Origin of the sequence: Pectobacterium colocasium (assembly GCF_020181655.1) — a bacterium.
GTDB classification, from domain to species: Bacteria; Pseudomonadota; Gammaproteobacteria; order Enterobacterales; family Enterobacteriaceae; genus Pectobacterium; species Pectobacterium colocasium.
The window spans coordinates 2,938,304-3,053,646 of sequence record NZ_CP084032.1 but is presented as its reverse complement, the minus strand read 5'-3'; the positions used below and the strand labels follow the sequence as shown (position 1 = coordinate 3,053,646).

Genomic DNA, 115,343 nt, shown 5'->3' with positions numbered 1-115,343 from the left:
TGATGATGGCACGATCGAAGGTAGCTATAGCAACGGTCAGAAACAGGCGTTGGGTCAGATCCTGCTGGCTAGTTTTGCCAACCCAGAGGGTTTGTCACCTGAGGGTGATAACGCTTGGTCTGAAACAGCAAGCTCTGGTCAGGCGGTGGTTGGTCTGGCTGGCTCTGGGAGCCTGGGTAAGCTGATCGGCAAATCCACCGAAAGTTCGAACGTTGACTTAAGTAAAGAGTTGGTCAACATGATCGTTGCGCAGCGTAACTACCAGTCGAATGCGCAAACCATCAAAACGCAGGATTCCATTCTGCAAACGCTGGTTAGCCTGCGTTAATTATCCTAACGGGGACATTGCATGGATCACGCAATTTATACGGCAATGGGTGGCGCGAGCCAGTCATTGGAAAAACAGGCGATTACTGCGAACAACTTGGCGAACGCCTCAACGCCGGGGTTCCGGGCACAGCTTTCAGCACTGCGCGCTGTACCGGTCAATGGGCTGACATTGCCTACCCGTACGCTGGTTGTTGCTTCAACGCCTGGCGCTGATATGACTGAAGGCGTGATGAATTATACTGGCCGTGCAATGGATGTCGCCTTACCGAAAGAGAGTTGGCTGGCAGTACAAACCGCTAACGGCGGTGAAGCGTACACCCGTAATGGTAATATGGAGATCAACGCTGATGGGCAGTTAACTATCCAGGGGCGTGTAGTGATGGGCGACGGTGGGCCGATTGATATTCCTCCGCAGGCTCAGATCAGTATTTCTCCTGACGGTACAATTTCTGCGCTTAATGCGGGTGATCCGCCAAATACGATTGCCCAATTGGGGCGTTTGAAGCTTGTAAAAGCTACCGGACAAGAAGTTGAGCGGTCCGATGACGGATTATTCCGCTTGACGCAACAGGCTCAGCAACAACGTGGTAATGTTCTGCAAAACGATCCTACCGTACGTATTATGCCGGGTGTAATCGAAGGCAGTAATGTGAACACGGTCGATACTATGGTCGATATGATTGCCAATGCTCGCCGCTTTGAAATGCAGATGAAAGTCATTAGCAGCGTCGACGATAATGCACAACGCGCTAATCAGATATTAGCAATGGGTTAAGCGCCGAGTGCGCACAGGAGTGAATAAATGATCCGTTCTTTGTGGATTGCAAAAACCGGTTTGAATGCTCAGCAAACCAATATGGACGTTATTTCCAATAACTTGGCAAACGTCAGCACCAATGGTTTCAAGCGTCAGCGTGCGGTATTTGAAGACTTGATGTATCAAACAGTTCGTCAGCCTGGCGCTCAATCTTCAGAACAAACGATGCTACCGTCCGGTTTACAGTTAGGCACTGGTGTTCGTCCCGTATCAACAGAGCGTATTCATACTCAAGGGACGTTTTCCGAAACGGGTAACTCTAAAGACGTCGCCATTAAAGGGCAGGGTTTCTTTCAGGTTCAGTTGCCTGACGGTACCACTGCTTATACGCGTGATGGTGCTTTCCAGCTTGATGGTAATGGTCAGTTAGTGACGTCCAGCGGCTATCAGGTTCAGCCTGCAATTACTGTTCCGGCTAATGCGACAGAACTGAATATCGGTCGTGACGGTATTGTCAGCGTTAAACTGCAGGGTCAGGCAGCAACAAACCAGATTGGTCAGTTGACACTGACGACCTTTATTAACGATAGCGGCCTTGAGAGCATGGGTGAAAACCTGTATCTGGAAACTGCCAGCTCTGGTGCGCCGAATGAAACTAACCCTGGTTTGAATGGCGCGGGTCTGCTTTATCAGAAATATGTCGAAACCTCCAACGTCAATGTGGCAGAGGAGTTGGTATCGATGATTCAGACGCAGCGTGCTTACGAAATCAACAGTAAGGCAATTTCTTCTTCTGACCAAATGTTGCAGAAATTGACCCAACTGTAATGGGTAATTCGCTAATTTCAGGAGCGAGGGCGGGTGCTCTTGTTGCCTGATAGTAGCAATGTAGACAGTGTTTAACGGGGTAATGATGACCATAGGTACCCGATGAGTGGGCCGGTATGGTGTTGATTTACCCCGTGAATATGTGAAATAGATTAATTTAAGGCGATATCCGCAGTGATAATGAATGCAAAGTCGGTTATCAAACCACTCCGCCGACACTGTCTGTTGGCATTGATCGCGATGTTAGCACTTAACGGTTGCGCCTATATTCCGCATGATAAAGTTGTCACTGGGCCGACGACTGCCCAGCCTGGATCGCCTGTACTGGCCGGACCCAATGGTTCTATTTTCCAAACCGTGCAGCCAATGAATTATGGCTATCAACCGATGTTTGAAGATCGCCGCCCACGTAATGTTGGTGACACACTAACGATCGTGTTGCAGGAAAATGTTAGCGCCAGTAAAAGTTCCTCTGCCAATGCAAGCAGAGATGGTTCGTCCACATTTGGTCTGACTGCGACGCCTCGTTATCTAGAAGGCCCACTCGGCAATAACCGAGCTGCTCTGAATGCCACCGGAACAAACGAATTTACAGGTCAAGGTGGTGCGAATGCGAATAACACGTTCAGTGGCACCATTACGGTTACGGTTGGTCAGGTTCTTGCCAATGGTAACCTGCAAGTTGTTGGCGAAAAACAAATTGCCATTAATCAGGGAACAGAGTTTATCCGCTTCTCAGGTGTTGTTAATCCGAGAACGATTAGCGGCAGCAACTCGGTGCCATCCACTCAGGTTGCAGACGCGCGCATTGAATATGTCGGTAATGGCTATATTAACGAAGCGCAAAACATGGGCTGGTTACAGCGGTTTTTCCTCAATGTTTCTCCGTTCTAAGCTTAAGAGGCCTACCATGCGGATTGCATCATTTTTCACTGTACTGCTGACGTTACTGACGCTGAATATTGCCCCTGTGTCGGCAGAGAGAATTCGCGATCTGGTGAATATCCAGGGCGTACGCGGTAATGCGTTAATTGGTTACGGTTTAGTGGTTGGTCTGGACGGCTCTGGTGACCAGACTATGCAGACGCCGTTTACCACGCAAAGCTTAACTAACATGCTTTCCCAGTTAGGGATTACCGTTCCTGCCGGAACCAACATGCAGTTGAAGAATGTGGCAGCGGTGATGGTAACGGCAGAGCTTCCGCCTTTTGGCAGAACAGGCCAAAATATTGATGTCGTTGTGTCATCACTTGGTAATGCAAAGAGCTTGCGCGGCGGGACGTTGTTAATGACCCCATTAAAAGGGGTTGATAATCAGGTCTATGCCCTTGCTCAAGGTAACGTGTTGGTTGGTGGAGCAGGTGCATCTGCTGGCGGAAGCAGTGTTCAGGTTAACCAGCTTGCCGGCGGTCGAATCAGTAATGGTGCCGTTATCGAGAGAGAGTTGCCAAGCACGTTTGGCACATCGAATACCATCATGCTGCAGTTGAAGAACGACGATTTTTCGATGGCGCAAAAGGTGAGTGATGCGATAAATCGCTCGGGATACGGTGGTTCCGCGAGTCCGTTGGATTCTCGGACTATTCAGGTTCTTGCCCCGAATGGTAACAGCTCTCAGGTTCGCTTTCTGGCCGATATCCAGAATATTGAAGTGAACGTCGGTATTCAGGACGCCAAGGTTATCATCAACTCCCGTACCGGATCTGTTGTAATGAACCGCGATGTGACGCTGGAGAGCTGTGCTATCGCTCAGGGCAACCTTTCTGTGACGATCAACCAGCAAGCCAATGTTAGCCAGCCTAATACGCCATTTGGTGGCGGCCAGACGGTGGTAACGCCTCAAACCGAGATCTCTGTTCAGCAAGCAGGCGGTGCTTTACAGCGAGTCAATTCCAGTGCCAACCTCAACAATGTCGTGCGTGCACTGAATTCCCTGGGTGCGACGCCGATGGAGCTGATGTCTATTCTGCAGGCGATGCAAAGCGCTGGCTGCTTGCGTGCCAAACTGGAAATTATCTAATGAGTGATATACAGACGCTGAATAATGCGGCCTACGATGCGCAGTCCCTGAATACGCTGAAGCGTGAGGTTTCAGGCAATCCTCAAAGTAAAGAGGGTATCAGGGCAGTGGCGCAACAAATGGAAGGCGTGTTTGTCCAATTGATGATGAAAAGTATGCGTTCTGCGATTCCGCAGGATGGGCTCTTCAACAGCGATCAGACGCGTCTGTATACCTCAATGTATGATCAGCAAATTGCCCAAGAGATCTCAACGAAGGGCAAGGGACTGGGGCTGGCGGATGTCATGGTTGAGCAATTAACCCGGCAATCTCCCGATGCTACAGCCGCTAAAGCTCCGGTTCCTTCTGTTCCATTAACATTCGATGGTGATGTGCTAAAAACCATGCCAACTGCGGCAGTGGAGCAGATGGTGCGTAAAGCGTTACCTAAGCTGCCCACTACGGGGTCAGCCTTGCCGTTATCCAATAGTAACTTTGTGTCTCAGATTTCCTTGCCCGCTCAGATTGCCAGCCAGCATAGCGGCATACCTCACCATCTTATTATTGCTCAGGCGGCACTTGAGTCTGGTTGGGGTCAGCGTGAAATTCCTACCGAAGATGGGCGCCCGAGTCACAACTTGTTCGGTATCAAAGCAGGCAGTAGCTGGAATGGGCCGACAACAGAGATTACCACGACAGAGTATGAGCAGGGCGTGGCCAAGAAGGTCAAGGCTAGTTTCCGAGTGTACGATTCCTATATTGAAGCGATTGGTGACTATGTGAAATTGCTCACCAACAACCCACGCTATTCAGCGGTCATGAGTGCCGGAACGGCGGAGCAGGCAGCTCATGCGCTACAAAAAGCAGGTTATGCAACGGACCCGCAATATGCTCAGAAGCTGGTTAGCATGATCCAGCAAATGAAGAATTCAGGTGAGAAAGTGACGAAAGCATATACGCACGATTTGAGCCGCCTATTTTGATTTTTTATTCAAGATTTGCGCTGCCTGGCCGATAAAGTAATTAACTTATGTAGCGTATTTATTGCTTTCAGCATTTTGTTAATCGCACAGGGCGAAAGAGCCTGTGTAAAAGGAACAACACCCTATGTCCAATTTAATTAATACCGCGATGAGTGGCTTAAAAGGTGCACAGGTTGCGCTCAGTACCGTGAGTAACAACATCAGTAATCAGGCTGTTACTGGGTATAGCCGACAAAATGCGATACTTGAGCAGGCGACCAGCAGCAGTACATCGGCCGGATATATTGGTAATGGTGTTAATGTTGTTAGCATCAATCGCCAATACAATGAGTTTATTACCAATCAATTACGTTCTGCGCAAACAACAAGCAGCTCTGTCAATGCTTACTACGAACAAATTTCTAAGATTGATAATCTGCTAGCCAGTAGCACCACTAGTCTTTCATCAACGATACAAGGTTTCTTTTCCAATTTGCAGAACCTCACCAGTAATTCAGGTGACTCATCTACTCGCCAAACGGTATTGGGCAAAGCTGAAGGGCTGGTTAATCAGTTTAAAGTTACGGATAAATATTTACGTGATATGGACAGTGGTTTGAATACACAGATTCAAAGTACTGTTGGCCAAATTAATTCATATAGCAATCAGATTGCGTCGCTAAATAACGAAATCACGAAACTAATGGGAGCAAATAGCGGCACGATGCCTAACGATTTGCTCGACCAGCGAGATCTTTTGGTCGATCAGCTCAATAAATTAGTGGGTGTTGATGTGACTGTTCAAGATGGGACTGTTTACAACGTTGCATTGAAGAATGGTACTAATCTGGTTCAGGCGGGAGTCAGCAATCAATTGGTTGCTATTAGTTCCAGCAGCGATCCTGCTCGTCTTACCATTGGATATAAAGATCAGACCAATGATGTCGTTACATTGAATGAGAGTACGCTAACCGGAGGTTCATTAGGCGGATTGATTTCTTTCCGTACAGGAACCCTGGATGAAGCACGTAATCAGTTAGGGCAATTAGCCCTGTCATTCGCTGATGCATTTAATGCCCAACATCAGGAAGGTTACGACTATAACGGTCTGAAAGGTGGCGATTTCTTTTCCTTTGGTAAAGCGGTTGCCCTGAATGACAGTAAAAATGGCGGCAGTGCGGTATTAACACCCTCTTACACCAATACCAAAGAGGTGCAGGCAACCAATTATGCGGTTAAATATGATGGCGCTAACTGGCAAGTAACCCGTTTGTCTGACAACTCAAAATTTACGGCGACGGTTGATACTTCTGATAACAGCCTGAATTTTGATGGCATTAAGATGACGATTACGGGAACGCCCACAACGAATGACAGTTTCCTGCTTAAACCTGTTAATGATGTCATTACCGATATGTCAGTGGCTATTTCCGATCCGAACAAGATCGCTGCAGCGTCAGTTAAACTTGACGATTCGGGTAATCCTGTCGTAGATGGAAGCGGTAACCCTGTCTTTGGTGGTGTGAGTGATAACACGAATGCTAAGGCATTGCTTGCGCTGCAAAATGAGAAAATCGTGGGTGGGAAAGCGAGCGTTTCCAGTGCCTACGCCAGTCTAGTCGGTACTATTGGTAACCAAACTAGCACGTTGAAAATAAATAATACCTCGCAGCAAAACGTTGTTAAGCAATTAACAGCAGAACAGCAATCCGTGTCTGGTGTGAATCTGGATGAGGAATACGGCGATCTGATGCGTTACCAGCAATACTATATAGCTAATGCTCAGGTTATCAAAACAGCACAATCCATATTCGATGCGCTTTTAGCGGCTCGTAGCTAGTTTGACCATTTGATTGAGAGGAATTAATACCATGCGCTTAAGTACCAGCATGATATATCAGCAAAATATGCAAGGCATTCTGAATGGTCAGACCGCGTGGCAAAAAACGGGCGAGCAACTATCGACCGGGAAACGAGTTGTCAACCCATCTGACGATCCGATTGCGGCGGCGAGCATCATTATGCTTGGTCAGGCTCAGTCTGAGAACAGTCAGTACACACTGGCACGCACATTTGCTAAGCAAAGTATGTCTCTGGAAGAGTCTATTTTGGACAAGAGCACGAACACGATTAGCAGCGCATTGACCGAAGTAATCAAAGGCGGCGGTGTTCTGAGTGATGACGATCGCAAATCGGTCGCGACTTCCTTACGTGGTATGAAAGCTGAACTGCTGAATATGGCTAACAGCACTGACGGTAACGGTAATTATATTTTTGCTGGTTATAACACGGACAAGGTTCCTTTCGTTGAGGGGACTACTGGCGTGGATTATGTAGGCGGTAATCAGGCGATCTCACAACGTGTAGATGCGTCTCGGAATATGACAGTCAGCCATATTGGTTCTGCTGTGTTCAATGGCACAACTGGTGACGCTCAAGCAGAACCAGATGGTAGTATCCAGTCAGATTTGTTTGAGACTTTAGATATTGCAATCAAAGCGCTTGAAACGCCTATTGCTAATGCTGATGATGCAACAAAAGCCAGTGTAGCAGCGGCCTTAGAGACGGCAAACCGCGGTTTAAAAAACTCATTTAATAATATTTCAGCCGTTCGTGCAGAGTTAGGTATTCAGCTCAATGAGATTGACAACCTTGATGCCATTGGTAAAGATCGTGATGTAGCGAATAAGACTGCATTGGGGCAGTTGCAAGATACTGATTGGTATGACGCAATTTCGTCTTATATCATGCAAAAATCTTCTTTAGAAGCATCTTATACAGCATTTCAAAACATGCAGGGCATGTCGTTATTCCAGATGAAATAGTAGTAATAGAAAATAATTATCTATTCTACTGTACGGTTTGAATACGCTTAAACCGGGCGTATTTTTTAGGCGTGTCATTCTCTTTATTATATTGAATGACATGCCATTTTTTATCCTATAATCATTCCTCTAATTCCTTCTGTTAGTCCTCATTCTTCTTATATAGCTCATCAATATTCAACATGGTATGTACTACATGCGATTCCTCACGATCGCGACGGAGGCTAATTATATAAAAACGTGAAATAGCTAATAGGTGGCAGGCTAGTACATGCCTGACAGCCAGTCGCATCGGCTTATGTTTACTTATAGGGAATTAGGGGCTAGATAGCTGGGTAAGAATGTCAGCGAGTAAATCGAATACCTCGCTGAATAAACGCTCTGCGAAGGGGGGGATTAAAGGGAGTAATAAACCTAACGTCATGATTCCCACTGTGAGGGTAATCGGGAAGCCAACGACAAATATTGAGAGTTGAGGCGCCATACGATTGAGCATACCTAAAGCCAGGTTAATGGTCAGCAGCAGGGTGATGATAGGCAGCGCCAGCATTAATCCGTTGATAAAAATCAGTCCACCGGCACGTGCAAGCGCGAGAAATGCATGGCTGTTAATAGGATTGGCACTGATAGGCAGAGTATAAAAACTGTCTGCCAACAATGAAATCATCCAGAGATGACCATCAAAAGTCAGGAATAGTAAAATGGCAAGAATATTCAGGAAACGCGCTATTACCTGCATATTCGGGCCACCGGTTGGATCAAAAAAGGTCGCAAAGGCGAGCCCCATCTGTAAACCAATAAGTTCGCCGGCATGGCGAATAGCGGCAAATGCTAACTGCATTGACAGGCCGAGAGTAACGCCGATGAGAATTTGCTGTATTAACAGCCATATTCCCGCAACGGAAAAAATAGGCGTGGTGTTTAATGGCAAATAGGGCGCAACGAGCAGGGTGATCAGCACGCCTAGACCAATTTTCACCCGGTTCCCAATCGCTCTTTCGTTGAAGACAGGCGCAGTACTAATCAACGCAAGAATTCTGACAAAAGGCCAGAAAAATTGGCTGACCCAATTCACCATGTCCCAACTGTTAAACGTCAGCATACTTACCCAATAATATTAGGTAACTGGCCGAATAGCGTACGCATGTAGTCCAGCATGAGGTTTAACATCCAGGGACCTGCGATCACTAAAGTGAAAAATACTGTTAGGATTTTAGGGATAAACGAGAGTGTCATTTCGTTTACCTGCGTCGCCGCCTGCAAGAGGCTGATAGTCAGCCCGCTGAGTAGCGCCGCTATCAACGGAGGGGCCGCCAGCGCTAATGCTATCTTCATTGCTTCATAGCCAAGCGCCATCACCGATTCTGGTGTCATAGTCGCATTCCTCTATCCGTCTAACTATAAAAACTTTGGGCTAATGAACCGAGTAGCAGCTGCCAGCCATCAACTAATACAAAAAGCATCAGTTTGAAAGGCAAGGAAATGGTTGCCGGAGGAACCATCATCATCCCTAGAGCCATCAATACGCTGGCAACAACGAGGTCAATGATGAGGAAAGGAATAAATATGGTAAAGCCAATCTGGAAAGCAGTTTTTAGTTCACTTGTCACAAAGGCGGGGAGAAGCACACGCATAGGTACTGCTTCAGGCCCCTGAATCTCTGGAATTTCAGCCAATCTGGTAAACAATGCTAAATCGGTTTCCCGGGTTTGCCGTAGCATAAACTCACGCACAGGTTCGGCACCGCGTTCGATGGCGGCTTCCATGCTGATTTGATCCTGACTGAAGGGAAGATAGGCTTCTTCATAAACACGGTTTAGTACCGGCGACATAACGAAAAAGGTCAGAAAAAGCGTCAACCCTAACAAGACTTGGTTCGGTGGCGCGGTTGGCGTACCCAGCGCATTACGTAACAAACTCAGGACGATAATAATCCGAGTGAAGCTGGTCATCATTAACAATGCGGCAGGAATAAACGTTAATGATGTGAGGAAAACCAGCGTTTGTACTGATAGCGTCCAGCTCTGTCCGCCATTAGGGAGCGGTTGCGTCACAATTCCAGGAAGCTGTGCCCACACCGATGGTGCCATCAACAATAAACCGATGGTTAAACCATAGCGCAACGTGCGAAGCAGAGGGGTAATACGAAAATAATTAGGTAAGGCACTCATTCCGATTTTTCCGGACGCTTTAAAACTTTCTTTAACAGTTGATTGAAATCAACCGGCTTGGTGTCGCCAGTGGATGAACTGTCGTTGATTGGCTGTGCTGGGAGTGTATGCAGAGGCGTGATCTGTTGAGGCGTAACACCTAACACTAGCCAGGTATTATCAACTTCTACTATAACGACACGTTCACGTTGCCCGACAGGGCAGCTGGATACGACTTTTAGCAACTTGTTTTGTTTGGCTTGAGGGGCAAACCCGAGTTTGCGAACTAGCCAGGCAATCAGCAGAATAAATAATAAAATACCAGCAAGCACGCTACCAACCTGTGTCAGTAACATGCTGCCGGTAAGTGGAGGCTCAGTAACAAGCGTTGATTGCTGGCTTGTTACTGGCGTCGGGGATGACACCGAGGCTATTGCCATTAACGACTCAGGCGGCGCATACGTTCGGATGGTGTGATGATATCGGTAATACGAACACCATACTTGTCAGATACGACGACAACTTCCCCCTGAGCGATCAGATAGCCGTTGATCAGGATATCCAGTGGTTCACCTGCCAGGCCATCAAGTGCGACAACAGAGCCTTGGGTGAGTCGCAGGAGTTCTTTTATCGTCATTTTAGTCCGGCCAAGCTCAACGGTGAGTTTGACAGGAATATCCAGGATGAGATCGATATCCTGTAAGGCACCCAGCGGATCATGACCCTCCAGCGACTTGAAAATACCTTCGGTTGTCGCGGCCGGTTTTTCTGCAGCCTGTTGCTCGTTAAATGCATCAGCCCACAGATCGTCCACTGATTCCTTGTCGTCGGACGGTTTCTTGGTGTCACTCATGGGGCTGTTCCTCGTTATCCAGAGAATTCAATATAGGGTTAATCAAATGTTCAACACGTAGAGCATATTGCCCGTTCAACGTGCCATATTGGCTGGTCAGCACCGGCACGCCGTCAACATGGGCAATGATTTTGTCAGGTTTGTCGATCGGTAACACATCGCCAGGCTGAAGTTTCAGAATCTTGGACAACCGCAACGGAATATCAACAAAGCTTGCGACCAATTCCAACTCGGAATGCTGTACCTGCTTGGCTAAGGTGTCTCGCCAGCTCTGATCTTCCTGACGTGAGTTTTCCAATGGTGGATTCGCCAGCAGTTCGCGCAGCGGCTCGATCATTGAAAAAGGAATACAGATGTTAAATTCGCCAGTTAGTGAACCGATTTCAACATGAAACGGTGTCGTCACGACGATATCATTAGGTGACGTTGTGATGTTGGTAAACTTGACCTGCATTTCTGAACGCACGTATTCGATGTCAAGTTTGTAAATCGCATTCCAGGCTTCGCCATAGGCTTCCAGAGCCAAGCGTAACATACGCTTAACCACACGTTGCTCTGTATGGGTAAATTCACGTCCTTCGACTTTCGTCGGGAAGCGCCCATCGCCGCCGAAAAGGTTATCTACGGCGATAAACACTAGACTGGGTGAAAAGACAAACAATGCCGTGCCGCGTAGCGGTTTTAAATGAATCAGATTCAGGTTTGTCGGTACCGGAAGGTTCCTGGCAAACTCATGGTATGGCTGGATCTTGATTGCACCTACGGTGATGTCAGGGCTGCGGCGCAACAGGTTAAACAACCCCATACGGAATTGACGCGCAAAACGCTCATTAATGATTTCTAATGCCTGTAAGCGCTCGCGGATAACACGTCGTTGCGTATTCGGATCGTAGGGTTTTACGCCACCATCCGCTTTTGACGACGCATTCGCATCAGCGTCGCTATCGCCGCTGTCGCCATTTAATAGTGCATCAATTTCTGCTTGTGAAAGAATGCTATCGCCCATAATGGTTACCGCAGTATAAAGGCCGTGAACAGAACATCAGTAACGACCTGGTTAGGTTGACCAGGAACTAATGGTGGGCTTAGCACTTGCTTAATTTGCTCTATCAGCTTCTGTTTGCCTTGCTCATTAGCAAGCGCAATCGCGTCCTGACGAGAGAGTAATAGTAACAGTCTGCTACGAACCTCTGGCAGATAATTAATAAATCGTGTGCGCGTTGCTTCATCTGGTAAACGCAGCGTGAAACCAACATACAGTACACGGTCAGGATCGTTATCTGGATTGACGAGGTTAACGGTAAAGGTATCCAGCGGCATGAAAACAGGCTCTGGCGGTGGCGGTGCTTCCTGCTCGGCCGTTGCTGAGTTTTTCTGATTTAATAGCCACCAGGCAGCACCCGCAGCACCAGCCGCAGCGAGAGCAACGATAATCAGTAGTATTAGCCAAAGAGACCGTTTGCGTCCTGGTCGAACTTGCATATCAGACATAGCCAAAGATAGTTCCCGTTACTTATCGATACTTATTGCTGGATGAAACCAACAATAAATAAATGCGTAATGTCGATGATTATCCTGCCTATTGCTATGTTCAATACAGAGAATAGGCAGGGAAAACCGTGCTAACTTATTCGTTTACTTCAGTTTCACGCAAAGATATCAACGCCGTTGACCGATGACGCCATTGATCTTAACTGTTCTGGTACATTTAGTACTTCACTTGAGCCTTCTGCTGAGTGACCAAATTGCTGCTGATAAGACGGGCCACGGTTATTGCCGTCGTTATTATTACTGGCCATTTGCTGTTGCCAGGCAGAGGAATCACTACCTACGCTACTCTGGCCAAGGTTAATTCCGCTTTCTGCCATCGCATTACGCAGGTGTGGCAGTGCAGCTTCCAGCGCTGAACGAACCTGACTGCTCGCTGATGCCAGATGAATTTGTGCCTGATTATCATCAATTTTTAGGCTGATATGCAGGGTACCCAGTTCCTGTGGATTTAAGCGTAGCTCCGCGGTTTGCTGCCCATTACGGCTGAACATAACTATCTGCTGGCCCAATGCGTCTTGCCATTGCGGCGAACCAAAAGGAGCATTCAACTGTGTGCTTGTTGCCTGAGGGGCTGGTGTGGTTGTCCCCACCGATGCTGGCTGAACATGCATGGCCTGTGCAACAGGTGGCGTGGTTTGAGACACGTTATTATTTAAGGCTGAAACCGACTCAGATGCATTGCGATCGCCCGAAAGGGACGCTGGCGTCGTTAGCGCAAACTTTGTAGCCCCATCCGCAGACTCGGTTGCTGCCGATGTAGTTTGCTTACCCGCTGTATGATGCAGATCGCGTGATAGGCTTGCATCTTTATCCGCCATTACTGATGTGTCGAGCAGCTTTACCAATGTATTTTTGGCGTTTTCATCCGTATTGTTTAGAACTGATGTTGGATTTTCATTCTGGCGTTTAGCGTTAATGAATCCCGGAATCGTTGACCCCGTATTTACGGAAGTCGCGGCGATATTATCAGCAACAGGCTGTGTAGCAAGCGGCGTTGTTTGTAACATGGCAAGCAGTGCCTGCGTAGCAACAGCGTTATCTGCCGTGCTGGTACTGTCTTTTTCGTCCAGCCCCTTAAGTTTCGCCTGCTCGGCAACGTCTGGGTTTTGCTTACCCGCGGTAATCGCTGCGCCAGTAAGTGAACTGAATGAAGAGAGCATCGCGTTTAAATCATCACGATTGAGTGACGCACCCTCTTTCCCTAGCGCGTTTAGCAGGGCTTCTTCGTCCACTTTATCGAGTGTTTTTTTATCCGATGTATCGGCTATTTGCGATATGCGCTTGCTCAACAGATCAACAAAATCTTTTGGCAGCTCGCCCTGTGTCAGCAGAGAAGCAGAAGAACTGCTCGTATCGCTGGCAGTAGTAACTATGGGTAACGCGGACAGATTCATGATTCTGCTTTCCTCTGTGAGGCCCGTTGGGCAAATTCATCCATTTGTTTTTGTTCTATTTTATTTTCTTTGGCAAGCTGTCTTGTCAGTTCGCGATCTTGCAGTTTCTCAAAAGCGTTCAATCGCTGCTGTTTCTCTTGCCAGGCCTTCATTGCTAAATCTAAACGTGATGTCCACTGCGAGAGCTGCTGTCTGTGTTGCTCAATTGCACTGTCCAGCGTTCGGATGAACTGCTGATAATTTTGCCAACTATTATTCGCCATACCAGCAGACATCGTCGAGTTCAATTTTTGACGATAGTCATCCTGATAGTTTAACAGCATATTGAGCTGCTGCTCTGCCTGTTGATGCGCCTGACGCACCTGTCCCAACTGGCCTGCTGCTTTCTCAACGTCCTTCTGCGCCAGTTCGCGTAGTGTAACCAGCGGTGACTGGGTTTTCATCTGCTCTCCTACTCGTTACGAGGGAAAATAGTGTGCAACGCCTGGCAGGATTCTTCATAGTTACTTTGTTCAAACATACCCTGCTGCAAGAAGGCTTCCAGATGTGGATAGAGCCGAATTGCTTTGTCGAGCATAGGGTCACTGCCCGCGGCGTAAGCACCAACACTGACTAAATCACGGTTACGTTGGTAACTGGATAATAACTGTTTAAACTGCCTTACAGAAGCATAGTGGCCTTCATCTATCAGCGCGGTCATTGCACGGCTAATCGAGGCTTCAATATCAATTGCCGGATAATGGCCTGACTCAGCCAATTGACGGGACAACACAATGTGTCCGTCCAGAATAGCACGAGCAGAGTCAGCGATTGGATCCTGCTGATCGTCACCTTCCGTTAGAACAGTATAGAAGGCGGTAACTGAACCACCGCCATGAATACCATTTCCTGCGCGTTCTACCAACGCGGGTAATTTGGCGAAGACAGAAGGGGGGTAACCCTTGGTTGCCGGTGGTTCGCCAATGGCTAAAGCAATTTCACGCTGTGCCATGGCATAACGCGTGAGCGAATCCATGATGAGCAAGACATGATACCCACGATCGCGAAAATCTTCCGCAATACGTGTGGCATACGCCGCCCCTTGCATTCTTAATAAAGGAGAAACATCTGCTGGCGCAGCGATAACAACGGAACGCGCGCGTCCTTCCGTACCCAGAATATTCTCGATAAAATCTTTTACTTCTCGGCCACGTTCACCGATCAGGCCAACAACGATAACGTCTGCTTGAGTATAGCGTGCCATCATCCCCAGCAGCACACTTTTACCTACCCCGGAACCAGCAAACAGACCCATTCGCTGCCCACGGCCTACGGTGAGCAGGGCGTTGATGGCACGGACACCCACGTCCAGAACACTTTCAATTGGCGTTCTCTGTAATGGATTGAAGGGCGGCGTAATCAACGGTGCACGATAGCCTGTATCTGGCGCAGGTAAACCGTCCAGCGGTTTTGCGCTACCATCTAGCACCCGGCCAAGTAGCTCAGGGCCTAACGGCAATTGTTTTCCCTGACTGCTGCTGTCCTGACCAACGCGGGCATAAACGCGCGCGCCGGGGGTAATGCCTTCAACTTCTTCCAGCGGCATGAGAAAGAGTTTTTGCCCGTTGAAACCGACAACTTCGCTTTCGATTTCTTCAACCTGAGAGCCATTCTGCCGTTCGATGAGACAGGTGGCGCCCAGTGGCATATGTAACCCTGTCGCTTCCAATACCAAACCTGTCGCCCGGGTTAAGCGGCCGTAACGACGCACCGCAGGTGTGTCGTCAATTCGCTTCTCAAATGAATCGAGAGAAGAAAGCCAGCGTCCGAGGCGTGAAGTCATCATAACTCTCCCGGAGCGGCTAAACGGCAAAGCTCATGCCAGCGTGTTGCCAGACTGGCATCCAGATCGCCTTCTTCCGCACTGACTTTACAACCGCCAGGATGAAGTTGGCTATCGGCAAGCAATCTCCAGCCATGCAAACTGAGTGTCGGGCCCAAATACTGTTCAACACGTTCCAGATCTGAAGGGTGAACGCGCAACTGCGTTTTACCCGAGAACATGGGTTCTTGCTGAATCAATTGCTGTATCTGACTGAGCAGCGCGTTACCATCGCATACAGGAGGTTGCCCCAAAATCTGCTTGGCTGCGGTCAGAGCCAACTGCATCAGACGAGCTGGGATCACACTGTCGAGCGTATCCAACGTCTGTTGAAATTCGGTGACCATATTCTGCATCTGCTCGATGATCGGCTGCTGCTGCTGTAAAGCATTCTGCAGACCCTGCTGTTGCCCCTTGGCTAAACCTTCCTGATAACCTGCGTCATAGCCTTGTTGGTGCCCTTGCGCAAAACCTGTTTCTCGCGCTTGCTGCATCGTGCTTTCACGCAGAGACGCTAATTCGTCCTCAGCGGCTGAAAGGACGCTTTCTTCAGTAAAGCGCTCCATGTCAGGCTGCTCTGGTTCGTGATTGACCTGATAGCTTGGGAGGACAGGCTTGGAAACAGGTTCGGCCAGATCGTTGAGCTTCCAGGGCTGCCAGGCCAGGTTCTTGGGGGCGTTAGACATAAGCATCCTCGCCGCCACCGATAATCATCTCGCCGCTGTCTGCCAGTCGACGAACGATAAGCAGAATGGCTTTCTGTTCGTTTTCGACCTGCGACATGCGCACTGGACCACGCGTCGCGAGGTCGTCGCGAAGAATTTCTGCAGCACGCTGAGACATGTTGCGCAGGAATTTCTCGCGTAAAGGCTCTTCGGCACCTTTCAATGCCAACAGCAGAGACTCGGACTCGACTTCTTGCAGAAGACGCTGGATGCTGCGGTCGTCGACGTCCACCAGGTTTTCGAACAGGAACATTTCGTCGATGATTTTCTGTGCCAGTTCTCCATCGAATTCGCGTACGGCATCGATAACCGCTTCTTCCTGCTGCGTTTTCATCAAGTTGATAATTTCAGCCGCAGTACGAACACCACCCATCTTGCTGCGTTTGAGGTTCTGACCATCCAGCAAGCCATTCAGAACGTCTGTCAATTCTGCCAGCGCGGAAGGCTGAACGCCGCCGAAGGTCGCAATACGGAGCATGACGTCATGGCGCAGACGTTCGTCAAACAGGGCTAAAATATCGGCAGCCTGAGCGCGTTTCAGGTGTACCAGAATGGTGGCGATAATCTGTGGGTGTTCGTCGCGGATAAGGTCTGCGGCAATCTGCGGCTCCATGAAGTTGAGCGTTTCCATCCCACTCGTAGAGTCGCGGCTTTCCAGAATATCTTCCAGCAAGCTAGACGCACGTTCTTCACCCAGCGCTTTGACAAGTACGGAGCGCAGGTAGTCGCTGGCATTCACGCTAAGCGCGGCATATTGCTCTGAGTCTGCCTCAAATTCTCTTAGGATTTCGAGCAGTTGCTGTTGTGATACCTGCCTCATGTTCGCCATTGCAGCACTGAGATGCTGTACTTCTTTGGTCGAAAGATGAGTAAACACCTCTGCGGCGCGGTCTTCACCAATGGTCATCAATAAGATGGCGCTTTTTTCTGTTCCTGTCAGGGTCATAGTTCAGTACTCATCCATTGACGAATTACCAGAGCGACAACACGTGGATCGTTCTCTGCCATTTCACGTATGCGGTTACTTTGCATTTCTGCATTGACACGTTGTTGCGATTTCCGCTGCTGTTCAACTTCCGAACTACTCAGGTTGACCATAACATCGTTGTCTGCGCCCTGAGACAGTGCTGCTGCTGCCAATGCTGCTTCTTGCTGCTGTGCTTTTCTCTGCAATTGCGGACGAACCAGCTTACGCCACAGAATCCAGGCAACGATCAGAACCAGCAGCCAACGACCCGCTTCCATCAGGAGATCGAAGAATGCCTGTTTTTGCCAGAAGGGGAGTTCGCCAGAACCGTCGGTGCTGTCCATAAATGGCGTATTCACGACATTCAATGTATCACCGCGTTCAGCAGAAAAGCCCATGGCCTCACGTGCTACCGTTTCAATCTGTTTAATCTGTTCTTCTGTGAGTGCAACTGGTTTGCCATCTTCGCCCGGTGGCTGATAGTTAACGATAACAGCAGCAGACAAACGTTTCACACCACCCGTGCTGTGCTTGGTATGTAAAATTGTCTTATCAACTTCATAGTTGGTTGTTGCGTCGTTACGAATATTTGATGTCTGAATGACGGTATTTGCGTTTGCCGCATTGGTTTGCGCACCTGTCGCATTATTTTGGTTTTGCTGGCCAGCCTGATTGTTCGCATTGGCATTAGCATTATTTGGCGCCGTTGCGATAGGCGCTGTAGGAGCCGGTGCTGGTTGATTGGTTAATGCACCTGGAACTCCACCTACGTTCGGACCGCCTCGCTGCTCACTTTGGCTGGTCTGCTGAGAGCGAACGGCTGCTTTATCTGGCGGTTGGTTCGGTTGATACTGTTCGTCAGTTTGTTCGCGGGCAGAGAAATCAATTTGTGCGGTGACTTGAGCATGCACGTTACCCATACCTACCATAGGGGCGATGATTGATTCTATGCGGCGCTGGTACATCGATTCGACTTCGTTGCTGTACTTAAGCTGCGCGGCATTCAGATCGCGACCGCTGCCGCCAGCCTGGGTTAACAGACGTCCGGTTTGATCGACGACCGTAACATTGTCTGGCGGCAAGCCCGCAACGCTGCTGGAAACCATGTAAACGATGGAATTGATTTGGCCTTCATCTAATGCTCGGCCCGGCTGTAACGTCAGTGTGACGGAAGAAGAGGGCGCTTTTTGCTCACGAACGAACAGTGAGGGCTTCGGTATAGCAAGGTGAACTCGTGCATTCTGAACAGGGCCGAGCGTTTCTATCGTTCTGGACAGCTCCCCTTCCAGCGCACGCTGGTAGTTGATCTGTTCGCTGAATTGGCTGATGCCAAATTTTTCCTGATCGAGCAACTCAAAGCCAACTGCGCCGCCTTTTGGCAGTCCCAATTGAGCAAGTCTGAGTCGGGTTTCATAGACATTTTCGGCGGGAATCATGATCGCGCCGCCGCTCTCGGCAAAGCGATAAGGAATATTCAGCTTTGTTAATTCGCTGACAATCGCACCGCCGTCCCGGTCATTGATATTGCTATAGAGAACCCGATAATCTGGACCTTTAGCCCATAGCGTTAAGGCCACGACAATGGCAATGGTCGCGGCAGCTGCGATCAAAAGCGGAATCTTCGGATTGGCGCGTAACCGGTTGAGTATTTCGCCAAAGCTATTTTTACCGGTAGCGGCGCCGGTTAATGAGGCGTTCATACTCTATCTCTGCTTGGTTGTTGAACGATATACTTAACGTTGTGACGTGACAAAACAGAACTCCCTGATTGCGCAATCAATAAAACATTTCGCCTACATTTGTCGGCATGTCATTATTTTCCGTAAAAGAAAAATCGATGGGTCGATAAGGTGGCATTTTTCACGCTAATTACCCCATTTAGCCTAAGCGTGGTGTGATAGGGTATCGCTGTCATAAATGTTTATGAAAAAGCCTAATCAGCATGGTTTAGTGAGGTATTATGTCGGTTCAAGGTATTGATGGCGTTTTACAGCAAATGCAGGTCAAAGCCCTGCAGGCAGCGGGTACGCCAATAGACAGACCATCGGTAGAACCTGGTTTCGCCAGTGAGCTGAAGGCAGCGATCGATAAGATCAGCGACACGCAACAAACGGCTCGTACGCAGGCTGAGAAATTTACCTTGGGTGTACCGGGTGTAGCATTGAATGACGTGATGGTGGATTTGCAGAAGTCATCTATTTCAATGCAGATGGGCATTCAGGTACGCAATAAACTGGTCTCTGCGTATCAGGAAGTGATGAATATGTCCGTTTGATGTCGCCTCATGGCATCAGGCTGTAATTATCAACGTTATTGTGCGCGATCTCGCTGTTAATGCGGATGAGGTTGCGCGCAATCTTTATTTCTACTGATTTCTTACCCGATTCTTCCTGGTTTTCACGCTCGTTAATTTTCAGCTTTTTTAGCGCCCGCTGATGTCGTTCTGCCGATAGTGTTTGGTCATGTCGATTAAAAACAGCCAAAAAAAGCGCCTCAAAAATAGAGGCGCTGTGAGAACGTTATATCTATAACGTGGTGCTATGAATGTGTTTCATCAGGTAAGGCATCGCCAGGCAGCAGTCTTTGTCCCGAAAATTCGCTATAAGTCGTATTAATTGACTTTTGTTTCAGTGACTGCCCCATTAACGAACTTAACTCGTCCATCCGCTTCTGCAGAAGTTGTTTTACTTTCGCTTCATTATCCATCACTTCCTGCAAAATTTGTCGCAGATGCAGACGCATCACACTGTCAATTTCGTCAGGAATGGGCGTGTTCACTAAGCCTTCAACGGACTGAACATAAACAATCTCTTGTTCAACCAACGTATCCCATTGACCGGTGATGGCCAAATGAAGAATTTTTTGACTCAAAGACAAAAGTTGTTGGTAATCTTTTAGAAGCCGATGGGGGGAGGCCATTAACGTACTTCCTGCTCTGGTTTGTAATTAGGACCGATTTGCCGCCAGGCATCAGCGATATTTTCCAACAACGCTTCAACTTCTTCTATCGCTTTTGCATCGTTATGTAAATTTGCAATCAGCAAACGCTGAGACATGTAGTCATACAGAGCAGACAGGTTTTCAACGAGTTCTCCGCCCCTTTCCATATCTAAGCCAGCTTTCAGTCCATTAGTGATAATATCGATAGCTTTAGATAAGGCCATACCTTTGCCGGGTATGTCGCCTTGCTCCATGAGGATGCGTGCACGCACCATGGCACTGCGCGCACCATCAAACAGCATAACGATAAGCTGATGAGGGCTAGCGCTCATTACACTACTCTCAAGGCCTACCTGAGCGTAGGCCTGGCTGCCTTTCATATTGTACATCTCGTTACCTATCTACTTAATCGGCAAACTTTAGAGATTCTTGAACATGCTGGTTAACTGGCTGACTGTGCTGTTCATGCTAGACATTGCTTTATCTAACGCGGTGAATTGTTTTTGATAACGAGCAATCGTTTGTTCAATACTGTCACTGACGTTCGTGTACTGAGTACTCAGTGATTTCAATGTTTTATCAATGCTATCTTGCTTGTTTTTAATCGTTCCGTCGGTTGTATCAAGAAGTTCCTTCATATAGCTACGGGTTTGCGTAGCAAAACCGGTTTCCTTACTGTCACCGACGAAAAAGGTTTGAACTTTGCCCGGTTCTTCTTTTAGTGCTTTTTCGAGTTTAGTATTATTTATTTCAAGTTTACCGGTCTTAAAGTTTTGTGTAACGCCTAAATCAGCAAGAATACGAAATTCACCGCTTTCACTTTGAATTGTGGTGAGTTGTGCTTTAAGTTGGTTTTGAATACTACGAATAGTTGAGTCGCCGATCAGCGCACCGTTACTACTGGACTGATCCTCACCCGCTTTAACTGCGGTATATTTTGTTTGCGCAATAATAGTGTCTTGTAACGCATTATAAGCATCAACCCATGCCTTAACTGCGTCTTTCATCCCAGTAATATCTTGATCGATGGTCAAGGTTTCAGGTTTGTCTGCTTCTGTTTTTGCTTGTAACGTTAGCGTGACACCTTCGAATGCATCATCGATCGTATTACTTTGGCGTTCAATTTCGATACCGTTTGCAATAATTACTGAGTTTTGTGCCGCGACTTTCTCGGTTGTTGAACCCAAAACATTGCTACTATCAGTTAATGTAATTTCACCTTTTTCACCGCTATTTTTAGCGGTTAACATTAAATAGTATTCGTTATCTTTCGCCTTCACTACGCTGGCGGTCACTCCACCATTCGCTTTGTTAATCGCATCGCGAACATCATTGAGTGAGGTTTCTCCTCCCTTAATGTCAATGGTCAGTGATTTTCCGTCAGCTTGAGCAATCTTTAGCGTAGTATCCGTTGCGCTTAATGCAGTGGTTGCACTGGCTTGCACCGAGGAAGTAATCGAGTGTGCTTGCGCTAATTGTTTTACTTCTATGCTGTAGCTTCCAGCAACGGCTTTGCTCGCTGTTGTCGCAGTGAACGCTTTATTGGTACTTGAAACTTTGGTATTGGTGATTGCGTCAATAGACCCCGTAACGATACCAAAAGACTCGGATTTGGCTAAGGCATTGTTAGCCGTATTGAGTTTGTCTAAAGCACTTTTTAGTGCACTTACGCCGGTAAGCTGAGCTTTATAACTGCTCTGCTGGGTAGTGATTGGTGTCAAACGCTGATTTTCAGCGGTTCTTAAATTAGTTAGCAACGTCGTCAAATCCAGACCGGAGCCTACTCCTAAAGAAGAAATACTTGCCATGTTCGAGTCCTTTTATTGTTCAGGGTTACTGATCTACCTAATGAGTATCGGCAGAGTCGTCAATAAGTTTAGCATTAACATAGATGCGATGCTGACTTGGCTACTAGCATATGGAAGGTTAAGACCGAGATGTTTTATTCTCGGAAAAAATTTGGAAAAAAAATTAAAGCTTCTGAAAAGTGTTCCGATAAATGTTAGCGACGGGGATGAACCCGTGGGTCTAACCCGAAACTTACATCTCATCGATTAAGGAAATCTATTATGGCCGGTATTAACACTAACATGATGTCTCTGGTTACCCAGAACAACCTGAACAAATCACAATCTTCTCTGGGTACTGCTATTGAGCGTTTGTCTTCTGGCTTGCGTATCAACAGCGCGAAAGACGATGCTGCTGGTCAGGCGATTGCTAACCGTATGACTGCACAGGTTAAAGGCCTGACTCAGGCAGCGCGTAACGCTAACGACGGTATTTCTCTGACGCAGACTGCAGAAGGTAATCTGAACGAAATCAACAACAACTTGCAACGTATCCGTGAGTTGGCGGTTCAGGCTGCGAGTGATACTAACGGTACAACTGACCGTGATTCTATCAAAAAAGAAATGCAACTGCGCTTAAATGAGATTGACCGTGTGGCTCAGTCAGCCTCTTTTAACGGTAAAAGCCTCCTGAATGCGTCGGGCAATAACGTTGATATCCAGGTTGGTGCTAACACCGGTGCGAATGAAGTCATTACTATTGACTCTGGTGCATTGATTAATGCAACCACTGGTACTGGTGGTGGCTTATCTGGTGTTGCATCTAGTATTAGTGGTTTTGATGCCACTGCTACCACCGGTGTAGGTGGTTCAGGTGGTACAGCTCAAGCGCTCGTTGCTGCTGTTGATTTGGCATTACAAGCGGTAGATACCGCGCGTAGTAACCTGGGTGCGATTCAGAACCGTTTTGAATCCACAATCACTAACGTGAACAACACTATCAACAATCTGTCTAATGCTCGTGGTCGAATTCAGGATGCAGATTATGCAACCGAAGTGTCGAATATGAGTAAAGCAAATATTCTACAACAGGCAGGTACATCTGTCCTGTCTCAGGCGAATCAGGTTCCTCAGACTGTACTGTCTCTGCTGCGTTAATTGTCAGCAAAATAAGGTATTTCATAACCCGGCAACGCGCCGGGTTTTTTATGTCTGAAATAAAGCAATCATACGCAGGTTTATTGATAGGTAAATACCCTTCTTTTCCAGTAATATAATAGCATCGTCGTCCTTCCCTTTTGTAGAAGGTTTTCTGTCATGCCACGTGTTTTTATCAGCACTCTTCAACTTACTGACTATCAGGATGAGACATTAGCAGCGTTAGACCTCATCAATGAATTTCTCGATAGAGGCTGGTGTGTTGATGTTTATTGTCATCAATATGATAACGAAGTAAAAATGCTCATTGAGCAGCGGTATGTGGATAAAACACTGTTTGTAACTGATAGCGCAGAATACGAATTTATCGAGAACTATGATCTCCTTTGGTTACAGTACACATCGTTGAATACCAGCCTGCTCAGACGCTTGTTAAACGGCGGCATACCGACAAATATTATTTTTGATCATCTGTCATTGCAGGGACGGGAAGTGATGCCTGCGGATGTTACATTAGAAAACCGCTTGGCAGATAAAGCACTCGTTACATTGCCGCGACTGTGCAATTTTTTACGTGATGGCGGTATTGAACCATCAATTATCCAGGTTTTCCCTACTCCTGTGTCTAAACATAATGAGGCACAGGTGACCGCACGAGGAAAACGCGGTCTTAAAAAATTGCTTGTGATCGCTGATGCAAATTCACCTTTTTTGGGCTCACTTGCAGATGAACTTTTGCCTCATTACGTTAACTGTGATTTGCTTAGTCGAGATCAATGGCTTCAAAGTGAACACCTGCAAGATTACGATGCCGTCCTCACGAGTGGTCGCATTGGCCAGTGTGTGTTGTGCTCTGGTATACCTGTTTATTTATATCGTGGTAATGAGTTTATTGGCTATGTTAATACAGAGTTAACTGAAGGTAATGTGTTCCGTGAGGAAACAACAGGAAAACCGCTTTCGGCTAGAGAAGTTGCAGACGACATCGTTAAAGGCCATCAACGCGCAGTGGAATACACGCAACAACGGATGGCTTATTATAAGACGCGTTGGGATTTTTCCACGGCTCTGGATGAGCTATTGAAAACGCTCCCTGAGCCTGCGCTTAAAACCATAACGGACCAAGAGTTACAGCGGCTTACGCTCCATAATTTAACTTTACGCGATAAAACCAAACCTTTTTATTCTGTTGATCAATGGCTAAGCGAACGATGCATTAGTCCAACTCGGCGTCATTTTTTGCAGGCGTTTATTCAGGCTTACCCAGAAGTTGGTAATATTGGTGTGGTCATTATGGCTCAAGGAAGTGATGAGTTGTCAACATCACTGTCATTAGCCAGTGTGCAGTCGCAGTATTATGCAGCAAGTCATGTCTATGTATTGGCAGATGACATTGATAACCGTGGCACCATTCCTGATGGTGCCGTCTGGCTATCTGCTAATACTGATACCAGCAACACATTAAATGAACTTATTAATCAAACATCGTCTTCATTTTTATTTATTTTGCCTGCTGGCGAGCGACTTTTGCCACATGCGCTGTTATTACTGGCAGAATATCGATTGCGTTTCCCTTCCGCTCGGGCATTCTATTTTGATGAAGCGATTATTAAAGAGGGTAAGGCTGATAATCCTCTGCTTAAGCCTGAGTGCAATATCGATATGTTACGCAGCTACCCTTATATTGGGCGCAGCTTGGCTTTCGATGTGCCATCATTACGTTCACTGGAGGAGTTTATTCCTCTTGATGGTGGTCTTGAACTGTATGATGCTGTTTGGCAATTGATTGAACAAGAAGGCCCGCAGGCATTAGGGCATGTTCCTGAAGTGCTAGTTTACACTGAGCAAACCTTGTTTGACTGGCTACGCAGTGGCGACGTGAGCAATGATTATTCCTATGTCGTTCAGCGGCATCTCACTCGTTGCAATATTGATGCGCACATCGCTTCCGACGAGAAAGAGGGAATGTGCCATATTCAATATCATCATGAGCATAAACCGCTGATATCGATCATCATTCCTACCCGTGATCATCTTTCTGTAATCAGCCGGTGTATTGAAACGCTGATGGAGCATACACAATATCCCTATTATGAATTGTTGGTTGTCGATAATCAGTCAACAGACCCAGGCACTTGTCAGTATCTCAGCAAACTTGCCGAGATGAATTTGGCCCAAATTCAGATTTTATCATGGCCACACCCGTTTAATTTTTCTGCCATAAATAATTTCGCAGCCGAAAAAGCGAAAGGAGATGTGTTACTTTTTCTTAATAATGACACTGAAATCACGAATGGAACGTGGTTGGCTGCATTACTAAACCATGCTCTGCGCCCAGAGGTAGGCATTGTTGGCGCAAAATTAGCGTTTGCGGATGGGCGAGTTCAGCACGGTGGCATTGTTTTGGGCATGAATGACAGTGCTGCGATTGCTTTTCAGGGGGCGCCTGCAGACTCAAAAGGCTATATGAATCGTTTATGTACGACGCATAATGTCAGTGCAGTGAGTGCCGCTTGCATGATGATACGCCGCGATGTCTACTTTGAACTGGGGGGATTCGATGAGCAACAGTACCCTACTTATTTTGGCGATGTCGATCTTGCGCTAAAAGCTCGACAACAAGGGTATTTGGTTGTTTGGACGCCAGACGCTGAGTTGATTCATTTGGGCGGGGCGTCACGTCTATTGCAACGCTTTAATTTACCTTCTCAACCACAAATCACAGACATTGATGCACTCTATGAACGTTGGTTACCACAACTCACTAATGACCCATGTTATCATCCTGCTTATGGGAAATATTCCCCTGGTTTTGCGTTAACACCCGAAATGTCGCGCTTCCAGCGGCCGCTCCCAGGCCGCCCTTTACCTGTCGTCATGGGGGTGCACTCTGATTGGCATGGTTGTGGTCACTATAGAGTAATACTTCCTTTTCAGGAATTAGAAAGAGAAATGCATATTGAAGGTGGCTTAAAACATGGTCTGATAAAGACGGTAGATGTTGTTGATATCGCACCTGATGTTGTCATTATTCAAGGCGCAGCTGGTGTGGCATTGCCGAATGTTGCAGCTCAATATCGTCGATATACTCAGGCTGCCGTTGTTGCTGAATTTGATGACTATATTCTGAATGTGCCAATTAATAGTGGTAACAGAAAGCATTTCACTCAAAAATTGATTAAAAACTTCCGCAAAGCGTTAGACGCCGTAGATTGGGTGGTGGTGTCGACGCCAGCTCTAGCTGAGGCTTATTCTAAATATCACACTGATATTCGTGTTGCTTATAACCGCTTACCTGCATCGTGGTGGAAGGGGCTTGTCAGTTTACGTCGACAAGGTAAAAAGCCCCGTGTTGGTTGGGCTGGGGGAAGTAGCCATAAGGGCGATTTGGCGATTCTCCGCTCAGTCGTAAAAGAATTGGAAAATGAGGTTGAATGGGTCTTTATGGGGATGAAGCCCGAAGGCGTGAAATGTGAGTTTCATTCGGGTGTTCCTATTGATTACTACCCACAAAAGACAGCGAGTTTGAATCTTGATTTGGCATTGGTCCCGTTGGAATATAATCAATTTAATGAATGCAAAAGCAACTTGCGTTTGATGGAATTAGGTGCTTGTGGCATTCCTGTAATTTGTACTGATATTGAGCCTTATCGCTGTGGTTTACCTGTAACTCGTGTTGATAACCGTTTTAAAAATTGGGTGGATGCAATACGTATGCATTTGGCTGATAGGGATGCTACAGAGAAAATGGGCGATCAACTACGTGATGCTGTTTATCAGGATTGGATGTTAGAAGGTGATGGCTTAACTGATTGGTTACAAGCCTGGTTGCCGCAATAAATATATTTTTTTGAGGTGAATTATGATTGGAAATAAAAAGGTCGGTGTTGGTATAGTGACGTATAATCGGCCAGAAGGGCTGTCGAAACTATATAACTCTCTTCCTCTTGATTTTATAGATGAATTGGTTATTGTCAATGATGGAGAAAAACATAACCAGTTTGATTCAATTTCCTGCAATGTGATTCATAATCATGTTAATTTAGGTGTCGGGAAAAGCAAAAATATAGCATTGAAGTATCTTCAATCTAAAAAAGTCGAACACTTCTTTTTGATCGAAGATGATGTTTTTATAAAAGACAAAAATGTGTTTGAAACCTATATATCGGTTTCAAAGAAAACAGGTATACAGCATTTGAATTTTAGCCAACATGGTAATAATAATAAAGATACAAACGGAAAGCCTATTGTAAACCTGAAAGTTGCATATGAAGGGCTGGAGTTGCCTTTATATGGATTCTGTGTTGGTGCATTTTCGTATTATACCAAAAGATGTTTGGATAAGATTGGTTTAATGGATGAGGGTTATTATAACGCAATGGAACATGTTGACCATACTGTTTCTGCTTTTAAGGCTGGGTTGCACCCACAATTTGGCTATTTTCCAGACATTCCTAACTCTTGGGAATATATTGGTGATGAGGAATGGAGTGAGTCTCAATCAACAATATGTCGAAAAGATGGTTATAATGATTTAAGATCTGCTGCGGTAGAGTTTTTTAAAGAAAAACATGGATGCTTTCCTATAGAATTTATGGAAAAAGAACCAAGTAAAGTAATTGATTTATTGAAAGTGATAAAAAGCAAATATGCTACTAATTATTCTTTTTTTAAACGATAGTTTTTGAACGGTTTTTCTGAGATTTTTTATTACAGATGATTTTTTTTGATGGAGATTCAGATGTTACCAAGAGTTAATTTAATATCAACTGATAATGATAAATATTTGCTTTTTTCAACAAGTGATGTGATATCTACTTCTCTTTATCATCGCGGAGTTTGGGATGAAGTAGTATTAAAATTGTCTGAATTGTTTGTAAGAGAAGAAGTTTCTCCTGTGGTTTTTGATATTGGTGCAAATTTGGGTGCATATACTATTCCTATTGCTAAGTCTATTTCAAAAAACAATGGTGCGGTTTATAGTTTTGAACCTCAGAGAATAATATATTATCAATTATGTGGAAATGTTTTTTTAAACAGTTTGGATAATGTCTATGTGTTTAATAATGCTATTTCTTCCGAAATAGGTAGTATTGAAATGCCGGAAATAGATTATTTTTCAAATTGGAACATTGGTGCTTTTTCTATTGATGAAGAAAGCAGAAAAAAAAGAGGGGTTGAATATAAAAGAAACAATGATACATTTTCGGTCGGAACTTTGAACTTAAATTCAATAACAGGGGATCATAATGTATCAGTAGTAAAAATCGATGTTGAAGGATTTGAGCTTGATGTTTTGAACGGTGCACATGACTTTTTAGAACGATATAATTATCCTCCATTTTTCTTTGAGTGTTGGGAGCTTGATTGGTTTGCAGATAAGAGAAAAGCATTGTTTGATGAAGTTAAAAAATTAGGATACGATGTTTTTAAAATTGGAGATGAAGATTACATTGCACAAAACATGAAACATAAAAAATATTTTGATATTAAATTTGAAAGCGGAAGGATTGAGATAAATAAAATAAAATAATTGATGGTTTTATTTAAAAATGTGAAAGCTAAGGTATAAATATTTATAATTAGATTTGAATTTTTTCTCAGGGATGAGTTGATGTTACACTATGCGCTAGGCTGTGTCCCTTAACTTAACAGTCGCTTCAAAAATAACCGGATCGCCCCCAGTTTAAGCATACTCAGATAATTTCTTGCTGTTTTTTCTGAGCGTGTAGCGATGCGACGATTTTCCTTTAATCCCGCAAAGCAGCGCTCCACAACATTGCGTTTTTTGTACAACCGGCTATTGAGTTTTCTGCGTCTATCCTGACTGGCTTTCTCATTCCGTTTAAAAGGGATGACTGACTTTATTCCCTTAACCTTCAAATAAATACGAAGACTTTTCCCTGAGTATCCCTTATCCGCCAGTACAGCTTTTGGACGCGATTTCAGGCACCCACTTTTACGAATAACACCAACTCGGTTGAGCAGGTCTTTTGCATACTGGCTTTCGTGGGCTTGCCCACCGCTCAGACAGAAACTTAATGGCAATCCGGTGCCATCTGTCGCCAGATGGATCTTGGTGCCAAAGCCGCCGCGAGAGCGACCCAGCCCATGATCGTCGAGTTCATCGGGATGTTTTTTTTAGCTCCTGCAGCGGCTTTCAGGGCTCGAATATTGCTGCCATCAAGCGCGATGACATCCCAGTCAATCAGTGATTTTTCATCCAGAATTTGACGTAGCTTATTGAAAAGGCTGTTCATTATTCCGGTTTTTGACCACCGGTTAAAGCGGTTATAAATCGTTTTCCAGTGACCATAGCATTCGGGTAAATCCCTCCACGGCGCTCCAGAACAAAGAACCCAAAATATTCCATTCATGACATGCCTGTGCGCAAGATAAGGCCGCCCCCCTTTAGCAGAACCTCTCTCAGGTGGCAGCATCGGTGCAATCAGAAACCATGCATCATCAGAGAAATCGTAACGAGCCAAATTGAAGGACTTTTTGTGGTTAAACTATGCTTCGTATTGTACAAAAAATAGTTACGGGACACAGCCTAGTGATATGTATTTATTACCTGTTGACGTGAGCTAAATATGTTGTCTGAATCGCTAGAGATAATCTAGACACTCCCGAATAGTAGATAGACTGCTCCCGTCAGGGCGGGCAATCTGAGCTTACCCTATAATTTGAGTAATGAATAACGTATTAGCGAATCACAATTTACACCTGAATTTAATAAATAACCGTCCGTAAAATCACTGAACGATGTTATTTCGTTGCGGAAGTTTTCGACCGTCTGCATGTTTCTGTGTACAGTACCTAGAAGCAGGCAGTCTATGAGATATAATAATAGCCATCAGAGTCTCCGTGATCTTCTGAAGATTAAAAGTGAGGTCTCGCCAGTTATTATAAAACGGTTTTATTGAGTGATTCGGATTATCCCTTCAAGCGCTAGCTTATACTTCCCGCATCGTTGGTAATAATCAAGAGCTTCAGACTTCATACCAAAACACTCCAATATAACTGCTATGTTGTAATTGGCTTTATACGTTCCAACACCTTGTTTTCGACCTGGCCCCATCTTCGTGCAGAGCTGAAATGCATTGATAGCATTCTGAAAATCAGCGTTATTCATGAGTATTAATGCTTTTAAAAACATGAAGTCGGTTGAGGAGCAGAGATCTTCATATTGTAAAATTTCTAATGCTTTTTCATACTGTGCGGTGTTAATTAAACAATAACCGTAGCATTCAATCAGGACTTCATTGTAATCCTGATGCATACCTTTTTGTAGATGTAGTGATGTTTCAAAACTTTGTGCTGCTCGCTCATAATCTTTCCCCAGATAGTAACTTTTTCCTAATTGATAATGTAGGTAAGCGTCATCACTTGTTTTATTGATGGCGTGTTGGAGTAATGTAATATTTCGAGCGATCTTGTTTTTGTTTTCTATAACTTCTTTTGTGTAACCATTATGAATAAAGGATAGAGGGGCGTCAAAACGTCCATCTGGTGCTTTTCCCGTATTTTTCTTATAAATTTGTTCATGAATAATACCGAAAAATTCATAATAATTTTTATTGAAAATGCGACTTATACGTTCTTGAATTAAATCTGCTTCTTCCGAACTTTCATCATTAGTTACGCTGGCAATTTCTACAGCGCCTACCTGTGTCGGATGTGTGTTAATAAGCTCTGAAAGCAATGCTACATCAAATTTATTAATCACTTCATCGGCATCAACAACTAAAATCCAATCATACTTGGCAAATTGCAGTGAGTAATTTCTCGCAGCAGAGAAATCTGATATCCATTCAAAGTCATAAACTTTGTCAGTAAAACTTCTGGCGATATTTTTTGAGTTATCGGTCGAACCTGTGTCAACGACAACAATGTCGTCAAAATACTTTGCAATTTCTTTCAGCGAGTTACCTAAGTGCAAAGCTTCATTTTTCACGATCATGCAGACTGATATCATTTATACACCACATTTTCAAAGGCTTGATATCTCTCAATACTATATTAATTTATCTGTGATAACAATTTTATACTTGCCCGCCATCGACGATAGATAAAGGGGCCGAGTGAATGCGCGTAGACTTTTATATTATTGACTATAATGCCTTTGGCATCATTAGTGCTTATATCTACCGGTACTAAACGTTTCACATTACAGTTGACTCTCTGAGGGAGAAGTGCGGTTTACCTATTTGTGTCTGCGCTAAATTTGCTCCCTTCAGAAGTAGAGATACATCACAAATTTGGTGTCGTATTACACCCTATGTGTCTACCATTTGTGTTTCTCACCGCAGACTCTTTACCAAATTCTGCCATACATAGCAGGAATAACCCTTCTTTTTTGACGCTATTCAGACGATTGGCTACCCTACCTAAAAGCATAATAGTGTCGATAACATTATCATCGTAGGTATTTGTCACTGTGAGCGATTTGTATACCGCCGAAGGCACAATGGATAAGAATTCCCTCTGGAAGCGCTATGTTCCACTAGTGCGCCATGAAGCCTTGCGTTTACAGGTTCGTCTCCCCGCGAGCGTTGAGCTTGACGATCTGCTACAGGCTGGTGGTATCGGTTTGCTCAGTGCCGTCGAGCGCTATGATTCGTTGCAAGGTACTGCGTTTACTACCTATGCCGTTCAACGAATCCGCGGTTCGATGCTAGATGAATTACGCAGTCGTGATTGGGCTCCACGCAGTGTACGGCGTAATGCACGGGAAGTGGCACAAGCAATGCAGCAGGCTGAACAACAGCTCGGTCGTACTCCAACGGAGCAGGAGGTTGCGCAGGCCCTGAATATCACGCTTGAGGATTATCGTCAGATATTGCTGGATACGAACAACAGCCAGCTTTTTTCTTACGATGAATGGCGCGAAGAACATGGTGACAGCGCAGAGGCTCTACTGGAAGGCAATGAAGATGCGAACCCATTGCATCAACTGATGGAAGGTAATTTGCGCCATCGTGTAATGGACGCGATTGAAAGCCTGCCAGAGCGTGAGAAATTGGTATTGACGCTCTACTATCAGGAAGAGTTGAACCTGAAAGAGATCGGTGCCGTTCTCGAAGTCGGGGAGTCGAGAGTCAGTCAGTTGCATAGCCAGGCGATAAAGCGCCTGCGCGTGAAATTAATGAACGATGTTTAATTGCGCTGCGTAGGAATACTGTTATCAAATATATCTTCAGTCTCTGAAGCGCAGGATCATGGCAACGTTTGAATATTGATGAGTGTTTTTCGTCTGTATTTAAATGATTAATGCTACCTGTTTTTAGCACTCCAACATTTCTGGCGTAATGAAGGTGCTATTGCTTCACATTGAAGTTATATATCGTCATGGAATGGATTCATGCACCCATCAATTCGGAAGAAACAGCTGCTAAGCCGTTATCTGAAAGACTTCAAACACAGACAGACCAACTGTTCCCAGTGTGATAAAGAACTCGACCGCGTTTCACTGGTATTTCGCAATCAGCTCATTAATAAAAAATCGATTGGCAACATCGACAGGCTTATTGATGACGAAATATGGTCCGGTCTGCAACAGGAATTAATCCCACTCTGCCGCTTTTGTAGCGAAATATTATGCAATACGACTGCTAGCTATTTCGATATTAAAGCTTTCACACAGTATCTGATCGAGCAGACTGAAGTCCGCCATAGCACGATGCGCGAGTATGTCATTCGCCTGCGGCGGTTGGACGAACTGCTGGCTGCCAATAACTATCCCACAGAAACCTTTTCCCGGCACCGCGATGGGGTACAGCAGCGCGTGTGTGATTACCTTCCCGATATTGAGCAAAATATTTACCGCAGTGCCTTACGAAAATACGATCAATATCTGGACTGGCAGCGGCATTTCTGACGCACATAATGCGTCATTTTTAGGCTGACATTGCCAAACCATGGGATACTGACTATACGTAAATGTTATGACAGTGTAAAAAATGCTTGCATTCTAGGGGCAAATTATTGCACTGTCATACTACTGAAATCATTCGGCACTAATTTTTAGGCAATGGTTAGCAGTAGTTCTACGATGCGATCAATCATTATTCAGTGGAATAGTCGTTGTCACAGTGAGGAACGCGAATGGTAATGTCCTTTTTTGGACTTTGTAGTCGATGTCAAGATTCTACGCTGCTGACTCGCCGATGCGAGGGATGTTCCTCCCACTTATTTTCAACGCTGTGCCATTCTCTGGTTACCCAAACTTTCCGTGTATTTTCTCTTTCTATCCATCAATGTATTGTCCATTTTCCACTCGGTTCGTGGATGAATCATGTGTATTTTCTGTCCGCTATTGGCTTAATAAGGAAGCCTAACCTCAGTAGTGAGTTAAACGTCACGCGCTGTAGACCAGTGCGGTAAGTGAAACAAACTGTAAGGTGCCACTATGGGAAGACAAAAAGCAGTGATCAAGGCTCGTCGTGAAGCAAAACGCGTTATTCGTCGTGAGTCGCGTAGCCATCGTCAGCGTGAGGAAGAATCGGTCACTTCTCTGGTACAGATGGGCGGGATTGAAGCAATCGGAATGGCGCGTGAGAATCGCGATAATTCTGCTATTCAAGCTCGTACGGCTGCCCAGGAACATTACTTGTCTGCGATAGAAAACAAACAGTTGATTTTTGCCACAGGTGAAGCTGGCTGCGGTAAAACGTATCTGAGCGCTGCGAAAGCGGCGGAGGCACTAATCCATAAAGAGGTTGAGCGTATTATTGTTACGCGGCCGGTATTACAGGCCGACGAGGATCTTGGCTTTTTACCCGGAGATATTGCGGAGAAGTTTGCGCCTTATTTCCGTCCGGTTTACGACATACTTTTGCGTCGGCTGGGGGCTTCTTTCATGCAGTATTGTCTGCGGCCGGAAATCGCCAAAGTCGAAATTGCGCCTTTTGCGTATATGCGCGGGCGGACATTTGAAAATGCGGTTGTGATTCTGGATGAGGCGCAAAACGTGACGGTGAACCAAATGAAAATGTTCCTGACGCGTTTAGGCGAGAATGTCACGGTTATCGTCAATGGTGATGTGACGCAGTGTGACTTGCCTGCCGGGGTGAAATCTGGCCTGCGCGACGCACTGGAGCGCTTTGTTGAGGATGATATGATTGGCGTGGTCTCTTTCGGTAAAGAGGATTGCGTACGTTCGGCCTTGTGCCAGCGTACGCTCCATGCCTATAGCTAAAGCTCATCTTCTATAATAAGGCCCTGAGTATGTTGCACTCAGGGCCTTATTCATTACTGAAGCATCATCATCGAAACATAATAGTGCCGCAGTTATTCATAGATGGTTACTAACTGCAAAGGGCGGGCGGAGATACTATTGCCTTTGCTTGCGCTATTCAATTTGAATTCATCGACAGCATTGCGCAGTTTTGCCGCTTGCTCACTTAAGGAGTCCGCAGCGGAAGAAGCCTGCTCAACCATGGCTGCGTTCTGCTGGGTTACTCCTTCCATCTGATTTACGGCAATATTAATTTGTGCGATACCACGACTTTGTTCCTCTGATGCCAGCGAAACTTCATTGATCAAATCAGATACATTCTTAATGACATCTTTGACATTAATAATGGAGTCTCTGACTTCTCCGGCCTGAGATGAGCCATTTTTAACGGCAGCTTGCGCATTATCTATCAGCGTTTTGATCTCTTTCGCCGCAGAAGATGAACGTTGTGAAAGTGTTCTGACTTCACTAGCGACAACGGCAAATCCACGACCATGTTCACCTGCTCGGGCTGCTTCAACGGCGGCATTGAGCGCCAGAATATTGGTCTGGAAAGCAATACCTTCGATAAGGTTAGTAATTTCGGCTACTTTTGATGAACCATTCGCGATTTCCTCCATGGCTTGAATCATGCGTGAAACAGCATCGTTACCATGTTCGACAACATCATTGGCTTTTCTGCCAAGCAGATTTGCTTGCATCATGTTTTCAACGTTACTTTCTACCGTTGATGATAATTCATGCATGCTGGCTGCTGTTTGGGCAAGTGATGATGCTTGTTCTTCTGTTCTGGCTGAGAGATCAATATTCGCTGTTGCTATTTCGCTTGAGGCAATGGCGACACTTTCGCTTGAAGCATGTACATGGCTTAGAACATCCGCGAAGCGTGTAATTAACGAGTTAAAAGCGAGTGCTGTCTGGCCTATCTCATCATTACGCTGAGCATCGGCTTGTTGGGTTAAATCTAATGTTTCACTAATCGTTGTCAGCTTCTGCCGCAGATTATTTAGACTTGTCCGCACATAGCGCAAGATCATCAGCGATAAAGTACCAGCTAGCACCAATGCACCAATGATGAGTCCGGTTAGCATGAGTGTTGTTAGGTGGAAGTTATTTGTATTATCCGCCTCAAGATTTCGTGCTAAAGTAAAATTATATTGATATTGCTCATTAAATCCTTGAAACAATGTTTTCTCTATTTGAGCGATTTTTAATTTTTCTGAAGAGGCACTGGTTGTGGCTGCGTTTTCGTCAATAGCAGCCATAACTGTATTTTTATAATTGTTGAAGGCTTCGATATTCTGCTTCGACATACTGAGATCGTGATCATCTGAAATATCATTTTTCAGATAGTCATTAATGTTTCTTTCCGTTTCATCTAATGTACTGACTATCTCTTGCTTCTTTTCTTGTTTCTGCTGTGGGTCTGAAATCAGCAGGAATTGTAACAGATACGCCCGTACATCATTGATAGCCCGGTTAGCGGTATTAAGTTTGTCTATGCTAGGCAATGTATTCGTCATCACATATTCAAAACGATCTTTTGATAAACTGAGTGCGTTCAGACCAAATCCACCGACACAGACCAATGCCAGCGCAAAAATGCTCATAGCTAAAGCCAGTTTTTTTACGATTTTCATAGCAATATCCTCCATCGGTAAATATTTATGATATAGCATGGAAAGGCTGTGTTGTTATTTTTAACCAGATAACATTAAGCCAACCTTAATCTTGATGAAGGCGGTAAATTTTTTCATGACGTGGTTTTTATTTTTCTATTTCTAATACGTTTAGAGGGGGCGTGTACGCAGTCAGCTTGGCATTCAAAGTGTTCCGTGAGGGTGAGTGAAAATATACAGAGTGTGATGATGTTCATGTTTTTCGGAAGTGATTATCAAGCTAATTATCAAAGGGGTGATTTTTCAATCACATCATTTAACTGTAACGGGGAACGACATTTTATGCCTGCGTTATGTAGAGACAGTTCCTCTGATGAGCCATATCCCCATAGCACTCCGATGTAAAATACACCATTTTTATGCGCGCTGATAATGTCATCCTTTCTATCCCCAATCATGATGGTATTTTTTATATTCAGATTATGCTTGTGAATCAATGCTGACAAAAGAAGACTCTTATCATCCAGACTTCCATCTTCTTGTGTTCCAATAACATCAGTGAATAATGAGCGGAGTTTTAAATTGGTTAATATTATTTCCGCAAATCGTTGTCGTTTTGATGTGGCGATAAATAACCGATGATTTTTATCTTTTAATTCGCCAAGAGCTATTTTTATTCCGTCATAGAGTGTGGCTTGATAGACACCATGCATGGCATAATGTTCTCGATATATATTAACCGTCTCTATTACTTTATCATCGTTATAAGGCGTGAGTAGTGAGCTAACAACAGTGTTCATCGGTGGACCAATTAACATTGATATGTCAATAAACTCATCTATAACATGTCCTTGCTGGCGCATGGCGTAAACTAGGCTCGAACGTATACCAGGTAATGAGTCAATGATTGTCCCGTCCAAATAAAAAATGATATTCATCACGACACCTTTTTAGCACAACACTTATTCGCTATTTCTCAGCTTAATATATTTAGCCTACGATGCCTCACCGTTTATAAGCTGCCTTAGCTTTATTTACTCGCTGTTGCCCGTAATGCTTGTGTTGGATTTGTGTTTTCTTCTTCAGCAAGATGGGTGTTTAACTGTTGTAGAAGCGTTTAATGTCGAAAGTGTTGTGAGTTACTTTAAATCATTGCGGGTATGAGTATGCCATAGAGATTGGGCCACCGTTGGCGGCCCAAAACGCCAATCCTGTCAAGGCTTCTCATCCGTTCTAGTATCATAAAAGAAAACGCCCCTGACGTGAGTCAGGGGCGTTTTCTTTTATATGGCGGTGAGGAAGGGATTCGAACCCTTGATACGTTTTCACGTATACACACTTTCCAGGCGTGCTCCTTCAGCCTCTCGGACACCTCACCGGGGGTTACCTACAAGGGGCAACGGGGCGCTACTATAGGGAGTCGCTTAGCTCCGGTCAAGCAGTATTTAGCGCGAACGGTGCGGCTGGCTAAGCATTGAACGGTAACGGATAGTCCGCGTAATAGTGTCGTTAAGATGTAGGCAAAATGGGTGGGTAATGGGCATAAAAAACCACAGACCGCCATGGCCTGTGGTGTGTTTGTCAGCGAGTGGACGATTACGCCAGCAGCGTTTTGATGTAGCTGGTCAGTGCTTCGTCTTTGCTGTTAGCGAAGAAGTATTCCTGGAATTTAGGACCAGCAACGGCGCCTTTAACCAGATCCTGATCGAGGCCTTTCAGAATGGTGATCAGGTCGTTGTAGGTGACTTCTTTTACGGCATCCAGGATTTTCTTGTTACGTTGTTGAGGAGCAACGCGATCGCTCGGATAGCCTCTGCCGCCTTCTTCTTTGAACAACTGGGTAAACAGGTTTTCCAGGTTCAGTTCAGCGCCCCAGCCAAAGCCTTTAGCGTAAGGAACAGATACAGCGTTACCGTTGTTGATCTGAGAGAACAGGTAAGCATCAGATGGGTCAACAACCAGACCGCAGATTACGCCAGGGAAGGAGTTACACGCCAGCATCGCGCCTTGGCCCGTACCACAACCGGTCACAACGAAATCAGCAGCGCCAGAGTTCAGCAGGATTGCAGCCAGAATACCGTTCTGGATGTAGGTCAGCTGTGCGGTATCTTCAACGGCGTATTGACCGTAGTTGTGTACAGTGTGGCCCAATGGTGCAACCGCTTTGGTCAGAGACTCGGCGATGATGGCGTTTTTGGCAGCCTGGCTGTTCTCGTTAATCAGTGCAATTTTCATGTTCGTTCCTTTTTTGTGACGGACAAATACATTTTTTAAAACTGTATTTCAATTTGATGTGTGCAGTATACCGTTTCAAAAATAAAGCGCAAATCGTGGAAGCAAAGAATGCGGCACAGCCCATAGATTCAGGAAAAACACGATGAACGGAAAAGCGATAGTAAAGGTATAACCTATTGAAAAATGGCGCTGTATTTCAGCGCCATAGGGGAGGGTTAGGCATCCGGGAAGGTTAGCGTATTACCGGGTGCTTCTCGATTAAGATGAAGAAAATTCAGGTGGCGCTCGTACTGATCCAGAATGTCGTTAATCACCTGTTCTTTACTGTAGTCCATCAGGTCATTCCCTTGACTTCCTTCCAACAGGAAAGTCTCAAGGCGGTAATAATCTGATTTCCCCGAGCGAGCGCGGTAGGTAAAGGCAGGGACGCTATAGCGCTGTGGCCAGATTTGATAAAGGAAATTCTGTTCATCACCCAAATCCACCAGCAGTTCGAGATGGTTCAGACGCTCATCTTCGACAGGTGGCAATTCGCTGACTTCAACGCTGGCACCGCGCAGGCGCAGTTCACGTGCAACATCCTCCATCGCCGCTTTACAGACGTTATCCAGCATTTTCTGTGTATGCGTTGTACCAGGGAAATTCATGACGCGTGAGATACGTTGTTTCCAATTCAAACGATCGTCGCCTGAAATGGGCATTGGTGCCGAGGTTTGTAAGGAACTGGCTTTACGGTAGTCCTCCACGCGTAGTGATTTATATAACCCGGCCATAATAAAGAACATCACAAAGCTAAACGGTAATCCCATGATGACGGTGGTGTTCTGTAATGCTGACACGCCGTTTGTCATCAGCATACCTAGCGTCAGCAGGCCAATCGCGACTGACCAGAAAATCCGCAGCCAGTTTGGCGCGTCATTGTTGATGTCGCCAAGGCGAGAAGTAAAGTTACCCAGTACCAATGAACCAGAGTCAGCAGAGGTGACATAAAACAGCAGGCCGGTAATGGTCGCGACAGAGGCGCTCAGGCTGAAACCAGGATACTGAGCCAGCAGGCTATAGAAGCCGCGCTCTGGGTGCTGCATAACTTCATTGGCAAAGTCCAGATTACCGTGGATGACCTGATAAAGCGCGCTGTTGCCGAAAATGGAGAGCCACAGCAGGGTAAAGACAAACGGAATGATCAGCGTGCCGACAACGAACTGTCGAATCGTTCTGCCGCGTGAGATACGTGCCAGAAATAGCCCGACAAACGGTGCCCACGCCACCCACCATGCCCAGAAGAACAGCGTCCAGCTATTCATCCACTCGGTTGGGCGATCGAACGCAAAGCTATTGAGCGTCATGCCCGTAAAACGGTTGATGTAATCCCCGACGTTCAGCACCAGCGCATTCAGCAGAAACTCGGTATCGCCCCAGAAGAGCAGAAAGAGAATTAAACCCAATGCAAGCAGGACATTAAGCTCGGAGAGGAAGCGAATGCCGCGATTGACCCCGGACGTCACGGAAACGGTCGCCATGATCACGGAAAGCAGGATGAGCGAGGCCTGAACGGTGAGATTCTCTGGGATCTGGAACAGGACTTTCAGCCCATAGTTCAACTGAACGACGCCGATGCCCAGCGTGGTGGCGATACCGAAGATGGTCCCGAGTACGGCCGCGATATCAACGCTGTGGCCAATCGGGCCATTAATGCGTTTACCAAAGATAGGGTATAGGGCGGAGCGAATCGTCAGCGGCAAATTATACCGGTAGCTGAAGTAGCCAAGCGCAATACCCATCAACGCGTACATTGACCAACCGGTTAATCCGTAGTGAAACAGCGTCCAGACCATCGCCTGCCGTGCCGCTTCCATCGTCTGACCTTGTCCTTCCGGCGGCATCATATATTGCGTAATGGGTTCCGCGACGGAAAAGAACATTAAATCGATGCCGATCCCCGCCGCAAACAGCATTGCGGCCCAGCTCATCAGGCTAAATTCAGGTTTCGACTGCTCTGGCCCGAGCTTGATCGAACCAAAGCGAGATGAGGCGATGAAGATGACGAAAACGATGTAGAGCGTGGCGGCGAGCAGATAGTACCAACCAAAGGTCGCAGAAACCCAGTTAAGCGCGTGGGTAATCCAATCGTTCGCCTCTTTGTTAAACAACATGGTCATCAGCGAGAAGGTCAGGATGAGTCCCGCTGATGTGTAGAACACGACAGGATTCAGGCGATCCTGTTGAGTGGTCGTTTCTGATGTTGGCATGGTTATCCCTTGCGTTACGTGAACAGATACTCTGATTCCTCTCTCCACGAAGCGTGCTTAGCGCATACCAAGAATGGGGCGCAGGACATCCGCTGAGTACGCTTTCCGTTGAAGAAGGTCATCAGAACAAAAAAGAAATTATTCTTTTTAAGTTGGAGTTATCGTCTGAACTCAAACTACTTTTCGTGATAATTGATACAGATTTTTAACCTTTCAGCAATAAAAGATATTCATTTTTTATTGAACGTTCAATCAAAAAAAAGTTTAATGGGATAAATCGGATCATGAATCATCGTCTTTTACCGTGATTCATCACGCAAAAATGAAGGGGAAATGCAGTGCCTAAAGTCGGAATGCAGCCCATCAGACGGCAGCAACTCATCGAAGCGACGCTGGCCGCGATCAACGATGTGGGGATGCACGACGCCTCGATCGTACAGATTGCCCGACGTGCGGGAGTGTCGAATGGCATCATCAGCCATTACTTCCGCGATAAAAATGGCTTACTGGAAGCGACGATGCGCTACCTGATTAGTCATCTGGGGCTGGCGGTGAAATCAAGGCTGTTGAGCCTGACAGAAAACACGCCTCGTGCACGCTTGCGGGCGATTGTTCAGGGAAATTTTGATGATAGCCAGACGAATAGCGCGGCGATGAAAACCTGGCTGGCGTTCTGGGCCAGTAGCCTGCATTCCCCGATGCTCCATCGGTTACAGCAAGTGAACGATCGTCGGCTTTACTCCAACCTGTGTGTCGAATTTAGCCGCTGTTTACCGAAGGATAACGCGCGTATTGCGGCAAAAGGGTTAGCGGGTCTGATCGATGGGCTGTGGCTGCGCGGTGCGCTAAGTCATGACGCCTTCAACCGCGAAGAAGCGTTGAGCATTGCCTACGACTATATCGAGCAGCAGCTCACTCGCGCCTAATCCTTCCTTATCATTTTGCCTTTTCTGCCCGGAACGCATATTCGGGCAGCCACCAGACAGGAGAAGTTATGTCTCGCTACGGTTTACAACAGCTTTATATCAACGGCGCTTATGTCGATAGCACGGGTGACGATACGTTTGATGCGGTGAACCCCGCGAACGGTGACATCATCGCCCAGCTTCAATCGGCCACGGCTGCTGACGTTGACCGAGCGGTCAGCGCAGCCGCAGCAGGGCAGAAGATATGGGCGGCGATGACAGCGATGGAGCGCTCGCGTATTTTACGCCGTGCCGTGGATATCCTGCGTGAGCGTAATGATGAACTCGCCTTGCTTGAAACGCACGACACCGGCAAGCCGCTCTCAGAAACGCGCACCGTCGATATCGTGACCGGTGCGGATGTTCTGGAATATTACGCGGGGTTGATTCCCATGATCGAAGGGCAGCAGATTCCCCTGCGTGATACCTCGTTCGTCTATACCCGCCGGGAACCGCTTGGGGTGGTCGCTGGCATCGGTGCCTGGAACTACCCCATTCAGATCGCATTGTGGAAATCGGCCCCTGCGCTGGCGGCTGGCAACGCGATGATCTTCAAGCCCAGTGAAGTCACGTCGCTAACCGCGCTGAAGCTGGCAGAAATCTATACCGAAGCGGGCTTACCCGCGGGCGTATTCAACGTACTGACGGGAACGGGGCAATCCGTTGGTCAGGCGCTGACCATGCATCCGGGGATTGCCAAAGTCTCTTTCACGGGAGGGATCGCCAGCGGAAAAACGGTAATGGCCAATGCCGCCGGCTCGACCTTGAAAGCGGTCACGATGGAACTGGGTGGGAAATCGCCGCTGATCATTTTTGCTGATGCCGATCTGGATAAGGCCGCGGATATCGCCATGATGGCGAATTTTTTCAGTTCAGGACAGGTGTGCACCAACGGTACGCGCGTCTTCGTTCCACAGGCATTGCAGGCGCAGTTTGAGGAAAAAATTCTGGCTCGCGTTCAGCGCATCCGTATCGGTGACCCGATTGACGAACAGGTGAATTTTGGTCCACTGGTTAGCTTCCCGCACAAAGAATCCGTATTGCGTTACATCGAAAGTGGAAAACGCGAAGGCGCTCGCGTGCTGGTGGGTGGCGAACCGATGACTGACGAGAAATATGCACAAGGCGCATACGTTGCCCCGACGGTGTTCACAGATTGCCGGGACGATATGAAGATTGTGCGGGAAGAAATCTTTGGCCCGGTCATGAGCATTCTGACGTATCAGGATGAGGATGAGGTTATCCGTCGTGCCAATGATAGCGAGTATGGGCTGGCGGCTGGCATCGTGACCAGCGATTTGAATCGGGCACATCGGGTTATTCATCAGCTTGAAGCAGGGATTTGCTGGATCAATACCTGGGGCGAATCTCCGGCTGAGATGCCTGTGGGCGGCTACAAACATTCGGGTGTCGGACGTGAAAACGGCATAACAACATTGGAACACTATACGCAAATTAAGTCTGTACAGGTTGAACTGGGTGAATTCCGCTCGGTATTTTAAACGAAGGGGAGAAAGCCTAATGGAATATGATTACATCATTATCGGCGCGGGTTCCGCTGGCAATGTGCTGGCGACGCGTTTAACAGAAGAAAGCGACGTGAGCGTACTGCTGCTTGAAGCGGGTGGCCCGGACTATCGGTTGGATTTTCGCACGCAAATGCCTGCGGCATTAGCGTTCCCGCTACAGGGGAAGCGCTATAACTGGGCTTATGAGACTGACCCTGAGCCTCACATGAATAATCGCCGTATGGAATGCGGTCGTGGCAAAGGGTTGGGTGGGTCATCGCTGATTAACGGCATGTGCTACATCCGTGGCAATGCGATGGATTTTGATCACTGGGCGACGATGCCGGGTCTGGAGGACTGGAGTTACCTTGATTGCCTGCCGTATTTCCGCAAAGCAGAAACGCGGGATGTGGGATCGAATGACTATCATGGTGCGACGGGGCCAGTGTCGGTGACCACACCGAAGATGGGCAACAACGAATTGTTTCACGCGATGGTTGAAGCGGGTGTACAGGCAGGGTATCCGCGTACGGACGATCTTAACGGCTATCAGCAGGAAGGGTTTGGGCCGATGGACAGGACCGTTACGCCTAAGGGACGTCGAGCCAGTACCGCGAGAGGTTATCTGGATCAGGCAAAAGGCCGTAAAAATCTGACCATCGTGACGCATGCCTTAACCGACACGATTCTCTTTGACGGAAAGCGCGCCATTGGCGTGGCTTACTTTAAAGGCGACAATGCGGAGACGGCAAAGGCACGCCGCGAAGTGCTATTGTGTGCAGGCGCGATCGCCTCGCCGCAGATCCTGCAACGTTCCGGCGTGGGGCCGAAAGATCTGCTTCAGCGTCTCGATATTCCCGTCGTGCACGATTTGCCAGGCGTCGGTGAAAATTTACAGGATCACCTGGAAATGTATTTGCAATACGCCTGCAAAGAGCCGGTATCGCTGTACCCCGCGCTGCAATGGTTTAATCAGCCGAAAATCGGGGCGGAATGGCTGTTTAACGGCACAGGTGTTGGAGCCAGCAACCAATTTGAGGCGGGCGGCTTTATTCGCAGCCGTGATGAGTTCGCCTGGCCGAACATTCAATACCACTTTCTCCCCGTTGCGATTAACTACAACGGTAGTAACGCGGTAAAAGAGCACGGGTTCCAGGCTCACGTCGGTTCTATGCGCTCACTGAGTCGGGGGCGTGTGCAGGTTCGATCCAAAGATGCCCGTGAGCACCCCAGCATTCTGTTCAACTATATGTCGACTGAGCAGGACTGGCAGGAGTTTCGCGATGCAATCCGCATTACGCGTGAAATCATGGCGCAGCCCGCGCTGGATAAATACCGTGGGCGAGAAATCAGCCCTGGGTTAGAGGTTCAGACCGATGAGGAACTGGACGAGTTTATCCGCACCCATGCTGAGACGGCATTCCATCCCTCTTGTTCCTGTAAGATGGGAGAAGATGAGATGGCGGTGGTTGATGGGCAAGGCCGGGTCCACGGTATGGAAGGGTTACGAGTCGTGGATGCCTCCATCATGCCGCAGATTATTACGGGGAATCTTAACGCGACAACCATCATGATTGCCGAGAAGATTGCCGACCGAATCCGCCGTCGCCAGCCGTTGCCGCGCAGCAAAGCGCGTTACTACGTGTCGGGAAACACGCCGGTCAGAAAAGCACCGCTGAAACCCGCTTCATAACGCTCCTCGCATTGCCAGATGGGCTGCCCAGAAAGGGTGGTCCATACTTTTCATTGTTATACACAATCTGACAAACAAAGGCCTTCCGCACGATTACTATGGGTGATAACACCATCAGTGATGTCACTTTTCCTTGAGGAATGAAAATGAATAATTGGCTGCAACAGATTCAGGGCTTATTAAACTCCGGTAGCAAGCAGGGGAATCATCATCAAGGGGGCAAAAACGGTAATTTGGGCGACATGCTGAAGCCCGCTGCACTGGGCGGTTTGGCTGGCGTCTTGTTGTCGAATAAATCCACGCGGAAGATCATGGGCTCATTGGGTAAGAATGCGTTGATCATTGGCGGCAGCGCTGCGGCGGGCGTAGTGTTGTGGAACCAGTATAAGAAACGCGTTCGCGACACGCATCAGGACGATCCGCAGTTTGGCACCCAATCCTCAGCCGACACTATCCGCGCCCGTCGTCTGATTCAGGCTCTGGTTTTTGCTGCTAAAAGTGACGGCCACATTGATACCACCGAGAAACAGCGTATTGATGAAAACATTCAGCAACTGCAACTGGGCAGTGAAGCACACCGCTGGGTACAGGAAGCGATAGAGCAGCCGCTTGACCCGGTTCTGTTGGCGAAAGATGTGAAGAATGAAGAAGAGGCACTTGAGATCTACTTCCTAAGTTGTGCCGTCATTGACGTCGATCACTTCATGGAGAAAAGCTATCTGGATGCGTTAGCGACCGAATTGAAGATACCGCAAGATGTACGGCAGTCGATCACCAATGAGCTGAAAAGCCCGTCATGATAGGGCGTAATGCTGTTCACTTAAGCATGGATTTAGGGGGAAACACGGTGATGAGGTTCCCGTAGGGATACCTCGCACCGTGGTAGCCCCCGGTATCTCGATTCTTAAACGATCGGCATTAGTCATGATAGGGCGAGTGGTTTATGCTGGGATAAGATAGTGTTGAAGAGATAAAACGGATAACGCGGGCGAAAGGTGTTTCGCCCGCAGTGCTATCTGACGCTTAGAAAGCGCTGGTGTCTTTGAACAGACCCACTTTCAGTTCGTCTGCGGTATAGATCTGCTGACCGTCAACCAGTACTTCGCCATCAGCAATACCCATCACCAGGCGGCGATTGATCACACGTTTGAAGTGAATGCGATAAGTCACTTTCTTCGCCGTCGGCAGCACTTGTCCGGTGAATTTGACTTCACCCACGCCGAGAGCACGGCCTTTACCTTCGCCACCTAACCAGCCCAGATAGAAACCAACGAGCTGCCACATGGCATCCAGACCGAGGCAACCAGGCATCACCGGGTCGCCGATGAAATGGCAACCGAAGAACCACAGGTCAGGCGTGATATCCAATTCGGCTTCCACATAGCCTTTGCCATACTTACCGCCGTCTTCTGTCATTTTAACGACGCGGTCCATCATGAGCATGTTAGGGGCGGGTAACTGAGGGCCTTGCGGGCCAAACAGCTCGCCACGACTGGAGGCAAGGAGGTCTTCTTTTGTATAGGATTCGCGTTTATCTACCATGGTCTCTGTAAGCCTTATTTTAATGAAGCACGCAGGTTAGCGTACAGCTGTACGCTGGGCAAGTCTGTTACGTCTGGTTGAACCAGTTGGTTTAACGGAAAAACCAAGGGAAACGTCGGCGTTCCTGCGGTGCAAGTTGTCCAATACGCTCACGGATCGCGGCCAGCAGATTTGGCTGCTGCTCATCGTCATAAGCGAAGTTGGTCAATAATGACAACGCTTCTGGCGCGGTTTCTACTGGGAAAAGATGGAATTTCCCTTGGCGCACCGCGTCAACGACCTCTTCTTGTAAACAGAGATGACGTAGGTTAGCCACCGGTAAAATCACGCCCTGTGTTCCCGTCAATCCGCGACGCTGGCAGACCTCAAAGAAGCCTTCAATTTTCTCATTCACGCCGCCAATGGGTTGCACACGACCAAACTGATCGACGGAACCGGTCACTGCGAATTGCTGATTGATTGGCCGTAAGGAGAGGGCGCTGACAAGCGCACATAGCTCCGCCAAAGAAGCACTGTCACCATCCACTTCGCTGTATGACTGCTCAAAGACCATAGACGCGGAGAAGGGAAGCTGTTGATCGAGCTCCAGTTCCGTAATCAGGAACGCCTGCATGATCATCATGCCCTTCGCGTGCAAATTGCCAGCAAGCTCGGCTTTGCGCTCTACGTCCGTGAATTCACCGTCGCCAGCGTGAACGACGCAGGTGATGCGCGTTGGTTCACCAAAGGCAACTGGATAGCCAGGGAACTCGAGTACGGATAGGCCATTAACCTGGCCGACGACTTCGCCTTCCGTTTCAATCAGGATCTGACCTAATTCTATTTCATCCTGCATTCGCTCACGCAGGTAGCCTTCACGCCACTGGCGCGCGGCAACGGCATCAACCAGCGCCTGTTCCGTGATCTGACCATCTCTGGCATACAGCGAAGCATATTTTAGCTGGTTGATTAACCAGCGTGGGCATAATGGCAAATTACCCTGATCGCCGCTGTAGCGCACTGCGACGTTGACGAAGGCTGGCCAGGCATCAGCGTCTAGTAGCGGTAGTTGATTCTCGCTGCATAGTGCATTGATGTAGGCACACCAGCGCGCCATGTCATCGGTTTCAATCAACTGCAATTGCGCTTCAAACTCGCCGTAAATTGCGTGCTCGCCTAATTCCGGTTCCATGTCATGAATATCAGCCAGACTCTCGCGGTCACCGAGAATAATCAGGCGAATATCAAGCGGCATTGGGGGCACATCAACGGGCAGTGGCTTACGCTCATCGGGTGATAACCAGCGGTAGCGTCCCTCAGCCATAATCTGCTTCAGACGCAGCCACATTAAAGGCTGAGCCAACAGTGCTCTGGCTGACAGGATCAGCGTACCGCCATTAACCTGATGAATCAGTCCTGGATGCAGCGTGATTTCATCGTGAAAACTGCGCACACAGCCGAAGAGCTGTTCAGGTTCGATCCATTCCTGGTAGCCACAGGACTGCTGTGCGGCAAAATTATCCGCAGGCTGTGTGGCTGGTTCGACCCGGATATGACGACCCTCAATGATATATTTACTGCCATGTATCGCCCCGGAGTCTGGCCTGATTGCGCTTAGCGCACGGGCGATCAATGCCATATATTCATCGTTCTCCTGCGCTTTCAACAGCATAAAGCGAGAAGGCGATCGAGGGTGGCAAAAGAGCGTCAGACTGTCTGCAAGACGCGACTGAATAGCGGAAAATTCAGCAGGAGCAAGCTGAGCTGCCTGAGTGAATAGCGTTTGATAAGGCGTATTATTGGGCAGTAAATGCTGCCATGAGAGTCGGTTACTGGTCAAAGTATCAATGTAATCGTCTGATGGAAAACCGTGATTATACAAGAATAATGTCGAGTGCACATAAGGAGAGTCATCTCCCCGTCATCTTTAGCATATTGAAGCCCGAGCCGTGCTTGGCTGATTGTCTTAAAAGCTGTCAAAAAATCGCCAGAAAGCGGTTAAAATCGGAGAAAACTGTTATGCTGAAAGTAACGTTACGCGGTCACTGAAGAATTTAATATGAAATATCAACAACTAGAAAATCTTGAGTGCGGGTGGAAATGGAAGTACCTGGTGAAAAAACACCGGGAGGGAGAAGAGATCACGCGCTTTCTGGAGCAAAGTGCTGCGGACGAAGCGGTACAGGCATTGCTTAAAATGGAAAACCAGCCGGTGAAAGTGCTGGAGTGGATTGCACAATGTATGAATCCAACCTTAGAAAATCGGATGAAGCAGACGATCCGCGCACGGCGTAAACGTCATTTCAATGCAGAGCACCAACATACGCGCAAGAAATCGATCGATCTGGAATATTTGGTCTGGCAGCGTCTCGCGGCTTTGGCTCAACGACGCGGAGTGACCTTGTCAGAAACGATAGTGCAGCTAATTGAAGATGCTGAGCATAAAGAGAAATACGCCAGCCAGATGTCGTTGCTCAAGCAGGATCTCAAAGCTATTCTGAATAACGACGAGATGTGATCGGCGCTTGGCATTTAGCTTGTCGATAAACAGGTGTAAAAAAGCAGAGAGCATTTTTCAACGTTGCGCAGCAACGGCCCGTAGAGTGATGGGCAAGAATGTCGGTCATAAAAAAACCTCGCCGGAGCGAGGTTTTTTTTCGTTAATAACTTAAGCCTGAGGCTGAGTTACAACGTCTTTGATGCCTTTAACTTCGATCTCTACGCGACGATCTGGTGCCAGGCAGTCGATCAGCGCAGCACGAGGTTTCACGTTGTCACAGGTAGAACCGGTAACAGGTTGAGATTTGCCCAGGCCACGAGCAGAGATTTTGTTCGCAGGGATACCTTTAGATACCAGGTAATCAACAACGCTCTGTGCGCGTTTTTCAGACAGGGCTTGGTTGTATTGCTCTGAACCTAAACGGTCAGTGAAGCCCAGAACAACAACGGAACCGTCTTTCGGATCCAGAGAGCTCAACTGAGTGTACAGTTGATCCAGTGATTGCTGGCCTTCTGCTTTCAGCGTTGCTTTGTTGAAGTTGAACAGGACGTCAGATTTCAGCGTGAAACGCTTGGTTTCAACAACTGGAGCCGGAGCTGGAGTTGGAGCCGGAGCAACAACTGGTGCTACACGGTCATCTTGACCGAAACGGTAAGACAGGCCAACGCTCATCAGCATGTTGTCTGGACGGGCACCAACGGTACCAGCATCACCAATGTTGCTTACCCACTGGTAGTCAACACGAGTAGCCCAGTTTTTGTCGATAGCGTATTCAACACCGATCGCAGCCAGCGGAGAAACGCCAGTGTCGTCGTTATTGATGTCAGCTCTTGTACCGGTGTTTACAGAGGTAGCTGCATGGCTGTCTGCGCGCCATACCATGCCGCCCAGACGGGTATAAACATCCAGATCTGGCAGAACTGGGTAGCTCAGTTTAGCAGCCAGTTGGATGCCCTGTGCTTTGAAGCTCGCACTGTCTGCTGCACTAGCAGTAGAACCTGCATACTTCATGCGGCCCAGCCAGTCGTAGCCCAGTTCAAAGCCCAGGTACGGGTTGGCTTGATAACCAACAAATGCGCCCGCGCCTAACTTGCTTTTGATTGGGTTGTTGTTGACACCAGTGTAACCATTTCCGTAGAAACCAGTATCGTGGAATTGAGACACACCCAGTTTACCACCGGTGTACCAGGTATTGTCTTTAGGAGCTGCTTGCGCGACGGTCGCGAAGCCAGCCAGTGCCACTGCAACTGCGATAGCTGTTTTTTTCATTTTACGCCTCATTATCATCCAAATCGGTAATTAACCTGAGGGGCTAATAAACCTTTGGTTAAAATCCTTTGGTTGGAGACTTTGCCCTTATTTATGACTTACTGTCAGTCAACTGACGTTATAAAAGAGCAACTCCAGCGAGTTAAAGTCTACAACGTGATGAGAAAGTTACAAGTATGATGTGATTTGCGTCATAAGAAAACCGCACGATTCATACATACTTGCTAACAAATAGTAGATGCTTTTGACAGATCTTACGCCTTTTAGCTGTATCAAATATACTCAAGAAGCCCGCAGAATACCGCTCTGCGGCGATCTGTATAACACATAACCAGCCAGGACTGAGAAAATTCTTAATTTACTTAATGATACAATGTCGAATGAATTTTAAGGCTGGGAAATAGTCTATAGGCGTCACCGCCAGTACTTTCCGGCCGCATAATAAAGCCGTACGTATTTCCTGCCTGTGCGGCGTGGCGTAGCCGAACCTTCTCTTCTTCCGTTAATTCGTGTGGTAACCAGCATAATACCCCGCTGTAATTTCCTGTCAGCAAGGCTCTTTCCATCGCATCCACTGTAAATAGTGGATTGAGGTGGTGAAGTTGCACCATTTTATCCAGCGGTAAGCCAGATTGCTGTACCCAAGGGCGGCTCAATTTTTGTTGAGGAGAAAGCCACAGCAGCCAACGCGATTGCGTACCTAGCTGCTGTAAGAGCGGTAATAGCAGGTGTGTGACTATGGGCTGATCGGCGTTGTACACGATTTCGCTGATAATTCCGCCGGCGCTGATCGAAGTTTCCGCAGCATGCTGACTTGCAGAAAACGATGACGACTGAATGTTGTGAGAGCTGATTGATTGCGTACGCATAATGAGTTCTACCCATAGTGTTACTGTATGGGCATACAGTACTCACTGTGTGCGTGAAAATCAACCTGATTTTTTGAAAGCGCTTCGCATATTCCTTATGCAAGAGACAGTAAACACATTTACTGTTTGAAGCCGCATCGGGGCTGTGTTTAATTATTTGTTCCTGCTACAGATATTTTTAATTGTTCAGGAAGAAATCATTTTAATACTAAGGATTATGGCAATGAAGCAATTATGCAGAAAAAGGATTTTGCAATCTCAGCATTCTTTTTCATCTTTGGGGGAAATCACCTCACGTTCTCAATTTGGTGGCTACAGCATCGCAGCAAATAAAACGATTTTCGGGTTGGTGTCAGAAGGGGAGCTTTATCTTCGCGCGAGTAAGAAGGATGAAAAATATTTTCAGCAGCGTGATATGCCCAATCTGATTTATACCAAACGCGGCATGCCAGTTCCGTTGAATTATTTTCTTGTTGATGAGGTATTGTGGCAAGAATCTGTGCAGTTACTGTATTTTGCCCGTTTGGCGTTGGTCGGCGCGCAGTATGACAAAGCCGTCAGAAGCACCAACGGACGGCTAAAAGATCTCCCTAATCTTAACCACGATATTGAACGCCTGTTGTGGAAAGCAGGGATAAGAAATGTCGATGAACTACAGCATTATGGTGCGAAAAACAGCTATCTCGAGTTACGGAAGGTTCGCACTAATCTGAGTGTTAACGTGCTATTGGCGCTTGCTGGCGCCATTTGTGGCACGCATCAGGCAGCTCTTTCCCGCGATATCCGCAACGAACTGTTGGAATGGTATAAAAACAATGCGGTCTCCAAAGGATCCAAGCACTAAGAAATTCGCTTTATTCTTACTGTGCAATCATGTCATTTTTTAGCTGTACAAGTTCAGGCAGGAGATCGAGCAGCAGGCTGATTTGCTGAATAATTAATGATTCTTTACTGTCTGATTCGGGTGAAAGGGATTGAATGCTGGCGGTAATAGTTTTCAATCCCTGATTGATTCGCACACTTTCCTCTTCGCTACCGTGTAGTGCGTCATCAACATGGCAAACGGCGTCATCCAGTAACAGCAGCGTTTCCGATGAAGTAATTTTCCCGCGGTGTGCGCCGAGCGTTGAAATATAGCTTAACAACGTATGATTCAGACACATGAAGCGAAATGCACTATCCAATTTGTTCCGGGTTGCGTGAGGTTCTGAAGACATATTCGATACAACGGATGCCAGCTCGGCATCGCAGTTATGCGCATCCCGGCGGGCGATACGATAAGGCAGGCTATTATCTTTCCCCTGATGATATTGCACCATTATCGCATCAAGATAACGGCAGTTGGCGTCTAATGTCTGATTGATAACGGTTGGCAGACCACGAAAACGCCAATCCGGCCAGATAAAGCTCACCGCAGCCCATGCAATGGCACACCCTAATAAAGTATCGATAATACGTGGCACTGCGACTTCGAAGCCTTCGCCCAACAGATTGAAACAGAGCAGGACAAGCAGCGTAATAAACATGGTCGCGTGTGCGTACTGTACGTTGCGAAAGGCGAAAAACAGTACGCCGCTAATGACGATTAACGTGAGTTGTCCTTCCAGTGAAGGGACGAAATACAAGACAGGCAAGCCGAGTAAAATGCCGGTCAAGGTGCCGATAATCCTCAACGTCAGCCTCCGCCGGGTAGCGTTATAGTTTGGCTGACAAACAAACAGGCTGGTCAGCAGAATCCAGTAACCGTGCTGCATCCCCGTGACCTGAATCAGTGCATAGCCGCTACAGAGTAATACGGACATACGGATAGCATGACGGAACAGTGCCGACTGGGGGGTTAGGTGGCGGCTAATGCGTAAGCGGATGTCGCTCCATCCCGTGATTTTGTCATCTGCCAGCGTGTTTTCCGGGTTATTTTCTTGCTCAATGGCCTGTTCGGATTCGATCGTCGCTAACTGGGCATCAATCGCGCGCAGGTTATTTAATAAATAAGTGAGCGCCTTGATTTGGGTCGCGTCCGCCATGTTGTTGGCCGTGATGCGTGCAATAGCGGATTCAAGGTGCACGAAAGCCCGCTCAAGGCGGCTATCATGCTGATATTTTTGCTGCAACAGAATGGATTGCGACAGTTTCTGACAGGCTTTGGCTTGCATGCTCAGCAGGCGTTGAAAGCGGAATAAGACGTCGCTATAGCGCAGTTTTTCACGCAGTTGCGGATAGTAAACATGCGACGAACTGGCCCGTTCGTGAATATCCTGAGCGACAAAATAGTAGTGCAGCGTTTGGCGCGTCCCGCGTTGTCCGCGATCGCCACGCAGACGGGTTAACAACGAAGACTTGGTCTGGTTGAGTATCGCAACCAACTGGCTGTTTGCCATCGCGACGTCAATCAAGGGTTTGTCGGTTTCTTCTTCAATATCGGGATCGAACAGGTTGGCTTTTGCATCCAGATAGCGCGCCAACTGCTGATAACACTGCGCGAGGTTATCCTGCAACGGGCGGATAGGGAAGATGAGATGGCCGAACAGCGTAAGCAGATTGTACCACGAGGCGCCGATCAGCAGCATGATGGGTTGCTGATACCAGTTGTCATAAAGAGAGATGCCCAGCATGGTGTAAATCGCGATCAGCAGTGCGCCGAATGCGATTGTCGCATAGCGCTGCCCTAATGCGCCGAGCAGAATAAAGCCGCAGGTCGATACTGCCAGACCAATCCCGAACAGCCAGGGATAGGGAAAAAGCAGTTCGATAGAGATGGAAGCGACAAAAAAACAGGCCAGTGTAATGAACAGATTACGTAGGCGCCCGGTGAGGCGATCGTCAAGGTCGGTGAGGGCGGCCGCGACGACGCCAAGCGTGACGGGAATGGTCGATGTTGGCTGACCTAGCCACCAGGGAACTGCCGCCGCACCACTGAGTGCAATTAGGATACGAATGGTGTACAGCCAACTGCTATTGTACACATAGCGGCGAATTCCTGGGGCAAAGGTGAGCAACGTAATATCCTTAGATGCCGTTAACGAAAGTGGCGGCGAGCATTATTTTCCCGCGCAGCCTGTGCAAGCTCGACGGAAACCACGCGACGTCCTACTGGCCATAGCGCGATGGCAGCGATCTTAAAATTGGCTATGCCAACGGGAATGCCAATGATCGTAATACACTGCGCGATACCTGTAATGATGTGCGACAGGCAAAGCCACCAGCCAAAGAAAATAAACCAGAAGATATTCAGCAGAGAGCCGCCGGCGTTGAGAATCGTGCTCTTTTCATCCGGTCGCAGTTCATCAACATGGATGGCCTCATTGCCATAAGGCAAGAGCGACAGCTTGGTGATTTCCCAACATGAGCGTGTTAGCGGTAAGGTAAAAATCAGCAGCACGCTGACGACCGTCGCCAGAAGCCAGGCTAGTGTGGTGAAGAAACCACCTAATACGAAGTTAAGGATATTCAACACAGTACGCATAATCTCTCCTGTACGTATAAGGTAACCCGGTAAAGTAACCAAACTCACTGATGGTAAAAGAATTATCACATTAAGCATTAGGATATTCTAACCTGTTTTTAAGGCTAGAGCGTGAAGTCTGATAACGGGTAAACTAGGGAACAGATAAACGACGAAAAATGGACGAATAACCTCTCACATAGTCATGGCGCGAACATCATGGAACTGAAATCCACCTCGTTAGGTAAACATCTGGCCCAGCATCCTTACAATCGGGTGCGGTTACTGAATGCCGGTGTCGAAGTGAGTGGCGATAAACATCAATACCTGCTCCCCTTTAACCAACTGCTGGGCATTCACTGTAAAAGAGGGCTGGTGTGGGGAGAGCTGGAATTTGAATTGCCAGCCGGAAAAGTGGTGCGCTTGCACGGAACAGAATGGCAGGAAACGCAGGCTTTTTACCGCCATCTTCTCAAGTCTTGGCTTGACTGGAGCGAGGAGATGAGTCTGGTCAGCGCCGAGGTTTTGCAGCGTCAAACGGACAGTATTCAAGCGCTGATGCAGCAGGATAAATGGTTTAGCCGTCAGGCGCTGTCAACATTGCAGAATGCTATTCGCGATTCTCTGGCTGCGCTTCCCCTGCCTGTTTCTCGTCTGGAAACCTTTGATAACTGCCGTGATTACTACCGTGACTGCCTGCGCTGGCTTGAGCTGGGCGATGAGATGCGCACTGCGGCGAATCAGGCATGGATGGATCGCACGTTGGCGGCAGAGCAGTCTTTCTTTGAAACGGTGGAGAGTTCGCCATTAAACGTGTCGCAGAGTAAGGCTGTGATAAATGGCGAAGAAGGCGTACTGGTGCTGGCAGGGGCCGGTAGCGGGAAAACCTCCGTGCTGGTGGCTCGAGCGGCGTGGTTAATGCATCGGCAGGAGGCTACACCCGATCAAATTTTGCTACTGGCGTTTGGTCGTAAAGCGGCAGAAGAGATGAACGAGCGCATTCAGGAACGGCTCCACACGGACGACATTCAGGCCAAGACGTTCCATGCGTTGGCATTGCACATCATTCAGCAGGCTAGCCGTAAGGCACCGATGATAAGCCAGTTGGAAAGCGATGCGAAACAGCGTCGGGAACTGCTGATTTCTCACTGGCAGCAGCAGTGTGCCGAGAAGAAAACGCAGGCTAACGGGTGGCGGCGTTGGTTAACAGAAGAGCTGGAGTGGGATGTGCCAGAAGGTGATTTCTGGCATGACCCGAAACTCGCGGGGCGACTGGCCGGGCGACTAGAGCGTTGGCTAGGGCTGATGCGTATGCATGGCGGCAGTCAGAGCGAAATGGTTGAGCAGGCGCCAGAATCCATTCGGACCGAATTTCAGCAGCGCGTTCGCCTGATGGCACCGTTGTTGAAAGCCTGGAAAAAGGCACTTAAGGATGAAAACGCGGTCGATTTCTCCGGCCTCATCCATCAGGCTGTAAACCTGCTGGATAAAGGGCGTTTTGTTAGCCCCTGGAAACATATTCTGGTGGACGAATTCCAGGATATTTCGCCACAGCGTGCGAGTCTGTTGGCGGCACTGCGCCGGCAGAATAGTCGTACCTGTCTTTTTGCCGTAGGGGATGACTGGCAGGCCATTTACCGCTTTAGCGGTGCTGAACTGACGTTGACGACGGCCTTTGAGCAGCATTTCGGCGTCGGTGAACAGTGCGCGCTGGATACCACCTATCGCTTTAATGAACGCATTGGTGAAATCGCCAACACGTTCATACAACAAAACCCATATCAGTTGAAAAAACCGCTTAATAGCCTGAGTAAGGGAGATAAAAAAGCGGTGACGATCCTGCCTCAGGATCAGCTTGAGCCACTTTTGGATAAACTGAGCGGCTTTGTGAAAGCGGATGAGCGCATTCTTGTGCTTGCCCGCTACCACCATTTACGTCCTGCTATTTTGGATAAGGCTGCGACCAAATGGCCGAATTTGCCTATTGATTTCATGACTGTGCATGCCAGTAAAGGGCAGCAGGCGGACTATGTCATTATCGTGGGTATGCATGAAGGGAAAGACGGTTTCCCGGCACCGGCAAGGGAATCTGTGATTGAGGCGGTGCTGTTACCTGAACCTGAGGATTTCCCCGATGCAGAAGAACGACGCTTACTGTATGTGGCGTTGACGAGAGCGAAACATCGTGTCTGGCTGCTACAGGATGTGGCAAATCCCTCGGTGTTTATTGAACATCTCCATCGCTTAGGCGTGCCGACACAGCGTAAGCCGGGATAACGAAAAGCGAAAACAGGGAAGTGGGGGTTGCAGAGACCAGCGTCGACGGTGTGATACGCCGCTGGTCCATGGTCATTGCGGTAACTATTTCAGGCGATCTTGCAGATAGCGCTGATAATCAGGGATGGTGATCTGTACGGATTCTTTAAATAGCGCAGAGTTGACCAGAAAATCCGCCGTTGCACGGTTGGTGGCCACGGGAATGTTCCACACTGTAGCTAACCTCAGGAGCGCCTTCACATCGGGATCGTGTGGTACGGCGTTAAGCGGATCCCAAAAGAAGATCATTAAATCGATTTTTCCTTCGGAGATGAGAGCGCCAACCTGTTGATCCCCTCCCATTGGCCCGCTCAGCATGCTTTTTACGGGCAGTCCCGTATTCAACTGAATCAGGTTTCCGGTGGTTCCGGTGGCGTAAAGCGTGTGCTCTTTGAGCTGTTCTTTATTCGTACCAACCCAATCCAGCAAGGATTGTTTACAGTGGTCGTGTGCTACCAGCGCAATATGTTTTTGCGCGGCGATGGTACGGGTGGTGAACTCCATGGTTACGTCCTTCAATCTGGTGTAGTAAAGCTGACGCTAGGGTACAGACAGATTACGGAAACGCTGTTTCGGTGCAAAGCGATAAAAGTAGGAAAAGGCGAACGGGTATCAAAAATCTGATGTGACTGCGCGTAAAATCACCAGGTTACGGATTCATTCAGTGCGGTGGCAAAGCCTGCAACGGAAGCGCCTTTCGCCGCTGCGTTGTATTCCGACATCTTCCGCTCTATATCGAGCAGCTCATTGTCAGCGATGACAAGCGCATCGGTACGCACGGGGATAGCCTGATTTTTCTCATCAAGTAGTTGATATTGAGGCTGAGCAGTGAAATTTTTGCGCTCCTCAAGGGTGTGCAGCGGTGGGAGTTTAAATGATACCGATGCGACTTTTTCCGTGTTAAACGCCGCAATAAACGTGGAAGGAAAATAGGTGATCGGCGCACCGGTTTGGGCATCGATGGTATCGGCAACTTTGAACAAAATCTGATGTTGCCCACTGCCAAGTTCGAGGCTATCGGCGCCTTTCAGCAGCGAGCCTGACATTTTTTGCCCGTCAACCATCAGGAGATCGATTTTCTGATCTAATTTCAACGTTGTTGCCGCAATTGCAGAAGAGCTGAAACCTGCAATAAAGAGACAGACAGTGATGAAGCCGAATTTCATAATTTTCCCAAATGGCACGTAATCCAAGTATTGTTGAGGAATTGTCTGAATGTGTCAAAGGTTTCAATTTGAAACAGGCTGTTATGGCATTTTTCGTTCTATAGGGTGCAGATGGTGGGTTTTTGAGCCATTTCCTGCTATTCGTAGAATGTGCGATACACTGTAATAAATCACGCAAGAGAGGCGTAATAGCATGAATGACCGTGATATTGAATCTGTACTGAAAACGGTAAAAACCATTGCACTTGTGGGAGCCAGTGATAAACCGTCTCGCCCGAGTTATGGTGTGATGGCGTATTTACTTGAACAGGGGTACGACGTTATTCCCGTTAGCCCCAAACTGGCAGGGCAGACGCTTCTGGGCCAAAAAGCGTATGCCAACTTGGCGGATATTCCTAAACCGGTTGATATGGTCGATGTCTTTCGCCAGCCGGAAGCAGCTTATGAGGTCGCCAAAGAGGCAATCGCCATTGGCGCTAACGTGCTATGGCTACAGATCGGCGTCATCAATGAGCAAGCGGCAATTTTGGCTCACGATGCCGGGCTGAAAGTCGTAATGGATCGCTGCCCGAAAATTGAAATTCCACGGTTAGGGCTGGGTAAGTAAGCGTGTGGGGGAAATGCGTTACAAGCGCAGGGCGATGTTGAGTATCACAACATCGCCAATGTCTGCCTTCGGTAGCCAATATTTTCCGTCGGGAAAAGCTAATGGCGCAGTTGTGGTGCGCGGCGCTGAATGACCTCGGCTAATTCATTTAGTGAAGGATGCTCGTGTTCTGAAAGCTCTTCCTTCATCAATTGTGCTTCTGCCAGATAGGTATGTATCGGTTGGCCTTCGTCATCTTCCATCACCACGTGATACCACGGTTCGGAACGCGGCGTATCATTGCCGCTAATTTCTTCCCAGGTGGGCGTTTCTAATGAGTATTCGGGATCGATATCAATAACAACCCCCGGAAACCCCAGCAGCTTATGACGAATCTGTTGTCCGATGCCAAATTTACAGATGATCATATAACCCCCTGGAAATAGATTACACTTTCTACTCGCTGCGGATGACGTGGAGGAGGACAAACGCATCTGATAACGCCTTTTAGCGTACTAATGCCGATCGTTTAAGAATCGAGATACAGGGGGCTACCACGGTGCGAGGTATCCCTACGGGAACCTCATCACCGTGTTTCCCCCTAAATCCATGCTTAAGTGAACAGCATTATTTTAGCGTACAGCGTTTTTCAAGCGATGTGTTCGTTGGTGAATCACTGGCTGAACACATTATTAACAGTATGGTGTAAATTTTTAGAAGATACACCCCTGCTAATGAAATGTTGTTTAGCCTCTCGGGGTGAAAAGGGGGAGGAAGATGAAAGGGGGAAGAATATGGTAAAGATAGCAACAGTCGCCTATGTCTATGGCATGGTTCAGGGCGTCGGGTTTCGCTACAACACGCAGCATCAGGCCAGGAGACTGGGGCTCAATGGGTATGCGCGCAATTGCGATGATGGCAGCGTGGAAGTGGTGGCAAACGGCGAACCTCATGCGGTAGAGGCGTTGATTGACTGGCTGAAGCAAGGTGGCCCACGAAGCGCCAGAGTGGATAGGGTGCTTATTGAGCCACACGGCAAGACGGACTATGAGAGTTTTACGATCCGCTATTGAAAGCGGATGACGTTAGATGCATTTGACCGGTTTGGGTAAGCCGGCAATTTTCGTTGCCTGCTTCGCTGGTCCTTTCGGGAACAGTTTATACAGGTAGCGACTGTTTCCTTTCTCTTCGCCATACTTTTTCGCCATCGCTTTAACCAACATGCGTATCGCGGGTGATGTATTAAATTCCTGATAAAAATTTCGTACAAACCGGACAACTTCCCAATGCGGTTCAGTTAGCGTGATGCCTTCTTGTTCTGCTAACACGTGAGCCAACGCTTCACTCCACGCGGTGCTATCCATTAGGTAACCTTGCGCGTCTGTTGCGATTGTGCGTCCTTCAAACTCCAACATCTTCTCTCCACCAGCGATAAATCAGCCCGCAGTTTAGCAAATTTTTCTGTCTGCGCCGGAATAAAAAAAAGCCCCGACAGGGGCTTTCTCGGTGTAGTGCTAAACGAGACTTAGTCGTTACGCATGATGCCCAGAATGCTCAGCAGGCTAACGAAAATATTGTATATCGCGACATACAGGCTAACGGTTGCCCGGATGTAGTTGGTTTCGCCACCGTGAATGATGTTACTGGTTTCCCACAGGATGGCACCCGCAGAGAACAGAATAAACAGGGCGCTGATCGCCAGATGTAATGCCGGAATCTGCAAGAACAGATTGGCGATGACGGCAACAATCAGAACCACGAATCCTGCCATCATCATGCCTGACAGGAAGGACATATCCTTACGTGTCGTTAAGACATAGGCTGAACAGCAGAAGAACACCAGTGCCGTGCCGCCTAGCGCTAGCATAACAATGTCGCCTGCGCCGGAAGAAATCAGCGAGCTTAAAATCGGGCCCAGCGTATAACCCATAAATCCAGTCAGAGCGAATGCAGCCAGAATACCCGCAGGGCTGTTTGCCAGTTTGTGCGTCAGGAACATCAGGCCATAAAACCCAACCAGCATCAGAATCAAGCCAGGGGCAGGCAGGTTAAGTACGGTACTTGCCGTTGCGGTAACGGCGGAAAAGCCCAGCGTTAGCGACAGCAGGAAATAGGTGTTGCGCAGCACTTTGTGCGTGCTGAGTAGCGAGCTTTCACGAGTAGAAGAAACAACAATACGATCCATATCAGCGACTCTCTCTTCAGGGTGCTATTATCCAATGTCAAAGAGTAAATAGTTTCAGGACGTGATTAAAGGTGGTTTACCCTTCTTTACGCTGAAAATTGTTCATCCTTCGAGTCTGCGCTCGTGTTTTGTTCTGTGATTTTTAGGAGGTGGGAGATAAGTTGCACTATTTTATCTACTGTGTGACGATTTTGCGTTCAAACGCACTGCAGTAGATTATTTTTCAGGCAATTGAGCGCAGTGATGCTTTACAAGATCTCATTCACTGTTTATAGTTCGCGTCATTGCGGAGGAGTGGCCGAGTGGTTGAAGGCACCGGTCTTGAAAACCGGCGACGCGAAAGTGTTCTAGAGTTCGAATCTCTACTCCTCCGCCAAAAAATTCAACGGGTTAGCTTAGGCTAGCCCGTTTTCGTTTCTGTTATTCAATCCGACAGCATGTCTACCTTGTATCGCTAATAAACCTGTTGTCCGTAACGGCGTTCGAATCGAGTTGCTGTGAACGTGTCGCGACGCTGCGATACGAATTTTTCCCTTTCCTATTCATTCAGAAATGAATATTAACGATGAGTAAAATAAATAGGTGTCGCATTCTGCGTCATTAATAAATCGATAGTTGTTGGTCAGGAATAATAACAATACAAACATCTGTGTTATTTATTGCGGACATATTCATAGTCGGTTGTGAAAATTAAATAAAATCCTGATCGATAAAGCATATACCCTAAATAATTCGAGCTTCAGGACAAAAACGACGAGGCGTTTTTGAACAACGCAAAGCGTTGGCCCGCTAGGGCAAGGCTTATTTATAAGCCTTGTAACGCGGCAAGAGAGCGAATCCCGATGAGCTTACTCAAGTAAGTGATTCGGGTGAGTGAACGCAGCCAACGCACATGCAACTTGAAGTATGACGAGTATAAACGTTATCGGAAAACGATAGATAAGTACCGTGGCCTTACATTAAATCAGGAAGTCATCCTGAGTTTTATAAACAACCAGTTCCAGCAATGCTCGATATTTCTCCTGAAAAGCGGCATTGGCCTCTGTTTCAATTTTGTGAATTAATTTAGCGATGATGGCCTTGTTACTGACGGAGTGGCCGGATTGAATGATCTCTTCCACAATGTTGCCGAGCATTTCCATATCGCTGACCTGAGAATCAAGGGCAAGCGCGTCAGATATCGGGAGCTCATTTGGGGGCACCTCTGAATGCATTGCTTTTCCTCCCTTGCCTTGTGTGTTTTCTGACGTGATTAATGCACGTCTTGCCAGACAGCACGAATTTGCTGTCCGCCAGACATGAAGAAATCGTTAGTTAACTTTAGTCGATCATACGCATAAAACCAGTCGATAAGATAAATAAACATGGCGTGACTTGGCGATGCTTCCGAACGCCAAAGGATGACGCCGATTAATGGTCAGGCGGATAAATATGAATTTATCATTTCCCACTCATATTATGTCTGAAATAATTATGTGAGACGCATGACTTCAATAAGTTAAACATGATGGAATGAGAGGAGGCGGGAAAAAACATTCACTGAACATTAAAGACTATTAATGCATTTTGATTAAGCGCTATAAGATTTTTATCTGTACAAAAAGGCGGCATTTTTCTGTATTACATGCCTTTTATCAATTCATGTCATTTTGTCAAAAAATGTATGTTTATCAGGGAATGTCTTTTTATCAAAAACGTCTTTTTATCAAAAGAGTGCCGTAGTTTACCTGGAGTGTTGGCATGCAAAAGATCAGAACAAAAGCAGTTTGTCTTTTCCGAAACAATGGCAAGATTCTGTTAGCTGAAGGGTATGACCCTATAAAAGATGAGCACTACGTGTTGCCGCTCGGTGGTGGCGTTGATTTTGGCGAATTGTCGCAGGCAGCAGCAGAAAGGGAAGTTCAGGAGGAAATTAGCGCGGCGACCAAGGATTTTTCGCTGTTAGGCGTTTCAGAAAATATTTTCTCCTACAATGGCAAACCTGGACATGAGATTGTCTTTGTTTATGAGGCACGTTTTCAGGATGAGTCACTTTACCAGCAAGATATCATTCATGGCATAGAGACAAACGGCGTGCCGATCGTTACTCGTTGGTTTGATATTGATTTGCTGCGCTCAGGGAAAATCAAGTTTTATCCTGATGGTATCGTGGACATGATCTAGTCCGAGTCAGCCTGGCTGGCGTGATGGCAGGTTGTTACCTTCGTGATGATAATGAGTGCTGATGTTACGTGCCAATATAATGTTACATGCCAACATAAGGAAAAAAGATGCAGGTTTTGATGGTCATTGATATGCAAAATGCGGTGTTTGCAACGCCAAGGGCGCGACAGGCGCAGACGGTCGCATTGATAAACCAGCTTTCAGGTGCAGCAGATCGGACGATTTTCATCCAGCATGAAGAAGACGGCATGCTGTCTGGCAGCGAGGGGTGGCAGCTATTACCTGAACTGCATCAGCCAGAGGGGAGTCTGTTTATCACCAAAGCGGCGTGCGATGCATTTTACCGTACGCCGTTAGCCGATGTATTGGCGAAACTGGGAGTTGACCACCTTACGATTTGCGGATGTGCGACGGATTATTGTGTTGATGCAACCATTAAAAATGCGGCCAGTCGAGGCTACGCGTTGACAATTGCCGCTGATGCGCACACGACGGCCAATCGTGGGGAACTGAAAGCAGAACAATTAATCACACATTACAACGACGTGTGGCGGAATTTTATTATTCCAGGTAACACGATTACCGTAGAAACAACGGAGCACATCGTTGCTTCATGGGAGATGAGTCGCTAATCCCATGGTGAATATTATTTCTGTCAGGCATCACCCTGAATATAAAGAACGGGCGATTCATTACTTCCAGCGCCACTGGGCATCCGATGAGACGTTGATGCTTTACGAAGACTGTATCAACCACTGCATTGGTGCTGAAAACCCATTACCTGATTGGTATTTGCTGGAACAGGACGGGCATATTATTGGTGGTGCAGGGTTAATTACCAATGATTTCATCAGCCGTATGGATCTTTATCCCTGGCTGTGCGCGCTTTACGTTGAAGAAGATCATCGCGGCAATAGATATGCGGGACAGTTGATAGAACACCTTGCGCAGGAAGCTCGTCGTGTGGGTTTTTCTGCGCTGCATTTATGCACTGAACTGCTCGGTTTTTATGAACGCTATGACTTCCACTTTATCGGAATGGGCTATCACCCTTGGGGGGAAGCATCGCGAATTTATTCGCGGTCGCTGTAGTCGCTGTAAAGGAAAGTCACGATCGCTTTAAAGAAACGCTGGTGGTGAGTTAATGGGGGCTGGCTAAAAATAATGGGCAACATGTGTAAAAGTGAACGGGATCATATTCTGCTGACGATAGTCGAACTACGCTTCTTACATACTGAGAGGTAATCAATTATCCACGCAGGGGGAGGTGATTATGTACACGAGCATCCTGGTGCCAGTAGATATAGAGCAAGATGAACTCACCAAACACGCGATTACGCATGCCGTCAGGTTGGCCAAAATGTCAGGTGCCGCAATACACCTCTTTCATTCCCTCCCGGATGCGTCGGCGTTCTTATCTGCATATTCTTTTGGCATAAAAGAGTTTGAGAATGAGGCGGTGGTGAAAGCGAATGACAAGCTTAAATCACTGATGAAAACGATTGATTTGCCAGCATCGCGCTTGTCATGCAGCGTCAGTTTTGGGGCGGCCAGAGACGAAGTGTTAGCGCTGGCGGAGGAAATGAACGCGGATTTGATCGTAATCGGTTCGCGGCGGCCAGATGTAAAAACCTATTTGCTCGGCTCAAATGCCGCTGCTATCGTTCGCCATGCGAAAATATCGGTATTGGTTGTCCGTTAGTTTTTTGGCATAACGCCACTGCCGCATTGTAATGGGGCAGTGGCGATGTTACGCATCAGCGTGGCGATCGCAGTATTCAACACGTTCGATTAACTGCTCGATCTCACGATCGGAAAACACTTCTATACCGTGGCGAATCAGTAATTCTGCGGTAACGCCGCTTCCCGCCGTTTGTGAACCATCAAATCGCCCACTGTATATCATGTGGCTACCGCAAGATGGACTCCCTTCCGTGAGGAGTGCAAAGCGGCAGTTATGCTGTTGCGCCATTTGCAGCGTTAGCCAGGCGCCCAAAATATAACGTTCGGTCACATCGCCGCCGGTTGCTTCGACAACCTTAGCGCCAGCCGTGATGACTGAAGTGCTGCCAGAGGCCGGGATAATTTCCGCCGAAGGCCTGGGCGTTGGGAAACCCGCGGCCAGTTCCGGACAAAACGTAATCAGTCTCGCCTGTTGGCGCCACTGGGTAAGATAGTCGTCAATCGATTTCTTTTTGGTGCCGTTATAGCGAACGGGAAAGCCAGACAGACAGGCGCTGATCAGAATGTTACTCATCGTGGGGCATACTCTCTAAAAGGTATGGATAGGCACGACCGTGCTGATTCATCATGCAGGTTATCTGGAGGAGATGCGATGCTTCAAAAAAGGGAGAACAGCAGGACAACAGGAAAGCTCAGCGGCCAGGTAAGGCCGATAATTAGCGAGGTAAAGAATCGGATGAACAGAGACTTATCTTTACTTAACAAGAAAGTGACGATCAGAGCGATGACAAAACCGATCGTGTAGGTAAGTTTAATGAGTTCCCATAGGGAGTGATGTGGCACGTTTGTTTCCTTTTATCCTCAGAGCGCCTGCATTTTATGTTGTTAATATTTTATGATCAATTTTTTAACCCATGATGGGTAGCTGGAGAACCGCGTTCTGCGGTACGTATTTTGTACTACAGTTATTATCCTCTGGCTAAAATGAGACCCTCGGTATGAAAACGACGCTGGCTATTGCGATGGTGTGCGCTGTGGTTCTGTTTTCTTTTTCTACGCCTAGTATGGCGAAAACGACTCAGATTTCTGATGAACAGATCAAAGAACGGATCATTCAGGAATCAATTTCTTCTTATTCCGGTAATTGCCCTTGTCCTTATAATCTAGCGCGTAATGGCAGCAAGTGTGGCAAACGTAGCGCATGGAGTCGGGTTGGGGGATATTCCCCGATTTGTTACAAAGACGACGTGACTCGGAAAATGATTGATGACTGGAAGATGAGAAAGGGGAATAGGTAATATTCAGCAGGGGAAATAAAATAGCGAAATAATAATACCTTTACTAAGAAATTAATTACGCTATTTTTGTGACAGAAATATTAAATTTTTATTTCAGTATGGACATTGCTGGCTGGCTGTCATAGCTTACTATTTTACCCCATGAGAAAGGTAATAAAATGAGTGAGATATCTAGCCTGTCCCTGAAAATTTCCTCAGAGCTGAAAGAAAAAATCAAAGCTGCTGCCCTGGAAAACGAAGTCTCTATCAGTGCAGAAGTCAGCGCTCGGTTACTGAAGAGCTTTGATGAAAGCCATCAGGGCTCTGAACTGTCCTCTGAGCTGGTGGATAGTCAGGGTACAGAAGAAGTCGGTGCAGAAGCGCCGTTGACGCAGAAAGAACTAAAGAAAATCAGGGAATTGCTGAAAGGTAAATCCAAAGCGACGTCCAAGAAAAAGTAATACTGGGCTGTGGCTCTGCATCTCTGATTGATTCAAAAAATAAATAGCAAAATTAAATCACCCAGGCGCGTTAATGAAAATGCGTCTGGGTGAGTTTTTTGCTCAACGGCACGCCATTTGTATCGAACTCGAAGCTTAGCCTAAAGCCACCCACACCTGCCACCCCCATCCATCCCCCACCACCTCAACAAATTCCATCCCACACTCAACATGTCACTACACTGTACTCATCAAAAACAATACAAAAACTCTGTCAGTCAGCCTCGCCTCCTACCTCACCCTGTCACAATCCCTGCCCTCACATCCACCCACCCAGCCAAAAACCCAAACCATCCCTACACATCACAATTTCAATCTGCTCACACACCACCTGCGCCTGCTCCGCTTTTCACCTCATCCTGCCTCCCACCACCCACCAAACCCTGTCCCCCACTCCCAAACCCTGCTCAACTCCCATCCCCCCCCTCCCCAGGCAGGCACTGGCTACAGGCTGCTGGCCACTGCTGCAGTTAAGCCACTGCGCGTTTCGCTGCACATTGTGCATGCGCGCCAGCACACAAACACTCTGCCCAGCAGATGGCATGCTGCGGCAGCATGGTGCATGTGGCGGCGGGCTGGTGCATGGCTGGCATATGGCGGCAGGATAAAGGCGGTGGCATAGGCAGGCGGGCTGTGGTGGTGATGGCTTCTCTCCACTTTCACCACCCTCCAACTACGAAAAAATGGATGAAATTGTTTCACAAAATTATCCACTGACCGTCAAGAGTAATCAATTGATTGATGAGCTGAATGGCTACCTCAATAATCAGCAGCTGTTACTATTACTTAAATCAGAAAGTGAAATCAATAAACAGTTGGCGCTGAACAAAGAACGTTCGGCGAAAATATCTGAACTCATGGAGTATCTGAACCAGTCCGTCAATGACGATAAATCTGTTGCGGTACTGCGTGATATTGGCGACATCCGACGCGATTTCCTTGGTTCAGCGAACAAACTCGCTTCGCTGATCTCGGCAGGGAACACGGACGCCGCTGCCGAAGAATACTTCAATGTCACGCGTGTCACCCAGGTGAAATATACCAGCAAGGTCAGCGAATTCATCAAGATACAGGATGACAAGATGTCATCCTCAGCGCAAGCGGTGGGAGAAAGCTACAAAAACGCGCTGATGGTTCTCGCTACGATCATTATCATCAGTGCGCTGGCTGGGTTGATTATTGCTTCGTTGATTACCCGTAGCGTAACTCAGCCGCTACAGGAAGCGCTGGGTGTTGCTGAAAATGTCGCGAAAGGCGATCTGACCTCTGAGATTTATAACGATCGTAAAGATGAAACCGGTCAGCTGTTATCCGCCTTGAGCAATATGAATAGCAGCCTACGACAGATTGTCAGCCAGGTGCGTGATGGTGCAGAAACGATCTCCAGCGCGGCATCGCAAATTGCCGCGGGGAATCAGGATTTATCTGCCAGAACGGAAGAGCAGGCAAGCTCGCTGGAAGAAACGGCGTCATCAATGGAACAGTTGACGTCAACGATCAGAAATACCGCCGATAATACGACGCAGGCGACAGATCTTGCAGCCAGCGCGTCTGAAACGGTGAAGAAAAGCGGTGCCATGATGGAAACGGTAACGCAGGAAATGCGCGGCATTCGGGATTCGTCACAGCGGATGGCGGAAATTATCGGCGTGATTGATGGTATTGCATTCCAGACTAACATTCTGGCGCTGAATGCGGCCGTTGAAGCGGCGCGTGCTGGTGAGCAGGGGAGAGGGTTTGCCGTTGTCGCCAGTGAAGTTCGCGCGTTGGCTCAGCGAAGTGCGACGGCGGCAAAAGAAATCAAAGAGCTTATCGATGACTCGTTCAAGAAAGTGCAGGACGGCATGGATCTGGTAGAAGAAACCGGCGTTACGATGAACTCGCTGGTGACGAATGTACAGGGTGTTACGGGAATCATCAGCGAAATTGCGCAGGCCAGCCGTGAGCAAAGCGATGGTATCAACCAGATCAACCTGGCCGTAGGGCAGATTGATACGACAACCCAGCAGAACGCCGCGTTGGTTGAAGAATCCGCCGCTGCTGCGCTCTCGTTACAAGATCAGGCAAATAGCCTCGCACGTACGGTCAGCGTATTCAATCTTGGCTCCGGGTACAAAAGTGCGACGTTGAATAGAAAAACGGAAACGCCAGCGCTGGCTGCACCTAAAAATAACCGTGCAGAAAAAACCACTGCCAAAGGTGAGCTAGCGGATTGGACGACGTTCTAACGTCTGTCGTTAGCCCATATTACTGATTGACCGCCATTATGTTGCATAAATTGTGTTGCACAAGTTATGTCGCATAATGGCGGTTTTTTATGGCTCTACAGGGATGATAGCCGTGCGGAAATCAGCTTTTGGCCATAGCCCGCTTTGAATGGTTCATGTACCACCGAGCCGTGTCAATCAGCAGAAAAATAAGCAGGCTGATCCCCATGACAGGCAAACTCACAGCCAACAGCACCGTAATGAGCATAATGAGCAGGCGGTGAAAGACAGGAACCTGCATCAAGGCCGCCGTCAGCGTGTTGACCGGATTCGCAGCATGACGAGATTTCGGGCGGCGTATCCACCACATCCGATAGCCCCACACGATCATCGTACAGAGTCCAAGCCCAAACGCCGCGAGGATGAGTTGGTTTGGTAACCCGAATAACACGCCCATGTGCGCATCCACCCCCCAGCGAGTGAGCTTTGCGGCCAGTGGGAAGGTGTTGAAATCGGTTTTGTCTACAATCTCCAGCGTATCAGGATTTACCGACACGGCATCCACTTGCGTTGGCCAGGCGCGGTCGATCTCCGTGACGGTCCAGGCGCGGTGTAGCTGACTGGCGGGGCGAATTTCGATTTTATTGGCATCAATCCCGGCATGACGTGCGGCAGTCAGCACCTTGTCAAATAACGCGGGTGAAGATGCGTCGACATTTCCCATCGGCATTGACGCATGGTGTTCCGCGTGTTCATCCGTAGCCATCGCCATATCGTGACCGTGCATCATGTCGTGGTTAGACATGGGGGTAGGCAACTGAGTTTTCACTGATGGGGTTTGCCATCCTAGCGCGGCGCGGGCGACAGAAATGTTGCTTCCAGCCCACTGTGACCAGGTTAACCCCGTTGCGGAGAAAAAGAGCAGGCCAAGCACGAGACTCAGCCCCATCGTGGCATGCCAGTGACGCAGGCGCTGTGTCTTCGCTGCCGTCGTCTGGCTATTTTTCAACTTCCGCCGTTTGGCTGCTGACGACTGGTGGCGAGTTGACCACCAAATGACGATGCCACCCAGTGCGGCCACCCACAGCCAGGATGCCGCCAGCTCGCTGTAATTACGCCCGATATCGCCTAGCAGCAGCCCGCGGTGAAGGTAATCAAGCCAGATACGAAATGGCAGGATGCCGCTGGTGCCATAAACTATCTCACTGCCGCGGTTTTCCAGCGAAACGGGATCGATGAAAACAGCGCGGCTTTCCGATGGCCCGAGTTCCGGTAAGGCAAACATTACACGGGTAGTATCATGGGGCGTCGGTGCCGGACGTACCGCCAGTAATTTTGCATCCTGGTGATGAGTGAGCCCCGCCTGTGCGGCACGGATTTGTTCAGCCAGCGAATGCGGAGTGCCCTGGCTTTCAGTAAATAGCTGGTGTGAATACAGCCGATTTTCAATCTGCGGCGTCAGGACATACAGCGTTCCTGTCAGGGCGGCGATAAAAATAAAAGGACCGACAAAAATACCGATATAGAAATGCAGCCGGATGAACAGAGCGACGATCGCGGCACGTGGCGATACGTTGTCTACCGCGTGTTGAGCCGATGCGGTTTCTCCGGCTGAGCGCGTACCGGAGGCGGCAGCAGTGGCTGATGCCTGAGTAGGGTGTGACATAGAACCCTCTGAAATCATTTAGCAAAAAAATGAGCAAAGGCCACACCTGAATAAGGCATAGCACGATGCGTTATAAATGCACATGGGCATGATGATGCATGATTCAGAACGGTGGGGCGCGCACCACTGGGGAAGCATAACGTTCAGGAAGGACAATACGGGAGATAAAATGAATAACCAGCGCTTCAGATAAAGAAGCGATCAGTATGGGGTTGGGAGAGCCTGCTGCGAACAGCGCCGGCGTATAAGAAAAGAGCACGCAATAACCGCAAGCGGCATGATCCATCATCATCGACGGTGATGAAGGAGAATGGTGTGATGGCGTGCCGTGGTGTCCGGACATCGTGTGCCCGGTATGCTGTTGCTCCGCTAGATTGCCGCCGTGGCTGCTGTGGCTTGCACTATTGTCAGGGTTCCCATCTTCATGATGCCCCTGTTCATGAACGCGATGCTCACGCTCGTGAAGCACAAGTGTTTGTGAAATCACGGGTGCAACAAAGATGGTCAAAATAGCGAAGATGCCGACCCAGGCTGGGAAACTTCGCCGTCGTAGCGCGGACAAAAGCATAGCAGTCTTATATTCAACAATACCGGGTTCAGTCAGGGAGTGTACTTTACTTGTCCTTGCATTGTTACACAAATGTTTATACCGATAAACTTCAGGTAACATGTGATCTGATGCTGATATTCGTTCCTGTGCTGATCGGTGGCGAGCCAGAAAATTGCACGGGCGTAAACGGAATAATCCTACGCACGCACCGGTCGATATTCGCTATAGTCCGTGGCTGTTTTCCACGTTTATCACCCGGTTTATCATGCTTTAGCGTTCTCGTTGTTTAAACGCTGACCTATTATGATGAACAATATCTTTATCAAGTTGTCGGAAAGCTAACTTATCCATTAATATGGATTTTAGTTGATTGAAGCACACGAACAGGGGGAGCTGTGCTGGATAATAAATTTGGGTTTAAACAGCGGGTTGCCAGCCTTCGCTGGCTGTCTGCCGCCGTTATGCTGTCTGTAAGCGCAGTGCCAGCGTGGGCATTCTCTATTGATGATGTGGCACAGCAGGCTGAAAAGCTGGCTGAAAAAGGTTTTGAAGCGCCGAAAAGTAATCTTCCTGCGCAATTCCGTGATATGAAATTTGCGGACTATCAGCAAATTCGTTTCAATAACGACAAATCATACTGGAATAATGTACAGACGCCTTTCAAAATCCAGTTTTACCATCAGGGGATGTATTTCGATACCCCGGTGAAAATTAATGAAGTGACGGCGACAACGGTTGATGAGATTAAATACTCACCTGAGTATTTTGATTTTGGTTCCGTCAACCACGATCCTGAAACGGTTAAAAATCTCGGCTTTGCCGGTTTTAAAGTTCTCTATCCAATCAATAAAGCCGATAAGAACGATGAAATCGTCAGTATGCTGGGCGCCAGCTATTTCCGTGTGGTAGGTAAAGGTCAGATTTATGGCTTGTCTGCTCGCGGTCTGGCTATCGATACCGCGTTACCTTCTGGTGAAGAATTCCCTCGCTTCCGTGAGTTCTGGATTGAACGTCCAAAACCAAATGATAAACACCTGGTGATTTATGCGCTGCTGGATTCTCCGCGTGCGACAGGGGCTTATCGTTTTGCCGTTTATCCCGGCCGTGACAGTGTGGTCGATGTCCAGGCTAAAGTGTTCATGCGTGACAAAGTGGGCAAGCTGGGCATCGCACCGCTGACCAGTATGTATCTGTTTGGGCCGAACCAGCCGTCACCGACGCTGAACTACCGTCCGGCGCTGAACGACTCTAACGGTTTGTCAATTCATGCCGGCAATGGCGAATGGATCTGGCGTCCGCTGAATAATCCGAAGCACCTGTCCGTGAGCACCTATTCGGTAGAAAATCCGAAAGGGTTTGGTCTGCTACAGCGTGGTCGTGATTTCGCGGCTTATGAAGATCTTGACGATCGTTACGATCTGCGTCCAAGCGGCTGGGTTGAGCCGAAAGGCGAGTGGGGCAAAGGAAAAGTTGAGCTGGTTGAAATTCCTACTGCGGATGAAACCAACGACAACATCGTTGCCTTCTGGACGCCTGATGTATTGCCTGAAACAGGCAAACCGCTGGATATTAAATATCGTCTGCACTTTACGCGCGACGAAGATCAACTGCATTCCCCGAACATTGCCTATGTTCAACAGACTCGCCGTTCTGCCGGTGATGTTAAACAATCTAACCTGATCCGCCAGCCTGACGGCACGATCGCGTACATTGTGGATTTTGTTGGGCCGAATTTAAAAGAGCTGGATGAGAGCACTCCGGTCGCTTCTCAGGTCAGTATTGGCGACAACGGCGAGATTGTAGAAAATAATGTTCGCTATAACCCGGTCACTCATGGCTGGCGTCTGACGCTGCGTTTGCGTGTGAAAGATGCGAAACAGCCGACTGAAATGAGAGCTGCGTTGGTTAATGGCGAGACGACATTGACTGAAACCTGGAGCAATCAGCTGCCTGCTAATGAATAAGTCAACTTCTTCTCTCGATTATATTGAGAAACTACCTCTGCCTGCCGAACAGGCAGAGGTTCTTCGCGAAAAATTACCGCAAGCGGCCTGGAACGATCAGGCCGTTTTGCATCGGACCTTATCTGAGAATAGCCAGTCTGAAGGCCATCAGGTTAACGTTCAGGCCGAAGATGATGTTGCGCTGCATTCTGTGCAGGCACGTCTTGAAATGGCCTGGGAAGATGGCCTGGACAACGGTAAGCAACTCGGCACTGACAGAGAAGGGCGGACGGCGTTAAAAGCGATGCCCGTTATTACCCGCGCTTCTATGTTCCCAGACATCTGGCGGACGAATCCGTTGGTTCGCTGGTGGGAAAGTCTGTTGGGCCGTACTGTGCCGCCTCGCCCTCATTACAGCCCGGAAGAGAAAATTTCCGAAAATCGCTGGCGTCTGGTGGGAACAATCCGCCGCTATATTCTATTGGTGTTAACGCTGTTCCAGACCGCCATCGCAACCTGGTACATGAAAACTATCCTGCCTTATCAGGGATGGGCGCTCATCAACCCCTTTGAAATGGCGGGGCAACCGTGGACGCGCTCGCTGATGCAGTTGCTTCCTTATGTGTTGCAAAGCGGCATACTGGTTCTGTTTGCGGTGTTGTTCTGCTGGGTGTCTGCCGGGTTCTGGACTGCACTGATGGGGTTCTTGCAACTGCTTATTGGTCGAGATAAATACAGCATCTCTTCCACGACGGTGGGTAATGAACCGCTGAATCCAGAGCATCGCACGGCGTTAATCATGCCGATTTGTAACGAAGACGTAGAACGCGTATTTGCGGGATTGCGTGCGACGTATGAATCTGTTGAAGCGACGGGCAATCTTGAGCATTTTGATATTTACGTTCTGAGCGACAGTAACGATCCCGATATCTGTGTGGCAGAGCAAAAAGCCTGGATTGAGCTGTGTCGTGATGTCGGCGGAGCAGGGCGTATTTTCTATCGCCGTCGCCGTCGTCGCGTTAAACGTAAGAGTGGCAATATCGATGATTTCTGCCGCCGCTGGGGTAATCAGTACAGCTACATGGTTATTCTGGATGCTGATAGCGTCATGAGCGGTGAATGCTTGACGTCTCTGGTCAGGCTGATGGAAGCGAACCCGAACGCCGGTATCATTCAGTCCTCGCCGAAGGCGTCGGGCATGGATACGCTGTATGCGCGCTGTCAGCAATTTGCGACGCGTGTTTACGGCCCGTTGTTCACCGCTGGTCTGCACTTCTGGCAACTGGGTGAATCGCACTACTGGGGACATAACGCGATTATCCGCGTGAAGCCGTTCATTGAGCACTGTGCTCTGGCACCGCTGCCGGGTGAAGGGTCGTTCGCTGGCGCGATTCTTTCTCACGACTTCGTCGAAGCGGCGCTGATGCGTCGTGCTGGATGGGGGGTGTGGATCGCCTACGATCTGCCGGGAAGTTATGAAGAACTGCCGCCTAACTTGCTGGATGAGTTGAAACGTGACCGCCGCTGGTGTCATGGTAACCTGATGAACTTCCGGCTGTTTCTGGTCAAAGGTATGCATCCGGTTCACCGCGCTGTTTTCCTGACAGGGGTCATGTCTTATCTGTCGGCGCCATTGTGGTTTATGTTCCTGATGCTCTCTACGGCGTTGCAGGTTGTGCATACGCTTATGGAACCCCAGTACTTCTTGCAGCCTCGGCAACTGTTCCCCGTCTGGCCACAGTGGCGGCCGGAACTGGCTATTGCACTGTTCTCGACGACATTGGTCTTGCTGTTCTTGCCAAAACTGTTGAGCGTGATTCTGGTGTGGGCGAAAGGCGCAAAAGAATACGGCGGCGCTTTCCGGGTATTTATTTCGCTGTTGCTGGAAATGCTGTTCTCGGTTCTGCTGGCACCGGTTCGTATGCTGTTCCACACGGTGTTTGTTGTCAGTGCGTTTCTCGGCTGGTCGGTGCAGTGGAATTCTCCGCAGCGTGACGACGATGCAACTCCTTGGAGCGAGGCGTTTGTGCGCCACGGTTCCCAATTGATTTTGGGGCTGGTCTGGGCGATTGGTATGGCATGGTTAGATCTGCGCTTCCTGTGGTGGCTGGCTCCGATAGTCTTCTCGCTGATTTTGTCGCCGTTTGTTTCGGTGTATTCGAGCCGTGCGTCATTAGGGTTGGGCTGTAAACGAGCCAAGCTGTTGCTGATACCGGAAGAGTTCAATCCGCCGCGTGAACTGGTTGCAACCGATGAATATTGCCGACTGAACCATCAGCGTAGACTGGATAGCGGGTTTATGCAGGCTGTCTTTGATCCGTCAATTAACGCCCTTGCCAGCGCAATGGCGACGGCGCGTCATCGCTTTAGTCGGGCGATCGAAGACGTACGTGAGAAGAATGTGCGTGAGGCCTTGAATCGCAAGCCGGAAGAGGTGAGCAACAATCAACGTCTGGCACTGCTTAGCGATCCCGTTACGATCTCGCGCTTACACTACCATGTGTGGCAAAAACCGGAAGCCTATGCTGCGTGGATTGAGTCTTACCAGAAACTTCCCGCACCTCATATCACAAGCTAACTTCGTGTTGGTATGAAAGATAAAGCAACGGCAACCAATTGCCGTTGCTTTTTTTTCGTCTGTCACTCTGTCACAAGGTAAGGTATCCCCGTTCCTGCAATGAGTAACCGGTACAGAAAGGTGCTCGTTAATACAGGGACGGTTCGCCTTCCGGGCGGGTTTTGAAACGGCGGTGCAGCCACATGTATTGGTCACGTGCGAGCAGAATATTCTGTTCAACGATGTTGTTCATCCACACGGCAGTTTCGGTTTCATTATCTACAGGGGCATTCTGTTCGGCAGGTTGAATCAGCAGTTCATAGCCTTTTCCGTCAGGCAGGCGGCGTGGGACAAAAGGAATGACGGCAGGCCGCGCGGTCTTTATCAGCATATAACTACCGCGGGTTGTCGCTGCGTTATCGACGGCGAAGAGCGGAGCAAAGACACTGCTTTGTGGGCCGTAATCATGATCGGGAGCATACCAGATGATCTCTCCCTGCTTGAGTGCGCGAATCATACCTTTGAGATCTTTACGATCCAGCATGGACTTATTAGAGCGTAGTCTTCCCCAGGTCTGTAACCAATCGATCAGCTTGTTATCGTTTGGGCGGTACACGCCGATACCGGGATTGTGCATGCCAAAGATACGGGCTCCCAATTCCAGCGTCAGGAAATGCAGACCAATGAGTAACACGCCTTGTTGTTTCTCCAATACAGGGCGGATATGTTCAAGGCCGGTCACCGTAAACCAGCGTTCGATACGCCAGTTTGGCCAAAACCAGGCCATACCGGTTTCAATCACACCCATACCGACAGATTCAAAATTTTTCCTGACTAATGCTTCACGCTCAGTCTGCGGCATGTCGGGAAAACACAGTTCAAGGTTACGGGTAGCAACGTTGACGCGCTTTGGTAATAGACGCATAGCCAAATGACCAAGTGCGATACCGATACGATATAGAGCGGGATAGGGTAGCAAAACGATAAGGTAAAGGATGCCGATGCCCAACCAGGTGAGCCAATAGCGCGGATGTAGCAATGAACGATTAAAAGAAGGGATTTGTGTCATGGCCTCAGTATCAATATTTTGGTGCTGCTCAGCACGCGAACCGTTAAAAAACGAGTTAATGGTTAACTGCAAGATAGATTATTGCGGCGCTTTGCCAATAACACAAATTACTGTCGTCTTATTGACTGATTTTTATGCAAAAAACGGCTATGATCGTATCATTTTCAGCAAATGAGTTTTAACCTTTGGTGGCATGACGTGTGGTGAGGTAGAGAAGTGGCGACCCAGATCGGATCGCCTGAACACGGCGTATTATCGCTATTGTTTGAAAATGCCTCTGGCGTAGCGTGGTTCACTACGCCAGTATTGTGCGGGGGCGGATACCTGCGCGCCCAGTCTGGCGGCCACATGCCATGGCCAGCGGGGATCGAAGAGTATGGCGCGAGCCAGCCCGATAGCGTCTGCTTCACCCGTTGCGACGATCGCTTCTGCCTGCTCCGGCTCGGTTATCAGCCCAACGGCGATGGTGGTGATGCCAACCTCTTGCTTAATCCGCTGCGCATACGGCACCTGATAATTAGGCGCAGGATGGATTTGCTGTAACGGCGACAGACCGCCACTGGATACGTGGATGAAATCGCAGCCTAATTCATGCAAAATTTTACTAAGCTGTACGGACTGGTCTAGATCCCAACCGCCTTCCACGCCATCCGTCGCAGAAATTCGCACGCCAACGGCTTTGTGCGCGGGGAAAACATCGCGTATTGCGCGGTAAATTTCAACGACCAGGCGCATCCGATTCTGAAGCGTTCCTCCGTAGTTATCCGTGCGATGGTTTGTTAGCGGTGAAAGGAACTGATGCAGCAAATAGCCATGAGCGGCGTGAATTTCTATCAGATCAAAGCCCAGACGATCCGCGCGTTTAGCTGAATCCACGAACGAATTAATTAATGTATGGATGTGCTGTTCTGACATTTCCAGCGGTGCCGCATCGCTGGCATTGTAAGGGAGAGCGGAGGGGGCAATGGTTTGCCAGCCGCCCTGTTCCGGGCGCAAAAATGCGCGTCCGCTCCACGGAACGCCCGTTGAGGCTTTGCGGCCCGCGTGGCCCAATTGTATGCCAAGAGGCATGGCAGAATAGGTTTTGACTGCGTTAACCGCGCCAGCAAGAGCCTGTTCTGTCGCGTCATCCCACAAACCAAGGTCGTGCGGGGAAATCCGGCCTTCCGGCGAAACCGCGGTAGCCTCGATGATGAGCAGGCCTGCCCCGGAATGTGACAGGTTACCTAAATGCATGGTATGCCAGGCCGTCGCTTTGCCATCCTCAGCCGAATACTGACACATGGGGGCGATGATGATCCGATTGGGCAGTTCGAGTTTGCCAAGTGATACGGGTGAGAAAAGCTGACTCATAATGACAGATCCTTCGATGATGATACTTCATGAAAGCAAAAATGAATCCCAGGGGGCATGGGTTTACGGTAAGGTCATGGGTTTACGATAAGGTTATAGGTTTACGGTAGATCACTCTTTGACGTCGCGCTATTCATTTCATGCCCTGACAGTCACTACGCTATCAGGTATGATGCCGGGCGATTCAATGTGTCGGGCTATGGCTCGATGATGAACGTCACACGCTAACCTCAATGAAGACAGGAACGTACACCATGCCAGTGTTACATAACCGGATTTCTAATGAGGAACTGAAGGCGCGTATGCTTGCGGAAACCGAGCCGCGTACCACAGTTTCCTTCTATAAATATTTCACCATTGATGATCCAAAAGCCTTTCGCGATAGTCTGTATATTCAGCTTGAGCAATGTAAGGTCTTCGGTCGCATTTATATTGCGACTGAGGGGATTAACGCACAAATCAGCGTGCCAAATAATCAGTTCGAGGCCTTTAAGGCGGTATTGTTCAGTGCGCACCCGGCGCTCGATCAGATTCGCTTAAATATCGCTCTGGAAGATGACGGGAAATCGTTCTGGGTATTGCGTATGAAAGTACGCGAACGGATTGTCGCTGATGGGATTGACGATCCGACATTTAACCCAGCGAATGTCGGGCAATACCTGAAAGCCGATCAGGTTAATGCGATGGCTAACGATCCCGACACCGTGTTTGTCGATATGCGTAACCATTACGAATATGAAGTCGGGCACTTCGAGAATGCGCTGGAAGTGCCGTCGGATACGTTTCGTGAGCAACTGCCGATGGCAGTTGAAATGCTTGATGAGTCGCGCGACAAAAATATTGTCATGTACTGCACAGGCGGGATTCGTTGCGAGAAGGCCAGCGCCTACATGTTGCATCATGGCTTTAAGAACGTATATCACGTCGAGGGCGGTATTATTGAATATACGCGTCAGGCTAAAGCTCAGGGACTACCGCTGAAGTTTATCGGTAAGAATTTTGTGTTTGATGAACGAATGGGAGAGCGCATTTCTGATGACGTCATCGCGCATTGCCATCAGTGCGGAGCGTCGTGTGACAGTCACACTAACTGCCGTAATGAAGGGTGCCATCTTCTGTTTATCCAGTGCCCTGCCTGCGCTGCAAAATACGAAGGCTGCTGTAGCACGCAGTGTCAGGATGAAATGAAGTTGCCGCTGGAAGAACAGCGAGCGATACGCAGCGGGCGTGAAAATGGAATGAAAATATTTAATAAATCCAAAGGATTATTACAGTCAACGCTGCACACCCCGGTTCCTGTCGCGAAAGACAAGACTGAATAATTAGCGGCTAATCGCGTAATAGAAAAAGCCCTTTCCATAGGAAAGTAATGCTGTTCACTTAAGCATGGATTTAGGGGGAAACACGGTGATGAGGTTCCCGTAGGGATACCTCGCACCGTGGTAGCCCCGGTATCTCGATTCTTAAACGATCGGCATTATTACCATAGGAAAGGGCTTTGTTCTGTTGATGTGCAGTGTCACCTTATTTCTGGCGAACGCCTTCAACGGAAATAATCAGTTCTACATCCTGCGAAGCTGGGCCCAAATCTGTCGTGATGTTGAAATCTTTCAACTTGATAGTGCCTTCAGCTTGAAAACCTGCACGATAGCCACCCCAAGGGTCATCGCCCTGACCGATCAGTTTGGCATCAAGCTTAACTGGTTTGGTGACGCCATTTAAGGTCAGGTTGCCGGTAATATCGTAATCTTCACCGTCTTTCTTCACTTCAGTGGAGGTAAACGTTGCCTGCGGATGCTTGGTAACGTTTAAAAATTCTGCGCTGCGCAGGTGCTTATCACGTTCAGCGTGGTTAGTGTCAACGCTGTTGGTGTTAATCGTGACATTCACTTTATCTGCTGATGGGTTTTTCTCATCAAAAGTAAAGGCGCCATCGAAGTCATTAAAGCTGCCGTAAAGCCAGCTGTAACCGAGGTGTTTAATGCGGAATTCAATAAACGCATGCTGGCCTTCTTTATCGAACTTGTACTCTGCCGCCAGTGCAGAACCGGCAGAGGCAAGCATAGATACTGCGGTCAGGCTCAGTAGTGTTTTCTTCAGCATTGGTATTTCTCCATAAAATCCATAAGGTTAATGAACGTTGCGACCCAACATTCGTTTCAACGTGTTATCACCATCTATAAAGTGGTGTTTTAATGCAGCTAAACCGTGCAGTACTGATAAGGCAACCACCGCCCATGCAAGATAAAGATGCACGTCGCCTGCTATATCGGCCTGATCCGTCAAGCCGCTGATAATGGCCGGAACAGAAAACCAGCCAAAAACGGGAACTGAATGCCCTTCTGCAGTGGAAATAAGATATCCACTAATCAGAATGGAGAACAAAATAACGTAAAGTGCGATATGAGCGAGTGTGGCGCTCACGCGAGTGACGGTAGAGTAACTTTTCAGTGGTGGCGGTGGTGGAGAAATAAAGCGCCAGATAACGCGAAAAATCATGACGGCAAAAAGCAGTACACCAATCGCTTTGTGAATTTCAGGGGCGCGGTGATACCAAACACTATAATAGTTAAGTGTCACCATCCAGAGTCCTGAGGCGAACATGCCATAAACGGTTAACGCTGCAATCCAGTGCAGAAAAATGCTGATATGACCGTAACGGGATGGGGAGTTACGCCAAGTCATATTATGATTCCTTTAAGTCGAGTGCGTTTGTTAAACAAAAGCTAAACAGAAGTGAATGCAAAATCAACATAATATTTGTGATTATCACATGACTAAATTATGTAACGATTTTTTTGATTTTATTATGAAAATGCATTCAATTTTTTTGATAATTAAAGGGGAAAGGCAATCACTTTAGCAGGAGAACAGCGGTAATAATGAACAAAGCAGGTCAGCTGTTTCGCGATTACAGGAGGGTTGTACTTCAACTTACGAGTCTTAAAACATGAGGAAAATACCGTGTTCTGAAATAACAATACCGCCAGTAGGGCGGTATTGTTATGAATGCAAATGGTATTAACGCAAATTCGTGGGTATTGAATATAATATTAATAACGCTATCAATGGCTAATGTTTTCGATAATCACTGACGTCACAGTCTGTCGATTCAATTTTCGCAATGCCAGCTTCAAGTATATGTATCAGCTGTCTGGCAACATCGGTCGTTAGCCAAAGGGTTCGATCAACATGCGCTTCGTCTGGTGCTTGATCCGAGGTGGATAAGTAGTGTAAACGGATCATCATGGCGTCATAACTGTCAACGGTGCTGATGTCCCAACCTACAAGAGGATGTGTCTGAATAACTTCATTTTTTCTATCCATAAATACCCCTTATTGACTAGTTACTAACATGAGTGACTAATGAGGCTTCTGGTAGCTCATTATTTTTGAATGAGCATTATGAGTATACTGCTGCTTATTTGTTTTATGGGAAATATTTTCATTTTTTGTGTAAAAAAAATTACACAGGCAGGTATGACGAAGGCGTAGGTGATGGTTCTGATGAAATATCGGGACGAATAGATTTTCATCCCGAGGGTATTGTCACTGGAGGGAGAACATTAGTCCGCGCTGGTTCCGGTATTGTTCTCTAATGCAGCGGCAAGCCGAGCAAGGTATTTCTTCATCGCGGGATCTCGATTCTCATTCTGAGATTCCAATGTTAAATTGTGAATCATCAGTTTGTTGGCTTTTTCATCAAGGCAGAATGCCAAAGACGAGAAGGCGAGTTCCAGAGCATCAATTTTACGTTGCTGCTCGCCAATCAGCTCCAGCAGTTCCCCGAATGTCATTGCCTCTTCTGGTTTTTCTACCGTCATAACAGATACCCTCGGTCATAGCACATGGCGAAATGCCGCTTTAAACTGCCATTACAGCCTATATCTTCCTTATCTTTCAAGCTTTAGATTACTTTGCCGTAAACCAGTCGTCGGCGCTTTCCCACGTTTCCTGCAAGATTTCAGAGATACGATCTTTGTCATCTTTGCCTGCACCCATGACCGTCAGGTTATTTGCGGATGCATAACGAACCTGAATGGGGGTATCGGGGTAAATTTTGTGAATACGCTTTTCCAGCTCATGCCTGAGTGCTTCAATCGCACCGGCGGGTAACGGCGTTGTCTTTGCAAGAGTGATTTCTACGCGCATAGTGACCTCCAAATTTTAAACTGTTTATTTATACAGTTATTGCAAGTGGAGAACAAGACGCGCAATAAAATTTAGCCCATCGGCATAATGCAGATGGGCTTGTCGATTAACGGACTGACCAGTTGAGGCTTTGTCCCGCCAGGAAGGGGATGAGTGACTCGTCGCCGAGAGAGATTTCTTCCGGGAACGTGACCGTTTCACGGTGAAGTTCAATCCAACTGTCGTTCACCGGTAGGCCATAAAAACGTGGGCCGTTCAGGGAGCAGAAGGCCTCGAGTTTATCAAGCGCGTTCATTTCTTCAAAAACGGTGGCGTAGGTGCTTAATGCCGCCTGAGCATTGAACACGCCGGCACAGCCACAGCTGGATTCTTTTCGGTGTTTTGCGTGAGGCGCGGAGTCAGTACCGAGGAAAAGGCGTTCACAGCCGCTGGCGACGGCTTCACGTAGCGCCTGCTGATGGGTATTGCGTTTTAAGATAGGCAGGCAGTACAGGTGAGGGCGAACGCCGCCAACCAGCATATGATTGCGGTTAAACATCAGATGCTGCGGTGTAATGGTAGCGGCGAGATAATCATTACCTTCAACAACATACTGCGCGGCTTCTTTTGTCGTAATGTGCTCAAGGACGACTTTCAGTTCCGGGAAATCTTGGCGCAATGGCTCCAGTACCGTTTCGATGAAGCGCGCTTCCCGATCGAAAATATCAACGGCAGCGTCGGTCACTTCACCGTGGATGAGCAGCGGCATACCCATTTTTTGCATTTTCTCCAGAATACCAGAGATATTGGCGACGCTGGTGACTCCATGGCTGGAGTTTGTTGTGGCATTGGCCGGGTATAATTTGGCTGCGGTAAAGACGCCTTGCTCAAAGCCATTCACGATTTCATTGGCATCAAGCGCATCGGTCAGGTAGCACGTCATCAATGGCTGAAAGTCATCGCCCTGCGGAACCGCGGCCAGAATACGCTGACGATATGCGATAGCGCTGGCCACGCTGGTAATCGGTGGCGTCAGGTTAGGCATAACAATCGCACGGCCAAAGAAACGGCTGGTATAGGGGAGAACGGTTTCCAGCATCCGATCGTCACGCAGGTGAATGTGCCAATCGTCAGGGCGACGGATTTTAAGAATAGTGGGCTGTGCGGTCATGGAATTGCGCTCCGGCGGTCAGTAGAAAAACATCGTCTTTCGGTTGGTTTTGGGACTGATACGGCGGGGGATAAGGATAAGCGTAAAGCCATTCGAATGCATCCGTTTGTTGATGAATGCTTGAAATTAACCGTAGATTGGCATCTGATAGTATTATCTTTTCATTGATAAATAAGGGATGTATATGGAAATTCGTATTGTCGCCACCATTCAGGCAAAAGCAGAGTTTATTGCAGACGTTGCCGCAACGCTAAAACGTGTGGTGGCACCTAGCCGACAGGAAACAGGTAATGTGCAGTACGATCTGCATGAAGTCGTAGATAAAGCGGGTTCGTTTGTGTTCTTCGAGCGCTGGAAAGATCGAGAGGCGTTGACATCACATGAGCAGAGCGAGCACTTCAAGAACCTGTTGGCTGAGCTGGATGGTAAAACGGACAGTGTAGATATCAAACTATTGAATTTTTTAGGCTAACAACAGTTAGTGCATAAAAAAACACCCGCCAATTTGGCGGGTGTTTGTCTATAGGAATCAGGACTACTCGCTGACTGGAGTAGGCTTGGTTGCTGGCGCAGTTGACTGATTAACTGCGGAATGGCCACCTGCCGAACCTTTTCCAGAGAACGGATAGGCAGGGCGAACCCAATCACTGTGTCGGGCAGGTTCCGCGTGGTATGCCGGCGCTGGCGCTTTAGTCATTGGCGCTGTCGCATGGAACTTATAGCGAGGTTGCTCAGCAACGGTTGCTGCTTTTGTTACGCTCGATACAGGTTCTGCCACAATCGGCTGTGCGCTGATCGTCGTGGCTACGGGGTTATCCTGGACGTTTTGTGGCGCGATGGTTTCTTGTACTGCGGAAACCGCTGGAGTAGCAACGGGAACTGCCACATCTGCGTTCTCGATTGCATCAGCGATGCTATCCACCTGTTTGTCTTCTGCTGCCGCTTCTGTAACGACATCGTCAGCCACGACCGTTTCATCGACTGTGCTTGCAGTCGCAACAGGTTCAGCGATCTGCGCGTCTTCAGTCGCCAGAGCCGTATCCACAGCTTTTGCTTCCTCAACAGCACTCACGGCAACCGCAGCGATAGCATCATCGATCGCGGTGCTTTCGGTAACAGGCTCGACAACAGTTTCTTCGTCTGCGGCACTCACCTCGATATTGGCGACATTGCTATCCTGAATCACGTCGGCAGATTGTGCTGTTGCGGTGACAACAGCGTCTTCCTGAGCGACAGCTTCAGCTACCACCACGTTTTCCACTGCGTTGGATTCCGCTGTATCTGACGGTGTCGTCACTACGGCTTCAACGACGGCAGGTAACAGTGGTGTTTCAATCGCTGCAACGTTTTCGTCCTGCGGTTGGTTTTCAGCCTGCTGCGCAACAGGGTAGCTAACCCACACTTTCCCTGATGCCATTTCTGGCGACGCGGCAGCAAATTCCAATTGCATCGGTGACTGGGACGGGTAGCGTTCATCACGATAGCGACGACGACGTTGACCGCTGACGCGCAGATGACGCGGCGAGCGACGTGAACGACGTGGCATACCGCCATTCTCGGCGTTGGCACGATTTGCGTCGTTTTGCTCGTTATCGATCTCGTTATTGTCTACCGCAGCATCGTTTGGCTTGACGTAAGATTGAGCCTGCTCAGATGGAACAGCGGCAGGTGTTGTGCTATCGGAGAGGGTATCCGGCTGAGCGTCGGACTGAACGCGTACTTTCTGCGTCAGTTGGCGGCGTTGGCGACGCGGCATAACCTGAGCCGGTTTATCCTGCTCGGCTGCGTTGTCATCGGAATCATCAACCGCTGGCTGAACTTTTGCCTCATTAGAAGCCTGACGGCGCTCGTCCTGACGACGACGCTGGCGCTCAGCACGTGGTTCACGGCGCGGCTGCTCTTCTGAACTGGTTTTCTCCGCGTTTTCCGCAACCACTTCCTCGTTCTGTCGCTTATTACGGCGCTGCTCATCACGCTGTTCACGATTGTCACGATTGTCACGAGAACCACGATCGCGGCGATTATTACCCTGACGGCGTGAATTACGGCGCTCAGAACGCTGGCCTTCAGCAGATTTCTCTTCTTCGGCCTTCTTCTCGTCAACGCTATCCGCTGCTTTTACTGCGGGTTCAGAAGCAAAGGCGCTTTTTAAGGCGCTGAAGAAACGGCTGATGAGGCCTGGTTGAGCGACTTCCGCAGGTTTCGCTGCAGCAGGTGCCGCTTTGGTTACCGATGGTGCGGTTTCCGCAGGCATTTCTGCCATGGTAAACGTCGCTAAAGCAGGTTGCTCTGGCTGTTTACGCTCAATCGTCTGTTCGTCTTGCTGTTGCTGTGTTTCCGTTTCCAAACGCTGAGGCAGCAGATAGCTGAGCGTTGGTTTTTCTTCGCCTTTACGGACGCGAACAACGGAGTAGTGCGGGGTTTGCATGCCGTCGTGTGGCACGATGACCGCGCGGACACCGCCTTGACGTTTCTCAATGGCGTTAACGGCATCACGCTTCTCGTTCAGCAGATAAGAAGCAATCTGGACTGGAACAATCGCGTGGACTTCTTTGGTATTTTCTTTCAGTGCTTCTTCTTCAATAAGGCGAAGAATGGACAGCGAAAGTGATTCATTGTCACGAATCGTACCCGTCCCGCTACAGCGTGGACAGACGTGATGGCTGGATTCACCCAGTGACGGACTCAGGCGCTGACGCGACATTTCCAGCAGGCCGAAGCGGGAAATACGGCCAATCTGAATACGCGCACGATCCTGACGTACGGAGTCGCGCAGGCGGTTTTCCACTTCACGCTGGTGGCGAACCGGAGTCATATCGATAAAGTCGATAACGATCAGGCCGCCGAGGTCACGCAGGCGCAATTGGCGGGCAATTTCGTCTGCGGCTTCAAGATTGGTATTAAACGCGGTTTCTTCAATATCACCACCGCGCGTTGCACGGGCGGAGTTAATATCAATCGCCGTCAGCGCTTCGGTGGTATCGATAACGATAGAACCGCCGGACGGCAGGCGAACCTCACGCTGGAAAGCCGATTCGATCTGCGATTCAATCTGATAGTGGCTGAAAAGCGGGATTTCACCACTGTACAGTTTGATTTTGCTGCTGAAATCAGGACGACCTAGCGCAGAAATGTGTTCTTTCGCCAGATCGAGAATTTTGGGGTTATCAATCAGAATTTCGCCAATGTCCGGGCGCAGATAGTCACGGAAAGCGCGGACAATCACGTTACTTTCCTGATGAATCAGGAACGGTGCAGGACGGCCTTCGGCGGCTTTTTTGATCGCGTCCCAGTGTTTCAGACGGAAAGCCAGATCCCATTGCAGGGCTTCAGCGGATTTACCCACACCCGCGGTGCGAACAATGAGACCCATGCCATCAGGCAGTTGCAGCGAACCCAGTGCTTCTTTGAGCTCGGTACGATCGTCACCTTCGATGCGACGGGAGATTCCACCGGCGCGCGGGTTATTCGGCATTAAGACCAGATAGCTACCCGCCAGGCTGATAAAGGTAGTCAGCGCTGCGCCTTTGTTGCCACGCTCTTCTTTGTCTACCTGAACAATGACTTCCTGACCTTCACGTAACACGTCCTTAATGTTAGGACGACCATGGGAAGCATAGTTGCTGGGGAAGTATTCGCGGGCGATTTCTTTAAGAGGGAGGAAACCATGCCTTTCTGCGCCGTAATCAACAAAAGCCGCTTCAAGACTGGGTTCGATACGAGTGATTTTACCTTTGTAGATATTTGCTTTCTTCTGCTCATGACCCGGACTTTCGATATCCAAATCATACAGCCGTTGACCATCAACCAAGGCAACACGCAACTCTTCCTGCTGAGTTGCGTTAATTAACATTCTTTTCATCTTCAACTTACTCGTTATTTTTACTTGCATTATTGATAGAGCTGCGGACAAAAGAACCGCATGACCGGAGTGAACCGATGGCCTCGTGGCTTATCGCAGGGACGTCAACCTCCCGGTTGTCGCCTGCATAGAGACGCATGTTTCGGTAGCCTGTGTTTCCTGATGGAAAACAGCGCATTTACTGAGGGAACAGCTTCTGAATAATGTCGCCAGATCTGATTCCATTTGCCGGCCAAGCTGCAATCCGCAGCCCGCTAACTGCTTGATTTCGCATTACGTCTTACGCCATTGCTGCGTGTGTGCGTCATCAGGCAAATTTAATAATTTCGCAATTTCCCCTTGTTTTATCGGAAATCCGCGTGGGAAACGCAAAAGCATTATTCCACTGCTGATACCGTTATAGCAAGGTGACTTTGCCTGTCTGTATAAAGATAGTTCTGTCGTTATCAGCAAAACGAGCAGGGTTTGATGCTACAACGCAATTCACCCGTTACTTACCCGTGTTATCTGGCAGCCACGCTATTTAGCAGAGTGCAACAATATCTTCATAAGTCAGACACACAGTTAAGCACAGAAAAAGAAGTGGCGCTATCGGGTTGCTCTATTTAGAATCGCGCATCATGAAAACAGATAATCCTTCAGTACAATTTGTGACGATCTCCGCAGATGAAGCCGGGCAGCGCGTCGATAACTTTTTGCATACCCACTTAAAGGGTGTGCCTAAAAGCATGGTTTACCGTATCTTGCGTAAAGGCGAGGTAAGGGTAAATAAGAAACGGGTCAAGCCTGAGTATAAATTGCTCGACGGCGATGTCATTCGTATTCCGCCTATTCGACAGGCAGAACGTGATGAAACGCCTGTTTCTGCGAGTCTTGGTAAAGTGGCGGCGTTGGCCGAGTGCATTATTTACGAAGATGATTACCTGCTGGTGCTCAATAAGCCCTCAGGTACCGCCGTGCATGGCGGAAGCGGTCTGAGCTTCGGCGTGATTGAAGGGCTGCGTGCTTTACGCCCGGAAGCTCGCTTTCTGGAGTTGGTACACCGCCTCGATCGCGATACGTCAGGCGTTTTGCTGGTAGCAAAAAAACGCTCGGCTTTGCGTTCTCTGCATGAACAACTGCGGCTAAAAGGCATGCAAAAAGATTACCTGGCGCTGGTTCGTGGACAATGGCAGTCCCACTGTAAGGTTGTTCAGGCGCCGCTGTTGAAAAACATTCTGCAAAGCGGTGAGCGCGTCGTGCGTGTTAACAGCGAAGGTAAGCCGTCGGAAACGCGCTTTAAGGTAGAAGAGCGTTTTGAGCATGCGACTCTGGTGAGAGCAAGCCCCGTCACCGGACGTACGCATCAAATTCGTGTACATACTCAGTATGCCGGGCATCCGATAGCACTTGATGACCGTTATGGCGATCGGGAGTTCGATGAACAGCTGGCGGACACCGGTTTAAAACGTTTGTTCTTGCATGCGCAGGCGCTGCGTTTTGAGCACCCGAATACTGGCGAGACGCTGAGAATCGAAGCGCCATTGGATAGCGGACTACGTCGCTGTCTTCAGGCGCTGCGCAAGACAAAAGCGTAACTGCTGATACCTAATGCTTTTATCTGTCGGGATAGCGCGTCATTGTGCTATCCCGATTGGTATTATGCCGTCAAAGGGTTAATGCCTTCCTTTTGTAGCATCTGAATCAGCGCGATCAATGGTAACCCAATGAGCGTATTGGGATCGCGCCCGGATAATCGCTCAAAAAGGGCAATCCCCAGCCCTTCGCTTTTGAAGCTGCCTGCACAGTTCCATGGCTGCTCTTTCTCCAGATAGCCATCAATTTCCGTTTCCGTTAGCGTTCTAAAATGCACATCAAATGGCTCAGCGATGCTCTGTATTTCGTGCGTCGCGCTATTGAAAAGTGCTAAACCGGTAAAAAAGGAAACACATTTCCCGCTGGCCTCTTGTAACTGCCGCGTCGCGTTAACCTTATTATGTGGTTTTCCTGTAATGGTATTCCCCAGAACGCAAACCTGATCGGAGCCGATAATCAGGTGATTGGGGTAGTGCGTGGCCAACGCTTTAGCTTTGTTTTCAGCAAGGCGGATTACAAGATCGACGGCGCTTTCATCTGGGTGTGGTGTTTCATCAATGTCCGGTGCCGCGCAAACAAAGGGGATCGCCAGCTTGTCCAATAAGGCGCGACGATAAGGTGAGGTTGAGGCAAGAACAATCTGCTGCATAATTTTTTGATAAACCGTAGCGTAATGATGAAAGGCATTTTAAACTGTTCGCCGCTCTGGAAGCGAATATTGGTGAAAGGTGGTGCCTCACTGCCTTTTTCTTTGACTCTATGTCGTTACGACGTTAATATGCGCGCCCTATGCAAAAGGTAAAATTACCCTTAACCCTTGATGCGGTCCGCACTGCTCAGAAGCGTTTAGATTACGTTGGTGTCTATTCGCCGGAACAAGTAGAGCGTGTTGCCGAATCAGTGGTGAGTGTGGATAGTGATGTTCAGGTCTCTTTATCTTTCAATATTGATAATCAGCGTCTGGCAGTGATCGACGGTAACGCCGATGTTACGGTCACACTGATGTGTCAACGTTGCGGAAAGCCGTTTGAGCATCAAGTCCATGCGACATTCTGTTTTAGCCCGGTCGTCAATGATGAGCAGGCCGAAGCGTTACCGGAAGCGTATGAGCCGATCGGCGTTGATGAGTTTGGCGAAGTCGATCTGCTGGCAATGATTGAAGATGAAATTATTCTGATGTTGCCTATCGCCCCGGTGCATGATTCTGAACACTGTGAAGTGTCCGAAGCGGACATGGTGTTTGGCCAACTGCCTGAAGAGGCGGAAAAACCAAATCCGTTTGCCGTATTAGCCAGTTTAAAGCGTAAGTAATTAAGGAGTAAGGTCCATGGCCGTACAACAAAACAAACCTAGCCGTTCCAAACGTGGTATGCGTCGTTCACACGATGCGCTGACTACCTCTTCTGTATCCGTAGATAAAGTTTCTGGCGAAACTCACCTGCGTCACCACATCACTGCGGATGGTTACTACCGCGGTCGCAAGGTTATTGCTAAGTAATTCTTGCGAATTATTTGCAAGGCAATACCTTGACACGCCTAACTCTGGCGTTAGATGCGATGGGCGGGGATTTTGGTCCCTGCGTAACAGTGCCTGCTGCATTGCAGGCACTGGCTTCTAATCCAGCTCTCAATTTGTTATTAGTCGGCGATCCTGCTGCGATTACACCATTACTTGCCAAAGTCGATTCTGATTTACTTTCCCGCTTAGAAGTTGTTCCGGCGGAGTCGGTTATTGCGAGTGATGCGAGGCCGTCGCAGGCTATTCGTGCGAGTCGTGGCACTTCGATGCGCATTGCGCTTGAGTTGATTAAAGACGGCAAGGCACAGGCCTGTGTAAGCGCAGGCAACACGGGTGCGCTTATGGGGCTGGCTAAGCTCCTGATTAAGCCACTTGAAGGTATTGAACGACCGGCATTGGTGTCAGTCTTACCTCATCAGCAGCACGGAAAGACTGTCGTGTTGGATCTGGGGGCGAATGTCGATTGCGATAGCACAATGCTGGTTCAGTTTGCCGTGATGGGTTCAGTGATGGCAGAAGAAGTGCTGGAGCTGAAGAATCCCCGAGTCGCGTTGTTGAATATTGGTGAAGAAGAAAGCAAAGGGCTGAGCACTATCCGTGAAGCAGCAGCACAGTTAAAAGAGGCACCATCAATAAATTATATCGGTTATCTGGAAGGCAACGATCTGCTGACTGGGAAAACGGATGTGATGGTCTGTGATGGCTTTGTGGGTAATGTCACACTGAAAACGGTGGAAGGCGTGGTAAGGATGTTCCTGTCACTGCTGAAATCGCCAGCCTCAGGCCCTGGGCAAACACAAAAACGGTCCTGGTGGTTGAAATGGCTGGGACGTTTGTTACAAAAGCGCTTATCAAAGCGTTTCGGTCATTTGAACCCCGATCAATATAATGGCGCATGCCTGCTAGGATTGCGGGGAACTGTAATCAAAAGCCATGGTGCAGCAAACCAGAGAGCGTTTGCGGTTGCTATTGAACAGGCAATGCAGACGGTACGGCGGCAGCTTCCCGACCGGATTGCCGCCCGTCTAGAAGCGGTATTACCCAAGAGTGACTAAGCGTACATGTATACAAAAATAATCGGAACGGGCAGTTACCTGCCTGAGCAAATCAGGACGAACGCTGATTTAGAAAAGATGGTGGAAACGACGGACGAATGGATCGTCACACGTACTGGAATCCGTGAGCGCCGAATTGCTGCGCCGGATGAAAACGTTGCGACCATGGGATACCGTGCCGCGCAGAACGCGCTGGAAATGGCAAATGTCGATCCTTCTGAAGTCGGCCTTCTGATTGTTGCTACAACATCATCAAGCCATGCTTTCCCGAGCTCTGCCTGCCAGATTCAGCAGCTGTTAGGGATCAAAGATACGATCGCCTTCGATTTGGCCGCCGCCTGTGCCGGTTTTACCTATGCATTGAGCGTTGCCGATCAATACGTTAAAAATGGTGCGGTGAAATACGCGCTGGTGATCGGTTCCGATACGCTGTCTCGGACATTGGATCCTGAAGATCGCGGCACGCTGATTTTATTCGGTGATGGCGCAGGCGCTGTATTGTTAACGCCATCAGAGCAGCCGGGCATTCTTTCTACCCATCTGCATGCCGATGGGCGCTATGGTGAACTGTTGGCTCTACCTAATCAGGCTCGTAGCCATGCGGATACGCCTGCTTACCTGACTATGGCGGGTAATGAAGTCTTTAAAGTGGCCGTGACTGAACTGGCACATATTGTTGAGGAAACGCTGCAAGCGGCTCAACTGGACAAAAGTGAATTAGACTGGCTGGTGCCTCATCAGGCTAACCTGCGAATCATCAGCGCTACGGCGAAAAAGCTGGGCATGGGGATGGACAAGGTGGTTGTGACGCTGGATCGTCATGGTAATACCTCCGCGGCTTCCGTACCTTCAGCGCTTGATGAAGCCGTGCGCGATGGGCGCATTAAACCAGGGCAACTGGTGCTGCTTGAAGCCTTCGGCGGCGGTTTTACCTGGGGCTCCGCGCTGGTTCGTTTTTAATTAAACAGGATTGTGATATGACGCAATTTGCAATGGTGTTTCCCGGTCAGGGATCGCAGACGGTAGGTATGTTGGCTGAACTGGCGGCAGACCACCCGATCGTCACTGAAACGTTTGCTCAGGCTTCTGAAGCGTTAGGTTATGACTTATGGCAGCTCACTCAGCAAGGGCCAGCGGAAGAGTTGAATAAAACCTGGCAGACGCAGCCTGCGTTACTGACTGCTTCTGTTGCTATCTGGCGTGTCTGGCAGCAATTGGGGGGGAAAACGCCTGCTCTGATGTCTGGTCATAGCCTTGGTGAATATTCCGCGCTGGTTTGTGCTGGCGTTCTGGATTTCCAACAGGCTGTCCGTTTGGTTGAACTGCGTGGCAAATTGATGCAGGAAGCGGTACCGGAAGGAACCGGTGCGATGTACGCCATTATCGGGCTTGATAACGACGCCATTGCCAAAGCGTGTGAAGAATCCGCGCAAGGGCAGGTGGTCTCTCCGGTAAACTTCAACTCACCGGGGCAGGTGGTGATTGCGGGCAATAAAGACGCCGTTGAGCGTGCCGGTGCAGCGTGTAAAGCCGCGGGGGCGAAACGTGCGCTGCCGCTGCCTGTCAGCGTACCGTCACACTGTGCACTGATGGAGCCAGCCGCGGAGAAACTCGCTGTTGCGCTGGAGTCCGTGACGTTTAATGCTCCGGTCATCCCGGTTGTCAATAATGTTGATGCGAGCATCGAAACCACACCGGAAGCGATTCGCGATGCGCTGGTACGCCAGCTTTATTGCCCAGTGCGCTGGACGGACTGTGTTGAATTCATGGCCTATCAGGGCGTTGAGTCACTGTTAGAAGTCGGGCCGGGCAAAGTATTAACTGGCTTAACCAAACGAATCGTCGATACTCTGACAGCAGCTGCGGTGAACGATCCTGCTTCTCTATCAGCGGCGATTGAGAAATAAGAACGGAGAAGACAATGAGTTTTGAGGGGAAAATTGCACTGGTTACCGGTGCAAGCCGTGGTATAGGGCGTGCCATCGCCGAGACGTTGGTTGCCCGCGGGGCAAAAGTCATTGGTACCGCAACCAGCGAAAAAGGTGCTGAAGCGATCAGCGGTTGGCTGGGTGAGAACGGTAAAGGTTATATGCTGAATGTTGCTGATGCAGCATCAGTAGAAAGCGTATTGGCAGATATTCGCGCGGAATTCGGGGAAGTTGATATTCTTATCAATAACGCGGGCATCACGCGTGATAACCTGCTGATGCGTATGAAAGATGATGAATGGCAGGATATTCTGGATACCAATCTGACGTCGGTATTCCGCATGTCTAAAGCAGTAATGCGTGCCATGATGAAGAAACGTTTTGGCCGTATCATTACCATTGGTTCTGTTGTAGGAACGATGGGCAATGCAGGGCAAGCTAACTACGCTGCAGCGAAGGCCGGACTGATTGGGTTCAGCAAATCCCTCGCGCGTGAAGTGGCTTCTCGTGGCATTACGGTCAACGTCGTCGCGCCTGGATTTATCGAAACAGATATGACTCAGGCATTGACAGAAGAACAGCGAGCAGGCATTTTGACGCAGGTTCCAGCTAACCGACTCGGTGATGCTAAAGAAATCGCCAGTGCTGTTGTATTTTTAGCCTCTGATGAAGCTGCTTACATTACTGGCGAAACATTGCATGTCAATGGCGGCATGTATATGATCTAAAAAGCTCGAAAACTATTTGCATTAGTTGCGGTGATAACCGCAAAATAGCACAAAATCGTGGTTCGACCAGCCGAGATTTTGTTGCATATTTTCAAACATTTTATACACTACGAAAACCATCGCGAAAGCGAGTTTTGATAGGAAATTTAAGAGTATGAGCACTATCGAAGAACGCGTTAAGAAAATCATCGTTGAACAGCTTGGTGTTAAGCAGGAAGAAGTCGTAAACAATGCTTCTTTCGTTGATGACCTCGGCGCTGATTCTCTTGACACTGTTGAGCTGGTAATGGCTCTGGAAGAAGAATTTGATACTGAGATTCCAGACGAAGAAGCTGAAAAAATCACGACTGTTCAGGCAGCCATTGATTTCATTCAGGCTAACCAGCAGTAAGCGAACATATCTAGGCGGTCATTCGACCGCCTAAGTTTTTTTGTCCCGCAGTGTCTTTTTTTCCCTCCCTGGAGGATAAGCGTGTCTAAGCGTCGAGTAGTTGTGACCGGACTGGGCATGTTATCTCCTGTCGGCAATACAGTTGAGTCTACCTGGAGTGCTCTTCTTGCCGGTCAGAGTGGTATCAGCCTGATCGACCATTTCGATACTAGTGCCTATGCAACGCGTTTTGCTGGCTTAGTAAAGGATTTTAATTCTGAGGAATTCATTTCGCGTAAAGAAGCTCGCAAAATGGATGCCTTTATTCAATACGGTGTTGCTGCTGGCGTTCAGGCTATGCAGGATTCCGGTTTGGAAGTAACGGAAGAGAACGCGCCGCGTATCGGTGCGGCGATTGGTTCTGGCATCGGTGGTCTGGGTCTTATTGAAGAGAACCACACCGCGCTGGTGAACGGTGGCCCGCGTAAAATCAGTCCGTTCTTCGTGCCGTCAACCATCGTCAATATGGTGGCTGGGCATCTTACTATCATGTACGGACTGCGTGGCCCGAGCATCTCTATCGCTACAGCCTGTACGTCTGGAGTGCATAATATTGGTCAGGCAGCGCGCATTATTGCTTACAACGATGCGGATGTGATGCTGGCTGGTGGTGCAGAAAAAGCCAGTACGCCGCTAGGCGTCGGTGGATTCGGTGCTGCTCGTGCGTTGTCTACGCGCAATGACGATCCTCAGGCGGCAAGCCGTCCGTGGGATAAAGATCGTGATGGTTTTGTACTGGGTGACGGTGCTGGCATCATGGTGCTGGAAGAGTATGAACACGCGAAAAAGCGCGGTGCGAAAATCTATGCAGAAGTTGTTGGATTTGGCATGAGCAGCGATGCGTATCATATGACGTCCCCGCCAGAGAACGGTTCGGGTGCAGCACTGGCGATGGAAAACGCCCTGCGTGATGCGGGTGTATCAACGAGCCAGATCGGCTATATCAACGCGCATGGCACCTCTACGCCAGCGGGAGATAAAGCGGAAGCACAAGCGGTGAAATCCGTATTTGGCGAGAACGCCAGTCACGTGCTGGTTAGCTCGACAAAATCAATGACGGGCCATTTGCTTGGTGCGGCAGGTGCGGTGGAGTCTATCTTCAGTATTCTTGCTCTGCGCGATCAAGCCGTTCCGCCAACGCTCAATCTGGACAATCCAGATGAAGGCTGCGATCTGGATTTTGTGCCGCATGAGGCGCGTCAGGTCAGCAATATGGACTATGTATTGTGCAACTCTTTCGGCTTCGGCGGAACCAACGGTTCTCTGATCTTCCGTAAGATTTGATCGCAATAGTGTCTTAAAAAAACCCGGTTTCCGGGTTTTTTTTTGCCTGCATAAAATCAGACACACCTGCTTGTCTGCAACGCAGCTTTACTGGCAAGCTGGCGATGATAAATGATGCGGAGCTTATTATGTTGTGGATTAATGGCCAGTTACAGGAACAGCTTTCGGTGCTCGATCGGGCGACGCAATATGGCGACGGCTGTTTTACGACCGCCAGAGTCAGTGCTGGCGAGGTTGTCTGGCTTGAGCGACATATCACACGGCTGCAACAGGCCGCGACACGCTTGTTATTCCCGATGGTTGAGTGGGAAAGCCTGATTGCAGAAATGAAACAGGCTGCTCTGGGGCGGGCGGATGGTGTCGTGAAAGTGATGCTAACGCGTGGTGCTGGCGGGCGTGGTTATAGCCCTCAGGGCTGTATGCAACCTACCCGAATCGTCATGCAGGTAGGTTATCCCACTCACTATGCTGGCTGGCGCGAACAGGGTATTAGCCTGAATCTTAGCCCCGTGGCGCTCGCGAAAAACCCGCTGTTGGCGGGAATAAAACATCTGAATCGGCTTGAGCAAGTGCTGATTCGTGCGCATCTTGACCAGACTTCAGCCGATGAGACCCTCGTACTTGACACCTCTGGTGCGCTAGTGGAATGCTGTGCCGCGAATTTATTCTGGCGCAAAGGGAATCACGTCTATACGCCGGATGTATCTCAGTCAGGTGTGGATGGTGTTGCCCGGCAGCATATCATCGCCTCGCTGGCAGAGGCTGATTTTGAGCTAGAGATTGTTAGTGAACCCATGAGCACACTGTCCGATGCGGACGAGGTGCTGGTTTGTAATGCATTAATGCCGATAGTCCCCGTGAATCAGGCGCATGTCTGGCGTTACCACTCCCGAGAGCTTTATCGATTCCTGAGTTCTGACTGCTAGTAGATGGTTGATTTATGAAGAAAAAGAAAGTTGGTCTGCTGATTATCGCTGCCGTTGTTCTGCTGTTGTTGGTCGTGTGGCAGAAAATGCAACGTTTTGCTGATTCTCCATTGGCTATCGAAAAGGAAACCATTTTCACGCTTCCGGCCGGTACGGGAAGAGAAGGGCTGGAAACGTTGCTTCTCGAACAGCATGTGATTACCGATGGCACATTTTTTCCGTGGCTGCTGCGTATTGAGCCTGATTTGGCGAAATTCAAAGCGGGTACGTATCGCTTTACAGCAGGAATGACCGTACGTGAGATGCTGGCGTTACTGTCCAGCGGAAAAGAAGCACAATTCTCCATCCGTTTTGTCGAAGGCTCACGCTTGAAAGAGTGGTTAACCACGCTGCGACAAGCGCCTTATATCAAGCATACGCTCGTCGATAAAACGGAACAGGACATCGCCACGCAGTTGGAAATCAACGATAAGGCGAACCCTGAAGGCTGGTTTTATCCTGATACCTATTCATACACGGCGGGTACGAGTGACAGCGCGCTGCTGCAACGTGCGCATCAGCGTATGAAAAAAACGGTGGATGAGGTATGGAAAGGGCGCGAGAACGGATTGCCGTATAAAACGCCAGACGAATTGCTGACGATGGCCTCAATCATTGAAAAAGAAACGGCTATTAATGAAGAGCGTACTCAGGTTGCTTCCGTTTTTATCAATCGTTTACGGCTTGGGATGCGCTTGCAGACTGACCCCACGGTGATTTATGGCATGGGGGATGACTATAAAGGCGTGATAACCCGTAAAGCATTAGACACGCCGACGCCTTACAATACCTATATTATTTCTGGTTTGCCGCCAACGCCAATCGCGATGCCGGGAAAAGCCTCATTAGATGCGGCTGCGCACCCAGCCAAAACGTCATACCTGTATTTTGTGGCGGATGGAAAAGGCGGACACAGTTTTACCACTAACCTTGCAGACCATAATCGTGCTGTGAGGGTATACCGCTCAGCGTTAAAGGAACGGGATGAACAGTAAATTTATCGTCATTGAAGGGTTGGAAGGCGCGGGAAAGACCACCGCACGTGATATCGTCGTGGAAACGCTGCGGTCACATGGCGTGAAAGAAGTCGTGTTTACGCGCGAGCCCGGTGGCACGCCGTTGGCAGAGAAGCTACGCGAGCTTATCAAACAAGGCATGACGGATGAGAAGGTTACCGACAAAGCGGAAGTGTTGATGTTGTACGCCGCCAGAGTTCAACTGGTGGATAATGTCATCAAACCCGCACTGGCTAACGGGCAATGGGTTATCGGCGATCGTCACGATTTGTCTTCACAGGCTTATCAGGGCGGTGGACGTGGGATCGATCAGCAACTGTTGCGTTCACTGCGCGATACCGTGCTGGGTGAGTTTCGCCCTGATCTGACGCTCTATCTTGATTTGCCGCCCGCTATCGGTTTGCAGCGCGCGCGCCAGCGGGGCGAGTTGGATCGAATTGAGCAAGAGTCGCTGGCTTTCTTTGAACGTACCCGTTCCCGTTATCAGGAACTGGCTGCGGAGGACGACAGTATCCTGACGATCGATGCTTCACAGTCTATTGACGCCGTCAGTGCGGATATTCAGGCAGCGCTACAGCAGTGGCTACAGCAACAAGGCTTGTCGCCTGTTGCGCAGGAGCAGCGCTGATGGATTGGTTCCCGTGGCTGAATGCATCCTACCGACAGCTCATTGGTCAATATCAGGCGGGCAGGGGACACCATGCCGTGTTGCTCCATGCGCTGCCGGGCATGGGCGATGAATCGCTGATTTATGCGCTGAGTCGCTGGCTGATCTGCCAGCAGCCTGATGGGATGAAAAGCTGCGGGCACTGTCACTCATGCAATCTGATGACTGCGGGCACGCACCCGGACTGGCATGTGCTAAGTCCGGAAAAAGGCAAGCACAGTCTGGGCGTTGATCCGGTGCGTGACGTTGTGGAAAAAGTGTATCAGCATTCCCGGCAGGGCGGAGCAAAAGTGATCTGGCTGGCTGCTGCTGAGCAACTGACAGAGGCGGCGGCGAATGCGCTGCTGAAAACGCTGGAAGAGCCGCCGCAGAATACCTTCTTCTTGTTTGGCTGCCGTGAACCAGCCCGGTTGTTGGCGACGTTGCGCAGCCGTTGTTTGTATCACTATCTGGATGTCCCGAATGAAACGCAGAGCGTACTGTGGCTGAATGCTCGTCATCGCTATGACAGCAAGGCATTGCGCACGGCATTGAGATTGCAATCGGGTGCGCCGCTAGCCGCCGAGGCGCTCTTACAACCAGAGCAGTGGAAACAGCGTATCGGGCTGTGCCAGGCATTTTCTGCCGCCTTGACTTCACGGGATCAGCTTTCGCTGATTTCACCGCTTAATCATGACGATGCCGATGTTCGCATTCACTGGCTGACTGCGCTACTGCTGGATGCGATGAAGTGGCAACAGGGAGCGAGCGAGCATGTGGTGAATCAGGATCAGATCGAACTGATTGAGCATTTGGCGCGCGAGCCTGCCCTACATTTGCAGTATGAACTGCAACAGTGGCTGGTCTGCCGACAAAAATTGCTGACCGTCACGGGGGTAAATCGTGAGCTATTGCTGACGGAACGCTTGCTTGATGGGGAACGCACGTTTGCGTCGTCGGTTAAGCGCGACAGCCATCCTTTTTCTGTTTAATTACTATCGAGTAAATATCATGTTGTTAGTGGATTCCCACTGTCATCTTGACGGTCTGGATTATCAGTCATTGCATAAAGATGTCTCCGACGTACTGGAGAAAGCGAAACGTCGCGATGTTGGCTTCCTGCTGGCGGTGGCGACGACGCTGCCCGGCTATCGCGCCATGCTGGAGTTAATCGGCGAACGCGATAATGTGGCGTTTTCCTGCGGCGTTCATCCGCTTAATCAGGAAGCGCCCTATGACTATACCGAGCTGCGTGAGTTAGCCAGCGCCAGCCGCGTGGTGGCGATGGGGGAAACGGGTCTGGATTATTTCTATCAGCAAGAGACTAAAGCCCAGCAGCAGGAATCCTTTCGCGAACATATTCGTATTGGCAATGACCTGAACAAACCGGTCATCGTGCATACACGTGCCGCCCGTGAAGATACGTTAGCGATTCTGCGTGAGGAACAGGCGGAGAAATGCAGTGGTGTTCTGCACTGTTTTACCGAAGATTTGCCGACGGCGAAAGCGCTGCTGGATATGGGATTCTATATCTCGTTTTCCGGCATCGTGACGTTCCGTAATGCTGAGGAATTGCGTGACGTCGCGCGTTACGTGCCACTGGATCGGATGCTGATTGAAACGGACTCCCCCTGGCTAGCGCCCGTTCCATTCCGCGGGCAGGAAAACCAGCCTGCGTATGTGCGTGATGTTGCGGAATACCTCGCGGTGCTGAAAGGCACATCGTTGGAAACCCTTGCTGCCGCCACGACAGAAAACTTTTCCCGCCTGTTTCACATCGATCCAGCTCGGTTGACCGCCGCGCAATAGTGGCTGAAAATAGCCGAGTTTTTTTTATCCGTGTAATTAATAGCGCTGGATAATCCCCTTGATCAGGTTTTTCCTCTTCAGGGGGGACGTGTTTTTTAGCGAGATATCACAAAAAAGTGCAATATCTGTTCGATCTCAGCCTGTTGGCTTGTGGAAACGTGATAGCAATCAAACATTGTGGGCGCTATTTATTTTACTCTGCGTAAAAATTAAAGGGGGCTAAGACACCCCTACTCGCAAAGGCTATCCTCCCCGCCTTTGCTTATATATGAAGTATCAGAAGTAAAAGCACTATTACTCAGGAGCACACTCAATTATGTTCAAGAATGCATTCGCAAACCTGCAAAAAGTAGGTAAGTCGCTAATGCTGCCCGTATCCGTACTCCCTATTGCAGGTATTCTGCTGGGTGTCGGTTCGGCCAATTTTAGCTGGTTGCCTGAAATTGTCTCCAGCGTCATGGCACAGGCCGGTGACTCGGTGTTTGCCAACATGCCGCTGATTTTTGCTATTGGTGTTGCCCTCGGCTTCACTAATAACGACGGTGTTTCCGCACTGGCGGCGGTGGTGGCTTATGGCATCATGGTAAAAACCATGGCTGCGATTGCGCCGCTGGTTCTTAATCTGCCGGCAGCCGAAATTACGGCGAAGCACCTGGCGGATACCGGTGTTCTGGGCGGGATCATTGCCGGTGCGATTGCCGCGTATATGTTTAACCGTTTCTACCGCATCCAACTGCCTGAGTATCTGGGCTTCTTTGCCGGTAAACGCTTCGTGCCGATTATTTCCGGCCTGACGGCGATTGTTACTGGTGCGGCGCTGTCTTTCATCTGGCCACCTGTCGGTAGCGCTATCCAAACGTTTTCACATTGGGCGGCGAATGAGAACCCGATGTTAGCATTTGGTATCTATGGGGTCGTTGAACGTTCTCTGGTGCCGTTTGGTCTGCACCATATCTGGAACGTACCTTTCCAAATGCAAGTCGGTGAGTTCACTAACGCGGCAGGTCAGGTTTTCCGTGGTGATATCCCACGTTATATTGCGGGTGATCCGGAAGCAGGTAAATTGTCCGGTGGCTTCCTGTTTAAAATGTATGGTTTGCCAGCCGCGGCTATTGCTATCTGGCATTCGGCTAAACCAGAGAACCGTGCGAAAGTCGGCGGTATCATGATCTCTGCGGCACTGACCTCGTTCCTGACGGGGATCACTGAGCCAATTGAGTTCTCATTCATGTTTGTTGCGCCGATCCTGTATGTCATCCATGCGATTCTGGCAGGTCTGGCGTTCCCAATCTGTATCCTGCTGGGTATGCGTGATGGTACGAGCTTCTCTCACGGCTTGATCGACTTCGTGGTGCTGAGCGGCAACGGCAGCAAACTGTGGCTGTTCCCGATTGTAGGTCTGTGCTATGCGCTGATTTACTACACTATCTTCCGCGTTCTGATTGCCAAACTGAATCTGAAAACACCGGGTCGTGAAGATAGCGCATCTGAGCAAACCTCGCAGGACAGTACTGAAATGGCTGCCGCTCTGGTAACGGCATTTGGTGGTAAAGACAACATCACTAACCTGGATGCCTGCATCACCCGCTTGCGCGTGAGCGTGGGCGATGTGGCTAAAGTGGATCAGGCTGGCCTGAAAAAATTGGGCGCAGCAGGTGTGGTGGTCGCAGGTTCTGGTGTTCAGGCCATTTTCGGTACCAAATCCGATAACCTGAAAACCGATATGGATGACTACATCCGTAACCACTGATGTGTTGTTGGGGAGTGGTAAAAAGGGGCGAAAGCCTAATGCCGGTCACTTAAGGTGACCGGCATTGTTTTTTAACGGATATTTCGCTCGTCTTCCCCTGATTTCTCGGGGGTAACTTCGCTCCCTTCGTAACGGCAATACCAGATAGATTGCCTGCTCATAAAAATGCTTCAGATGTCCTGGTATCGCACCCGGTGATGAACCCGGCAGACCGATAAGTAATCGCCAGATTTCCGTCAGGGCGCCGCTGAAGCTCAACTGATACGGCAGGTAATCTCCTTTCAGCGTAAACGCCATTTTCACCATCTGATAACGCACCAGATTGTACGTCAGTAGCACGCCCCACAACTCCTGCCTCACCATTTCCGGCAGTCTGCTCCGTAAATGCCACCTGTTACCCAGCAAGCCTTGTTTCGCCTCGCGATATCCCAACTCGATTTCCCATCGGTGAGCGTAAAGGGCGTTCACCTCCGCCGCCGGATAACGCATCGGGTCCGTCAGTGACGTCAGCACCTCTCGCGTTTTTCCCTCTATCGTCTTCGTTAACAACCGCGCTGTGATGCTCTCCGGCAGCGTCGCCCATTGTTTACGCGCCTGCGGCGATGTCTTTATCCGTACCAGTCTGTCTTGCCTGCCCAGCTTGCTTATCACTTCGTATTGCGTATTTTTCTTCAACGGAGTGCCGGCGCAGTAAGATTGATAATGCCAAGAGCCTGAGAAAGTTGCATAAAAAAAGGTCCATGAATGTCATGAACCTTTTTTACACCAACGGCTGGATCGTTCAACTAATCCTTAAACGATCGGCATTAGGCGAAAGCCCCTTTTTTATTGTCGGTAACAAACGGTGTTCAATAAAAGATGCGTCAGGCCGTGGGGTCTTTAGGTACTAAAGCAGGTTTTTTCTACGTGTCGTATTTTGACCACCTGCACCAGAAATAGACGAAGAAGGTTGAAAGAAATGGAATATGTCACTCATACTGCCTACACGACTTCGTTTAACGCCAGCTTTAACAAGGAAATCTATCATGGCTGAAGAAACCATCTTTAGTAAAATTATTCGCCGGGAAATTCCTGCGGATATCGTCTATCAGGATGAACTGGTCACCGCCTTCCGCGACATCGCGCCCCGCACGCCAACCCATGTTCTTATTATCCCGAATGTTTTGATCCCGACCGTTAACGATACGGCACCAGAACATGAAGCCGCACTGGGACGTATGGTGACGGTCGCGGCGAAGATTGCGCAGCAGGAAGGGATTGCAGAGGACGGCTATCGTCTGATAATTAACTGCAACCGACACGGCGGGCAGGAGGTGTATCACATCCACATGCATCTGCTTGGTGGCCGCGCGCTCGGGCCTTTGCTGGCGAATTAGATTCGATGATCATGGTTGGGCAATCATGTGAAAAAAAAATCACGCGAGAACATCATGCGTAACTCGATGCTTTTTCTGTCCGCATGTTTGATGGTCGGGTTGGTGGCGGGCTGTAGCGCGCCAAAGGTACTGACCATCAATGAACGGCAAACGCTGGTATTAGATGCTCCCGTGCTGTCGGCGGGCATTACGGCGGGGAATCCATCGCTGGATTCAGAAAATGGCCGGCTGCGTGCTTCTTCCGTTGTCAGCAACGACGCTTCACACGCGGTCACCGTGCATTACCGTTTCTATTGGTATGATGAAAACGGGCTGGACGTGTTGCCGTTTGAGGACGTGCAGTCTATTGAAATCCCACCACAGACGGAAATGACGGTTTTTTCAACGCGTAGCAGTCCCACTGCGCGTCAGGTCCGTCTTCATCTGTTTTTGTAATGGTGTGCTGAGAGAGAGAATATGAAAAAGTATCTAGGGGTGATACTGGCGGCATTGGTACTAACAGGGTGCCCCAGCCGTCCACCGGAACCGACTGAACCGCCTGCGACTATTGAACCCGTTGAGCCTCAAGTGCCGACCACGCCAACGCCGCCGCCGGGGGAATCGGTACCGCAACCGCCGAAAATTCAGACGTTGAACTGGGAAGCCAGTATTAATCCGCTGGTTGCGCAGATGCTGAAAGCTGATGGTGTCACGCCGGGCAGCATACTGTTGGTGGATAGTGTGAAAAACAACACTAACGGCTCCCTGCCGATCGCGAAAGCGACAGGCGCGCTGTACAGCGCGTTATCTTCAGGCAAGGCGTTTACGCTGGTACCGCGCGAGCAGTTGGCCGCCGCGAAACAAACGCTTGGTCTGTCGGTTGACGACAGCTTGGGATCGCGCAGCAAGGCGATTGGCCTGGCACGTTATGTCAGCGCGCAGTATGTGCTGTACAGCGACGTCAGCGGTGATGTGAAATCGCCGCAGATCGACATGCAACTGATGCTGGTGCAGACCGGCGAAATTGTGTGGTCAGGCAATGGCGCCGTTCAGCATTAAGCAGGCAGGTATCCAGCAACAGCTGACGGCGGCGATCCAGAAGCATTTCCCCGCTGTAGAGATAGCGGATATTCGCTTTGAACTGGTTGGCGGGTTGAGTAGTAAAAGCTGGCGCATCCGTGGGCCGGGCATCGAATGGCTTGCGCGCCGGCAGTCGCCAACCGAGCGGAAAATGGGCGTCGATCGCCAGCGAGAGTTCGCCCTGCTGCGGCAGATGTCCGCGATAGGGCTTGCGCCACGGCCGCTACTGTGGCGCGACGGCTGGCTCATTGTCGAATGGGTGCCGGGGCGTGTCGCCACGTCTGATGAATTCCTGATGATGCTGGCTAATGGTGAAGTGGCGCGGACGCTGTCTCAGCTTCATCGCCTGCCGCGTAGCGGCTATCCCCTCGATCTTAAAATGCTATTCGCTCAACACTGGCAGTTGATGGATCCGCACCGCCGTACGCCCGCGCTGTTGCGCGCCCACCATTATTTTCAGCGTGCGGCATTACCCACCCCTCTAGCGCTGGCGCCTCTCCATCTGGATGTGCATGCGGAAAACCTGCTGATTACGCCACAAGGAACGATGCTGATTGACTGGGAATACGCCTCAGATGGCGATGTTGCCTTTGAACTGGCGTTTATTGTGCGAGCCAGCCAGATGGAAAGCCTGGCGCAAACGTATTTTCTACAGAGCTACCAACGATATCGGCGAGGGGTTTCCGTGAGCCGACTTCAGCAACAGATGACGCAGTGGTTCCCTTGGGTCGATTATCTGGTATTGATGTGGTTTGAGATACGCTGGCAGCAAACGAAGAATCCCGAATTTTTAGCGGACATTCCCGCACTTTATCATCGGTTACAATCAGGCCATCGGTTACAAACAGGCTGACGATGTGGCTTTTGTCATCGTAGTTATTTTACTCAGTAGTACATGTTAAAGAATGAGGTTTTTGTGGGTCCGGTAATGTTAGATGTCGCCAGCTATGAGCTGGATGCGGAAGATCGTGAAGTATTGGAACACCCGCTGGTTGGCGGCGTTATCCTGTTTACCCGTAATTTTCATGATGCGGCGCAGTTGCGTGAGCTAGTGCGACAAATCCGCGCGGCGTCGCGCGAGCGTCTTGTTGTCTCTGTCGATCAGGAAGGCGGACGCGTTCAGCGTTTTCGCGATGGCTTTACTCGACTGCCTGCTGCGCAGGCGTTTGCGGCATTAAATAGTGCGGTAGAAGCGCAACGTCTGGCGGAAGAGGGCGGATGGCTGATGGCGGCAGAAATGATCGCAATGGATATCGACATTAGCTTTGCACCGGTGCTGGATATCGGCCACCAGAGCGCGGCGATTGGCGAACGTTCGTTTCATGAACAGCCGGAGATCGCGTTGGCGGTGGCGCAGAGCTTTATTCGCGGTATGCACAGTGCAGGCATGAAGGTCACGGGCAAGCACTTCCCCGGCCACGGTGCGGTCAGCGCCGATTCACATAAAGAAACGCCGCGCGATCCGCGTCCGCTTGCGGAAATTCGCGCACACGACATGTCGATTTTTAAAGAACTGATTCAACGCCAGCAGTTGGATGCCATCATGCCTGCTCATGTGATTTACACGGAGGCCGATCCGCGTCCAGCCAGTGGGTCGCCATACTGGCTCAAAACGGTGCTGCGTGACGAACTGGGTTTTGATGGCATCATTTTCTCTGACGACCTTTCGATGGAAGGTGCGGCGGTGATGGGGAGTTACCCCGAGCGGGCGCAGGCGGCATTGCAGGCAGGATGTGACATGATTCTGGTCTGCAATCATCGGGCGGGCGCGGTCAGCGTGCTGGATAACCTGTCCCCGGTCAAAGCGGAGCAACTGACGGGCCTATATCATCAGGGTTCGTTTTCTCGTCGGGAACTGCTGGATTCGCCACGCTGGAAGCAGGCGAATCAGGCGCTCACATTACTCAGCGAGCGCTGGCAGGCGCATAAAAATGGCGAGAAATAGGCAACCCAGTCTGTGGTGAGGATGAAAGATGATTATCTATTTACACGGTTTTGACTCGACCAGCCCCGGCAACCATGAAAAGGTTCTGCAACTTCAATTTATTGATGAAGATGTCAGGCTGATTAGCTACAGCACACTGCATCCGCGTCATGACATGCAACACCTGCTAAAGCAGGTGGACAAGATGATTCAGCATTCTGACGACGATCGCCCGCTGATCTGCGGCGTGGGGTTGGGCGGTTTCTGGGCTGAACGGGTTGGTTTCCTGTGTGATATACGACAGGTCATCGTCAATCCTAACCTGTTTCCGCAGGAAAACATGGGGGGGAAAATCGATCGCCCGGAAGAGTACGTGGATATCGCCACCAAGTGCGTGGCGAATTTTCGTGAAAAGAACCGCGATCGCTGCATGGTGATGCTCTCCCGTCATGATGAAATGCTTGATAGCCAGCGCAGCGCGCAGATGCTGGGAGCGTATTATGAGATCGTCTGGGACGATATTCAGACGCATAAATTCAAAAGTATCTCCCCCCATTTGCAGCGGATCAAAGCCTTCAAAACGCTGGGTTAAGCCTGTCCGAGCGATGATGTGTTAACCGCCGCGAGTTATTCCTTCTGATACCCTCTTTTGGGGGCTGTCAGGGGGAATCACGCGATTTATTTACTTTCCTTAGTGCGTATAGCGACGCATTTGCGCACGATTCAGCATTTTTTCTTCACACAGACCTCCGCTAATTCACTGAAATAAAGATGGAATTTTCCTGATAAAAACCTGGGTGACAAAATAAATTGATATATATCAATTTTGGTATGACCAAATAACCTAGCGTGCTATTCTGGCTGCAGATATCAGGCTTAACTTACGCGAACCCTATGTTATATAAGGATATTGTTTTTTACTCTTTATTAACCATTGGTTCACATTTTTAGGGGGTCATTTTGACATCACCAACCAAAAAAATTGTCATTGTCGGCGGGGGAGCTGGCGGACTTGAACTGGCAACGAGTTTGGGCCACAAGTTAGGACGCAAGAAAAAAGCGGAAATCACGCTGGTGGATCGTAACCACAGCCACCTGTGGAAACCGTTGCTGCATGAAGTGGCAACGGGCTCGCTGGACGACGACATGGATGCGCTGAGCTATCTGGCGCACGCCCGTAATCACTATTTTCAGTTCCAACTGGGCATGCTGACGGATATCGACCGCGAGCAGCAGCAGATCCAACTGGCTGAAGTGTGTGACGAGCAAGGCGAGGTGCTGGTGGCAGCGCGTCGTATCCCGTATGACATTTTGGTGGTGGCGTTAGGCAGTGCCTCAAATGATTTCGGTACGCCGGGTGTGAAAGAGCACTGTATTTTCCTGGATAACCCGAAACAAGCCCGCCGTTTCCATAACGAAATGCTGAATTTGTTCCTGAAATTCACGGCGAATCAGGACGAAAAAGAGCGGGTGAATATCGCGATTGTGGGCGGCGGTGCGACGGGCGTTGAGCTGTCTGCGGAACTGCATAACGCGGTGAAACAGCTGCACAGCTACGGCTTTGACGGGCTGGATAACCAAACGCTGAATGTCACACTGGTGGAAGCCGGCGAACGCATTTTACCTGCGCTGCCGCCGCGCATTTCTGCGGCTGCACATCAGGAGTTGAATAATATTGGCGTTCGAGTGCTGACGAAAACCATGGTGACTAGCGCAGAAAGCGGCGGTCTGAATACGAAGGACGGTGAGTTTATCGAAGCCGACCTGATGGTTTGGGCGGCAGGTATCAAGGCACCGGATGCGATGAAAGAGATTGCCGGTCTGGAAACGAACCGGATTAACCAGTTAGTGGTTGAACCGACGCTACAGACGACGCGCGATCCCAACATTTTCGCTATCGGCGACTGTGCCTCCTGTCCGCAGGAAGGCGGCGGCTTCGTACCACCCCGTGCGCAAGCGGCGCACCAGATGGCGTCACGTTGCCACAGCAACATCATCGCATTGCTGAACGGACAGACACTGAAACCTTACGTCTATAAAGATCACGGTTCGCTGGTCTCGCTGTCTAAATTCAGTACGGTTGGCAGCCTGATGGGGAACCTGATGCGTGGCTCTGTGATGGTAGAAGGGCGGATTGCACGTTTCGTTTATATCTCCTTGTATCGTATGCATCAGGTTGCTTTACATGGCTATGTGAAAACGGGCTTGATGATGTTGGTCGGTGGGATCAACCGGGTGATTCGCCCGCGCCTGAAGCTGCATTAATCCACCGCGGCTGACAGCTTTCTGATACGGGCGTGGACGCGATTTCACGCCCGTATTCTTTTTTATCATCGGCTCGTTATCCTTGCGCCATACCCGTCGCTTTCATTAATCTGCCCATATTTACAGCATTCTGTGCGTAATGTTATTCATCACTCCTCCGGCTACGTCACCGTCATAACAGTATAAAATATCGTCCTGTTACCAATTCCAGTTAAGATAATTCCCAAATGGTGCTTTTGTGTTACGAAACTGACACTTTTGGTTAATTAGTCTTATTGCGAGAGTGTGAAACATTGTGCAGACTTTCCACTGTTTACAGATGGCGTAGCACGCACGCCGAAAATTCTGAATGCGGGTATTCAGAAGGAACCATCGGATTCATCGCGTTAAACGCGAGTTGGCGTAAAGCAAATCTTACGGCGGAATTGCAGATGGGGAATGCGTGAGAATAGATTCGGGAGGTATCCTGTGAACAAATCAATGTTAGCGGGTGTAGGTATTGGTGTGGCTGCGGCATTGGGTGTGGCGGCGGTGGCGAGTATGGATGTGTTCTCCTCTAAACCTCAGTTTGCACAGGTGCTAACGGCAACACCAATCAAAGAAACGGTAAAAACACCTCGTCAGGAGTGCCGTAACGTGACGGTTACGCATCGTCGTCCGGTACAGGATGAACACCAGATCGCCGGTTCGGTTCTGGGTGCGGTGGCTGGTGGTGTTTTGGGTCACCAGATTGGTGGCGGGCGTGGTAAAGATATCGCGACGGTCGCGGGCGCGTTGGCTGGTGGCTATGCGGGTAACCGTGTACAAAGCGGCATGCAGGAAAATGATACGTATACGTCACAGCAACAGCGTTGCCAGACGGTGTACGACAAATCACAAAAAGTTTTAGGCTATGATGTCACCTATAAAATCGGCGACCAGCAGGGCAAAATCCGCATGGATCGCGATCCGGGCACACAAATTCCAGTGGACAGGAATGGTCAATTAATCCTGAATCAGCAGAGCTAATTTGCCCTGACGTCCACATTTTTGCGCTGACACCATCTCTAAAAACCGCGAGCCACCTGAAGAAGGTGCTCGCGGTTTTTTTCATGAATCGATCGTGCTGTGCCCGACCTGCGTCATGCTCAGGGATAACAGTAAGGCGACTGTGGCGCACCCACCAGTCAGCCAAAGCGTTGTGAGTAGTCCTGCGCTATCCACGACCTGACCTCCCATCCATGATCCGAGCGCGATGCCAACATTGAAAATGCCAACATACAGCGCGGCGGCGATCTCCACAGCGCGCGGCGCAGCCTTCATCATCCATGTCATCAGCCCGACGGACACGCCGCCGTAGGCCAGTCCCCAGATCAGCAGCGTCACGACGCCGCCACTGTGTGAGCCACCGATGGTCAGAAACAGTATTGGGGTCAACAGCAGCCCCAGCGCGATAGCCATCAAGGCCAGCACCGTGCGCCGTGCCGCGATGAGGCCCGCCAAAAAATTACCGACGATGCCTGCCATGCCATAGGCGAATAGCAATGCGCCAATCCATCGCGCATCGAATCCTGATATCGATAGCAGCAGCGGCCGGACGAAGGTAAAGGCCATGAAGTGTCCGGCTACCAGTAACAGCGTCAGAATCAGCCCGGCGATCAGGACGGCCATTGCCAGCGTGGGAATGCTGCCAGCGACCAACAGAGGCCGCGTGGTGATTGTCGTTGCCAGCCCGCCCAGCAACAGCAGGCGGTGCAGGGCGGTTCGCAGCTTGAGTGCGCCGAACAGCAGCCCAGCCAGACAGGAACCTACGGCATACGCCGACAAGATCAGACTGGCCGCTGCTGGCTGACCATGCTGCGTAGCGAAAGCAACGCTGACGATATCTACGGTGCCCACGATGTGCCCATTGCGATCATCAACAGTGTCAACAGGCGTATGTTTGCCTGTTTGAGCACTGAACCGGAATGGTCGGTACTGGTGTGTGGCACTTCTACGGGTGGCTCGGTGCTGCGTTGTACCACCAGCGTAAACACGCCAATCGCCAGCAAGAGCGCGGCTGCCAGCAGGCCAGCCTGAGGAAACACCGCGACGGACAGCCCGACAGCCAGCGGCGGACCGGCGATAAAAGTGACTTCATCGAGCACGGTTTCCAGCGAGTAAGCCGTCTGCAAACGGGTGTCTCCCCGATAGATCGTTGTCCAGCGTGCTTGTACCATCGCCGATAGGCTGGGCATGAAACCAGCCAGCAAGGCGCCAATGAATAAAGTCCACTCAGGGGCCTGTAACCAAGAACTCACAAGCAGAATCAGCATGCCGATCGCACTGACGGTGGTGCCGATGGGCAGCACACGGCTCTGCCCGTTGCGATCGACGAGGCGGGAGATCTGTGGTGACAGTAGCGCGTAGGTCAGTACGAAGGTAGCAGAGACGGCACCAGCCAGTGCATAGCTGCCGCGCAGTTGCGATAACAGGGTGATAATGCCGATGCCTGTCATGGGCAACGGCATCCGCGCTAACAGGCCAGTCAGCGCAAAGCCTTTCGTTCCGGGTGCAGCAAAAAGTTCTCGATACGGGTTAACCATCTCGTTCTCCAAAGTGAATCCGCTTGCCACTTCCTCGCGGCACAGCGAAAATACATACATGGCGTATGAATAAAAACATATATTCATACGAAGTGAATGTAAATAATCATACGTTGTGTATGTAAAGGAGTGGCGATGGTTCGTCGTACCCGTGCTGAAATGGAAGAAACCCGCGCTACGCTGCTGGCGACCGCCCGTAAGGTCTTCAGCGAACGCGGCTATGCTGATACCTCAATGGACGATCTCACCGCGCAGGCGAGCCTGACCCGTGGGGCGCTTTATCACCATTTTGGTGACAAGAAAGGGCTGTTGGCGGCGGTGGTGGAACAGATCGATGCCGAAATGGATGAACGACTGCAAGTCATTTCCGACACCGCTGAGGATGCCTGGGACGGTTTTCGGCGTCGTTGCCGCGCCTATCTGGAAATGGCGCTGGAACCGGAGATTCAGCGGATTGTATTGCGCGATGCGCGTGCAATTCTGGGCGGTGCCTCGCCAGATTCACAGCGTCATTGCGTTGAGTCGATGCAGCGGCTGATCGATAACCTTATCCGGCAGGGCGTAGTGGCTGAAGCCGATCCACAGGCGTTGGCATCGTTAATTTACGGCAGTCTCGCTGAAGCAGCGTTCTGGATTGCGGACGGAGAGGATGGTAATGCGCGGCTGGCACAAGGCCTTGCCGCGCTGGAGTTATTACTGCGTGGGCTGTTGATCACGCCACGATAATCGGTGACATCGTTACCTTATGAAGCACAACTTTTCTCTGGCTTAGCCACGAAAAATGATCTCTGCCCAGCGCGCCAGACCGGCGGTAACGGAACCAAAGTCGTTGCCGCTGGCGATAGGAATATCTGGAAGCAGTTGTTGAATAGCCTGACGCAGCAGAGGAGAGCGGGCGCTACCGCCAGTCAGGTAGATCACTTCCGGGCGAGTTTGGCTGGTTTCTAACGCCAGCGTTACCTGCTGCTGAATGCGGCTCAGAGGATTATCGATTGCGACGTTGAGCTCATCCGCATGAATGCGTGTCGCCAGACCCGATTCGATAAAGTGTAAATCGGCTGCCGTTTCCGCTTGATTGGACAGCGCAATTTTGCTCTCTTCCGCCACCTGAATCAGACGGTAGCTCAGGCGCTGTTGCCATACCGTCAGCAGTCTTTTTACCTGCTCAGGCTGGCGTGCATCGCGGATCATTTCATTGATTAATGTGCGGCTGGCGGGGCTATGAAACTCTTTTTGTGCCGGAATATCGTTAATCGCAACGGCATTCCACCAGGTCATGATCGGCAGGGCGATGCCTTTTTCTGTCTCGCTATTCATGCCAAGCAGCGGCATCAGCTGTTTGAACGCCAGCATGATGTCTAGATCGTTACCGCCGACGCGGCAGCCGCTGTGCCCTAACAGACTTTGTGCGCGTTCTTGCTGCTTATGCCACTCTGGCCCCATAAGCAGCATGGAGCAGTCGGTGGTTCCGCCGCCGATATCCACGACCAGCACGCGTGTTTCTTTCGTCAATGTCGATTCAAAATCCAGTCCGGCAGCGACGGGTTCAAACTGAAAGACAACGTCTTCAAATCCGGCGCGATGTGCCGCGCGATCTAAAATCCCTTGCGCCTGCTGGTTAGCTTCTTCCCCGCCGATACTCTGGAAGTTAATCGGACGACCGATCACGGCCTGACGAATAGGCTGGTCAAGCTGGCTTTCTGCCTGCGTGCGGATATGCAGCATCATGGCGCAAACCAGATCTTCAAACAGTGCAATCTGCTGCGCTTTCAGGCCGACAGCCCCGAGGAAGGACTTCGGCGATTTAACGAACCAGGTCTCTTCCGGGTCATCCATATAGTGGCGTAACGCCTCGCGCCCGAACTTCACGCTATCAGGCTGCACGCGAATATCTTCTTCGCGGTTGTAGCTGATGGCGCGCTTGAGCAGCAGCGCGTTCTCGCCCTCTGCGTTGACCTGATGGTGCCGCCATAACCACTCGCTGACGGCTTCACGCACAGGTGCGCACAGCAGAGAGGAAAGATAAGGCGAATCCTTTTCCAGCGACAGGAGCCGTGGTGTACCTGAATCCATCACTGCCACGGAACAGTTCGCCGTGCCGTAGTCAAAACCGATAAACATCGTCGTGCCCCATGCCATAAAAAATTTTCGGGAGAAATTTTTAACGTCGCACCTGCGACGGCCCAGAAGGGTGGCCACCAAGGATGGCAGGCCATAAAAAAAGGTGGCGACTTTACTGCGTTACGGCGGTGCTTGTAAAGGCGGATGAAGTGAAAGAGATATGTTTGCTGACGAGGCGGGAACCCGTAGGTTCCCGTTTTTATCGTGAAAACGGCTTACGCCGCCAGCGTATGCTGCGCCATATTTCCCAGCAGCGAACCGATGAATTCAATGCGTTTTGGGCGATCGCTCAAATCCTTCATGAATTTCAGGCGAGTTGGGCCATCAAGGCGGTAGGTGCCCGGATCGCGCTGTAACAGACCGATGAGGTGAGACGGATCAACGCGATTTTGCTCACTGAATTCGATAAATCCACCTTTCTCATTGCCTTCAATACGGCGAATACCCAGCGCCTGTGCCTGCTGGCGCAGGGCGGCAATCTGCAACAGATAGCGGCTGGCATCGGGAAGGAGACCGAAACGATCGATCAGTTCGACCTTCAATTCATCCAGTTCGTCGGCGGTTTTCGCGCTGGCAATACGTTTGTACAGCGACAGCCGCGTATTGACGTCGGGAATGAAATCGTCGGGCAGCAGGGCAGGCAACCGTAATTCGACGTCGGTCTGGCTGTTGATCAAATCTTCCAGCGACGGCTCCCGGCCTGCTTTCAGCGCATCGACGGCGCTTTCCAGTAGTTCCATATACAGTGAGAAACCGACGCTGGTCATCTGCCCGCTCTGGTCTTCTCCGAGCAGTTCGCCTGCGCCACGGATTTCCAGATCGTGCGTGGCCAGTGCAAAACCGGCACCGAGGTCTTCCAGTGAGGCGATCGCTTCCAGACGTTTCTGCGCATCGGTGCTCATCGCTTTGGGGTTTGGCGTCAGCAGATAGGCATAAGCCTGATGGTGGGAACGTCCGACGCGACCGCGCAACTGGTGCAACTGTGCCAGACCGAAATGGTCGGCACGCTCGATGATGATGGTGTTGGCGCTCGGGATGTCGATCCCGGTTTCGATGATGGTGGTACACACCAGCACGTTAAAACGCTGATGGTGGAAGTCGTTCATGACTCGCTCCAGCTCGCGTTCACGCATCTGACCGTGGCCGATAGCGATGCGCGCTTCCGGCACCAGCTCCGCCAGTCGCTGGGTGGCTTTCTCAATATTTTCGACATCGTTATAAAGGTAATACACCTGACCTCCGCGTAGAATTTCACGCAGGATGGCTTCGCGCACCACCAGATTGTCATATTCGCGCACGAACGTTTTCACCGCCAAACGACGGGCAGGGGGCGTGGCGATAATTGACAGATCGCGCATCCCGCTCATCGCCATGTTGAGCGTACGCGGAATTGGCGTGGCGGTGAGCGTCAGGATATCGACATTCGCCCGCATTGCTTTGATACGTTCTTTGTGACGCACGCCAAAGCGGTGTTCTTCGTCCACAATCAGCAGCCCTAAGTCGCGCCAGCGCACGTCGCTCTGCAATAGCTTATGGGTACCGATCAGAATATCGACTTTGCCTTCCTGCGTTTCTTCCAGCACCTGAGTTTGCTCACGGGCGCTACGGAAGCGGGAGATCATTTCAATCTTTACCGGCCAGTTGGCAAAGCGATCGCGGAAGTTGTCAAAATGCTGCTGAGCCAACAGCGTTGTCGGTACCAGAACGGCAACCTGCTTATGGTTTTCAACCGCCAGAAACGCGGCGCGCATTGCCACTTCGGTTTTACCAAAGCCGACATCGCCACACACCAGACGGTCCATCGCCAGCGGCTGGCACATATCGCTCAACACGGCGTTGATAGCCTGCGCCTGATCGGGCGTGGTCTCGAAGGGGAAACTTTCGCAGAAAAGCTGATATTGCGTTTTATCATGCTTAAAGGCAAAACCGCTTTTCGCCGCGCGTTGCGCATAAACATCCAACAGTTCGGCGGCGACATCGCGCACTCTTTCTGCTGCTTTTTGCCGTGCGCGCGACCACGCATCGCCACCCAGTTTATGCAGCGGCGCATTCTCATCGGCACCGCCTGCGTAGCGGCTGATCAAATGCAGTGAGGAAACGGGGACATACAGCTTGTCCTCGCCCGAATAGGTCAAAATCAGGTATTCGGCTTTGATGCCACCGGCTTCCAACGTGGTCAACCCGGCATAGCGGCCAACGCCATGTTCGAGATGGACAACGGGTTGCCCCGGCCGCAGCTCCGCCAGATTGCGGATCAGCGTATCGGTATTGATCGTGCGGCGATTATCCTGACGGCGGCGGCTGACGCGTTCGCCCAGCAGATCGCTTTCGCAGATTAAGGCCCGCTGGCGCAGCGTGTCGATAAAACCGTGCTCACTGGCGCCGATGATCAGGTAAGTGCCACGCTCCTGCGCCTGCTCCAACGTGCTGATGAGCGTAGGGTTCAGTTTGATGCGTGCCAGCAGTTCCTGGAGCGTTTCGCGACGGCCTTCACTCTCAACGGAGAAAATGACCTGACCGTCGGACTGTTCGATAAAGCGGCGCAGCGCATCTAACGGGGATTTTTGCTGATGCTGAATCGCCAGTTCCGGCAGCGGCAGATAGGCAAGATTCACGTTGGCGGCTTTTTCCGGCAGCGTATCAGTTCTCAACTGCACGCGCGGCCACGCTTTCAGCTCCGTGAACAGGCCATCTACTCGTAACCAGAGTGAGTCTGACGGCAGCAGCGGACGCATGGGATCGACACGG

At 49.3% G+C, this 115,343-nt stretch carries 111 protein-coding genes, 2 tRNA genes and 2 pseudogenes (2 of these 115 running past the window's edge); 61 read left to right on the top strand and 54 right to left on the bottom strand.

All coding sequences use genetic code 11. The annotated features are described in order from the left end of the window. The 8 genes from flgE to flgL all read left to right on the top strand — a co-directional run. On the top strand, window positions 1–328 hold the end of the coding sequence (gene flgE, locus LCF41_RS13710) for a flagellar hook protein FlgE (RefSeq protein ID WP_225085087.1). The gene continues 875 nt to the left of window position 1, outside the view; 328 of the gene's 1,203 nt are visible here — the last part of the coding sequence; its start codon lies beyond the left edge, outside the window; its stop codon occupies window positions 326–328. A 21-nt stretch (window positions 329–349) separates the two neighbouring features. After that, window positions 350–1,105: a flagellar basal body rod protein FlgF gene (locus LCF41_RS13705; protein ID WP_010301656.1), complete on the top strand. Its 756-nt coding sequence runs from the start codon at window positions 350–352 to the stop codon at window positions 1,103–1,105. A 27-nt stretch (window positions 1,106–1,132) separates the two neighbouring features. Beyond that, window positions 1,133–1,915 (top strand): flagellar basal-body rod protein FlgG, encoded by a 783-nt coding sequence (flgG, locus tag LCF41_RS13700; RefSeq protein WP_039359858.1) that lies wholly within the window; start codon window positions 1,133–1,135, stop codon window positions 1,913–1,915. Between the two features lie 180 nt (window positions 1,916–2,095). Next, window positions 2,096–2,809, top strand: a complete 714-nt coding sequence (locus LCF41_RS13695; RefSeq protein ID WP_225085086.1) for a flagellar basal body L-ring protein FlgH — start codon at window positions 2,096–2,098, stop codon at window positions 2,807–2,809. Window positions 2,810–2,825: 16 nt separating this feature from the next. After that, complete coding sequence (locus LCF41_RS13690) at window positions 2,826–3,935, top strand: flagellar basal body P-ring protein FlgI (protein WP_225085085.1); 1,110 nt, start codon at window positions 2,826–2,828, stop codon at window positions 3,933–3,935. Beyond that, window positions 3,935–4,897, top strand: coding sequence for a flagellar assembly peptidoglycan hydrolase FlgJ (gene flgJ, locus LCF41_RS13685; RefSeq protein ID WP_225085084.1), 963 nt, complete (start codon window positions 3,935–3,937; stop codon window positions 4,895–4,897). Before LCF41_RS13690 ends, flgJ begins: the two co-directional genes overlap by 1 nt. Window positions 4,898–5,021: 124 nt before the next feature. Beyond that, window positions 5,022–6,716: a flagellar hook-associated protein FlgK gene (gene flgK / locus LCF41_RS13680; protein ID WP_225085083.1), complete on the top strand. Its 1,695-nt coding sequence runs from the start codon at window positions 5,022–5,024 to the stop codon at window positions 6,714–6,716. 31 nt (window positions 6,717–6,747) lie between these two features. Next, window positions 6,748–7,701 (top strand): flagellar hook-associated protein FlgL, encoded by a 954-nt coding sequence (gene flgL / locus LCF41_RS13675; RefSeq protein ID WP_225085082.1) that lies wholly within the window; start codon window positions 6,748–6,750, stop codon window positions 7,699–7,701. A 316-nt stretch (window positions 7,702–8,017) separates the two neighbouring features. Here the strand turns inward: flgL and fliR are convergent, their stop codons facing one another. The 13 genes from fliR to fliF all read right to left on the bottom strand — a co-directional run bounded on the left by fliR (window position 8,018) and on the right by fliF (window position 18,902). Beyond that, window positions 8,018–8,803, bottom strand: coding sequence for a flagellar biosynthetic protein FliR (fliR, locus tag LCF41_RS13670; RefSeq protein WP_225085081.1), 786 nt, complete (start codon window positions 8,801–8,803; stop codon window positions 8,018–8,020). A gap of 2 nt (window positions 8,804–8,805) precedes the next feature. Beyond that, the gene (gene fliQ / locus LCF41_RS13665) at window positions 8,806–9,075 is read right to left on the bottom strand and encodes a flagellar biosynthesis protein FliQ (RefSeq protein WP_015840791.1); all 270 of its coding nucleotides are present in this window, start codon (window positions 9,073–9,075) and stop codon (window positions 8,806–8,808) included. A 20-nt stretch (window positions 9,076–9,095) separates the two neighbouring features. After that, window positions 9,096–9,872, bottom strand: a complete 777-nt coding sequence (fliP, locus tag LCF41_RS13660) for a flagellar type III secretion system pore protein FliP (protein ID WP_488656284.1) — start codon at window positions 9,870–9,872, stop codon at window positions 9,096–9,098. Continuing rightward, complete coding sequence (gene fliO / locus LCF41_RS13655) at window positions 9,869–10,291, bottom strand: flagellar biosynthetic protein FliO (RefSeq protein WP_225085080.1); 423 nt, start codon at window positions 10,289–10,291, stop codon at window positions 9,869–9,871. The genes fliP and fliO overlap by 4 nt, the downstream gene beginning before the upstream one ends. Then, window positions 10,291–10,704 carry a flagellar motor switch protein FliN gene (fliN, locus tag LCF41_RS13650; RefSeq protein ID WP_015840788.1) on the bottom strand — a complete coding sequence of 138 codons (414 nt, stop codon included), beginning with the start codon at window positions 10,702–10,704 and terminating at the stop codon, window positions 10,291–10,293. The genes fliO and fliN overlap by 1 nt, the downstream gene beginning before the upstream one ends. After that, on the bottom strand, window positions 10,697–11,710 hold the full coding sequence (fliM, locus tag LCF41_RS13645) for a flagellar motor switch protein FliM (RefSeq protein WP_225085079.1): 1,014 nt from the start codon (window positions 11,708–11,710) through the stop codon (window positions 10,697–10,699). Before fliM ends, fliN begins: the two co-directional genes overlap by 8 nt. 5 nt (window positions 11,711–11,715) lie before the next feature. Then, entirely contained in the window at window positions 11,716–12,195 is a 480-nt protein-coding gene (gene fliL / locus LCF41_RS13640) for a flagellar basal body-associated protein FliL (RefSeq protein ID WP_225085078.1), read from the bottom strand. A gap of 155 nt (window positions 12,196–12,350) precedes the next feature. Further along, on the bottom strand, window positions 12,351–13,649 hold the full coding sequence (locus LCF41_RS13635) for a flagellar hook-length control protein FliK (RefSeq protein ID WP_225085077.1): 1,299 nt from the start codon (window positions 13,647–13,649) through the stop codon (window positions 12,351–12,353). Next, window positions 13,646–14,092, bottom strand: a complete 447-nt coding sequence (gene fliJ, locus LCF41_RS13630; RefSeq protein WP_225085076.1) for a flagellar export protein FliJ — start codon at window positions 14,090–14,092, stop codon at window positions 13,646–13,648. The genes LCF41_RS13635 and fliJ overlap by 4 nt, the downstream gene beginning before the upstream one ends. 8 nt (window positions 14,093–14,100) lie before the next feature. After that, on the bottom strand, window positions 14,101–15,471 hold the full coding sequence (fliI, locus tag LCF41_RS13625; RefSeq protein ID WP_225088180.1) for a flagellar protein export ATPase FliI: 1,371 nt from the start codon (window positions 15,469–15,471) through the stop codon (window positions 14,101–14,103). Then, window positions 15,471–16,196, bottom strand: coding sequence for a flagellar assembly protein FliH (fliH, locus tag LCF41_RS13620; RefSeq protein WP_225085075.1), 726 nt, complete (start codon window positions 16,194–16,196; stop codon window positions 15,471–15,473). The genes fliI and fliH overlap by 1 nt, the downstream gene beginning before the upstream one ends. Beyond that, on the bottom strand, window positions 16,189–17,181 hold the full coding sequence (gene fliG, locus LCF41_RS13615; protein ID WP_181844700.1) for a flagellar motor switch protein FliG: 993 nt from the start codon (window positions 17,179–17,181) through the stop codon (window positions 16,189–16,191). The genes fliH and fliG overlap by 8 nt, the downstream gene beginning before the upstream one ends. Further along, entirely contained in the window at window positions 17,178–18,902 is a 1,725-nt protein-coding gene (gene fliF / locus LCF41_RS13610) for a flagellar basal-body MS-ring/collar protein FliF (protein WP_225085074.1), read from the bottom strand. Before fliF ends, fliG begins: the two co-directional genes overlap by 4 nt. A gap of 260 nt (window positions 18,903–19,162) precedes the next feature. Between fliF and fliE the strand changes: the two genes are divergently transcribed. After that, entirely contained in the window at window positions 19,163–19,477 is a 315-nt protein-coding gene (gene fliE, locus LCF41_RS13605) for a flagellar hook-basal body complex protein FliE (protein WP_225085073.1), read from the top strand. A gap of 7 nt (window positions 19,478–19,484) precedes the next feature. Here the strand turns inward: fliE and LCF41_RS13600 are convergent, their stop codons facing one another. The 4 genes from LCF41_RS13600 to fliD are packed head-to-tail and all read right to left on the bottom strand — an operon-like array spanning window position 19,485 to window position 21,950. Next, on the bottom strand, window positions 19,485–19,685 hold the full coding sequence (locus LCF41_RS13600) for a hypothetical protein (protein WP_225085072.1): 201 nt from the start codon (window positions 19,683–19,685) through the stop codon (window positions 19,485–19,487). Between the two features lie 55 nt (window positions 19,686–19,740). Further along, window positions 19,741–20,121: a flagella biosynthesis regulatory protein FliT gene (gene fliT / locus LCF41_RS13595; protein WP_225085071.1), complete on the bottom strand. Its 381-nt coding sequence runs from the start codon at window positions 20,119–20,121 to the stop codon at window positions 19,741–19,743. Further along, window positions 20,121–20,531, bottom strand: a complete 411-nt coding sequence (gene fliS, locus LCF41_RS13590) for a flagellar export chaperone FliS (protein ID WP_225085070.1) — start codon at window positions 20,529–20,531, stop codon at window positions 20,121–20,123. The genes fliT and fliS overlap by 1 nt, the downstream gene beginning before the upstream one ends. Window positions 20,532–20,561: 30 nt before the next feature. Beyond that, on the bottom strand, window positions 20,562–21,950 hold the full coding sequence (gene fliD / locus LCF41_RS13585) for a flagellar filament capping protein FliD (RefSeq protein ID WP_225085069.1): 1,389 nt from the start codon (window positions 21,948–21,950) through the stop codon (window positions 20,562–20,564). Window positions 21,951–22,211: 261 nt separating this feature from the next. On the opposite strand from fliD, the gene LCF41_RS13580 reads away from it, so the two are divergent. The 4 genes from LCF41_RS13580 to LCF41_RS13565 all read left to right on the top strand — a co-directional run bounded on the left by LCF41_RS13580 (window position 22,212) and on the right by LCF41_RS13565 (window position 28,620). Next, window positions 22,212–23,087, top strand: a complete 876-nt coding sequence (locus LCF41_RS13580; protein WP_284144917.1) for a flagellin N-terminal helical domain-containing protein — start codon at window positions 22,212–22,214, stop codon at window positions 23,085–23,087. 159 nt (window positions 23,088–23,246) lie between these two features. Beyond that, window positions 23,247–26,927 (top strand): glycosyltransferase, encoded by a 3,681-nt coding sequence (locus LCF41_RS13575; protein ID WP_225085068.1) that lies wholly within the window; start codon window positions 23,247–23,249, stop codon window positions 26,925–26,927. A gap of 22 nt (window positions 26,928–26,949) precedes the next feature. Further along, the gene (locus LCF41_RS13570; protein WP_225085067.1) at window positions 26,950–27,768 is read left to right on the top strand and encodes a glycosyltransferase family 2 protein; all 819 of its coding nucleotides are present in this window, start codon (window positions 26,950–26,952) and stop codon (window positions 27,766–27,768) included. 60 nt (window positions 27,769–27,828) lie between these two features. Next, window positions 27,829–28,620, top strand: coding sequence for an FkbM family methyltransferase (locus LCF41_RS13565; RefSeq protein ID WP_225085066.1), 792 nt, complete (start codon window positions 27,829–27,831; stop codon window positions 28,618–28,620). Between the two features lie 110 nt (window positions 28,621–28,730). Here LCF41_RS13565 and LCF41_RS13560 read toward each other — a convergent pair. Then, window positions 28,731–29,575 (bottom strand): IS5 family transposase gene (locus tag LCF41_RS13560; protein ID WP_225085065.1). Its coding sequence is split into 2 segments (ribosomal slippage): window positions 28,731–29,230 and window positions 29,230–29,575, totalling 846 coding nucleotides; the frame shifts between segments, so codons are not numbered across the junction. Between the two features lie 431 nt (window positions 29,576–30,006). Beyond that, complete coding sequence (locus tag LCF41_RS13555) at window positions 30,007–31,050, bottom strand: glycosyltransferase (RefSeq protein WP_225085064.1); 1,044 nt, start codon at window positions 31,048–31,050, stop codon at window positions 30,007–30,009. Between the two features lie 477 nt (window positions 31,051–31,527). On the opposite strand from LCF41_RS13555, the gene LCF41_RS13550 reads away from it, so the two are divergent. The 3 genes from LCF41_RS13550 to phoH all read left to right on the top strand — a co-directional run bounded on the left by LCF41_RS13550 (window position 31,528) and on the right by phoH (window position 34,287). Then, on the top strand, window positions 31,528–32,250 hold the full coding sequence (locus tag LCF41_RS13550) for an RNA polymerase sigma factor FliA (protein ID WP_015840766.1): 723 nt from the start codon (window positions 31,528–31,530) through the stop codon (window positions 32,248–32,250). A gap of 201 nt (window positions 32,251–32,451) precedes the next feature. Then, window positions 32,452–32,967, top strand: coding sequence for a flagella biosynthesis regulatory protein FliZ (gene fliZ, locus LCF41_RS13545; RefSeq protein WP_225085063.1), 516 nt, complete (start codon window positions 32,452–32,454; stop codon window positions 32,965–32,967). A gap of 531 nt (window positions 32,968–33,498) precedes the next feature. Next, complete coding sequence (phoH, locus tag LCF41_RS13540) at window positions 33,499–34,287, top strand: phosphate starvation-inducible protein PhoH (RefSeq protein ID WP_225085062.1); 789 nt, start codon at window positions 33,499–33,501, stop codon at window positions 34,285–34,287. Window positions 34,288–34,379: 92 nt separating this feature from the next. Here phoH and LCF41_RS13535 read toward each other — a convergent pair whose 3' ends face one another. The 5 genes from LCF41_RS13535 to LCF41_RS13515 all read right to left on the bottom strand — a co-directional run bounded on the left by LCF41_RS13535 (window position 34,380) and on the right by LCF41_RS13515 (window position 40,429). Next, window positions 34,380–35,966, bottom strand: coding sequence for a methyl-accepting chemotaxis protein (locus LCF41_RS13535; RefSeq protein ID WP_225085061.1), 1,587 nt, complete (start codon window positions 35,964–35,966; stop codon window positions 34,380–34,382). 266 nt (window positions 35,967–36,232) lie between these two features. Then, on the bottom strand, window positions 36,233–36,883 hold the full coding sequence (locus LCF41_RS13530; RefSeq protein WP_225085060.1) for an HAD hydrolase-like protein: 651 nt from the start codon (window positions 36,881–36,883) through the stop codon (window positions 36,233–36,235). A gap of 350 nt (window positions 36,884–37,233) precedes the next feature. After that, a tRNA-Ser gene (locus LCF41_RS13525) sits at window positions 37,234–37,323 on the bottom strand. 218 nt (window positions 37,324–37,541) lie between these two features. Then, on the bottom strand, window positions 37,542–38,180 hold the full coding sequence (locus LCF41_RS13520) for an RpiB/LacA/LacB family sugar-phosphate isomerase (protein ID WP_225085059.1): 639 nt from the start codon (window positions 38,178–38,180) through the stop codon (window positions 37,542–37,544). A gap of 215 nt (window positions 38,181–38,395) precedes the next feature. Further along, complete coding sequence (locus LCF41_RS13515) at window positions 38,396–40,429, bottom strand: choline transporter (RefSeq protein WP_225085058.1); 2,034 nt, start codon at window positions 40,427–40,429, stop codon at window positions 38,396–38,398. Between the two features lie 338 nt (window positions 40,430–40,767). Between LCF41_RS13515 and betI the strand changes: the two genes are divergently transcribed. The 4 genes from betI (at window position 40,768) to LCF41_RS13495 (ending at window position 45,395) form a co-directional block, all read left to right on the top strand. Continuing rightward, the gene (gene betI / locus LCF41_RS13510; protein WP_225085057.1) at window positions 40,768–41,355 is read left to right on the top strand and encodes a transcriptional regulator BetI; all 588 of its coding nucleotides are present in this window, start codon (window positions 40,768–40,770) and stop codon (window positions 41,353–41,355) included. Window positions 41,356–41,423: 68 nt separating this feature from the next. Beyond that, entirely contained in the window at window positions 41,424–42,896 is a 1,473-nt protein-coding gene (gene betB, locus LCF41_RS13505) for a betaine-aldehyde dehydrogenase (protein WP_225085056.1), read from the top strand. Window positions 42,897–42,915: 19 nt separating this feature from the next. Continuing rightward, entirely contained in the window at window positions 42,916–44,595 is a 1,680-nt protein-coding gene (gene betA, locus LCF41_RS13500; RefSeq protein ID WP_225085055.1) for a choline dehydrogenase, read from the top strand. Between the two features lie 146 nt (window positions 44,596–44,741). Then, on the top strand, window positions 44,742–45,395 hold the full coding sequence (locus tag LCF41_RS13495; RefSeq protein ID WP_225085054.1) for a tellurite resistance TerB family protein: 654 nt from the start codon (window positions 44,742–44,744) through the stop codon (window positions 45,393–45,395). Between the two features lie 223 nt (window positions 45,396–45,618). On the opposite strand, the gene fabA is transcribed toward LCF41_RS13495, so the two are convergent. Together fabA and LCF41_RS13485 are read right to left on the bottom strand one after the other, a co-directional pair. After that, window positions 45,619–46,137: a bifunctional 3-hydroxydecanoyl-ACP dehydratase/trans-2-decenoyl-ACP isomerase gene (gene fabA / locus LCF41_RS13490; RefSeq protein WP_039353100.1), complete on the bottom strand. Its 519-nt coding sequence runs from the start codon at window positions 46,135–46,137 to the stop codon at window positions 45,619–45,621. A 91-nt stretch (window positions 46,138–46,228) separates the two neighbouring features. Continuing rightward, window positions 46,229–47,998, bottom strand: a complete 1,770-nt coding sequence (locus LCF41_RS13485; RefSeq protein WP_225085053.1) for an AAA family ATPase — start codon at window positions 47,996–47,998, stop codon at window positions 46,229–46,231. 177 nt (window positions 47,999–48,175) lie between these two features. Between LCF41_RS13485 and matP the strand changes: the two genes are divergently transcribed. Then, on the top strand, window positions 48,176–48,634 hold the full coding sequence (matP, locus tag LCF41_RS13480; protein ID WP_180777826.1) for a macrodomain Ter protein MatP: 459 nt from the start codon (window positions 48,176–48,178) through the stop codon (window positions 48,632–48,634). Window positions 48,635–48,784: 150 nt separating this feature from the next. On the opposite strand, the gene ompA is transcribed toward matP, so the two are convergent. Both ompA and sulA read right to left on the bottom strand, forming a co-directional pair. Next, window positions 48,785–49,885, bottom strand: coding sequence for a porin OmpA (ompA, locus tag LCF41_RS13475; protein ID WP_225085052.1), 1,101 nt, complete (start codon window positions 49,883–49,885; stop codon window positions 48,785–48,787). 362 nt (window positions 49,886–50,247) lie between these two features. After that, window positions 50,248–50,754 (bottom strand): SOS-induced cell division inhibitor SulA, encoded by a 507-nt coding sequence (gene sulA, locus LCF41_RS13470; protein WP_225085051.1) that lies wholly within the window; start codon window positions 50,752–50,754, stop codon window positions 50,248–50,250. Window positions 50,755–50,977: 223 nt separating this feature from the next. Between sulA and LCF41_RS13465 the strand changes: the two genes are divergently transcribed. Next, window positions 50,978–51,598, top strand: a complete 621-nt coding sequence (locus LCF41_RS13465; RefSeq protein WP_225088178.1) for a TfoX/Sxy family DNA transformation protein — start codon at window positions 50,978–50,980, stop codon at window positions 51,596–51,598. A gap of 16 nt (window positions 51,599–51,614) precedes the next feature. On the opposite strand, the gene yccS is transcribed toward LCF41_RS13465, so the two are convergent. Together yccS and LCF41_RS13455 are read right to left on the bottom strand one after the other, a co-directional pair. Then, on the bottom strand, window positions 51,615–53,750 hold the full coding sequence (gene yccS / locus LCF41_RS13460; protein WP_225085050.1) for a YccS family putative transporter: 2,136 nt from the start codon (window positions 53,748–53,750) through the stop codon (window positions 51,615–51,617). A gap of 20 nt (window positions 53,751–53,770) precedes the next feature. Continuing rightward, window positions 53,771–54,217 carry a YccF domain-containing protein gene (locus tag LCF41_RS13455; protein ID WP_225085049.1) on the bottom strand — a complete coding sequence of 149 codons (447 nt, stop codon included), beginning with the start codon at window positions 54,215–54,217 and terminating at the stop codon, window positions 53,771–53,773. 198 nt (window positions 54,218–54,415) lie between these two features. Between LCF41_RS13455 and helD the strand changes: the two genes are divergently transcribed. Next, entirely contained in the window at window positions 54,416–56,473 is a 2,058-nt protein-coding gene (helD, locus tag LCF41_RS13450) for a DNA helicase IV (protein ID WP_225085048.1), read from the top strand. An 84-nt stretch (window positions 56,474–56,557) separates the two neighbouring features. On the opposite strand, the gene LCF41_RS13445 is transcribed toward helD, so the two are convergent. After that, entirely contained in the window at window positions 56,558–57,016 is a 459-nt protein-coding gene (locus LCF41_RS13445; RefSeq protein WP_225085047.1) for a methylglyoxal synthase, read from the bottom strand. A gap of 137 nt (window positions 57,017–57,153) precedes the next feature. Next, window positions 57,154–57,678, bottom strand: a complete 525-nt coding sequence (locus LCF41_RS13440) for a DUF2057 family protein (protein ID WP_225085046.1) — start codon at window positions 57,676–57,678, stop codon at window positions 57,154–57,156. Window positions 57,679–57,871: 193 nt separating this feature from the next. Here LCF41_RS13440 and LCF41_RS13435 point away from each other — a divergent pair, with 193 nt between their 5' ends. Continuing rightward, window positions 57,872–58,285 (top strand): CoA-binding protein, encoded by a 414-nt coding sequence (locus tag LCF41_RS13435; protein ID WP_225085045.1) that lies wholly within the window; start codon window positions 57,872–57,874, stop codon window positions 58,283–58,285. A 98-nt stretch (window positions 58,286–58,383) separates the two neighbouring features. Here LCF41_RS13435 and hspQ read toward each other — a convergent pair whose 3' ends face one another. Then, on the bottom strand, window positions 58,384–58,692 hold the full coding sequence (gene hspQ, locus LCF41_RS13430; RefSeq protein ID WP_015840746.1) for a heat shock protein HspQ: 309 nt from the start codon (window positions 58,690–58,692) through the stop codon (window positions 58,384–58,386). Between the two features lie 366 nt (window positions 58,693–59,058). On the opposite strand from hspQ, the gene yccX reads away from it, so the two are divergent. Continuing rightward, window positions 59,059–59,337 carry an acylphosphatase gene (gene yccX, locus LCF41_RS13425; protein ID WP_225085044.1) on the top strand — a complete coding sequence of 93 codons (279 nt, stop codon included), beginning with the start codon at window positions 59,059–59,061 and terminating at the stop codon, window positions 59,335–59,337. 12 nt (window positions 59,338–59,349) lie between these two features. Here yccX and tusE read toward each other — a convergent pair whose 3' ends face one another. Beyond that, window positions 59,350–59,679 (bottom strand): sulfurtransferase TusE, encoded by a 330-nt coding sequence (tusE, locus tag LCF41_RS13420; RefSeq protein ID WP_225085043.1) that lies wholly within the window; start codon window positions 59,677–59,679, stop codon window positions 59,350–59,352. A 110-nt stretch (window positions 59,680–59,789) separates the two neighbouring features. Continuing rightward, window positions 59,790–60,449 carry an FtsH protease modulator YccA gene (yccA, locus tag LCF41_RS13415; RefSeq protein ID WP_107167731.1) on the bottom strand — a complete coding sequence of 220 codons (660 nt, stop codon included), beginning with the start codon at window positions 60,447–60,449 and terminating at the stop codon, window positions 59,790–59,792. A gap of 288 nt (window positions 60,450–60,737) precedes the next feature. On the opposite strand from yccA, the gene LCF41_RS13410 reads away from it, so the two are divergent. Continuing rightward, a tRNA-Ser gene (locus tag LCF41_RS13410) sits at window positions 60,738–60,825 on the top strand. A 583-nt stretch (window positions 60,826–61,408) separates the two neighbouring features. Here the strand turns inward: LCF41_RS13410 and LCF41_RS13405 are convergent. Beyond that, window positions 61,409–61,663, bottom strand: coding sequence for a biofilm/acid-resistance regulator YmgB/AriR (locus LCF41_RS13405; RefSeq protein ID WP_225085042.1), 255 nt, complete (start codon window positions 61,661–61,663; stop codon window positions 61,409–61,411). Between the two features lie 526 nt (window positions 61,664–62,189). Between LCF41_RS13405 and LCF41_RS13400 the strand changes: the two genes are divergently transcribed. From LCF41_RS13400 to LCF41_RS13385, 4 genes are all read left to right on the top strand, one after another. Further along, the gene (locus LCF41_RS13400; RefSeq protein WP_225085041.1) at window positions 62,190–62,612 is read left to right on the top strand and encodes an NUDIX hydrolase; all 423 of its coding nucleotides are present in this window, start codon (window positions 62,190–62,192) and stop codon (window positions 62,610–62,612) included. A gap of 107 nt (window positions 62,613–62,719) precedes the next feature. Continuing rightward, on the top strand, window positions 62,720–63,244 hold the full coding sequence (locus LCF41_RS13395; protein WP_225085040.1) for an isochorismatase family protein: 525 nt from the start codon (window positions 62,720–62,722) through the stop codon (window positions 63,242–63,244). A gap of 4 nt (window positions 63,245–63,248) precedes the next feature. Then, complete coding sequence (locus LCF41_RS13390) at window positions 63,249–63,704, top strand: GNAT family N-acetyltransferase (protein WP_225085039.1); 456 nt, start codon at window positions 63,249–63,251, stop codon at window positions 63,702–63,704. 181 nt (window positions 63,705–63,885) lie between these two features. Beyond that, entirely contained in the window at window positions 63,886–64,314 is a 429-nt protein-coding gene (locus tag LCF41_RS13385) for a universal stress protein (protein WP_225085038.1), read from the top strand. Window positions 64,315–64,362: 48 nt separating this feature from the next. Here the strand turns inward: LCF41_RS13385 and LCF41_RS13380 are convergent, their stop codons facing one another. Together LCF41_RS13380 and LCF41_RS13375 are read right to left on the bottom strand one after the other, a co-directional pair. Further along, window positions 64,363–64,869: a 2-thiouracil desulfurase family protein gene (locus tag LCF41_RS13380; RefSeq protein WP_225085037.1), complete on the bottom strand. Its 507-nt coding sequence runs from the start codon at window positions 64,867–64,869 to the stop codon at window positions 64,363–64,365. Between the two features lie 83 nt (window positions 64,870–64,952). Further along, window positions 64,953–65,138 carry a GhoT/OrtT family toxin gene (locus tag LCF41_RS13375; protein WP_225085036.1) on the bottom strand — a complete coding sequence of 62 codons (186 nt, stop codon included), beginning with the start codon at window positions 65,136–65,138 and terminating at the stop codon, window positions 64,953–64,955. 155 nt (window positions 65,139–65,293) lie between these two features. Between LCF41_RS13375 and LCF41_RS13370 the strand changes: the two genes are divergently transcribed. The 3 genes from LCF41_RS13370 (at window position 65,294) to LCF41_RS13360 (ending at window position 68,300) form a co-directional block, all read left to right on the top strand. Continuing rightward, entirely contained in the window at window positions 65,294–65,593 is a 300-nt protein-coding gene (locus LCF41_RS13370; protein WP_225085035.1) for a hypothetical protein, read from the top strand. Between the two features lie 158 nt (window positions 65,594–65,751). Then, on the top strand, window positions 65,752–66,033 hold the full coding sequence (locus tag LCF41_RS13365) for a hypothetical protein (protein ID WP_225085034.1): 282 nt from the start codon (window positions 65,752–65,754) through the stop codon (window positions 66,031–66,033). Between the two features lie 722 nt (window positions 66,034–66,755). Continuing rightward, on the top strand, window positions 66,756–68,300 hold the full coding sequence (locus LCF41_RS13360; RefSeq protein ID WP_225085033.1) for a methyl-accepting chemotaxis protein: 1,545 nt from the start codon (window positions 66,756–66,758) through the stop codon (window positions 68,298–68,300). 121 nt (window positions 68,301–68,421) lie between these two features. Here the strand turns inward: LCF41_RS13360 and LCF41_RS13355 are convergent, their stop codons facing one another. Further along, a complete protein-coding gene (locus tag LCF41_RS13355) occupies window positions 68,422–69,945 on the bottom strand; it encodes a PepSY-associated TM helix domain-containing protein (RefSeq protein ID WP_225085032.1) in 1,524 nt (507 codons plus the stop codon). 103 nt (window positions 69,946–70,048) lie between these two features. After that, a complete protein-coding gene (locus tag LCF41_RS13350) occupies window positions 70,049–70,513 on the bottom strand; it encodes a DUF2946 domain-containing protein (RefSeq protein WP_225085031.1) in 465 nt (154 codons plus the stop codon). Window positions 70,514–70,956: 443 nt separating this feature from the next. On the opposite strand from LCF41_RS13350, the gene LCF41_RS13345 reads away from it, so the two are divergent. Beyond that, complete coding sequence (locus LCF41_RS13345; RefSeq protein WP_225088177.1) at window positions 70,957–72,459, top strand: glucan biosynthesis protein G; 1,503 nt, start codon at window positions 70,957–70,959, stop codon at window positions 72,457–72,459. Next, window positions 72,452–75,016 (top strand): glucans biosynthesis glucosyltransferase MdoH, encoded by a 2,565-nt coding sequence (gene mdoH / locus LCF41_RS13340; protein WP_225085030.1) that lies wholly within the window; start codon window positions 72,452–72,454, stop codon window positions 75,014–75,016. Before LCF41_RS13345 ends, mdoH begins: the two co-directional genes overlap by 8 nt. A 127-nt stretch (window positions 75,017–75,143) precedes the next feature. On the opposite strand, the gene LCF41_RS13335 is transcribed toward mdoH, so the two are convergent. Together LCF41_RS13335 and LCF41_RS13330 are read right to left on the bottom strand one after the other, a co-directional pair. Beyond that, on the bottom strand, window positions 75,144–76,064 hold the full coding sequence (locus LCF41_RS13335) for a Kdo(2)-lipid IV(A) acyltransferase (RefSeq protein WP_225085029.1): 921 nt from the start codon (window positions 76,062–76,064) through the stop codon (window positions 75,144–75,146). A gap of 258 nt (window positions 76,065–76,322) precedes the next feature. Further along, the gene (locus tag LCF41_RS13330) at window positions 76,323–77,417 is read right to left on the bottom strand and encodes an NADH:flavin oxidoreductase/NADH oxidase (RefSeq protein WP_225085028.1); all 1,095 of its coding nucleotides are present in this window, start codon (window positions 77,415–77,417) and stop codon (window positions 76,323–76,325) included. A gap of 254 nt (window positions 77,418–77,671) precedes the next feature. Between LCF41_RS13330 and trhO the strand changes: the two genes are divergently transcribed. Further along, window positions 77,672–78,739 (top strand): oxygen-dependent tRNA uridine(34) hydroxylase TrhO, encoded by a 1,068-nt coding sequence (gene trhO, locus LCF41_RS13325; protein WP_225085027.1) that lies wholly within the window; start codon window positions 77,672–77,674, stop codon window positions 78,737–78,739. A gap of 202 nt (window positions 78,740–78,941) precedes the next feature. Here trhO and LCF41_RS13320 read toward each other — a convergent pair whose 3' ends face one another. The 6 genes from LCF41_RS13320 to pyrC all read right to left on the bottom strand — a co-directional run bounded on the left by LCF41_RS13320 (window position 78,942) and on the right by pyrC (window position 82,719). Beyond that, window positions 78,942–79,517: a YceI family protein gene (locus tag LCF41_RS13320; RefSeq protein WP_225088176.1), complete on the bottom strand. Its 576-nt coding sequence runs from the start codon at window positions 79,515–79,517 to the stop codon at window positions 78,942–78,944. Between the two features lie 30 nt (window positions 79,518–79,547). Next, on the bottom strand, window positions 79,548–80,102 hold the full coding sequence (locus tag LCF41_RS13315; protein WP_225085026.1) for a cytochrome b: 555 nt from the start codon (window positions 80,100–80,102) through the stop codon (window positions 79,548–79,550). A gap of 387 nt (window positions 80,103–80,489) precedes the next feature. Next, window positions 80,490–80,744 (bottom strand): biofilm formation regulator BssS, encoded by a 255-nt coding sequence (bssS, locus tag LCF41_RS13310; protein WP_005970542.1) that lies wholly within the window; start codon window positions 80,742–80,744, stop codon window positions 80,490–80,492. 239 nt (window positions 80,745–80,983) lie between these two features. Further along, window positions 80,984–81,241: a hypothetical protein gene (locus LCF41_RS13305; RefSeq protein ID WP_225085025.1), complete on the bottom strand. Its 258-nt coding sequence runs from the start codon at window positions 81,239–81,241 to the stop codon at window positions 80,984–80,986. Between the two features lie 88 nt (window positions 81,242–81,329). Continuing rightward, entirely contained in the window at window positions 81,330–81,569 is a 240-nt protein-coding gene (gene dinI / locus LCF41_RS13300; protein WP_225085024.1) for a DNA damage-inducible protein I, read from the bottom strand. 106 nt (window positions 81,570–81,675) lie between these two features. Beyond that, on the bottom strand, window positions 81,676–82,719 hold the full coding sequence (gene pyrC / locus LCF41_RS13295) for a dihydroorotase (protein WP_225085023.1): 1,044 nt from the start codon (window positions 82,717–82,719) through the stop codon (window positions 81,676–81,678). A 184-nt stretch (window positions 82,720–82,903) separates the two neighbouring features. Here pyrC and LCF41_RS13290 point away from each other — a divergent pair, with 184 nt between their 5' ends. Further along, entirely contained in the window at window positions 82,904–83,191 is a 288-nt protein-coding gene (locus LCF41_RS13290) for a putative quinol monooxygenase (protein WP_225085022.1), read from the top strand. Window positions 83,192–83,254: 63 nt separating this feature from the next. On the opposite strand, the gene rne is transcribed toward LCF41_RS13290, so the two are convergent. Then, the gene (gene rne / locus LCF41_RS13285; RefSeq protein ID WP_225085021.1) at window positions 83,255–86,581 is read right to left on the bottom strand and encodes a ribonuclease E; all 3,327 of its coding nucleotides are present in this window, start codon (window positions 86,579–86,581) and stop codon (window positions 83,255–83,257) included. A gap of 620 nt (window positions 86,582–87,201) precedes the next feature. Between rne and rluC the strand changes: the two genes are divergently transcribed. Beyond that, window positions 87,202–88,158: a 23S rRNA pseudouridine(955/2504/2580) synthase RluC gene (gene rluC, locus LCF41_RS13280; protein ID WP_225085020.1), complete on the top strand. Its 957-nt coding sequence runs from the start codon at window positions 87,202–87,204 to the stop codon at window positions 88,156–88,158. A gap of 62 nt (window positions 88,159–88,220) precedes the next feature. Here the strand turns inward: rluC and LCF41_RS13275 are convergent, their stop codons facing one another. After that, entirely contained in the window at window positions 88,221–88,805 is a 585-nt protein-coding gene (locus LCF41_RS13275) for a Maf family protein (RefSeq protein WP_225085019.1), read from the bottom strand. A 140-nt stretch (window positions 88,806–88,945) separates the two neighbouring features. Here LCF41_RS13275 and yceD point away from each other — a divergent pair, with 140 nt between their 5' ends. The 14 genes from yceD to ptsG all read left to right on the top strand — a co-directional run bounded on the left by yceD (window position 88,946) and on the right by ptsG (window position 101,286). Continuing rightward, complete coding sequence (yceD, locus tag LCF41_RS13270; protein WP_225085018.1) at window positions 88,946–89,467, top strand: 23S rRNA accumulation protein YceD; 522 nt, start codon at window positions 88,946–88,948, stop codon at window positions 89,465–89,467. A gap of 16 nt (window positions 89,468–89,483) precedes the next feature. Then, a complete protein-coding gene (gene rpmF / locus LCF41_RS13265; RefSeq protein ID WP_011093369.1) occupies window positions 89,484–89,654 on the top strand; it encodes a 50S ribosomal protein L32 in 171 nt (56 codons plus the stop codon). Between the two features lie 29 nt (window positions 89,655–89,683). Next, window positions 89,684–90,730: a phosphate acyltransferase PlsX gene (gene plsX, locus LCF41_RS13260; RefSeq protein WP_225085017.1), complete on the top strand. Its 1,047-nt coding sequence runs from the start codon at window positions 89,684–89,686 to the stop codon at window positions 90,728–90,730. A gap of 6 nt (window positions 90,731–90,736) precedes the next feature. After that, on the top strand, window positions 90,737–91,690 hold the full coding sequence (locus LCF41_RS13255) for a beta-ketoacyl-ACP synthase III (RefSeq protein WP_225085016.1): 954 nt from the start codon (window positions 90,737–90,739) through the stop codon (window positions 91,688–91,690). 17 nt (window positions 91,691–91,707) lie between these two features. Continuing rightward, a complete protein-coding gene (gene fabD / locus LCF41_RS13250; RefSeq protein WP_225085015.1) occupies window positions 91,708–92,637 on the top strand; it encodes an ACP S-malonyltransferase in 930 nt (309 codons plus the stop codon). A 14-nt stretch (window positions 92,638–92,651) separates the two neighbouring features. Beyond that, complete coding sequence (fabG, locus tag LCF41_RS13245; protein WP_225085014.1) at window positions 92,652–93,386, top strand: 3-oxoacyl-ACP reductase FabG; 735 nt, start codon at window positions 92,652–92,654, stop codon at window positions 93,384–93,386. A gap of 154 nt (window positions 93,387–93,540) precedes the next feature. Beyond that, window positions 93,541–93,777 (top strand): acyl carrier protein, encoded by a 237-nt coding sequence (gene acpP / locus LCF41_RS13240; RefSeq protein WP_005970506.1) that lies wholly within the window; start codon window positions 93,541–93,543, stop codon window positions 93,775–93,777. A gap of 81 nt (window positions 93,778–93,858) precedes the next feature. Beyond that, a complete protein-coding gene (fabF, locus tag LCF41_RS13235) occupies window positions 93,859–95,100 on the top strand; it encodes a beta-ketoacyl-ACP synthase II (RefSeq protein ID WP_225085013.1) in 1,242 nt (413 codons plus the stop codon). Between the two features lie 128 nt (window positions 95,101–95,228). Then, window positions 95,229–96,026, top strand: a complete 798-nt coding sequence (pabC, locus tag LCF41_RS13230; protein WP_225085012.1) for an aminodeoxychorismate lyase — start codon at window positions 95,229–95,231, stop codon at window positions 96,024–96,026. Between the two features lie 14 nt (window positions 96,027–96,040). After that, the gene (gene mltG, locus LCF41_RS13225) at window positions 96,041–97,060 is read left to right on the top strand and encodes an endolytic transglycosylase MltG (RefSeq protein WP_225085011.1); all 1,020 of its coding nucleotides are present in this window, start codon (window positions 96,041–96,043) and stop codon (window positions 97,058–97,060) included. Next, window positions 97,050–97,709 (top strand): dTMP kinase, encoded by a 660-nt coding sequence (tmk, locus tag LCF41_RS13220; RefSeq protein WP_225085010.1) that lies wholly within the window; start codon window positions 97,050–97,052, stop codon window positions 97,707–97,709. Before mltG ends, tmk begins: the two co-directional genes overlap by 11 nt. After that, on the top strand, window positions 97,709–98,719 hold the full coding sequence (gene holB, locus LCF41_RS13215; RefSeq protein WP_225085009.1) for a DNA polymerase III subunit delta': 1,011 nt from the start codon (window positions 97,709–97,711) through the stop codon (window positions 98,717–98,719). Before tmk ends, holB begins: the two co-directional genes overlap by 1 nt. 19 nt (window positions 98,720–98,738) lie before the next feature. Beyond that, window positions 98,739–99,536 carry a metal-dependent hydrolase gene (locus LCF41_RS13210; protein WP_225085008.1) on the top strand — a complete coding sequence of 266 codons (798 nt, stop codon included), beginning with the start codon at window positions 98,739–98,741 and terminating at the stop codon, window positions 99,534–99,536. Between the two features lie 316 nt (window positions 99,537–99,852). Beyond that, a complete protein-coding gene (gene ptsG / locus LCF41_RS13205) occupies window positions 99,853–101,286 on the top strand; it encodes a PTS glucose transporter subunit IIBC (protein ID WP_225085007.1) in 1,434 nt (477 codons plus the stop codon). Between the two features lie 45 nt (window positions 101,287–101,331). On the opposite strand, the pseudogene LCF41_RS13200 reads toward ptsG, so the two are convergent. After that, window positions 101,332–101,964: pseudogene (locus LCF41_RS13200) on the bottom strand (transposase); the annotation flags it as partial. A 347-nt stretch (window positions 101,965–102,311) separates the two neighbouring features. On the opposite strand from LCF41_RS13200, the gene hinT reads away from it, so the two are divergent. The 8 genes from hinT to LCF41_RS13160 all read left to right on the top strand — a co-directional run bounded on the left by hinT (window position 102,312) and on the right by LCF41_RS13160 (window position 108,918). Further along, window positions 102,312–102,662, top strand: coding sequence for a purine nucleoside phosphoramidase (hinT, locus tag LCF41_RS13195; RefSeq protein ID WP_225085006.1), 351 nt, complete (start codon window positions 102,312–102,314; stop codon window positions 102,660–102,662). 54 nt (window positions 102,663–102,716) lie between these two features. Then, window positions 102,717–103,097: a YcfL family putative periplasmic lipoprotein gene (locus LCF41_RS13190; RefSeq protein WP_347880997.1), complete on the top strand. Its 381-nt coding sequence runs from the start codon at window positions 102,717–102,719 to the stop codon at window positions 103,095–103,097. A 21-nt stretch (window positions 103,098–103,118) separates the two neighbouring features. Further along, window positions 103,119–103,700: a penicillin-binding protein activator LpoB gene (gene lpoB, locus LCF41_RS13185; protein ID WP_205542789.1), complete on the top strand. Its 582-nt coding sequence runs from the start codon at window positions 103,119–103,121 to the stop codon at window positions 103,698–103,700. Beyond that, window positions 103,681–104,574 carry a thiamine kinase gene (gene thiK / locus LCF41_RS13180; RefSeq protein WP_225085004.1) on the top strand — a complete coding sequence of 298 codons (894 nt, stop codon included), beginning with the start codon at window positions 103,681–103,683 and terminating at the stop codon, window positions 104,572–104,574. Before lpoB ends, thiK begins: the two co-directional genes overlap by 20 nt. 63 nt (window positions 104,575–104,637) lie before the next feature. After that, window positions 104,638–105,666, top strand: coding sequence for a beta-N-acetylhexosaminidase (gene nagZ, locus LCF41_RS13175; protein ID WP_225085003.1), 1,029 nt, complete (start codon window positions 104,638–104,640; stop codon window positions 105,664–105,666). Between the two features lie 28 nt (window positions 105,667–105,694). Beyond that, the gene (ycfP, locus tag LCF41_RS13170; RefSeq protein ID WP_015840698.1) at window positions 105,695–106,237 is read left to right on the top strand and encodes an alpha/beta hydrolase YcfP; all 543 of its coding nucleotides are present in this window, start codon (window positions 105,695–105,697) and stop codon (window positions 106,235–106,237) included. A 368-nt stretch (window positions 106,238–106,605) separates the two neighbouring features. After that, window positions 106,606–107,910 (top strand): NAD(P)/FAD-dependent oxidoreductase, encoded by a 1,305-nt coding sequence (locus LCF41_RS13165; RefSeq protein WP_225085002.1) that lies wholly within the window; start codon window positions 106,606–106,608, stop codon window positions 107,908–107,910. A gap of 468 nt (window positions 107,911–108,378) precedes the next feature. Beyond that, entirely contained in the window at window positions 108,379–108,918 is a 540-nt protein-coding gene (locus LCF41_RS13160; RefSeq protein WP_225085001.1) for a glycine zipper 2TM domain-containing protein, read from the top strand. A gap of 81 nt (window positions 108,919–108,999) precedes the next feature. Here the strand turns inward: LCF41_RS13160 and LCF41_RS13155 are convergent. Continuing rightward, window positions 109,000–110,474: pseudogene (locus LCF41_RS13155) on the bottom strand (MFS transporter). 135 nt (window positions 110,475–110,609) lie between these two features. On the opposite strand from LCF41_RS13155, the gene LCF41_RS13150 reads away from it, so the two are divergent. Then, on the top strand, window positions 110,610–111,200 hold the full coding sequence (locus tag LCF41_RS13150) for a TetR/AcrR family transcriptional regulator (protein ID WP_225085000.1): 591 nt from the start codon (window positions 110,610–110,612) through the stop codon (window positions 111,198–111,200). 42 nt (window positions 111,201–111,242) lie between these two features. Here the strand turns inward: LCF41_RS13150 and yegD are convergent, their stop codons facing one another. After that, window positions 111,243–112,595, bottom strand: a complete 1,353-nt coding sequence (gene yegD / locus LCF41_RS13145) for a molecular chaperone (RefSeq protein ID WP_225088175.1) — start codon at window positions 112,593–112,595, stop codon at window positions 111,243–111,245. A gap of 215 nt (window positions 112,596–112,810) precedes the next feature. Next, window positions 112,811–115,343 carry the 3' portion of a transcription-repair coupling factor gene (gene mfd, locus LCF41_RS13140; RefSeq protein WP_225084999.1) on the bottom strand. The gene runs 920 nt beyond the window's last position, so the window shows 2,533 of its 3,453 coding nt (coding positions 921–3,453); the start codon falls outside the window, past its right edge; it ends in the stop codon at window positions 112,811–112,813.

Coding starts and splice junctions, on each gene's coding strand:
- thiK (WP_225085004.1), top strand. CDS start 103,681: ATGGCGCCGTTCAGCATTAAGCAGGCAGGTATCCAGCAACAGCTGACG.
- fliO (WP_225085080.1), bottom strand. CDS start 10,291: ATGGCAATAGCCTCGGTGTCATCCCCGACGCCAGTAACAAGCCAGCAA.
- ompA (WP_225085052.1), bottom strand. CDS start 49,885: ATGAAAAAAACAGCTATCGCAGTTGCAGTGGCACTGGCTGGCTTCGCG.
- LCF41_RS13465 (WP_225088178.1), top strand. CDS start 50,978: ATGAAGCAATTATGCAGAAAAAGGATTTTGCAATCTCAGCATTCTTTT.
- LCF41_RS13350 (WP_225085031.1), bottom strand. CDS start 70,513: ATGCTTTTGTCCGCGCTACGACGGCGAAGTTTCCCAGCCTGGGTCGGC.
- fliD (WP_225085069.1), bottom strand. CDS start 21,950: ATGGCAAGTATTTCTTCTTTAGGAGTAGGCTCCGGTCTGGATTTGACG.
- LCF41_RS13575 (WP_225085068.1), top strand. CDS start 23,247: ATGCCACGTGTTTTTATCAGCACTCTTCAACTTACTGACTATCAGGAT.
- LCF41_RS13380 (WP_225085037.1), bottom strand. CDS start 64,869: ATGAGTAACATTCTGATCAGCGCCTGTCTGTCTGGCTTTCCCGTTCGC.
- betB (WP_225085056.1), top strand. CDS start 41,424: ATGTCTCGCTACGGTTTACAACAGCTTTATATCAACGGCGCTTATGTC.
- pyrC (WP_225085023.1), bottom strand. CDS start 82,719: ATGACCGCACAGCCCACTATTCTTAAAATCCGTCGCCCTGACGATTGG.
- betA (WP_225085055.1), top strand. CDS start 42,916: ATGGAATATGATTACATCATTATCGGCGCGGGTTCCGCTGGCAATGTG.
- flgG (WP_039359858.1), top strand. CDS start 1,133: ATGATCCGTTCTTTGTGGATTGCAAAAACCGGTTTGAATGCTCAGCAA.
- fabA (WP_039353100.1), bottom strand. CDS start 46,137: ATGGTAGATAAACGCGAATCCTATACAAAAGAAGACCTCCTTGCCTCC.
- rluC (WP_225085020.1), top strand. CDS start 87,202: ATGAAAACAGATAATCCTTCAGTACAATTTGTGACGATCTCCGCAGAT.
- LCF41_RS13275 (WP_225085019.1), bottom strand. CDS start 88,805: ATGCAGCAGATTGTTCTTGCCTCAACCTCACCTTATCGTCGCGCCTTA.
- dinI (WP_225085024.1), bottom strand. CDS start 81,569: ATGCGCGTAGAAATCACTCTTGCAAAGACAACGCCGTTACCCGCCGGT.
- phoH (WP_225085062.1), top strand. CDS start 33,499: ATGGGAAGACAAAAAGCAGTGATCAAGGCTCGTCGTGAAGCAAAACGC.
- holB (WP_225085009.1), top strand. CDS start 97,709: ATGGATTGGTTCCCGTGGCTGAATGCATCCTACCGACAGCTCATTGGT.
- LCF41_RS13190 (WP_347880997.1), top strand. CDS start 102,717: ATGCGTAACTCGATGCTTTTTCTGTCCGCATGTTTGATGGTCGGGTTG.
- yccX (WP_225085044.1), top strand. CDS start 59,059: ATGGTAAAGATAGCAACAGTCGCCTATGTCTATGGCATGGTTCAGGGC.
- yccA (WP_107167731.1), bottom strand. CDS start 60,449: ATGGATCGTATTGTTGTTTCTTCTACTCGTGAAAGCTCGCTACTCAGC.
- hspQ (WP_015840746.1), bottom strand. CDS start 58,692: ATGATCATCTGTAAATTTGGCATCGGACAACAGATTCGTCATAAGCTG.
- LCF41_RS13395 (WP_225085040.1), top strand. CDS start 62,720: ATGCAGGTTTTGATGGTCATTGATATGCAAAATGCGGTGTTTGCAACG.
- LCF41_RS13290 (WP_225085022.1), top strand. CDS start 82,904: ATGGAAATTCGTATTGTCGCCACCATTCAGGCAAAAGCAGAGTTTATT.
- flgK (WP_225085083.1), top strand. CDS start 5,022: ATGTCCAATTTAATTAATACCGCGATGAGTGGCTTAAAAGGTGCACAG.
- rne (WP_225085021.1), bottom strand. CDS start 86,581: ATGAAAAGAATGTTAATTAACGCAACTCAGCAGGAAGAGTTGCGTGTT.
- LCF41_RS13355 (WP_225085032.1), bottom strand. CDS start 69,945: ATGTCACACCCTACTCAGGCATCAGCCACTGCTGCCGCCTCCGGTACG.
- LCF41_RS13405 (WP_225085042.1), bottom strand. CDS start 61,663: ATGCATTCAGAGGTGCCCCCAAATGAGCTCCCGATATCTGACGCGCTT.
- ptsG (WP_225085007.1), top strand. CDS start 99,853: ATGTTCAAGAATGCATTCGCAAACCTGCAAAAAGTAGGTAAGTCGCTA.
- LCF41_RS13335 (WP_225085029.1), bottom strand. CDS start 76,064: ATGACACAAATCCCTTCTTTTAATCGTTCATTGCTACATCCGCGCTAT.
- fliL (WP_225085078.1), bottom strand. CDS start 12,195: ATGTCTGATATGCAAGTTCGACCAGGACGCAAACGGTCTCTTTGGCTA.
- fliG (WP_181844700.1), bottom strand. CDS start 17,181: ATGACCCTGACAGGAACAGAAAAAAGCGCCATCTTATTGATGACCATT.
- bssS (WP_005970542.1), bottom strand. CDS start 80,744: ATGGATAGAAAAAATGAAGTTATTCAGACACATCCTCTTGTAGGTTGG.
- hinT (WP_225085006.1), top strand. CDS start 102,312: ATGGCTGAAGAAACCATCTTTAGTAAAATTATTCGCCGGGAAATTCCT.
- LCF41_RS13435 (WP_225085045.1), top strand. CDS start 57,872: ATGAATGACCGTGATATTGAATCTGTACTGAAAACGGTAAAAACCATT.
- mdoH (WP_225085030.1), top strand. CDS start 72,452: ATGAATAAGTCAACTTCTTCTCTCGATTATATTGAGAAACTACCTCTG.
- trhO (WP_225085027.1), top strand. CDS start 77,672: ATGCCAGTGTTACATAACCGGATTTCTAATGAGGAACTGAAGGCGCGT.
- LCF41_RS13530 (WP_225085060.1), bottom strand. CDS start 36,883: ATGAATATCATTTTTTATTTGGACGGGACAATCATTGACTCATTACCT.
- matP (WP_180777826.1), top strand. CDS start 48,176: ATGAAATATCAACAACTAGAAAATCTTGAGTGCGGGTGGAAATGGAAG.
- tmk (WP_225085010.1), top strand. CDS start 97,050: ATGAACAGTAAATTTATCGTCATTGAAGGGTTGGAAGGCGCGGGAAAG.
- fliE (WP_225085073.1), top strand. CDS start 19,163: ATGTCGGTTCAAGGTATTGATGGCGTTTTACAGCAAATGCAGGTCAAA.
- LCF41_RS13495 (WP_225085054.1), top strand. CDS start 44,742: ATGAATAATTGGCTGCAACAGATTCAGGGCTTATTAAACTCCGGTAGC.
- LCF41_RS13455 (WP_225085049.1), bottom strand. CDS start 54,217: ATGCGTACTGTGTTGAATATCCTTAACTTCGTATTAGGTGGTTTCTTC.
- LCF41_RS13690 (WP_225085085.1), top strand. CDS start 2,826: ATGCGGATTGCATCATTTTTCACTGTACTGCTGACGTTACTGACGCTG.
- LCF41_RS13695 (WP_225085086.1), top strand. CDS start 2,096: ATGAATGCAAAGTCGGTTATCAAACCACTCCGCCGACACTGTCTGTTG.
- lpoB (WP_205542789.1), top strand. CDS start 103,119: ATGAAAAAGTATCTAGGGGTGATACTGGCGGCATTGGTACTAACAGGG.
- fliH (WP_225085075.1), bottom strand. CDS start 16,196: ATGTCTAACGCCCCCAAGAACCTGGCCTGGCAGCCCTGGAAGCTCAAC.
- LCF41_RS13520 (WP_225085059.1), bottom strand. CDS start 38,180: ATGAAAATTGCACTGATTAACGAGAACAGCCAGGCTGCCAAAAACGCC.
- LCF41_RS13635 (WP_225085077.1), bottom strand. CDS start 13,649: ATGAATCTGTCCGCGTTACCCATAGTTACTACTGCCAGCGATACGAGC.
- LCF41_RS13370 (WP_225085035.1), top strand. CDS start 65,294: ATGAAAACGACGCTGGCTATTGCGATGGTGTGCGCTGTGGTTCTGTTT.
- LCF41_RS13705 (WP_010301656.1), top strand. CDS start 350: ATGGATCACGCAATTTATACGGCAATGGGTGGCGCGAGCCAGTCATTG.
- fliQ (WP_015840791.1), bottom strand. CDS start 9,075: ATGACACCAGAATCGGTGATGGCGCTTGGCTATGAAGCAATGAAGATA.
- fliP (WP_488656284.1), bottom strand. CDS start 9,872: ATGAGTGCCTTACCTAATTATTTTCGTATTACCCCTCTGCTTCGCACG.
- LCF41_RS13555 (WP_225085064.1), bottom strand. CDS start 31,050: ATGATCGTGAAAAATGAAGCTTTGCACTTAGGTAACTCGCTGAAAGAA.
- fliR (WP_225085081.1), bottom strand. CDS start 8,803: ATGCTGACGTTTAACAGTTGGGACATGGTGAATTGGGTCAGCCAATTT.
- flgJ (WP_225085084.1), top strand. CDS start 3,935: ATGAGTGATATACAGACGCTGAATAATGCGGCCTACGATGCGCAGTCC.
- LCF41_RS13315 (WP_225085026.1), bottom strand. CDS start 80,102: ATGACTTGGCGTAACTCCCCATCCCGTTACGGTCATATCAGCATTTTT.
- LCF41_RS13330 (WP_225085028.1), bottom strand. CDS start 77,417: ATGAGTCAGCTTTTCTCACCCGTATCACTTGGCAAACTCGAACTGCCC.
- flgL (WP_225085082.1), top strand. CDS start 6,748: ATGCGCTTAAGTACCAGCATGATATATCAGCAAAATATGCAAGGCATT.
- acpP (WP_005970506.1), top strand. CDS start 93,541: ATGAGCACTATCGAAGAACGCGTTAAGAAAATCATCGTTGAACAGCTT.
- LCF41_RS13580 (WP_284144917.1), top strand. CDS start 22,212: ATGGCCGGTATTAACACTAACATGATGTCTCTGGTTACCCAGAACAAC.
- fliZ (WP_225085063.1), top strand. CDS start 32,452: ATGCACCCATCAATTCGGAAGAAACAGCTGCTAAGCCGTTATCTGAAA.
- LCF41_RS13210 (WP_225085008.1), top strand. CDS start 98,739: ATGTTGTTAGTGGATTCCCACTGTCATCTTGACGGTCTGGATTATCAG.
- LCF41_RS13515 (WP_225085058.1), bottom strand. CDS start 40,429: ATGCCAACATCAGAAACGACCACTCAACAGGATCGCCTGAATCCTGTC.
- LCF41_RS13255 (WP_225085016.1), top strand. CDS start 90,737: ATGTATACAAAAATAATCGGAACGGGCAGTTACCTGCCTGAGCAAATC.
- ycfP (WP_015840698.1), top strand. CDS start 105,695: ATGATTATCTATTTACACGGTTTTGACTCGACCAGCCCCGGCAACCAT.
- LCF41_RS13535 (WP_225085061.1), bottom strand. CDS start 35,966: ATGAAAATCGTAAAAAAACTGGCTTTAGCTATGAGCATTTTTGCGCTG.
- LCF41_RS13345 (WP_225088177.1), top strand. CDS start 70,957: ATGCTGTCTGTAAGCGCAGTGCCAGCGTGGGCATTCTCTATTGATGAT.
- fliF (WP_225085074.1), bottom strand. CDS start 18,902: ATGAACGCCTCATTAACCGGCGCCGCTACCGGTAAAAATAGCTTTGGC.
- yceD (WP_225085018.1), top strand. CDS start 88,946: ATGCAAAAGGTAAAATTACCCTTAACCCTTGATGCGGTCCGCACTGCT.
- LCF41_RS13400 (WP_225085041.1), top strand. CDS start 62,190: ATGCAAAAGATCAGAACAAAAGCAGTTTGTCTTTTCCGAAACAATGGC.
- LCF41_RS13365 (WP_225085034.1), top strand. CDS start 65,752: ATGAGTGAGATATCTAGCCTGTCCCTGAAAATTTCCTCAGAGCTGAAA.
- fliJ (WP_225085076.1), bottom strand. CDS start 14,092: ATGAAAACCCAGTCACCGCTGGTTACACTACGCGAACTGGCGCAGAAG.
- fliN (WP_015840788.1), bottom strand. CDS start 10,704: ATGAGTGACACCAAGAAACCGTCCGACGACAAGGAATCAGTGGACGAT.
- LCF41_RS13565 (WP_225085066.1), top strand. CDS start 27,829: ATGTTACCAAGAGTTAATTTAATATCAACTGATAATGATAAATATTTG.
- yegD (WP_225088175.1), bottom strand. CDS start 112,595: ATGTTTATCGGTTTTGACTACGGCACGGCGAACTGTTCCGTGGCAGTG.
- LCF41_RS13305 (WP_225085025.1), bottom strand. CDS start 81,241: ATGACGGTAGAAAAACCAGAAGAGGCAATGACATTCGGGGAACTGCTG.
- LCF41_RS13445 (WP_225085047.1), bottom strand. CDS start 57,016: ATGGAGTTCACCACCCGTACCATCGCCGCGCAAAAACATATTGCGCTG.
- pabC (WP_225085012.1), top strand. CDS start 95,229: ATGTTGTGGATTAATGGCCAGTTACAGGAACAGCTTTCGGTGCTCGAT.
- rpmF (WP_011093369.1), top strand. CDS start 89,484: ATGGCCGTACAACAAAACAAACCTAGCCGTTCCAAACGTGGTATGCGT.
- helD (WP_225085048.1), top strand. CDS start 54,416: ATGGAACTGAAATCCACCTCGTTAGGTAAACATCTGGCCCAGCATCCT.
- mltG (WP_225085011.1), top strand. CDS start 96,041: ATGAAGAAAAAGAAAGTTGGTCTGCTGATTATCGCTGCCGTTGTTCTG.
- LCF41_RS13385 (WP_225085038.1), top strand. CDS start 63,886: ATGTACACGAGCATCCTGGTGCCAGTAGATATAGAGCAAGATGAACTC.
- fliI (WP_225088180.1), bottom strand. CDS start 15,471: ATGACTTCACGCCTCGGACGCTGGCTTTCTTCTCTCGATTCATTTGAG.
- sulA (WP_225085051.1), bottom strand. CDS start 50,754: ATGCGTACGCAATCAATCAGCTCTCACAACATTCAGTCGTCATCGTTT.
- LCF41_RS13360 (WP_225085033.1), top strand. CDS start 66,756: ATGGATGAAATTGTTTCACAAAATTATCCACTGACCGTCAAGAGTAAT.
- fliM (WP_225085079.1), bottom strand. CDS start 11,710: ATGGGCGATAGCATTCTTTCACAAGCAGAAATTGATGCACTATTAAAT.
- fabD (WP_225085015.1), top strand. CDS start 91,708: ATGACGCAATTTGCAATGGTGTTTCCCGGTCAGGGATCGCAGACGGTA.
- fabG (WP_225085014.1), top strand. CDS start 92,652: ATGAGTTTTGAGGGGAAAATTGCACTGGTTACCGGTGCAAGCCGTGGT.
- LCF41_RS13150 (WP_225085000.1), top strand. CDS start 110,610: ATGGTTCGTCGTACCCGTGCTGAAATGGAAGAAACCCGCGCTACGCTG.
- LCF41_RS13390 (WP_225085039.1), top strand. CDS start 63,249: ATGGTGAATATTATTTCTGTCAGGCATCACCCTGAATATAAAGAACGG.
- fliS (WP_225085070.1), bottom strand. CDS start 20,531: ATGTACAATATGAAAGGCAGCCAGGCCTACGCTCAGGTAGGCCTTGAG.
- tusE (WP_225085043.1), bottom strand. CDS start 59,679: ATGTTGGAGTTTGAAGGACGCACAATCGCAACAGACGCGCAAGGTTAC.
- fliT (WP_225085071.1), bottom strand. CDS start 20,121: ATGGCCTCCCCCCATCGGCTTCTAAAAGATTACCAACAACTTTTGTCT.
- LCF41_RS13570 (WP_225085067.1), top strand. CDS start 26,950: ATGATTGGAAATAAAAAGGTCGGTGTTGGTATAGTGACGTATAATCGG.
- LCF41_RS13440 (WP_225085046.1), bottom strand. CDS start 57,678: ATGAAATTCGGCTTCATCACTGTCTGTCTCTTTATTGCAGGTTTCAGC.